This window comes from Biostraticola tofi (assembly GCF_004343195.1).
Lineage (GTDB): Bacteria > Pseudomonadota > Gammaproteobacteria > Enterobacterales > Enterobacteriaceae > Biostraticola > Biostraticola tofi.
In genome coordinates this window covers 115,343-230,685 of record NZ_SMCR01000004.1, presented here as the reverse complement: position 1 = coordinate 230,685, position 115,343 = coordinate 115,343, and the positions used below count along the sequence as shown (strand labels likewise).

General features: G+C 53.3%; 107 protein-coding genes and 1 pseudogene (2 of these 108 running past the window's edge). 48 read left to right on the top strand and 60 right to left on the bottom strand.

All coding sequences use genetic code 11. The features are described 5' to 3' along the window. Positions 1 to 764: the 5' portion of a 6-phospho-alpha-glucosidase gene (locus tag EDC52_RS10860; RefSeq protein WP_131865347.1), read on the bottom strand. Its footprint begins 559 nt before the window's first position; 764 of the gene's 1,323 nt are visible here — the first part of the coding sequence; its start codon is at positions 762 to 764; the stop codon falls past the left edge of the window. Between the two features lie 12 nt (positions 765 to 776). Continuing rightward, positions 777 to 2,321 carry an alpha-glucoside-specific PTS transporter subunit IIBC gene (locus EDC52_RS10855; RefSeq protein WP_131865507.1) on the bottom strand — a complete coding sequence of 515 codons (1,545 nt, stop codon included), beginning with the start codon at positions 2,319 to 2,321 and terminating at the stop codon, positions 777 to 779. 237 nt (positions 2,322 to 2,558) lie between these two features. Here EDC52_RS10855 and EDC52_RS10850 point away from each other — a divergent pair, with 237 nt between their 5' ends. Continuing rightward, on the top strand, positions 2,559 to 3,269 hold the full coding sequence (locus EDC52_RS10850) for a GntR family transcriptional regulator (protein WP_131865346.1): 711 nt from the start codon (positions 2,559 to 2,561) through the stop codon (positions 3,267 to 3,269). A 226-nt stretch (positions 3,270 to 3,495) separates the two neighbouring features. On the opposite strand, the gene EDC52_RS10845 is transcribed toward EDC52_RS10850, so the two are convergent. From EDC52_RS10845 to EDC52_RS10835, 3 genes are all read right to left on the bottom strand, one after another. Next, the gene (locus EDC52_RS10845) at positions 3,496 to 4,437 is read right to left on the bottom strand and encodes an alpha/beta fold hydrolase (RefSeq protein ID WP_131865345.1); all 942 of its coding nucleotides are present in this window, start codon (positions 4,435 to 4,437) and stop codon (positions 3,496 to 3,498) included. Positions 4,438 to 4,525: 88 nt separating this feature from the next. Beyond that, the gene (locus EDC52_RS10840) at positions 4,526 to 5,143 is read right to left on the bottom strand and encodes a TetR/AcrR family transcriptional regulator (RefSeq protein WP_131865344.1); all 618 of its coding nucleotides are present in this window, start codon (positions 5,141 to 5,143) and stop codon (positions 4,526 to 4,528) included. A 245-nt stretch (positions 5,144 to 5,388) separates the two neighbouring features. Continuing rightward, positions 5,389 to 5,679 (bottom strand): hypothetical protein, encoded by a 291-nt coding sequence (locus EDC52_RS10835; RefSeq protein ID WP_131865343.1) that lies wholly within the window; start codon positions 5,677 to 5,679, stop codon positions 5,389 to 5,391. Positions 5,680 to 5,767: 88 nt separating this feature from the next. Between EDC52_RS10835 and EDC52_RS10830 the strand changes: the two genes are divergently transcribed. Then, a complete protein-coding gene (locus tag EDC52_RS10830) occupies positions 5,768 to 6,109 on the top strand; it encodes a hypothetical protein (RefSeq protein ID WP_131865342.1) in 342 nt (113 codons plus the stop codon). A gap of 81 nt (positions 6,110 to 6,190) precedes the next feature. After that, positions 6,191 to 6,748 (top strand): DcrB/PsbP domain-containing protein, encoded by a 558-nt coding sequence (locus EDC52_RS10825; protein ID WP_131865341.1) that lies wholly within the window; start codon positions 6,191 to 6,193, stop codon positions 6,746 to 6,748. Positions 6,749 to 7,213: 465 nt separating this feature from the next. Here EDC52_RS10825 and EDC52_RS10820 read toward each other — a convergent pair whose 3' ends face one another. From EDC52_RS10820 to EDC52_RS10800, 5 genes are all read right to left on the bottom strand, one after another. Continuing rightward, entirely contained in the window at positions 7,214 to 9,205 is a 1,992-nt protein-coding gene (locus EDC52_RS10820; protein ID WP_165911698.1) for a heparinase II/III domain-containing protein, read from the bottom strand. A 96-nt stretch (positions 9,206 to 9,301) separates the two neighbouring features. Continuing rightward, entirely contained in the window at positions 9,302 to 9,952 is a 651-nt protein-coding gene (locus EDC52_RS10815) for a hypothetical protein (protein WP_131865339.1), read from the bottom strand. 8 nt (positions 9,953 to 9,960) lie between these two features. Next, a complete protein-coding gene (locus EDC52_RS10810) occupies positions 9,961 to 12,111 on the bottom strand; it encodes a hydantoinase/oxoprolinase family protein (RefSeq protein ID WP_131865338.1) in 2,151 nt (716 codons plus the stop codon). Between the two features lie 40 nt (positions 12,112 to 12,151). Continuing rightward, positions 12,152 to 13,447, bottom strand: a complete 1,296-nt coding sequence (locus EDC52_RS10805; RefSeq protein ID WP_131865337.1) for a Na+/H+ antiporter NhaC family protein — start codon at positions 13,445 to 13,447, stop codon at positions 12,152 to 12,154. Between the two features lie 9 nt (positions 13,448 to 13,456). After that, complete coding sequence (locus tag EDC52_RS10800) at positions 13,457 to 14,803, bottom strand: FAD-dependent oxidoreductase (protein WP_131865336.1); 1,347 nt, start codon at positions 14,801 to 14,803, stop codon at positions 13,457 to 13,459. A 280-nt stretch (positions 14,804 to 15,083) separates the two neighbouring features. Here EDC52_RS10800 and EDC52_RS10795 point away from each other — a divergent pair, with 280 nt between their 5' ends. The 3 genes from EDC52_RS10795 (at position 15,084) to EDC52_RS10785 (ending at position 18,178) form a co-directional block, all read left to right on the top strand. Next, entirely contained in the window at positions 15,084 to 15,998 is a 915-nt protein-coding gene (locus tag EDC52_RS10795) for an ROK family protein (RefSeq protein WP_131865335.1), read from the top strand. Between the two features lie 29 nt (positions 15,999 to 16,027). Then, entirely contained in the window at positions 16,028 to 16,999 is a 972-nt protein-coding gene (locus EDC52_RS10790) for a LacI family DNA-binding transcriptional regulator (RefSeq protein WP_131865334.1), read from the top strand. 171 nt (positions 17,000 to 17,170) lie between these two features. After that, positions 17,171 to 18,178, top strand: coding sequence for an NAD-dependent epimerase/dehydratase family protein (locus EDC52_RS10785; RefSeq protein ID WP_131865333.1), 1,008 nt, complete (start codon positions 17,171 to 17,173; stop codon positions 18,176 to 18,178). Between the two features lie 129 nt (positions 18,179 to 18,307). Here the strand turns inward: EDC52_RS10785 and EDC52_RS10780 are convergent, their stop codons facing one another. Further along, positions 18,308 to 18,967, bottom strand: a complete 660-nt coding sequence (locus EDC52_RS10780; protein WP_131865332.1) for a hypothetical protein — start codon at positions 18,965 to 18,967, stop codon at positions 18,308 to 18,310. Between the two features lie 41 nt (positions 18,968 to 19,008). Between EDC52_RS10780 and EDC52_RS10775 the strand changes: the two genes are divergently transcribed. After that, on the top strand, positions 19,009 to 19,269 hold the full coding sequence (locus EDC52_RS10775) for a hypothetical protein (protein WP_131865331.1): 261 nt from the start codon (positions 19,009 to 19,011) through the stop codon (positions 19,267 to 19,269). Positions 19,270 to 19,374: 105 nt separating this feature from the next. Here the strand turns inward: EDC52_RS10775 and punR are convergent, their stop codons facing one another. After that, positions 19,375 to 20,286: a DNA-binding transcriptional activator PunR gene (punR, locus tag EDC52_RS10770; protein WP_131865330.1), complete on the bottom strand. Its 912-nt coding sequence runs from the start codon at positions 20,284 to 20,286 to the stop codon at positions 19,375 to 19,377. Positions 20,287 to 20,402: 116 nt separating this feature from the next. On the opposite strand from punR, the gene punC reads away from it, so the two are divergent. Then, positions 20,403 to 21,629: a purine nucleoside transporter PunC gene (punC, locus tag EDC52_RS10765; protein WP_131865329.1), complete on the top strand. Its 1,227-nt coding sequence runs from the start codon at positions 20,403 to 20,405 to the stop codon at positions 21,627 to 21,629. Between the two features lie 111 nt (positions 21,630 to 21,740). Here punC and EDC52_RS10760 read toward each other — a convergent pair whose 3' ends face one another. The 3 genes from EDC52_RS10760 to EDC52_RS10750 all read right to left on the bottom strand — a co-directional run bounded on the left by EDC52_RS10760 (position 21,741) and on the right by EDC52_RS10750 (position 24,794). Next, positions 21,741 to 22,202: a YlaC family protein gene (locus EDC52_RS10760; protein WP_131865328.1), complete on the bottom strand. Its 462-nt coding sequence runs from the start codon at positions 22,200 to 22,202 to the stop codon at positions 21,741 to 21,743. A 33-nt stretch (positions 22,203 to 22,235) separates the two neighbouring features. Next, on the bottom strand, positions 22,236 to 23,639 hold the full coding sequence (locus EDC52_RS10755; RefSeq protein WP_165911697.1) for an aminotransferase-like domain-containing protein: 1,404 nt from the start codon (positions 23,637 to 23,639) through the stop codon (positions 22,236 to 22,238). Between the two features lie 405 nt (positions 23,640 to 24,044). Next, positions 24,045 to 24,794, bottom strand: coding sequence for a DeoR/GlpR family DNA-binding transcription regulator (locus tag EDC52_RS10750; protein ID WP_131865506.1), 750 nt, complete (start codon positions 24,792 to 24,794; stop codon positions 24,045 to 24,047). A gap of 83 nt (positions 24,795 to 24,877) precedes the next feature. On the opposite strand from EDC52_RS10750, the gene EDC52_RS10745 reads away from it, so the two are divergent. Both EDC52_RS10745 and EDC52_RS10740 read left to right on the top strand, forming a co-directional pair. Then, positions 24,878 to 25,465: an NUDIX domain-containing protein gene (locus tag EDC52_RS10745; protein WP_131865326.1), complete on the top strand. Its 588-nt coding sequence runs from the start codon at positions 24,878 to 24,880 to the stop codon at positions 25,463 to 25,465. A gap of 95 nt (positions 25,466 to 25,560) precedes the next feature. Continuing rightward, on the top strand, positions 25,561 to 26,286 hold the full coding sequence (locus tag EDC52_RS10740) for a FadR/GntR family transcriptional regulator (protein WP_131865325.1): 726 nt from the start codon (positions 25,561 to 25,563) through the stop codon (positions 26,284 to 26,286). Between the two features lie 94 nt (positions 26,287 to 26,380). On the opposite strand, the gene EDC52_RS10735 is transcribed toward EDC52_RS10740, so the two are convergent. Further along, positions 26,381 to 27,634 (bottom strand): enolase C-terminal domain-like protein, encoded by a 1,254-nt coding sequence (locus EDC52_RS10735; protein ID WP_131865324.1) that lies wholly within the window; start codon positions 27,632 to 27,634, stop codon positions 26,381 to 26,383. Positions 27,635 to 27,992: 358 nt separating this feature from the next. On the opposite strand from EDC52_RS10735, the gene EDC52_RS10730 reads away from it, so the two are divergent. The 10 genes from EDC52_RS10730 (at position 27,993) to EDC52_RS10690 (ending at position 37,151) form a co-directional block, all read left to right on the top strand. After that, complete coding sequence (locus EDC52_RS10730) at positions 27,993 to 28,760, top strand: SDR family oxidoreductase (protein ID WP_131865323.1); 768 nt, start codon at positions 27,993 to 27,995, stop codon at positions 28,758 to 28,760. A gap of 104 nt (positions 28,761 to 28,864) precedes the next feature. Continuing rightward, complete coding sequence (locus tag EDC52_RS10725) at positions 28,865 to 30,232, top strand: MFS transporter (protein ID WP_131865322.1); 1,368 nt, start codon at positions 28,865 to 28,867, stop codon at positions 30,230 to 30,232. Continuing rightward, positions 30,229 to 31,275 (top strand): L-idonate 5-dehydrogenase, encoded by a 1,047-nt coding sequence (gene idnD / locus EDC52_RS10720; RefSeq protein WP_131865321.1) that lies wholly within the window; start codon positions 30,229 to 30,231, stop codon positions 31,273 to 31,275. Before EDC52_RS10725 ends, idnD begins: the two co-directional genes overlap by 4 nt. Positions 31,276 to 31,327: 52 nt before the next feature. Beyond that, the gene (locus tag EDC52_RS20255; RefSeq protein ID WP_268990350.1) at positions 31,328 to 31,453 is read left to right on the top strand and encodes a hypothetical protein; all 126 of its coding nucleotides are present in this window, start codon (positions 31,328 to 31,330) and stop codon (positions 31,451 to 31,453) included. Positions 31,454 to 31,614: 161 nt separating this feature from the next. Further along, the gene (locus EDC52_RS10715; protein WP_131865320.1) at positions 31,615 to 32,613 is read left to right on the top strand and encodes a LacI family DNA-binding transcriptional regulator; all 999 of its coding nucleotides are present in this window, start codon (positions 31,615 to 31,617) and stop codon (positions 32,611 to 32,613) included. A 26-nt stretch (positions 32,614 to 32,639) separates the two neighbouring features. Next, entirely contained in the window at positions 32,640 to 33,644 is a 1,005-nt protein-coding gene (locus tag EDC52_RS10710; protein WP_131865319.1) for an ABC transporter substrate-binding protein, read from the top strand. Continuing rightward, on the top strand, positions 33,644 to 34,534 hold the full coding sequence (locus EDC52_RS10705; RefSeq protein WP_131865318.1) for an ABC transporter permease: 891 nt from the start codon (positions 33,644 to 33,646) through the stop codon (positions 34,532 to 34,534). Before EDC52_RS10710 ends, EDC52_RS10705 begins: the two co-directional genes overlap by 1 nt. Next, the gene (locus EDC52_RS10700) at positions 34,531 to 35,328 is read left to right on the top strand and encodes an ABC transporter permease (RefSeq protein ID WP_329955554.1); all 798 of its coding nucleotides are present in this window, start codon (positions 34,531 to 34,533) and stop codon (positions 35,326 to 35,328) included. The genes EDC52_RS10705 and EDC52_RS10700 overlap by 4 nt, the downstream gene beginning before the upstream one ends. Next, positions 35,328 to 36,311: an ABC transporter ATP-binding protein gene (locus EDC52_RS10695; protein ID WP_131865317.1), complete on the top strand. Its 984-nt coding sequence runs from the start codon at positions 35,328 to 35,330 to the stop codon at positions 36,309 to 36,311. The genes EDC52_RS10700 and EDC52_RS10695 overlap by 1 nt, the downstream gene beginning before the upstream one ends. Positions 36,312 to 36,320: 9 nt before the next feature. Next, entirely contained in the window at positions 36,321 to 37,151 is an 831-nt protein-coding gene (locus EDC52_RS10690) for a phosphodiesterase (RefSeq protein WP_131865316.1), read from the top strand. 90 nt (positions 37,152 to 37,241) lie between these two features. Here EDC52_RS10690 and fhuE read toward each other — a convergent pair whose 3' ends face one another. The 7 genes from fhuE to EDC52_RS10655 all read right to left on the bottom strand — a co-directional run bounded on the left by fhuE (position 37,242) and on the right by EDC52_RS10655 (position 48,524). Then, a complete protein-coding gene (gene fhuE / locus EDC52_RS10685; RefSeq protein WP_131865315.1) occupies positions 37,242 to 39,461 on the bottom strand; it encodes a ferric-rhodotorulic acid/ferric-coprogen receptor FhuE in 2,220 nt (739 codons plus the stop codon). 245 nt (positions 39,462 to 39,706) lie between these two features. Continuing rightward, on the bottom strand, positions 39,707 to 40,900 hold the full coding sequence (locus EDC52_RS10680) for a zinc-dependent alcohol dehydrogenase (RefSeq protein WP_131865314.1): 1,194 nt from the start codon (positions 40,898 to 40,900) through the stop codon (positions 39,707 to 39,709). A 135-nt stretch (positions 40,901 to 41,035) separates the two neighbouring features. Continuing rightward, the gene (locus EDC52_RS10675) at positions 41,036 to 41,944 is read right to left on the bottom strand and encodes an SDR family oxidoreductase (protein WP_131865313.1); all 909 of its coding nucleotides are present in this window, start codon (positions 41,942 to 41,944) and stop codon (positions 41,036 to 41,038) included. A 99-nt stretch (positions 41,945 to 42,043) separates the two neighbouring features. Beyond that, a complete protein-coding gene (locus EDC52_RS10670) occupies positions 42,044 to 45,178 on the bottom strand; it encodes a CusA/CzcA family heavy metal efflux RND transporter (RefSeq protein ID WP_131865312.1) in 3,135 nt (1,044 codons plus the stop codon). Further along, positions 45,171 to 46,529: an efflux RND transporter periplasmic adaptor subunit gene (locus EDC52_RS10665; RefSeq protein WP_131865311.1), complete on the bottom strand. Its 1,359-nt coding sequence runs from the start codon at positions 46,527 to 46,529 to the stop codon at positions 45,171 to 45,173. The genes EDC52_RS10670 and EDC52_RS10665 overlap by 8 nt, the downstream gene beginning before the upstream one ends. 116 nt (positions 46,530 to 46,645) lie before the next feature. After that, positions 46,646 to 47,098 (bottom strand): copper-binding protein, encoded by a 453-nt coding sequence (locus EDC52_RS20335; protein ID WP_329955553.1) that lies wholly within the window; start codon positions 47,096 to 47,098, stop codon positions 46,646 to 46,648. A 40-nt stretch (positions 47,099 to 47,138) separates the two neighbouring features. Further along, the gene (locus EDC52_RS10655; RefSeq protein WP_131865310.1) at positions 47,139 to 48,524 is read right to left on the bottom strand and encodes a Cu(I)/Ag(I) efflux RND transporter outer membrane protein; all 1,386 of its coding nucleotides are present in this window, start codon (positions 48,522 to 48,524) and stop codon (positions 47,139 to 47,141) included. Between the two features lie 197 nt (positions 48,525 to 48,721). Here EDC52_RS10655 and EDC52_RS10650 point away from each other — a divergent pair, with 197 nt between their 5' ends. Continuing rightward, entirely contained in the window at positions 48,722 to 49,405 is a 684-nt protein-coding gene (locus EDC52_RS10650; protein ID WP_131865309.1) for a copper/silver response regulator transcription factor, read from the top strand. Beyond that, on the top strand, positions 49,395 to 50,888 hold the full coding sequence (locus EDC52_RS10645; RefSeq protein WP_131865308.1) for a Cu(+)/Ag(+) sensor histidine kinase: 1,494 nt from the start codon (positions 49,395 to 49,397) through the stop codon (positions 50,886 to 50,888). Before EDC52_RS10650 ends, EDC52_RS10645 begins: the two co-directional genes overlap by 11 nt. Before the next feature lie 167 nt (positions 50,889 to 51,055). Here the strand turns inward: EDC52_RS10645 and EDC52_RS10640 are convergent, their stop codons facing one another. The 3 genes from EDC52_RS10640 to EDC52_RS20425 form a co-directional block, all read right to left on the bottom strand. Next, the gene (locus EDC52_RS10640; protein WP_131865307.1) at positions 51,056 to 51,988 is read right to left on the bottom strand and encodes a 2-hydroxyacid dehydrogenase; all 933 of its coding nucleotides are present in this window, start codon (positions 51,986 to 51,988) and stop codon (positions 51,056 to 51,058) included. Between the two features lie 13 nt (positions 51,989 to 52,001). Continuing rightward, complete coding sequence (locus EDC52_RS10635) at positions 52,002 to 53,312, bottom strand: MFS transporter (RefSeq protein WP_131865306.1); 1,311 nt, start codon at positions 53,310 to 53,312, stop codon at positions 52,002 to 52,004. Positions 53,313 to 54,467: 1,155 nt separating this feature from the next. Continuing rightward, positions 54,468 to 54,539 carry a hypothetical protein gene (locus EDC52_RS20425; protein ID WP_407924212.1) on the bottom strand — a complete coding sequence of 24 codons (72 nt, stop codon included), beginning with the start codon at positions 54,537 to 54,539 and terminating at the stop codon, positions 54,468 to 54,470. A 41-nt stretch (positions 54,540 to 54,580) separates the two neighbouring features. Between EDC52_RS20425 and EDC52_RS10630 the strand changes: the two are divergent. Together EDC52_RS10630 and EDC52_RS10625 are read left to right on the top strand one after the other, a co-directional pair. Next, positions 54,581 to 54,905: pseudogene (locus tag EDC52_RS10630) on the top strand (winged helix-turn-helix transcriptional regulator). A 56-nt stretch (positions 54,906 to 54,961) separates the two neighbouring features. Beyond that, positions 54,962 to 55,711, top strand: coding sequence for an SDR family oxidoreductase (locus EDC52_RS10625; RefSeq protein WP_131865305.1), 750 nt, complete (start codon positions 54,962 to 54,964; stop codon positions 55,709 to 55,711). Between the two features lie 131 nt (positions 55,712 to 55,842). Here EDC52_RS10625 and EDC52_RS10620 read toward each other — a convergent pair whose 3' ends face one another. After that, positions 55,843 to 58,236: a glucose/quinate/shikimate family membrane-bound PQQ-dependent dehydrogenase gene (locus EDC52_RS10620; RefSeq protein ID WP_131865304.1), complete on the bottom strand. Its 2,394-nt coding sequence runs from the start codon at positions 58,234 to 58,236 to the stop codon at positions 55,843 to 55,845. A 202-nt stretch (positions 58,237 to 58,438) separates the two neighbouring features. Then, the gene (gene pqqU / locus EDC52_RS10615; protein WP_407924211.1) at positions 58,439 to 60,652 is read right to left on the bottom strand and encodes a TonB-dependent receptor PqqU; all 2,214 of its coding nucleotides are present in this window, start codon (positions 60,650 to 60,652) and stop codon (positions 58,439 to 58,441) included. Between the two features lie 779 nt (positions 60,653 to 61,431). Between pqqU and EDC52_RS10610 the strand changes: the two genes are divergently transcribed. The 17 genes from EDC52_RS10610 to ctlX all read left to right on the top strand — a co-directional run bounded on the left by EDC52_RS10610 (position 61,432) and on the right by ctlX (position 77,476). Continuing rightward, positions 61,432 to 62,193, top strand: a complete 762-nt coding sequence (locus EDC52_RS10610) for an IclR family transcriptional regulator (RefSeq protein ID WP_131865302.1) — start codon at positions 61,432 to 61,434, stop codon at positions 62,191 to 62,193. A 45-nt stretch (positions 62,194 to 62,238) separates the two neighbouring features. Then, on the top strand, positions 62,239 to 62,994 hold the full coding sequence (locus EDC52_RS10605; protein WP_131865301.1) for a transporter substrate-binding domain-containing protein: 756 nt from the start codon (positions 62,239 to 62,241) through the stop codon (positions 62,992 to 62,994). Between the two features lie 76 nt (positions 62,995 to 63,070). Beyond that, a complete protein-coding gene (locus EDC52_RS10600; protein WP_230468014.1) occupies positions 63,071 to 63,742 on the top strand; it encodes an amino acid ABC transporter permease in 672 nt (223 codons plus the stop codon). Further along, positions 63,742 to 64,521, top strand: coding sequence for an amino acid ABC transporter ATP-binding protein (locus EDC52_RS10595; RefSeq protein WP_131865300.1), 780 nt, complete (start codon positions 63,742 to 63,744; stop codon positions 64,519 to 64,521). Before EDC52_RS10600 ends, EDC52_RS10595 begins: the two co-directional genes overlap by 1 nt. 69 nt (positions 64,522 to 64,590) lie before the next feature. Beyond that, positions 64,591 to 65,976 (top strand): formimidoylglutamate deiminase, encoded by a 1,386-nt coding sequence (locus tag EDC52_RS10590; protein ID WP_131865299.1) that lies wholly within the window; start codon positions 64,591 to 64,593, stop codon positions 65,974 to 65,976. A gap of 12 nt (positions 65,977 to 65,988) precedes the next feature. Then, on the top strand, positions 65,989 to 66,795 hold the full coding sequence (gene hutG, locus EDC52_RS10585; protein WP_131865298.1) for an N-formylglutamate deformylase: 807 nt from the start codon (positions 65,989 to 65,991) through the stop codon (positions 66,793 to 66,795). Between the two features lie 298 nt (positions 66,796 to 67,093). Next, on the top strand, positions 67,094 to 67,927 hold the full coding sequence (locus EDC52_RS10580; protein WP_131865297.1) for an ABC transporter ATP-binding protein: 834 nt from the start codon (positions 67,094 to 67,096) through the stop codon (positions 67,925 to 67,927). Continuing rightward, complete coding sequence (locus EDC52_RS10575) at positions 67,924 to 68,742, top strand: ABC transporter permease (protein WP_131865296.1); 819 nt, start codon at positions 67,924 to 67,926, stop codon at positions 68,740 to 68,742. The genes EDC52_RS10580 and EDC52_RS10575 overlap by 4 nt, the downstream gene beginning before the upstream one ends. A 60-nt stretch (positions 68,743 to 68,802) precedes the next feature. Then, on the top strand, positions 68,803 to 69,774 hold the full coding sequence (locus EDC52_RS10570; RefSeq protein ID WP_131865295.1) for an ABC transporter substrate-binding protein: 972 nt from the start codon (positions 68,803 to 68,805) through the stop codon (positions 69,772 to 69,774). A gap of 13 nt (positions 69,775 to 69,787) precedes the next feature. Then, positions 69,788 to 71,158 carry an amidase gene (locus tag EDC52_RS10565; protein ID WP_131865294.1) on the top strand — a complete coding sequence of 457 codons (1,371 nt, stop codon included), beginning with the start codon at positions 69,788 to 69,790 and terminating at the stop codon, positions 71,156 to 71,158. A gap of 168 nt (positions 71,159 to 71,326) precedes the next feature. Beyond that, complete coding sequence (locus EDC52_RS10560) at positions 71,327 to 72,133, top strand: isochorismatase family protein (RefSeq protein ID WP_131865293.1); 807 nt, start codon at positions 71,327 to 71,329, stop codon at positions 72,131 to 72,133. 323 nt (positions 72,134 to 72,456) lie between these two features. Continuing rightward, entirely contained in the window at positions 72,457 to 73,071 is a 615-nt protein-coding gene (locus EDC52_RS10555) for a helix-turn-helix domain-containing protein (RefSeq protein ID WP_131865292.1), read from the top strand. A 188-nt stretch (positions 73,072 to 73,259) separates the two neighbouring features. Beyond that, positions 73,260 to 74,024: a transporter substrate-binding domain-containing protein gene (locus EDC52_RS10550; protein WP_131865291.1), complete on the top strand. Its 765-nt coding sequence runs from the start codon at positions 73,260 to 73,262 to the stop codon at positions 74,022 to 74,024. A gap of 5 nt (positions 74,025 to 74,029) precedes the next feature. Beyond that, on the top strand, positions 74,030 to 74,719 hold the full coding sequence (locus EDC52_RS10545; protein ID WP_131865290.1) for an ABC transporter permease: 690 nt from the start codon (positions 74,030 to 74,032) through the stop codon (positions 74,717 to 74,719). After that, positions 74,716 to 75,408 (top strand): ABC transporter permease, encoded by a 693-nt coding sequence (locus EDC52_RS10540; protein ID WP_131865289.1) that lies wholly within the window; start codon positions 74,716 to 74,718, stop codon positions 75,406 to 75,408. The genes EDC52_RS10545 and EDC52_RS10540 overlap by 4 nt, the downstream gene beginning before the upstream one ends. 24 nt (positions 75,409 to 75,432) lie before the next feature. Next, positions 75,433 to 76,317, top strand: coding sequence for an arginase family protein (locus EDC52_RS10535; RefSeq protein WP_131865288.1), 885 nt, complete (start codon positions 75,433 to 75,435; stop codon positions 76,315 to 76,317). Positions 76,318 to 76,474: 157 nt separating this feature from the next. Then, positions 76,475 to 77,476: a citrulline utilization hydrolase CtlX gene (gene ctlX, locus EDC52_RS10530; protein ID WP_131865287.1), complete on the top strand. Its 1,002-nt coding sequence runs from the start codon at positions 76,475 to 76,477 to the stop codon at positions 77,474 to 77,476. 111 nt (positions 77,477 to 77,587) lie between these two features. Here ctlX and EDC52_RS10525 read toward each other — a convergent pair whose 3' ends face one another. After that, complete coding sequence (locus EDC52_RS10525) at positions 77,588 to 78,160, bottom strand: GNAT family N-acetyltransferase (RefSeq protein ID WP_131865286.1); 573 nt, start codon at positions 78,158 to 78,160, stop codon at positions 77,588 to 77,590. A 229-nt stretch (positions 78,161 to 78,389) separates the two neighbouring features. On the opposite strand from EDC52_RS10525, the gene copM reads away from it, so the two are divergent. Then, positions 78,390 to 78,755 carry a CopM family metallochaperone gene (gene copM, locus EDC52_RS10520; RefSeq protein WP_131865285.1) on the top strand — a complete coding sequence of 122 codons (366 nt, stop codon included), beginning with the start codon at positions 78,390 to 78,392 and terminating at the stop codon, positions 78,753 to 78,755. 116 nt (positions 78,756 to 78,871) lie between these two features. Here copM and EDC52_RS10515 read toward each other — a convergent pair whose 3' ends face one another. Together EDC52_RS10515 and EDC52_RS10510 are read right to left on the bottom strand one after the other, a co-directional pair. Then, positions 78,872 to 79,222 carry a hypothetical protein gene (locus tag EDC52_RS10515; RefSeq protein ID WP_131865284.1) on the bottom strand — a complete coding sequence of 117 codons (351 nt, stop codon included), beginning with the start codon at positions 79,220 to 79,222 and terminating at the stop codon, positions 78,872 to 78,874. 201 nt (positions 79,223 to 79,423) lie between these two features. Further along, complete coding sequence (locus EDC52_RS10510) at positions 79,424 to 80,725, bottom strand: dicarboxylate/amino acid:cation symporter (RefSeq protein WP_131865283.1); 1,302 nt, start codon at positions 80,723 to 80,725, stop codon at positions 79,424 to 79,426. A 798-nt stretch (positions 80,726 to 81,523) separates the two neighbouring features. Between EDC52_RS10510 and mntP the strand changes: the two genes are divergently transcribed. After that, positions 81,524 to 82,096: a manganese efflux pump MntP gene (gene mntP, locus EDC52_RS10505; RefSeq protein WP_131865282.1), complete on the top strand. Its 573-nt coding sequence runs from the start codon at positions 81,524 to 81,526 to the stop codon at positions 82,094 to 82,096. A gap of 56 nt (positions 82,097 to 82,152) precedes the next feature. Here the strand turns inward: mntP and proP are convergent, their stop codons facing one another. The 4 genes from proP to EDC52_RS10485 all read right to left on the bottom strand — a co-directional run bounded on the left by proP (position 82,153) and on the right by EDC52_RS10485 (position 90,000). Further along, entirely contained in the window at positions 82,153 to 83,658 is a 1,506-nt protein-coding gene (gene proP / locus EDC52_RS10500; RefSeq protein ID WP_131865281.1) for a glycine betaine/L-proline transporter ProP, read from the bottom strand. A 322-nt stretch (positions 83,659 to 83,980) separates the two neighbouring features. Further along, positions 83,981 to 85,579 (bottom strand): sensor domain-containing diguanylate cyclase, encoded by a 1,599-nt coding sequence (locus EDC52_RS10495; RefSeq protein ID WP_131865280.1) that lies wholly within the window; start codon positions 85,577 to 85,579, stop codon positions 83,981 to 83,983. A 53-nt stretch (positions 85,580 to 85,632) separates the two neighbouring features. After that, positions 85,633 to 87,399, bottom strand: a complete 1,767-nt coding sequence (locus tag EDC52_RS10490; protein ID WP_131865279.1) for a sensor domain-containing diguanylate cyclase — start codon at positions 87,397 to 87,399, stop codon at positions 85,633 to 85,635. A 195-nt stretch (positions 87,400 to 87,594) separates the two neighbouring features. Beyond that, positions 87,595 to 90,000 carry a heavy metal translocating P-type ATPase gene (locus tag EDC52_RS10485; RefSeq protein WP_131865278.1) on the bottom strand — a complete coding sequence of 802 codons (2,406 nt, stop codon included), beginning with the start codon at positions 89,998 to 90,000 and terminating at the stop codon, positions 87,595 to 87,597. Between the two features lie 81 nt (positions 90,001 to 90,081). Between EDC52_RS10485 and EDC52_RS10480 the strand changes: the two genes are divergently transcribed. Next, positions 90,082 to 90,579 carry a Cd(II)/Pb(II)-responsive transcriptional regulator gene (locus EDC52_RS10480; protein ID WP_131865277.1) on the top strand — a complete coding sequence of 166 codons (498 nt, stop codon included), beginning with the start codon at positions 90,082 to 90,084 and terminating at the stop codon, positions 90,577 to 90,579. 173 nt (positions 90,580 to 90,752) lie between these two features. Beyond that, positions 90,753 to 91,091, top strand: a complete 339-nt coding sequence (locus tag EDC52_RS19870; RefSeq protein WP_165911696.1) for a hypothetical protein — start codon at positions 90,753 to 90,755, stop codon at positions 91,089 to 91,091. 28 nt (positions 91,092 to 91,119) lie between these two features. On the opposite strand, the gene EDC52_RS10465 is transcribed toward EDC52_RS19870, so the two are convergent. After that, positions 91,120 to 93,537, bottom strand: a complete 2,418-nt coding sequence (locus tag EDC52_RS10465) for a heavy metal translocating P-type ATPase (RefSeq protein WP_131865275.1) — start codon at positions 93,535 to 93,537, stop codon at positions 91,120 to 91,122. A 165-nt stretch (positions 93,538 to 93,702) separates the two neighbouring features. Between EDC52_RS10465 and EDC52_RS10460 the strand changes: the two genes are divergently transcribed. Continuing rightward, positions 93,703 to 93,897, top strand: coding sequence for a heavy-metal-associated domain-containing protein (locus EDC52_RS10460; RefSeq protein WP_131865274.1), 195 nt, complete (start codon positions 93,703 to 93,705; stop codon positions 93,895 to 93,897). A gap of 190 nt (positions 93,898 to 94,087) precedes the next feature. Here the strand turns inward: EDC52_RS10460 and EDC52_RS10455 are convergent, their stop codons facing one another. After that, positions 94,088 to 94,891: a prepilin peptidase gene (locus tag EDC52_RS10455; RefSeq protein WP_131865273.1), complete on the bottom strand. Its 804-nt coding sequence runs from the start codon at positions 94,889 to 94,891 to the stop codon at positions 94,088 to 94,090. A 6-nt stretch (positions 94,892 to 94,897) separates the two neighbouring features. After that, positions 94,898 to 96,412 (bottom strand): glycosyltransferase family 39 protein, encoded by a 1,515-nt coding sequence (locus EDC52_RS10450; protein WP_131865272.1) that lies wholly within the window; start codon positions 96,410 to 96,412, stop codon positions 94,898 to 94,900. 192 nt (positions 96,413 to 96,604) lie between these two features. Here EDC52_RS10450 and yajD point away from each other — a divergent pair, with 192 nt between their 5' ends. After that, positions 96,605 to 96,952, top strand: coding sequence for an HNH nuclease YajD (gene yajD, locus EDC52_RS10445; RefSeq protein ID WP_131865271.1), 348 nt, complete (start codon positions 96,605 to 96,607; stop codon positions 96,950 to 96,952). Positions 96,953 to 97,134: 182 nt separating this feature from the next. Here yajD and EDC52_RS10440 read toward each other — a convergent pair whose 3' ends face one another. From EDC52_RS10440 to EDC52_RS10385, 12 genes are all read right to left on the bottom strand, one after another. After that, complete coding sequence (locus EDC52_RS10440) at positions 97,135 to 97,761, bottom strand: hypothetical protein (RefSeq protein ID WP_131865270.1); 627 nt, start codon at positions 97,759 to 97,761, stop codon at positions 97,135 to 97,137. Beyond that, entirely contained in the window at positions 97,758 to 98,021 is a 264-nt protein-coding gene (locus EDC52_RS10435) for a hypothetical protein (protein ID WP_131865269.1), read from the bottom strand. Before EDC52_RS10435 ends, EDC52_RS10440 begins: the two co-directional genes overlap by 4 nt. Further along, on the bottom strand, positions 98,008 to 98,694 hold the full coding sequence (locus EDC52_RS10430; protein WP_131865268.1) for a hypothetical protein: 687 nt from the start codon (positions 98,692 to 98,694) through the stop codon (positions 98,008 to 98,010). Before EDC52_RS10430 ends, EDC52_RS10435 begins: the two co-directional genes overlap by 14 nt. Then, on the bottom strand, positions 98,636 to 99,244 hold the full coding sequence (locus EDC52_RS10425) for a type III secretion apparatus protein OrgA/MxiK (protein ID WP_165911695.1): 609 nt from the start codon (positions 99,242 to 99,244) through the stop codon (positions 98,636 to 98,638). Before EDC52_RS10425 ends, EDC52_RS10430 begins: the two co-directional genes overlap by 59 nt. Beyond that, the gene (locus EDC52_RS10420; protein WP_131865266.1) at positions 99,225 to 99,980 is read right to left on the bottom strand and encodes an EscJ/YscJ/HrcJ family type III secretion inner membrane ring protein; all 756 of its coding nucleotides are present in this window, start codon (positions 99,978 to 99,980) and stop codon (positions 99,225 to 99,227) included. The genes EDC52_RS10425 and EDC52_RS10420 overlap by 20 nt, the downstream gene beginning before the upstream one ends. Continuing rightward, positions 99,977 to 100,243 (bottom strand): hypothetical protein, encoded by a 267-nt coding sequence (locus tag EDC52_RS10415; RefSeq protein ID WP_131865265.1) that lies wholly within the window; start codon positions 100,241 to 100,243, stop codon positions 99,977 to 99,979. The genes EDC52_RS10420 and EDC52_RS10415 overlap by 4 nt, the downstream gene beginning before the upstream one ends. A 39-nt stretch (positions 100,244 to 100,282) precedes the next feature. Then, positions 100,283 to 100,561 (bottom strand): EscF/YscF/HrpA family type III secretion system needle major subunit, encoded by a 279-nt coding sequence (locus tag EDC52_RS10410; protein ID WP_131865264.1) that lies wholly within the window; start codon positions 100,559 to 100,561, stop codon positions 100,283 to 100,285. Between the two features lie 20 nt (positions 100,562 to 100,581). After that, positions 100,582 to 101,769: a PrgH/EprH family type III secretion apparatus protein gene (locus tag EDC52_RS10405; RefSeq protein WP_131865263.1), complete on the bottom strand. Its 1,188-nt coding sequence runs from the start codon at positions 101,767 to 101,769 to the stop codon at positions 100,582 to 100,584. Positions 101,770 to 102,045: 276 nt separating this feature from the next. Then, complete coding sequence (locus EDC52_RS10400) at positions 102,046 to 102,321, bottom strand: acyl carrier protein (RefSeq protein WP_131865262.1); 276 nt, start codon at positions 102,319 to 102,321, stop codon at positions 102,046 to 102,048. 133 nt (positions 102,322 to 102,454) lie between these two features. Next, entirely contained in the window at positions 102,455 to 104,275 is a 1,821-nt protein-coding gene (locus tag EDC52_RS10395) for a hypothetical protein (RefSeq protein WP_131865261.1), read from the bottom strand. 6 nt (positions 104,276 to 104,281) lie between these two features. Then, positions 104,282 to 105,370, bottom strand: a complete 1,089-nt coding sequence (locus EDC52_RS10390; protein ID WP_131865260.1) for an IpaD/SipD/SspD family type III secretion system needle tip protein — start codon at positions 105,368 to 105,370, stop codon at positions 104,282 to 104,284. Between the two features lie 26 nt (positions 105,371 to 105,396). Then, the gene (locus EDC52_RS10385) at positions 105,397 to 106,542 is read right to left on the bottom strand and encodes an IpaC/SipC family type III secretion system effector (protein WP_165911694.1); all 1,146 of its coding nucleotides are present in this window, start codon (positions 106,540 to 106,542) and stop codon (positions 105,397 to 105,399) included. A 279-nt stretch (positions 106,543 to 106,821) separates the two neighbouring features. Here EDC52_RS10385 and EDC52_RS20250 point away from each other — a divergent pair, with 279 nt between their 5' ends. Further along, positions 106,822 to 106,950 carry a hypothetical protein gene (locus EDC52_RS20250; protein WP_268990349.1) on the top strand — a complete coding sequence of 43 codons (129 nt, stop codon included), beginning with the start codon at positions 106,822 to 106,824 and terminating at the stop codon, positions 106,948 to 106,950. Positions 106,951 to 107,095: 145 nt separating this feature from the next. Here the strand turns inward: EDC52_RS20250 and sctE are convergent, their stop codons facing one another. From sctE to sctN, 10 genes are all read right to left on the bottom strand, one after another. Then, positions 107,096 to 108,883 carry a type III secretion system translocon subunit SctE gene (gene sctE / locus EDC52_RS10380; RefSeq protein ID WP_131865258.1) on the bottom strand — a complete coding sequence of 596 codons (1,788 nt, stop codon included), beginning with the start codon at positions 108,881 to 108,883 and terminating at the stop codon, positions 107,096 to 107,098. Beyond that, the gene (gene sicA / locus EDC52_RS10375) at positions 108,880 to 109,368 is read right to left on the bottom strand and encodes a type III secretion system translocator chaperone SicA (protein WP_131865257.1); all 489 of its coding nucleotides are present in this window, start codon (positions 109,366 to 109,368) and stop codon (positions 108,880 to 108,882) included. Before sicA ends, sctE begins: the two co-directional genes overlap by 4 nt. A 121-nt stretch (positions 109,369 to 109,489) precedes the next feature. Next, complete coding sequence (locus EDC52_RS10370) at positions 109,490 to 110,524, bottom strand: EscU/YscU/HrcU family type III secretion system export apparatus switch protein (protein WP_131865256.1); 1,035 nt, start codon at positions 110,522 to 110,524, stop codon at positions 109,490 to 109,492. Between the two features lie 8 nt (positions 110,525 to 110,532). Then, positions 110,533 to 111,309 (bottom strand): type III secretion system export apparatus subunit SctT, encoded by a 777-nt coding sequence (gene sctT, locus EDC52_RS10365; protein WP_131865255.1) that lies wholly within the window; start codon positions 111,307 to 111,309, stop codon positions 110,533 to 110,535. Positions 111,310 to 111,313: 4 nt separating this feature from the next. Further along, positions 111,314 to 111,571, bottom strand: coding sequence for an EscS/YscS/HrcS family type III secretion system export apparatus protein (locus EDC52_RS10360; protein WP_131865254.1), 258 nt, complete (start codon positions 111,569 to 111,571; stop codon positions 111,314 to 111,316). A 19-nt stretch (positions 111,572 to 111,590) separates the two neighbouring features. Beyond that, positions 111,591 to 112,244, bottom strand: coding sequence for an EscR/YscR/HrcR family type III secretion system export apparatus protein (locus EDC52_RS10355; RefSeq protein WP_131865253.1), 654 nt, complete (start codon positions 112,242 to 112,244; stop codon positions 111,591 to 111,593). After that, positions 112,234 to 113,160, bottom strand: coding sequence for a FliM/FliN family flagellar motor switch protein (locus tag EDC52_RS10350; RefSeq protein WP_131865252.1), 927 nt, complete (start codon positions 113,158 to 113,160; stop codon positions 112,234 to 112,236). Before EDC52_RS10350 ends, EDC52_RS10355 begins: the two co-directional genes overlap by 11 nt. A gap of 8 nt (positions 113,161 to 113,168) precedes the next feature. Continuing rightward, complete coding sequence (locus EDC52_RS10345; protein ID WP_131865251.1) at positions 113,169 to 114,149, bottom strand: hypothetical protein; 981 nt, start codon at positions 114,147 to 114,149, stop codon at positions 113,169 to 113,171. Further along, positions 114,140 to 114,589: a hypothetical protein gene (locus EDC52_RS10340; protein WP_131865250.1), complete on the bottom strand. Its 450-nt coding sequence runs from the start codon at positions 114,587 to 114,589 to the stop codon at positions 114,140 to 114,142. Before EDC52_RS10340 ends, EDC52_RS10345 begins: the two co-directional genes overlap by 10 nt. Then, a protein-coding gene (sctN, locus tag EDC52_RS10335; RefSeq protein ID WP_131865249.1) for a type III secretion system ATPase SctN crosses the window boundary here: on the bottom strand, positions 114,567 to 115,343 show its 3' portion. The gene runs 522 nt beyond the window's last position; 777 of the gene's 1,299 nt are visible here — the last part of the coding sequence; its start codon lies off the right edge, out of view; its stop codon occupies positions 114,567 to 114,569. Before sctN ends, EDC52_RS10340 begins: the two co-directional genes overlap by 23 nt.

The following is a 115,343-nucleotide window of genomic DNA, read 5'->3' as shown; positions in this document are numbered from 1 at the left end:
AGCGCGAAGCTGTCCCGGGCTTTGACAAAGGTTTCATTCCAGCTGATTTCCTCCTTGCCCTCCCCTTGTTCATCTGCGTAACCGAATTGGCGGACATGGGCGGCCAGCCTGGGCATCAAATCTTCGCCGGTGGCTTTATCACGCACTGAGCTCCACCAGCCGAAATGATTGAGTCCGTAATAGCGTGTTTCCAAATCAGCGGCGGAACGGTAATCCAGGATCCTGGCCATCGCCTCTTCGATGCTTATCGGCATATCGCAGATATGATAAATACGAGCATCCGGACGCAGGCGATGAGTGGCTTCCGCCACAATGGCCGCCGGATTGGAATAGTTAAGCATCCAAGCGTTGGGTGAATATTGCGTCATATAGTCCACGATTTCCAGTACGCCGGTAATCGATCTCATGCCGTAAGCGATTCCGCCGGCGCCACAGGTCTCCTGGCCGACACAACCGTATTTCATCGGGATTTTTTCGTCTTTTTCGCGCATGGGCAATTTACCCTGGCGTATATGTGCCATGACGAAATCTACGCCGGTAAATGCAGTTTCAGCATCGGTGGTATATGAGAAACGGATGCCGCTCGAACGCTCGCGCAGGATAATTTCACATGCCTTAGCCACCACTTCCTGACGGGGGCCGTCATTATCATACAGTTTTATTTCATCAACCGGGAACCGATGCAAATTGTCCAGCAGCATGAGAATAATACCGTGGGTATAAGTCGAACCACCGCCTGCAATTAAAATGGATGATTTTTTCATTTAAATAACTCCTTAGCTCATCAAATCGGCAAATTGTTCATAAATATGGGTGACGTTATTACCGACAATCACCTGGACATCATTACCCTTGCGGTACACTTCAATGGCCGAATATTCTTTAAAGGCCTCGCTCGGTTGTACTTTGCTACTGTCTTTGACCACCAGTCTCAGGCGGGTAAAGCAGTGGGTATAGCTGGCGACATTGTCCTTGCCGCCTGCGGCCTCTAGATAAGCATGCGCCCGTATCAGGAATTCATCTGCCGGCTTACCACCCTTATTTTTGTAGTCCTGTTTGGAATAAAGTTTGATCGGGCTGTCTTCACGGCCCAACGTTTTAAAATTGAACTTCAAAATAAGCGTTCTGAAAATAAGGAAATAGATACCGCTGAATATCAATCCGACAACCAGTTGCGTGACCATCACCATGGCATGGTTATTAAACAGTGGGATCCAGTTTTGAGTTGCCCATTCCAGAATACCGGCGCCAAAATTGCCTACCACTCCCAGACTGTACATCACCACGGTCATGGTCGCAGACAGCACGGCATGAACGGCAAACAAGGCCGGTGCAATAAACAGGAAGGTGAAGTCCAGGGGCTCTGTGATACCGATAAACATGCTGGTGACGGTAGCCGGAATAAGCAGTCCGGCCACTTTGGCTTTGTTTTCCGTTTTAGCAGTGCTGTAAATGGCCAACGCCATGCCCAGCCCACCGAATACCGCGCCATTGCCCTGCATGGCGAAGCCGCCGGCCGGGAATAAATTTTTTAACGGTTCAGAAGATTGACTGAATTCCTGCAGATGGGTGAGCCAATACAGCGTGGTCCCGCCAGGCACCGCTACGTCGGCGTATTGAAACGGACTGTAGACAAAATGATGCAGGCCGGTTGGCAGTAATATTTTTTCCAGGAAGATATAGCACCAGATACCCAGGTTACCGGCCTCAATGATAAAACCCTGCAGAGAAACCATTCCCAGCTGAACTTTAGGCCATAGCATCAGCGTCAGCAGCGCCAGGGGCAACATCACGCTGAAGCCGATGATATTAACAAACGCCGCCCCTTGAAAAATGCTGACGTAATCAGGCAATTTTGTCGAATAGAAACGGTTATGAATCCAGGTCACCAGACTACCGCACAAAATGGCGCCGATCACACTGGTATCCAGGGTTTTGATGCCGCCGATCATGGCCAGGCCGCTGGTTCCGCCGGTATCCTGCGCAAAATCAACGCCCCACTGCGAACCCCACACCTCACACATTGCGCCCAGAAAGGCATTGAAGGTCAGATAGGTTATCAGTGACACCAGGCAGGCGGAAGCCGGCGCTTTAGTGGCCAGCTTGATGGGCAGGCCGACGGCAAATAACAGCCCCATATTATTGAATACTGTCCAGCCACCTGACTCGATTATTTGCAGCAGATGGAAAAACAGACTGTCGGGACCGAACAGGGTCGAGTTTTGCAGTACCAGCGAAATCCCTACCACCATCCCCGCAAAAGGGAACAGCAGCACCGCACCCAACATCGCTCCGCCAAACCTGTTAAACGAACTCAGCATCATCGCTTCCCCAGCATTGTCATGTGCAGACACTGTAGGGTTTGGAACTGCAGTAAATTTCGTCCTTGTTTTTATTTGTGATCCAGGTTGCACAAAAGAGTTGCCAATAGAGGTATAAAATTAACGCCATATGTATACCTATTGACCATAATTTAGCCTTATTCTTTGTAATTAATTGATATATATATACTAATAAGTAAAGAAAGTTATGATGCCGCATGATAAAAAGGTATAAAAGTGATCTATAAAAATGTGGTCTCCAGCATCCGCGGTCTTATCAACCACCAGGATTTTCGGGTCGGCGACTGTCTGCCGTCAGAAGTCCGTTTGGCCGATCGTTTCGGCGTATCGAGGATGACAGTGCGTAAAGCGCTGGATGTCCTTATCAAGGATGGATTGCTCGAAAGACAGCAAGGCAGGGGTACCTTTATTATCGGCAAGGATCTCAAGCATGATAATAACCAGCTGAACAGCTTTACCGAACACATGAAGATGCTAGGCAAGACACCGCATACCGAGGTGACGGCGTTCGAGGTAACTCGCGCACCGCAGGCTATCGCTCGGCAGCTTGATATCGAAACCCAGGAAAAAATCTATTACATCAAGAGGCTGCGTTATGCGAATAAACAAATTATTCAAATAGAAGAGAGTTATCTGCCGGTCGCGCTGCTGCCGGACTTAACCTACCGGCATTTGGAATCATCCAAGTACGATTTTATTGAAAAACAGGCAAACTTTACGATTGAAGGCTGTAGGCAAACCTTTCTGCCTATTGTTGCCGGCCAGGTGTTTGCCGAGCAGTTGCATTGCGATCCACGCACGCTGCTGTTACAGCTGCTGGCGGTATCCAATACCCGGGAAGGCGTCATCGTCGACTTCTCAGTCATCACCTTTAATCCCAACGACTATAAAATCAGCTATTACCTAAAGCGTCATCCGCTGGATTAAACGGCCCGGCTTGCGCGTCAGCGCCGAACTGGCTGCAAAACCCGGCGATGGCACATCAGCGCCGAACTGGCAGCAAAACCCGGCGGTGGCACATCAGCGCCGAACTGGCAGCAAAACCCGGCGGGGGCACATCAGTGCCGAAATGAATGTAAATCCGGCTGTGGCACATCAGTGCCGGATTGAATAACCATCCGGCGGATGCAACTCACCCACCGCCGGACTGCGGCTAGCTGAAGAACTCACTTAATTCCGTTGCTATGGCCTGGGGCTGTTCCTCAGGCATAAAATGACCGCAGTGGGGAACCAGTACCCCCGAAACGTCTTCGGCAAAGGGCCGCAGCGGTGCAGCCATATCGGCAATTGAGCCTTGACCGGCACTGATGGCCAGAATCGGCATTTTGAGCTTACCCTCAGCCATCAAGGCGCGGTTTTGCTCAGCCGAAAGGGCGGCGGAACGATAATACGCCAAGCCCGCACGTAATCCACCGCCGGCGAGCATCACCCGCAGATATTCATCAATAGCTTCCTGGGTAAACACATCCGGGCAAGCGGTTTTTCGTTTCAGGAACCAATCAAGGTAGATGCGCTCCCGGCCAGTTATCAGCGCTTCCGGCAAGTCAGGGATGGCATGGAATGCAAAGTGCCAGGTCTTCCATCCTTTATCAGGGGTGGCGGGCAGCGCATCAGGCAAGGTCATGCCCGGAATGCCGGCATCCAGTAAGGCCAGACGCTTCACTTCCCGACCGTAGAGCGCCGCGTATGGCCAGGCGACCCAGGCACCGACATCATGGGCTGCCAGATAATAGTGCTCGCTACCGAGCTGGGTTATCAGTCCATGAACCTTCTGAGCCAGGGTACGGGTATCATAGCCGGTTTCCGGCCGGTCGGAATCGCCCTGCCCCGGCAGATCCAGGGCGATAAGTCGATAAGCCGGGGCCAGCAACTGCATCACCTTACGCCATGCATACCAGCTCTCGGGAAAACCCGCCAGCAAAACCACGGTCTCACCCTGCGGGTTGCCGCCGGTGACATAATGCATCCGGATACCGTCCACCAGCCGATAGCCGTGTTCGAAACCGGGCAGGTTTTGACAAGCATGGGTGACAGGCCCGGCATCGGCCTGGCGAATGCATGGGGTGTTGCCGGCTTTTTTCTGTTTGTCGTTCATCTTTAGTCCTCAAGGATTTAAAGCTCAAGCCATTGCAGGCGCGCTTATTTAGGAATCAATCATTTCCTAATTGTTTAAATTTTTTTTTTTAATCGAGGATTTTCAAGGCCAGCTGCAGAGTGTCCTCTTCACGGGCCACATCCTGCAGTTTACCCAGGACGCGCATGCCAAAAGTGATGCAGAGTATCAGCCCAGCGGCGGTTTCGGCATCCAGGCTGGCCAGCACCGTGCCATCCTGTTGCCCCTGTTGCAGCAATGAGACAATCAATTTTTTGTTGTTCATGATGGCGCTGCGCACCAGCCCTGAAAGTTCATCGTCCAATACCAGCAGTTCGGTTGCGCTGCCGACCACCAGGCAGCCCCGTCTTCCTTCGACAGCACGGGCGGATTCAAAATAGAACCGCAACAGTTCGGCAAGCCGATCCCGACCGGTAGCCTGCCGTTCGAGCCGCTGGCGCAAGGCGGCATTTCGCAAGGAGGTGTAGCGTTCAAACACCTGCAGAAACAGCGTTTTTTTATCCTGGAACGCCTTGTAAATGCTGCCAACGGTGAGCTGCATGGCTGCGCCTAATTCCGCCAGCGAGGAGGCATGGAATCCCCGTTGGCGGAACACCAGCATCGCTTGATCGAGGGCGTGGTCAATATCAAAATTTCGCGGCCGGCCGCGTTCGCGGTTTTCGCTTTGAGGTAAAGATAGTGGGTTCATAATGGCTCAATTAGGAAATGAATGCTTCCAAAATAGCACCAAAAACATATGTCGTAAAGCTGAACTCACATGATTACTGAGCTTGGTTGAGTTTGGTTGAGCTGAGCTGAATTGAGCTTGGTCGAGTTGAGCTTGGTTGAGCTGTGCTGTGCTGTGCTGTGCTACGCTGTGCCACCACGGTGAATCACTGCCCCTATGATCAACCGGGTTGTCAGGGATAATGCGCAGAGAGGTGGGCTATCAGCTTAATGCTTTATAATGGCAATCACTGTGCAAACAATAACTATTGCCAGCGAAGGCCATTGCATCGGCATGAAAAAGAAGTGGTGAGGCGCGCCATCAGCCTGTTTTTTGCGATTCAATACCAGGCCAAGCACGGTATTAATCGCTGCACCTATTCCGGCCCCCAGCAGAAACTGCATCAAAGAAGTATTGCCCTGCTTTATATTTGCATCTGGCCATAACCACATTAACAGTAGTATTACCATAATCGGCGTCAAGAGCGTCAGGAAACCGGCACCGCGATATATCATCATTCAATAATTTCTCGCCATAATCGAAAAAACACGCTAATTTTTATCAGGCATTATGCCTAATAGGTTTAAAATCTCAAGGGAAAAACGGATGATCATCTGGAGCGGGATAGGTTTTTTTGTCGCGGTAGTTATCTGTATTGCTTATGTCTTTTTCAAATGGCTACTCGATTTTATTTGGTATGACGGTTTTTTCGCTGCCCATTTATGGGCCACCGGAATCACCTTTATATTGGCATCCGTTCTGTGCATTTTTTTCATCTATGCTATCAAGCAGGAAAAAATATTGATATTTCTGGCCAAAATAACTGACAGCCAGCCTATGTTTCAGCCGCATAAAACACACAAGTTCTTTTTTATTCCTGTCCGTTATTGGCCGTTGATATTGTTTTTATTCGGCGCAGGAATATGCATTCACGATTTGACTAAATAATCATCAGCGCCTCGTGGATATCGAGCGCAATATCGCTGCGGGTGCCTGGCAGTGAGAATTCACAGGAAGAAGGAAGTTAAAATGAAGCTTAAAACAACACTGATGATCACCGGGTCGTTTCTGCTGGCTACCCTGGCTTGGGGTCCGGTCACTATGGCCAATGCAGCTGAGGTTAATAAGCCGGCGGCCACTGTGGCCGAGTCGCACAGCCTGTCCTTATTGAACGGGAAATTGCCGTTAACGCTGCAGGGCTACGAAGTGCAGCATGCCGTGGGCGGCAGTCCGAATGATATGTATCTCAATAAGCAGGAAAAGCGTGTTGTGCTTATCGGTGAAGAAGACGTCCCGCTGATTGCCCGTGCCGCCAACGATGATGATTTCCTCGATGGCATGAAAGCCATCAAGGACCAGGAAAAGCAAGTCTCACCGAGTTATACCATCACCAGCGAAAAGAACGAAAACGTTAACGGCCTGAAGGTATATCACATCGAAGCGACCAATAAGATGGATGGCAAGGATGTGCTGCAAACCACCTTACTTTCTACCGCCGACAACAAGTTTGCCATTATCCAGGTCTTCTCCAGCGTCAAAGATAAAGCCGGCCATGTCGCTGCGGTCAACCACATTCTCGACAAATAGCCAATAATCTTCGGCCATCACCAGGCCAGAATCGGGCCCTGGTGATCATAAACGCGATCTGGGCTGGCTGTAACACGGTTGTCATCAAACTGATTTATGTGGCTATTAGTGTGTTCACCCGATTTCAGGCGCCGTTGCGCTGGGGCTGGTTTTTGCCCTGCTGCTGCACAGAAACTTTGCCGGCAGTCAATCCGCCATTGAGCTACAGTACGGCCCGGGTGACGAACAGCATATGCGATTGAATGTCGGCTGCGCGCGCGCGGTGCTGGTGGAAGCCATGCACCGGCTGGCCAGCGCCTGCCGCAACCGGATGACGTAACGGTCAGGTTTGACTTGCGGGGCTACAAGGCGCTGAGCTGTCTTGCGGCTCGACACCGCCAGTGTGTAGCGAAAGCAAAATACGTTTAGCGGGTCGGCTGCTTCAGCGCCACTGTGTAGCGAAAGCAAAATACGCCTAGCGGTCGGCTAGATCAGCGCTACGTGAATCCGTTGATCTTTGCCTTGGCAGCGATAGCGGATTTCACACCCATCGTCTTGCAAGTCGGCCGCCATTTGGTCAATATGCAGGCGCTCGTCAAGCGCATAACACGCCAGAATAGACATCTGCGGTTCCGCGTTGCTCAGCACCAGATAACTCAGATCGGTAATCGCTGGATTGGCTGGGCCGGTCCCTTCATACACGATCCCCTTCCCCACCAGCCACAGGGTAAATTGCCCCGTTATCGTACGATAGCGACGCATCTCGGCTCCGTCTATCTCGCAACGGCTCAGGTTGTTCAGCAAGGCCAGCGGGCCGCCGAGCAGTATTGGCTGCGCCTGCTCAGCCAGCAGCCCCTGCTGCGGCGCTTGCCTTTCACCATCAATATGCAAGGTCCAATACAGCGTTTTGCAGTGGGGGTTATCAATCCGTGCAATATCAAACACCAGCCCCTCATTAACCAGCAGATGGCGACAGAAGCGGATATCGCGCCAGGCTTGCTGATCCCATTCGGGCAGCGAAAAGCTCGGCAACCGAGGTGGGGCCTTACGCCAGTCAACCGCCACCCCCAGGTGGAAACCGTCGCCCGTCTGTTCCAGGACCCGTACCTCAGGTACGGCCGGCGGTGCATTGGTTAATTCAACGCTCAATGTATTATGGGCCGCGCTGTTTTTATAATACTGCCGGTGGAGTGCCGCGCCATAGCCGGTAGTGCCCAAATCCGGCAGCACCGCATGACCATGCCGCCATAGGGTAATCGCCAGATAATCGTAGTGATCATGCTCACCGCCAAAAGGCATATGCTTCACCAACAGGCCATGCTGGTGTTCGGGCTGGCAAATCAGCGTCAGCCCGGCATCCGGCGCATGGACCAGGCGATGGGTCGCCAGGGCGGGTACCGCCGGCAGGCTGGCGCAGCCATAAAGAAAAGCATCCAGGTTATCCCTGGGTTCATGCTGATAGATTCGATTCAGAGCGGCGGCGTAGGCGGGCTTGTGATAATGACGCCAGGCGAACTCGTAGATATCATAGTGATGAAGCTGATTTTGCCCGCTAACCGCATCATTAATCATCGGAAAGGTGCCGTCTGGCGTCAGCAGCGTTAGCGGGAAATCGAGCATTTTTTCATACAGCCGGTCATTCATCAGGCTCCAGGGGGTACAGCGAGCGAATTTTTCCCAGTCGAAATAGCCCTGCAGCACATAGAAATGGTAATGGGTCGAGCCCTCGAACCACAGTCCCTCATCAAATAAACCGTGCTGCAGCTGCCAACGTAAACCGTAGGGTTCAGTGATAGCGAAACGCACCAGCTGATCATCTTGGAGCAGCAGTCCCAATACCCCGATGGCGGTGTTCACTTTGACTTCATGATTGTGCAGCTGGTTTTGCCGCTGGCGACATAAAAAATCGGCAGCGCTACGGAAAAGGCGTTGTTCAATGTATTCCTGCTGGGTTGCCGACAGGGTTTCACGCACGATATCGTAACCCTTTGCCAGCTCCAGTATGCAGTTGGCTTCACATAAGGTCTGGATATTCATCTTCCCCGGTCCATTGCAGGGGATACCGCCATGTTCCTCATAATCGGGATAGTAGCAGGCATAGCTCAGCAAGATGTCCTGTACCCGCCGGGCATGACTCGGCTCGCCGGTCAGCATCCACAATAACGCCAGCTGATAACCGGCGCGGCAATTATGCCCGTTCATAATGCGCCACCAGGCGCCGTCATAGGGCTCGCCGCTCAATATCTCATTATCGACCGGGCAGCGATGCTGATGGGGATGGTGGCGATCCCATATCAGCCGGGTGCCGTGCCGGGGACAGAAATAGTAGTGGCCCCAGGTGGCGATGCCGGTTTCCGGCACCCGCAGCGGATGCGCCAGCACCACCTCATTATCATCTGCCAGCCGTTTAAGCACCTGCGGTTGCCAGCGGGCGCGTTCACGGAGATAAGCCCGTTCCTCAGGGGTGAATTGCAGCATCGGGGCTGATTGCGGAGCCCGGGATGATTGCGGGGTGCAAGATGATTGCGGCATACGGGGCAAGTGCGGCTTTCGGGTTGATTTTGACATGGCGGTTCACGCGATCCGGCCAAGCTCAAGCTGCGACAGCGCGAACAGATCGTTTTGCTCATGTTGAGTTTGTTTACCGCTGTGCACCAGCCAGAGAAAATCATAATAAGTCGGATAATATTCCAGGCCATTAAGCCGTTGGCAGAAGCGATGGGCGGCAATTTCCGAGGTGGCGGCGACGGTAGAATAACGCCGGATCGGACCGAATGAAACATTGCAGACTTGCTCAAGCGTGGTGCCGACCGGCTGGCGGCGGTAGTATTCGAGGAAATGGAAAAACTCATGGGCCAAATGGATATTGATGATCTTATCGAGCGGCATATCCAGCCCCGCCCGGGCGCAGCTGGTCTGCAGGCTTTCCAGCGACGGCTGGTACAGCGTGACCCGTCGGATGGATTTTTGCTCGCTGAATTCAAACTGGGCGCGAAACTGCACGGTAAAAAACAGCCCGTCACCCGGTTTGATAACAATATCAATCTGGTTTTCAGCGTACAGCTGGCGAATATCCTGTCCGAGAAATGGCGTCACCGCAGCTTCACCGGCCGCCAATGCGCCGTCCAGATAATACCGGTATCTGTCCGGCGGAATTTTATTGAACACCGCGTCGTTACGCAGATCCAGCCATGCCAGCATCCGGTTAACCTCATCTCGATCCATAAACCCTCCTATTGCCATGCCACGGCAATGACGGGCTGTTGCTGCTCGACCACATCCAGTTCCATCTCAATCAGAGACAGCAATTGCTCTTTGGTCTGGGTGCCGCTTAAATCGAGCATTTTCTCTTTCCAGAACAGGAAGGTCTTCGGAATGGCGGCATTGGCTTCGGAATAACGGGTATTGTCATCCAGAAACTCGGCAAAGTCGGTCGCGATCTGCTGACGGGTACACACCAGCCAGTTGGCATTCTCTTTTTTCAGCCGTACCACCCCTTCCCGATCCAGCATGCTTAAGCTGCGCTTCTTTTTAGTGAGCAGGCCGAAAAAACGCTTTTCTTCGCGGGTGCCTTCGAACAGATGCCAGCGACCGGTCTGACAGGCGGGTCTGATCGCGTCGGCAGTCAGGTTGACTGATTCGGCGGCAATCTGCTGCAGCTTGTCGGCGGGCAGCGTCTCATTGATGCTCTCTTTTTGCCGAAGCTCAGTGGCGCCGGTGGCAATGGCCCTAAGCACGTTTTTCTGTTTATCGATCTCAATGTTGATATCTACCGTCGCTTCATTGGCGCCGGATTTGACGATGCGCTCCATGATTTCGGCGCGGATGAGCCGGATCTCCGCCTCGCCCGGATTGACCACGCTTTTCTCAATCATCTCGCGCACCATCGCCATGCCGACGCCAATGGTTGAAATAAAGGGCGCATTAAGCGCATTTTTATGCTTCATGCCGGCTTTTTCGGCCATCGCCGGCACCAGGACGCAGCCGCTGCCACCGCCGCCGACCAGGGTGATAAAGTGGCGCTCCAGTTTGTATTCGCTGATCATTTCATCGACCACGCCCATCACTTTATCAATAGCGATATCCAGCGCCTGTCGGGCCGCCTGATCGGCGCTGATCCCCAGATGATCGCCCAGCAACTGCCAGGCCAGCCGCGCACTGCCGACATTGCCTGCCGCATAATCATCTGCCGGTATATAGCCGAGCAGGTTTGCCGCGCCGGCCAGGGTAAGCGCGTAACGCTTGCCTTGGCCGCCGGTGATGACCGCATAGGTCTGCGGATCGCCCGGCCGGGGGCTGATAAATGCCAGCGCCGGCTGCGGGCCAAAAGCCGCTTCGGTAATGAAACATTCGTATTCACAGCCGGCGATATGGGCGCTGCGTGGCCCGACCATGCTGATGTTGCCGTTGTCGACCATTATCATGCTGCCGCCCGCCACCGCCAGTGTGCGGACATCCAGCGAACGCAGGTAGGTACGGTGCCCGCCGACCTGGGCATTCTGGATCATCACCTTGCCGTTCTTGATAACCGAGATATCCACGCTGGTCCCGCCGACTTCAAAGAAGATGCCGTCTGAGACCTTTTCATACATCAGCGCTCCGGCTACACCGGCGGCCAGGCCGGACAGCATGGTGAGGATCGGTCGCTTGCGCACCTCGTCAATGCTCATTACCCCGCCATCACAGCGCATGATCATCAATTGCGACCCAATGCCCGCCTCTTTAATCGCCTGTTCGGTCATATTGGCGGTTTCCAGCATCCGCGGGATTAAACTGGCGTTCACCACCGCCGTTCGGGTACGGGTTTTCAGGCCATAAAGCTGGGTTATTTCATGGCCGCCGGTGGCGGAAATGCCCATCTCGGCCGCCACCGCCATCACCCTTAATTCGTTGGTCGGATCATCAACGCTGTAGGCTTCGGAAGCAACAATCACCTCAGCCCCCTGCTGGCGCAGCTCTACGATAGCCGCCCGAATGCTTTCATCGGTCAACTGACGGGTATCGACAAAGGCATTGAACGTATGCAGGAATTTGCCGTCCGCCAGTGGGATATCCAAAATGTTGGCCTCTTTGCGCGCGGTTTTACCTTCCAGTCCGCTACCCATCGCCAGGATGCCGACTTTAGCCACATCGCCCTCCAACAGAGCGTTAGTGGCCTGGGTAGTGCCGTGGGCAATAAAACTGACGTCCTGCGGTAAAATGCCATTCTCCTCCAGCACCTGATGGATAATGGTAATGATACCGTGCGCAACCCCGCTGGGATGATGATGGGTGGTAGGGATTTTCTTTTTGGCAATCAGTTCGAAACTGTCATTATCAATTACGGCGGCGTCGGTAAAAGTACCGCCGACATCGATACCAATACGGTATTTTTTGCCTGTCATAACCATTCCTCACTAACGCCCCGCACAGCGGGGCGCTGCGTTAAAAGGCGATATAGCCTGCCATCACCATCGAAATAAGCACCGCCACCATCGCCCATGGCAGGGTTTTGCGCAGGATTTCATTGACATCCACCTTGGCGAAATCGGATGACCAGACGTTATGGGTATTGGTCGGGTCCGATAATCCCTGCACCAATGATGCCGACCGCAGCGCCAGCATAGTAGCGAGCGGCGACAGCCCACCGCCCAGCATCAGCACCCCCAGTCCGCTGCCCAGGCCGTAGCTGTTAAGCGGGCCTCGGTACAGCGCCAGCGGACTGAGCAGCGAAAAGAACAGGATATAGGCCAGTGGCGAGGTCGGGATGATCGACTCGATCAACGGCTTCAGCACCAGGGTAACCTGCGGCGCGGTGACAGCATTGAGCAAAATACCAATCCCGACCATCAGGCCAATCGCACCGGCGACATTCTGGATGCCTTCCACCAGGCTGCTCACCAGGATATGAGTCGGCCGTTTAGGCAGCGCCAGCAACAGGCAGATAATCAGGCTCAGAGTGATGGCCGGCACTACGTCGATCCGGAACAGGAAGATAATGACCACCGGCACCAGCGGTGAAATCAGCGCAATGGCGTTAACCTGTTTACGTTTGTGCCGTTTGTCGGCTACCGGCATCGACCAGGCTTTGCGGACAATGACATCACGTTTGACCAGCCAGATTACCATCGCCAGGTAGACTATCGCCGCCGGAATGGCGAATAGCATGGCATAGCGCGCCATATCGGCGATCGGAATACCGTAAAGATCATGCATCAGCGCCCAGCCGCTGACGGCAAACAGACTGCCGAGCGCATGGCAGGCCAGCAGTACGATACAGCTGGTCAGCGGGGAAAGTCCGGCAGTAAGCAAAATCGGAATAACGATGCTGCCCACCAGGATAACCATGCCTAAGCCATCGCTGGAGGAGAAGATCACCGTGCCGATGATAAAAAACACGATCGCCATGGTCAGCGGTTTATCGCCTGAGAGTTCGGCGGCTTTACGCACCAGCGCTTCGGTGACGCCCACTTTTTTCAGCACTTCACCAAACCACGCGCCAAATATCAGCGCCACAATGGTGGCGCCCAGACGCAGTGAACCCTGGGTCAGCACGTTGTCGGCTATGGTGAAAGTGCCTTTGTCTGCGCTGAACACCGGAACGCCCGCCACCAGCGGCATCAGAACGGCCATGACCGGCAATGCCAGGATGGCCGGCATTTTACGGGCCATCATCAGCCCGGAAAACAGCAGAAAGATAAACAGGATCGCGCAGATCCTGCTGATATGTAGCCAGTCCATATGTATTCCTCAGAAGTCGAGATAACCCTGTTGCTGACGAATGGCGTCCTGTATTTCACCCACGGGCAGTTGATGAACGGTAAGTCCCTTTCGTGCCGCAAGCGCCGCTGCTATCCCCCCGGCCTGACCAATCGCCCCGACGGTCGGCGTGGTGCGTATGGCGGCCTGGGCTTCGAAAGTCGCTGAAATGCAGCGTCCGATAACAATGACATTGTCCGATTCCCTGGCGATAAGCGTACGCCAGGGAATACCGTACATGCCGCCGTACTGCAGTTTGCCATGCTCGGTGCCTTCACCGTCCGGGCTATGGATGTCAATCGGGTAACCTGAAACGGCAATGGTGTCGTCAAATCGGGTCTGGCTCAGTAGATCTTCGGCGGTGAGCAGGTAGCATCCTTTGATCTGATGAGAACTGCGTACGCCCACCGAAGGTCCGGTCGACACCACGATGGCGTTTTCAAAGCCGGGAACAACGCGTTTGACAAAAATTTCCAGTTCCCGGCACTGCTGGCGGCCGACGAACTCGGCATGACTCAGACTCCAGGGATCGGTGGCATCATGGTCAAGAATGCGGCTGGTGTTAAAGACAAATTCCCCCGGATTGCTGGTTTCGAAAATAAGCAGATCTTCCCGGGGAATGGTTATTTCACCCGCCGCTTTGGCCGCGGCGAATTCCTCGATAAAACCATGGCAGGCCAATCGGGGGGCGGTTCGCACGTCTTCGGCGTGATAGTCATTATTAAGCTTATCGATATTAGCCAGCATGTAACTGCGCAGCTTCTCACGATCGATGTTGATCATTTTCATGGTCATGGTCATCGGCTGGGATTTGCCATCCGATTCTCGCCCTTTCGCCACCGGGATAGCTGATTTTGCAGCCAGCATTGCATCGCCACTGGCGTCGATAAATACCTTGCCGGCAATGTCTATCAAACCCGACTTGGTGCAGACGGTAATGCTATCTATCTTGGCGGCGTTGAGCTTAACATCTGCCAGCACGGCGTGATAAAGCACCGTTCCGCCCGCCTCCAGCAGCATAAGTTCAAGTTCATGCTTCATCGCTTCGGCGTCGAAAGGAGTATAGGTGGAGGTAAAGTGACCGGGATCGGGTACATGTCCGGGCGACTTACCCATTTTTTTCAGGCGGGTAATCAGTTCGTCGGTTATACCGCGTATCACCTGTTTTTCGCCGGCGTGGAACGTCATCATGGGATTCACGCCATTGGTGGTCAGTGAGCCGCCAAGGCAGGCGGTGGCCTCGATGATTAATGTTTTGGCCTGGTTTCTCGCTGCGGCTATCGCTGCGATGCTGCCGGAAAACCCGCCACCGACGATAACGACATCAAATCGTTCCATTACTTTACCTTTTAGTAAACAAGGGGAATCGGAAGGGAATATTGGCGATCAATCGGCCGGATGTATAGGCCGAATTCCAGTGAATGTGAACAACGTCTATATTTTTATTAAACACTGATAAATATTTGTGATCACCTTTTAAAAAACGCCCCTTCACCGCGATTTATTCGCCAAGAAAGGCATTTATTAGGCAAAATGTGACTCCGCTCTCTTTGTATAGTAAACAAAAAAAAGTAGGCTATTATGTATGGCTTACCGGAACGCTATAGAGATTGACATCATGAGGTTGGGTCTTGATATTGGCGGTACTAAAATCGAAGCGGTGATCCTCAATGATGAGGGTGAGGTCGTGTATCGCGAGCGATATGCCACGCCGACCCACAGTTACCACGATTTCTTTCAGACGGTTGCCCGGATAATCACCGGTGCGCAGCACCGCGCCGGACAACCGCTGTCGGTTGGACTGGGTATTCCAGGCGCGATAGACCATGAAGGCAAGGTCAAGAATTCCAATATCATCGTGCTCAATCAGCAGCCGTTTGCCGGCGAGCTGGCGCAACGGCTGAAGATCCCGGTAACTGTCACCAACGATGCCAACTGTTTTACGCTATCTGAAGCGATGGATGGCAGCGGTAAGGACCATAGCGTGGTATTCGGCGTTATTCTGGGTACCGGCTGCGGTGGCGGGTTGTGTATCGATAATCGGCTGGTGTCCGGCCCCAACGCCTGTGCAGGGGAGTGGGGCCATAACGCGCTGCCCCGCTATCACGCTGAACGCGATGGCGCAGCGGTCGAGTGCTACTGCGGTCAGGTCAACTGCATCGAAAGCTATATCTCGGGCCGCGGCTTGGAGAGGCAGTATTTTCAAAGATTTACTAAACATGCTACTGTGCAGCAGATAATCCGCCAGCTCTCGAGCGCCAATGCAGAGGTCTGCCGGCTTTGGGATCTGTACCGGGATCAGCTGGCGCGCGCCTTGGCGAGCATTATCAATACGTTGGATCCCGACATTATCGTTTTAGGCGGCGGTGTGTCGAATATCGAACTGTTGTATGCAGGGCTCCAGGAGCGGGTGGCGCACTATGTTTTCGGCCAGCAGTGCCGCACGCCGATAGTCCAGGCCCGCCATGGAGACAGCAGCGGCGTGCGTGGTGCAGCCTGGATGGGCGCCCAGCATTCCCTGACCAACGCCTAGCGCAATGCTGCGCCACTAATGAGAGATGAATGACTAAACCGGTAAGAATCAGAGACATTGCCGAAGCCTGCGGCGTGTCGTTGGGTGCGGTTTCCCGCGCGCTTAAAGGCCAGCCTGGACTGCGGGAAGAGACCAGGTTACGTATCATTTCGGTGGCCGAGCAACAGGGATACGACTTTTCCAGACTGCGCAGCGATAAGCTTAAGCGCGTGCTGTTCCTGCTGCACCGCCAGCATAATATCAGCCGGGCGTTGCCGTTCTATTCCCAGCTACTGCTGGGCATAGAAAATCTCTGCCGGGAACAGGGTATCGCCCTGAGTTTCCTGTCGATCGGCCCTGGAGACGCCGTCTCAGAACAGGTGATGCTGCACCAGCCCGACGCCCTTATCTGCGCCGGTTTTTTTGAACCTGAATTACTGGCCCTGCTCGCGCAGATGAAGCTACCCTTGGTATTGGTGGATTTGTGGGCGCCTGGCCTGCCCTGCGTCAATCCGGATAACACTCAGGGCGGCTACCTGGCCACTCGGCATCTGATCGACCAGGGACGCACGCGTATTGCCTTCCTGGCCAGTACGCTTGCTCATTACAGTATCCGCCAGCGAGAAAAAGGCTATCGTCAGGCATTATACGAAGCCCGCCTGCTGATGCCGCCGGAGTATGAAGCGATCGCCCCGCCGTTGCTGGACACCGAACGGTCGCTGTCGGAGGCGATTGATGAACTGCTGAATCTGCCCGAACCGCCGGATGCGATTTTTGCCTATAATGATGCCGCCGCCATGGTGGTATTGCGGGTATGCGCCCAACGGGGTCTGCGGGTGCCGCAGGACATTGCGGTGGTCGGGTTTGATGATATTGAATCCGCCGCCTGGTCACTGCCGCCGTTGACGACAATTGCGGTCGATAAACAGCTATTGGGCCGCGAAGCGCTTAAATTACTGCTGGATGAAAAACAGGAGGGTAATTATCTGCTACCGGTCAAACTGGTGGTACGTGCAAGTTAAGCTGACGCGTCAATCCCGTTCTGGTTAATATCGCCCCGGATAAGCATTGCAAGAGTTACGGCCGCCTCCGCCTAAACCTACTTTTAGTAACTTAAAGTCCTGTCATTGCTAAGCTACCAATGGTAACCTACCGATTGTAAGTTACTCTTAGGTAAATCATGAGGTATCGCAATGTCACTTGCTCCTGTTCTCCTGGTTGGCGGCTCTGGTATTGTGGGCCGCCATACAGCCCATCATCTTCGTGCTGCCCATCCTGATATCCCCTTATTGATCGGCGGCCGCGATTTGACCAAAGCCCAGGCCGTCGCTGCCGAAGTAGGCAATGCCGAAGGCGTAACGCTGAATCTGGCTGCGGCGGATCTGGGCCTTGGCGAACAGCAGGTTAGCGCGGTTGCCGTGTTTGTCAAAGACGACACATTGGCTACCCTGCGCTTTGCCCAATCGCACGGCGTGCCGCAAATAAGCATTTCCTCCGGCGCGGCGGAAATTGCCCCTGAAGTGTCCGCCTATATGCACCGGCCGAACGCCTCCGCGGTAGTGCTCGGCGCCGAATGGCTGGTGGGCGCGGTGACAGTATCAACGCTTGAATTCGCTAAAGCGTTCAGTCGGCTGGACGATATCACCCTCAGCGCGCTGCTTGACGAGCAGGATACCGGCGGCCCGGCGGCGGAAATCGATATGCATCGCCTGGGCGAAATCCTGCCGGCCGCACTCACCCGCAAGGATGGCGCTTTTTTCTGGCGACTTGGCGAGCAGGCCAGAGCGCAGTTTCACGCGATAGACGGGACCAACATCGAGGCTGTTGCTCTTTCTCCGTTTGATATCATGGGCCTGGCTATGGCGACCGGTGCGCCGAATGTGCAGTTCAACCTGGGCGTCGGCGTCACCTCGACCAGACGCTGGGGCGAGCAAATGTCGACCGAAATCATTATCGAACTCGCCGGTGAAGACCACGCCGGCCAGCCACTGCGTACCCGCCACGCTATTCTTCATCCGCAGGGGCAGATGCCGCTCACCGCGCTGGGCGTTGCTTTGGTGATCGAACGACTGGTTGGACTTGACAACCAGCCGGCCCCTGCCCCGGGCCTGTATTACCCTTGCCAGCTGCTTGCATCGGCGACCTATTTTGCCCGGCTGGCAAAGGCTGGCGGCCGGATCATGACGCTGGATGTGATTTGACCGGCAGCCAGTCCGAATCCAATGGCCCCGGCCACGGCGGCAATGCGGTGGGGCCGGCTTGACGGGCTTAAGGGTGCTGAATGCGTCTTTGCTGGCCCCGAGTTACGTCAACCCAGACATCTGACCGCATCAGAGGCCTGCAGTACGTGAAGCGAGCTGGCGCGCCCGTTGGCGTCTGCGGTTTACCCGCGCCAGGATAATCGACAGCAACGATAACAGGGCGATAATACCGCCATAAAGCGCGGCAGTCGCCAGTAACCCGGCATGCTGGACCACATAGCCGGCGGCGATTGCCGGCAAACTGTTGGCCAGGTAGCATTCGATATAACATGCCGCCATCAGACCGGCCCGTTCAGTGGGTGCCGCCAATGTCATAACGCTACGCAATGCGCCAAGGAAACCCGCGCCGAAACCGAAGCCCGCAATGGCCGATCCGGCCAGCATCATTGTCGCCACGCTGAACCAGGCGCCCAGTAAAATGACCAGTACCCCAAGCGCCAGCATACTGGCCCCCGCCACCAGAGCGGTGAATTCTGAGCGTCGCCGAGCCATCATTATTGCCGCCGCTCCGCTTAGCGTGAGCAGGCCTACCGCCATCCCCCCCATCCAAACCGATGAGGAGGGAATGACTTTGGCTATCAGCGACGGCATCAGCGAAAGATAAAAACCGCCCAGCATCCAGATGGCGATGTTTATTGGCGTGACCGCCAGCAGCAGGACATAAACTAGCTGCAAGGGCGCAGGCGCGAAGCGCAGTAGTACGCTGGTACCGAGTGCCCCCAGCGCCATGCCGACCATCGGCGCGATCTGTTGATTAACGCTCCGCGGTCATGATGCAGGTCCAGCAGCGCCGCGCCGACCGCCGCCGCCGCCAGTCCGGTAGCCAGCCCATGCAGGATACGTGCCGCGACCAACCACATCGGCCCCGCGGCAGCGAAAAATACCCCCATCGCCAGCAGTTCCAGCATCAGCGCCAGGGTGATGACCGGGCTATCGTGCGTGATATCCTTGCCTGCACCACACCGGAAAATGGCGAAAAATGTGCCGATTTCACTTGTTCTGCGCCGATCTTGGCGATCCCAAGGCCATAGAAAATCTGATCCCTCGAGGGGCGAAGGTTATCCATCTGGCGGAATTCCGGATGCGGCAGCGGCAGCGGCAGCAGTAGCAGTAGCAGTAGCAGTAGCAGCAGGCGCTTATTTGCTTTCCTTTAACCACTCCTGGTTCATCGTCTGTGCATTGCCCAGATAGTCCAGCAGCCAGCCGAGGGCCGGTGAGGCGCTCTGCTCCGCCCAGCTGACACAGCAGGGACTGGCGGGGAATTCGGCCGGCAGCCTTAGTTCCACCAGTTGCCCGTCCGCTAGCATCGGCGCGGCCAAGTGGCCAGGCACCATGCCGACACATAACCCTGCCAACAGGCAATCCACTGCCGATTGCCAGTCAGGCGCCACCAGCCGGCGCTGGTTATCCAGTGTCCAGGTGATACGCCTGGGCAAGCTGCGGGAGGTATCCTCCAGCGCCAGCGATGGCCATTGGCGGATGATGTCATCGCTTATCGCGCCCTGCTGCTGGGCCAGCGGATGATTGGCCCTGACCACGCAACGCCAGTTCAGCGCGCCCATATCGCGAAAACCAAAGCGGCCGCCGACCGGTATCGCCTGGGTTGCGCCTATCGCCACATCGACCCGGCCGTCCACCAGCGCATCCCAGACTCCATTGAATACTTCATGGGATACCAGCAGTTCCATATCCGGAAAATGGCGATAAAAATCCACCACTAACTGACGGGTGCGTTGGGGTTTGACGATCACATCGACGGCAATACTCAACTGTCCGCGCCAGCCGTTGGCCACCTGCTGGCACTGGCGGCGCGTGGCCAGCATTTTTTTGATTACAGTCCGCCCCTCGCGGATAAAAACCTTCCCGGCTTCGGTTAATACCACATCTCGATGGCGGCGTTCAAATAGCTTGATTTCAAGCCATTCTTCCAGCTGACGCACTGTATAGCTCACTGCAGAAGGCACGCGGTGCAGCTCAGCCGCAGCAGCAGTAAAACTGCCGGTACGGGCAACCGCATCAATCACTTCAAGGGAATGTTCAGACCACATATTCTGCCTGCAAAATTTTTCGCACCAATGAGCAAATATTAACGTTTCACAGCCGGCAGCGCACGCGATTACACTCTGCGCCGATAAAGTCACCTGCATAATAAAAGAGTTGTTCGATGATTAAAGCAAAAGGATTTATGGTTTACCTGGCGGTGCTCAGCATGCTGGGCTTTCTGGCCACCGATATGTACCTGCCGGCGTTTGGCGCCATGCAGCAGGATCTGCACACCCAACCCGGCGCCATCAGTGCCAGTCTCAGTATTTTCCTGGCCGGCTTTGCTATTGCCCAGTTGCTTTGGGGGCCGCTTTCTGACCGTATCGGCCGTCGGCCGGTACTGGTTATCGGTTTAAGTTTGTTCGCCTGCGGTTGTTTGGGCATGCTGTGGGTTGAGAATGCCGCCTGGCTGCTGGTATTGCGCTTTGTGCAGGCGGTCGGCGTCTGTTCGTGCGCCGTAAGCTGGCAGGTGCTGGTAGTCGACCGCTACCGCGGTGCCGAGGCCAAGCGGGTGTTTGCCACCATCATGCCGCTGGTCGCGCTTTCTCCAGCGCTGGCCCCCTTGCTCGGCGCCTGGCTGCTGAACCATTACAGCTGGCGCTCGATTTTTGTTACCCTGCTGATAGTGACCCTGCTGCTGTTGCTACCGACGCTGCGGTTAAAGTCCACCGCCGTTAAACCGACAGCGGCAAATCAGCAAACAGTCAGTTTCCTAAGACTGTTAGCATCCCGCACTTACAGCGGCAATGTGATGATATACGCTGCCTGCTCCGCCAGTTTTTTTGCCTGGCTCACCGGTTCACCTTTTATTCTGGCCGATCTGGGGTTGTCGCCGGGCGACATCGGCTTAAGTTATGTGCCACAGACTTTGGCATTTTTACTGGGCGGTTTTGGCTGCCGTTCATTGCTTGAACGCATAAAAGGGGAAAAATTTCTGCCTTGGCTACTGCTCGGCTTTGCCATCAGTATCATCTCGCTGTTTGTCATTGCGTTGTCGGGCCAAGTGACGTTAGGAGTATTACTGATTCCTTTCTGCGGCATGGCGATGGCCAATGGTGCTATTTATCCGATCGTGGTTTCCAATGCGCTGCTGCCGTTTCCCAATGCCAGCGGCAAGGCTGCGGCGCTGCAAAACACCCTGCAGCTCGGCCTGTGCTTTATCGCCAGCATGGCGGTCTCCTGGTTGATTGCCAGGCCACTACTGACCACAACCACCATCATGCTGATGACGGTGGTGCTGGTAGTCATCGGTTATGGGCTGCAGTACCAACGCCGGACAGCTGAAGATAAGACCGATGAATCGGGGAAGCCATCATCAGAACGTCCCTTCGGCTCGATCAAAAACTGACGAGATCGGGCAGGCCCATACGCTGGCCCTGCCCTAGAAACGAGGTTTCCCTGACATGTTAATCTTTCCGCGAGGGTTTGCAGGCTAAAAACAGGTAATGTTGAAACGACTTTATATCTTTTCCAGGTCGATCAAATCCTCGAAATATATTGCTTCCTTGCGCTTCATAAGGCGCAGTAATTCCTCTTTCTGAGCAGTAGTGACATCGCCGGAAGAGAGTACTCTATCAATACACTCCTGTCTGACCGGCACTTCCCGATACCATTCGCCGGTATAACAAATCATCAGCAACGTACGATTAACGTCGGTCAATTTATAAGGAGGTTTGATATTAAAAATGAAAAAGCCATTCAACAGCACAAAGATAACAATACAAATATACAGGTCAATTCGGCTGAATATCGATGAATAGCTCAGCAGCCCGATGGTCAAAGCGAATAAAATACACATCAGGGCATATAACGCTTTTTTCTCCCTGATAAACGAAGCATCGAGCCTGATTCTGTGGCTCCTGTGCTCAGTGGTATTCAGGTAGTCCAGCTCATCATTGACTATTTTTGTAACAGTGTTCATAACAAGGCTCGCGAATAGGGTTAAACCTTATGGTTATATGGTGACCGATGAATACCAGGTTGGGTTTTCGATGACTTTTAACGCTGACTTCAGCATCATGGCGCATTCTTCTCTTTGATGATCGCCGCCTAGACAAAGACGTATGGCATTGACCGTTGGATTGCCAAAGCTGAATTCATAGGATGAGATGGCGCTAACGCCCAGGCTCTGTAGCTTGGCCGCCACTTCCAGTGAATGAACACCGGCGTCTGCAGGTAACTCAAGCCATAAATGAAAGCCTGCGCTGTCTGACGTAAAGTGCTTGCCGGCCAGCACTTGGCGGGCAAGATCTTGCCTGATGCCGGCTTCACGGCGCATTTCCACCAATGCCCTATCGGCGACGCCGTCCGCTATCCACTGCGCCACCAACGCATTGGTCAGGGGATTGGGCATCAGCGTCAGTGCCCTCATGGACGCGGCGACAGCGTTAAGCTCCAGCACTGAAGGGGCATGGATCCAGGCCATTCTGAGTCCGGGGGCAAAACACTTCGACATGCCGGTGATATACCAGGTCATTTCCGGCAGGATTTCATAGCAAGAGGCAATGGCGTTGGTGGGGAGCATGCCATAGGCATCGTCTTCAATAATCGATACGCCGTGCTTGCGGGCAATGTCGGCCAGCGCGATCCGCCGCTCCAGCGGCATCGTGACGGTAGTAGGATTATTGATGGTCGGATTAAGATAGATTGCGCTGACCTTGCGCTTTTTACAGGCGTTATCAAATGACTCAGGCAGCGGCCCGTCATCATCACTGTCTACGGAAAAGACACTGATATTCAGCTGCTGTGATATGGCTTTAATGCCGGGATAAAAAAATGTCGGCGTGCAGATTTCACCGCTTTTACCGAACAGACTAAATAATGCCACCAGCGCGCTGTGAATACCGGCGCAGGGGATTATCTTGTTGGCCGCTACGCCGTCGATTCTCTTTTTAATCCACTGAGCGCCGGCCTCACGCACAGCTTCGCTGCCCAGCACATTCTGGTAGCGAAGAATGCTCAGGATATTCTGGTCTTCTACTATAACCGCAGCGCTCTGCTTCATTTTTTGGATAAGTTCGACCGACTCAATCGGCACCGGGGCGTTCATCTGCAAATTGTATTGGGCATCATGACTAAAGTTGCCTGCAGCCTTTTTCTCCTTGATAAAACTTCCGCTGCCGGGACGCGAATCAATCAGTCCAGATTCTTTGGCCTGGGCATAGCCTTTAGCCACCGTCGCGTAATTGAGTTCCAGGATCGACGATAGCTGGCGCACCGTGGGCAGGCGATCTTTGGCTTTAAGCCGGCCATTGCCAACGCTTTCAGCAATAAAGTCGGCAATCATCAGATAGGGCGCTTTATCTTTTTTAATACGTAATTTTCTGGCCCACTGATGATAAAGTTTTTCGTTTGTCATACCAGATTGCCTCAGACGGCCATAATCGGCTCGAGCAAAGATAAGAAGGCTTATCAATGCACATAACATAGCACCAAACTGTTTAAAGAACAAAAAATCTCGAAATATAGAATTATATTCAAAACAACTTCACAATTTAAATTCTTGAGTTTTATCGATTTTATTAACCAATCAAATCTACTGATTGATTGATAATCTGATTGAAAGTTGATTTATTCAAATGTCAATTTACTCATTCACTATTCAGTGATTTGGCAGGCTGATTGTTTGATTAGCTGGCTGACTGATTGACTGATTGACTGGGTGACTGACTGGCAGAAAGAATGGGTAGTTAGCTGATTGGCCTGATGACGGTTTGAGGTTTGACGGATGCAGTGTGCCTCGTGGCGGACACTGCAGTCACCGTTAAAGCACCGCAATATGCTTACTCTTTAGATAATCAGCAAGGTCAGTATCAATGACATCTTCAATGACCAAGGTGCTGGCCAACGTCAGGTCACCAATAACAAAAGGTGAGGCTGAATTCAGCTTTTCCTGTGAAGCCATAACGACTGTTTCCGCTGCCCGTTCGCAGATCGCTCTTTTCACGCTGGCCTCTTCATAGTTGCCGGTGGTGAGTCCGGCCTTTCTATGAACACCGGTTACGCCCATAAAGAAGATATCTGCATTGATGCGTGCAATGGATTCGATCATTGAGGCCCCCATGGTGACCATAGAATGCTTGAACAATTTCCCGCCGATAAGGATAACCTCAATCGCTGGATAATCGATAAGGCCGACGGCTATACCGGGACTGTGGGTGACAACGGTACAGGAAAGATCTTCAGGTAACAGCTTTAGCATTTCGGCGGTGGTCGTGCCTCCGTCGATAATGATCACCTGGCCGGGCTGAATCAACTGCACCGCCTTCTTTGCAATTCGCCGCTTGCTGTTTATCTGCACGCTTTTTCTTGCCGCCAGCGGGGCGATGGCGGCTGATACCGGCAAAGCCCCGCCGTGTACTCGTTGCAATAACCCTTCAGCCGCCAATTCTCTTAAATCCCTGCGAATAGAGTCTTCAGATATGGCGAACCGCTGGCTCAATTCAGTGGACTGAACCTGTTTTTCCTTGGCAAGGATGCCCAGAATAAGCTGTTTTCTCTGGCTGGCCAGCATATTTTCATCTCGCATGTTTTTTCTTGATATTGCACGATTCTGCATGATAAGTTGCGTCTTGTCACCACTGCCGGAAGTGAAAAATGAAAAGAGAGCATCAACGCATTCGTCATGTCAGGGAAGAACTGCTGTCTGATAATTGGTATACGCTTAAAAAATATACCTTCGATTTTTTGCGCCAGGACGGCAGTTGGCAGCATCAAAGCCGGGAGGCCTACGATCGCGGCCATGGTGCGGTTATCCTTTTGTACAATAAAAACAAGAATACCGTGGTCCTGACCCGGCAGTTTCGCCTGCCCATCTACTTAAACGATCACTGTGGATTTCTTATTGAGGCCGCAGCCGGTTTATTAGACCAAAGCTCGCCAGAGGAACGCATAATGGCTGAAGCGGAAGAGGAAACCGGCTTTCGTATAACGCAAATTGATAAAGTGTTTGAAGCCTATATGAGCCCGGGTTCGGTCACTGAAAAACTGTATTTTTTTATTGGCGAATATTCGGATAACAATCGTCGCGGCGTCGGCGGAGGTTTGGCCGAAGAAGGTGAGGATATCGAAGTGCTGGAGTGGCCGTTTACAAAAGCGCTGCATGCGGTAAGAACAGGCGAAATCATGGATGCGAAAACCATCATGCTGATCCAGCATCTGGCGTTAAATTCAATTTTGCAGTGATGAATGACCCGCAAAATTAAGCCATTCCGCTTCACACTACCGGCGGACCATGCTATATCACTGGCATGTTGTAGGACAACTTACCGATGGTTGCCATGAGCCTTAAATCAATCCAGAAACATAACGTGGTTAACGCCGTTTACGATCAGATAAAGGAGAAGCTGTTGGATGGCAGTTGGCCCCCGGGCAGCAAGCTGCCGTCTGAGGCTGAGCTAACGACCACCTTCAATGTCAGCCGAGTCAGCATCCGCAGCGCTGTTCAGCGTCTGCGCGATTTAGGCGTGGTGGTTACTCAACAGGGCAAGGGCAGTTTCGTTGCCAGACAGCTCAATCCTCAGAGCCTGTTTAACGAGCAGCAGCCGATCATGCACCTAAGTCGCGAGGAGTTTCACGACATGATGGTGTTTCGCCAAACGGTGGAATTCAAATGCATGGAGCTTGCGGTACTCAATGCGACCCCTGAAGACATCTGCGCTCTCGAACAGGCGCTTAATCGCATGCTGGTCAACAAAGACGATTATAAAAAGTATTCTCAGGCTGACTTTGAGTTTCACCTGGCGATCGCCAAAGCCTCGCAAAACAAGGTGTTCTTTAACGTCATGAATTCCATCAAAAACACCTATTATTACTACCTGGAAGAGCTTAACCGTGCCCTCGGTATTACTCTGGAAAGTGTTGAAGCACACATCAAAGTTTTTATGGCGATCAAAAACCGCGACTCTTCCACCGCCATGGCGGTGTTGAATGAAGCGATGGGAGAGAACGTCACCGCTATTGAGAAATACAAGCAGGCACGGGCGGACGCTGACGAGACAGGTTAATGCAGCACAGGGCGAAGATTAAGGGTGTATTAGTCTCGATCAAACGTGCTGCAGCCTGAATTGAGGGGGCGCTGTCACCAGCGCCTTCAACTTCTCACGGTTTAGACGCTGTGCCATCCGGCGTACGTGCCATCGTCCACGAAGGTATGCCGCCAATACAGGGATACTGCGCCGCTTTGACTTCATCGATATCGATGCCAAGCCCTGGCCTGTCGCTCAAATACGCATATCCCCGGTCTATCTCAGGACAGCCGGAAAAAACATCCCTTAGCGCATCATTCATTGGGGTGTATTCCTGGATACCAAAATTAGTCACGCTCAGATCCAGATGCATGTTAGCAGCTACGCCAACCGGAGAAATATCGCCGGGGCCATGCCAGGCGGTGCGCACACCGTGGATTTCGCTCAGCGTTGCCAGTTTTTTTGCCGGCGTGATACCACCGATTGTGCTGACGTGACAGCGAATATAATCAATAAGGTTGTGAGTAATCAACGGCCGCCAGTCATTGATATTGGTAAACAGTTCGCCCATTGAGATGGGGGTTGAGCTTTGCTGGCGCAGCATTTTCAGCCAGTCGATATTTTCTGGCGCTACCGGGTCTTCCAAATAAAACAGCTGGTATTGCTCAAGGTTTTTGGCCAGCTGTACCGCAGCAATTGGTGTGACGCGTTCATGTACGTCGTGAATGAATTCGATACCGAAGCCCAGTTTATTGCGCAGATGCTCAAACAGGCGCGGAACGCTTTTGGCATACGCTTCCGGGTCAAAATAGATGCCCGGTGTACTCACTCGGGGTGAACGTTTAGGCAAAATATTTTTTGCGCGGGCCAGTTGGGTGGCGATAAGCTTCAAATCATCTGTACCGGCCCCGCCGTACATGCCCATCTGGCATCGCACATGCTGGAAGCCCTCCTCCATCCGCGCCCGAATAGCGTCTTCTACCTCAAATTCATCGCCGCCATCGGTATGGCAATAAAGGGGAATGCCATCACGGCACCGTCCGCCCAGCAGTTCATACACCGGCAGTCCCGCTACTTTGCCTTTGATATCCCACAGCGCCATATCCACGCCGGACAGGGCATTATTCATAATCGGACCGCTGCGCCAATAACCGCTAACGCTGGCCGATTGCCAGATATCCTCAATCCGCGACGGATCTTTGCCCACCAGGAAAGGGGACATATACTCATCAATGACGGTTTTTACGCCATGAATACGCTGAGTAAAGGTGGCACATCCTAGGCCATATAGCCCTGGCTGATTGGTTTCTACTTTCACCACCGCCAGATCAATGCCTCCTGGCGCGGTCAGGATGGTTTTTACCCCGGTGATTTTCAAATGACTCACGTGAACCCCTTTATCTTCCATACGTCTGTTGTCCTACAAGATAGATGAATTTATAGCACTGCTGCCTTGCCGGTAAAAGCGGCAATACTAATTTTTGTGCACCGCATCAAATACCATAAAAATAACGAACCTCTAACAGGTTGTTATGAAACGATAAATACTTTCATCCACCGGCAGCTTTAATTTTCTTTTGTGATCACTGTTTCAAAAACCGCTTAAACACATTGATTTCAATTAAGGCTTAACGCAACTTAAATATGAATGATGTCATACATGTTAAGCTGTGTTGACGCTTGGTATGACATGATGGGTATAACCGCCCACCATCATCCTCTTGAAATCCAAGTATGAGGTAGCTATGTCTGCTCTGTTCGATTTAACGGGAAAAACAGCGTTTATTACCGGATCCTCCCGAGGATTAGGTTTCTCTTACGCTGAAGGGCTCGCGGCAGCCGGTGCCAGCGTTATTGTCAACGGCACCCAAGCGCTTACGGTGCAGGCGGCGGTAGATAAATTGCTTTCACAGGGCTATAAGGCGAGAGGTTTTACTTTCGACGTTACCCATGAACCGTCAATTGAGGCCATGTTCACTCAACTCGACCAGGAGCAGATTGCGGTTGATATTGTTATCAATAACGCCGGTATTCAGTATCGTAAACCGCTGGTCGACCTGGAGCTTGGGCAGTGGCAACGGGTGCTGGATACCAATCTGACCAGCGCCTTTATTGTTGCACGTGCCGCCGCCAGACGCATGATAGCCCGGGGAAAAGGCGGCAAGATTATCAATATCGGTTCCCTGACCAGTCAGGCGGCGCGCGCCACCGTCGCGCCCTACACTGCCGCGAAAGGCGGCATCAAAATGCTGACATGCTCAATGGCCGCAGAATGGGCTGAGTTTAATATTCAAAGCAATGCTATCGGCCCCGGTTACATCTTGACCGATATGAATGCCGCCCTGATTGAAAATCAGTCGTTTGATGCCTGGGTCAAGGCGAGTAATCCCTCCAAGCGCTGGGGCAGGCCAGAAGAATTGATAGGTACAGCGATATATCTCGCATCCAGCGCCTCTGACTATGTCAACGGCCAAATCATCTATGTCGATGGCGGGTGGCTGGCCGTGCTTTAACCGTAACGAATTTTTCAGCCTCGTCTCTTTAACCACGACACATTGCTGCCGTGGCGGCTTCCTGCACCCTGAATGAAAACAAAAACACTGACCAGGACCCTTCAATGAAAGCAACAAAATCGCGATTTTTTATTCTGACGCTGCTGTTTATCGTCACGGCGATAAATTATATGGACAGGGCTAACTTGTCTGTCGCCGGCAGCACTATTCAGTCCGAGTTCAATCTTAGCGCCACGCAACTTGGACTATTATTCTCAATGTTTACCTGGTTCTATGCCGCCAGCCAGATCCCGGTCGGCTATGTACTGGACCGGATTGGCTCACGGATCCTATACGGCAGCGCCATCATTCTGTGGAGTGTATTTACCTTCCTGATGGGTTTTGCTTCCCATCATCTTTTCGCTACCGCATCAGCATCGTTTTTGATGCTGCTGGCCTGTCGGGCGTTGATTGGCATTGCCGAAGCGCCCTCATTTCCGTCCAATACCAAAATCATCGCCAGTTGGTTTCCTGATCATGAACGGGCACGAGCCACCGCCATCTATGCCAGTGCCCAATATATCGGCCTGGCGCTGCTGACGCCGGCATTGTCATATATCGTTGCGGAATATGGCTGGGAAATGTCGTTTTACCTGTCCGGCGGTGTGGGTATTCTCTTTGGCATTTACTGGCTGTTTGCCTATCGCGACCCGCAGCACAGCACCAGAACCAATCAGCAGGAACTCGATTTTATTCGCCAAGGCGGCGGCTATGGCTCAAAAAATCAGGCCTGCGTCAGTACAAAAGTACGCTGGCGCGATATTGCCTTTTTCCTTAAGCACCGCACCGTCTGGGGGCTATTTATCGCCCAATTCGCCTGTTCATCTACCCTCTATTTCTTCCTGACCTGGTTTATTGTCTATCTGGAGAAAGGGCTAAACCTGCCGATCGCTAAAGCCGGGCTGGGCGCGTCATTCCCTTACCTGATGGCAATGGCGGGCGTATTATGTGGCGGAACACTGAGCGATATGTTGCTGAAAAAAGGTAAATCCCGCACCTTTTCCCGCAAGCTGCCGGTCATGTCCGGCTTATGCCTGACGATGATTATCTGCCTGGTTAACTTCTTTGAAGACCGACCGCTGATTGCGATAACAATTATGTCTGTAGCCTTCTTTGCCAACGCCTTTTCCAATTTGGGATGGGTGGTGTGGAGTGACGTGATACCGCGGAACTTCCTGGGCACCATGGGGGGATGTCTGAATATCTGCGGCAATCTGTCCGGTATTATCAGTCCTATCGTTATCGGCGTCATTTTGCAACGCACTGATAATTTCAGCTACGCCATGTGGTACATCGCCGCCGTGGCCTTTCTCGGTCTGCTGGCCTATACCTTCCTGGTCGGCAAGATTGAAGTCATCGTGCCCTCAAACGCGGAACACGCTTCACCGTCGCCCAAAGCGGCGAAACGGCATAACATCGAGGAAAAACCATGAGCAAGAATACAATAAGTTGCCAGGCCTGCTTTGCCTACGGTGAAAAAGATGTCCGCGTTGAGACCCATGACGTGGAATACGGTGATAATGATGTGCTGATTAACGTTGAGCGTGGCGGCATCTGCGGCTCTGACATCCATTACTATCAGCACGGCCGTGCCGGGATGTCGATACTCAAGCAGCCAATGGTGGTCGGTCATGAGTTTGTCGGCATCATTTGTAAAGCACCTGCGGGTTCAGCCCTACGCCCCGGTCAGCGGGTTGCGGTTAACCCTTCCCAACCCTGTAATCATTGCGATTATTGCCTGACAGGCAGACAAAATCTCTGCTCCAGCATGCGATTTATGGGCAGCGCTCAGTTCTTTCCCCACGTTAACGGCGGGTTTTCTGAATACGTGGCCGCAACTGAGCATCAGTGTTTTCCTTATGAAGACCAGGCCGATTCAAAAGCAATTGCGTTCGCCGAGCCACTGGCGGTCGCCATCCATGCGGTCAATGTCGCCGGCACGCTGGTGGGCAAAAAAGTGCTGGTCATCGGCGCCGGTCCCATTGGCTGTCTTATCCTGGCAGCGGCTCGCAGCGCCGGTGCAGCCGAGCTTGCAGCGTCGGACGTCAGTGAACGCTGCCTAGAGCTGGCCCGAACAATGGGCGCTGATGCTGTCTTTAACCCAATGACTGGAGGCAGCGCCACCCCCTATCAGGAAAACCGCGGTTACTTTGATGTGGTATTTGAAGCTTCCGGTAGCCCAGCCGCCATCGCCTCAACCGTAGCGCTGACCTGCCCCGGCGGCACGGTAGTACAGGTTGGTATGGGCGTGGCCAGCGTGGAATATCCGGTGATGCCGATGCTGGTCAAAGAAATCCGCTGGGCGGGATCGTTCCGCTTTATCGACGAATTTGCCACCGCGGTACAGTGGCTACAGGACGGGCGTATAGATCCACTGCCGTTATTAACCGCTGAATATCCGCCTGACAGCATCGAAGATGCGCTGAAGATAGCGGCTGATAAAACCCTTTCATCCAAAATACAAATCAGGTTCTGAGGGGTAAACGACAGGCCCGCAAACCGCGGGCTGTAACAAAGGCCGCTGGGCGATGAACGCCGCGACCAATACGGATCCCGATTATCTGTCGCCCATCACTATCGGTCGCTATGCCGAAATAATGGGCAGTGCAAAATCACTCAATTTCCCACCTGCGCGCAATATCCTCGAAATATAGCTGAGTTGGTACCGAATGTGCCTACACGCTGGCGATCCCTTCCGCGCACATCGATGTTCAGCGTCATCTCACCGTCATCAAGCTGACATTAATCTGTCATCAACCCTGTGCACTATGACTCGCCAATGAGATCGATCTCATTGCTGCTAACGAGACCGCATATGACCGATTTATTAACTGTCGCCCGATTGGCGGGTGTATCGCGCGCTACCGCCGCCCGTGCCTTTTCCGAGCCGGAAAAGGTGCGTGAGGCCACCCGCGACAAAGTCTATGCCGCCTCCGAGGCAGTCGGATTTCGTCCCAACTATGTGGCGCGTCAGTTACGTACCCAGTCAACACGTATTATCGGCGTGATGCTGCCCACCTTGTGCAATCCGTTATTCAGCGAACAGCTGCAGGCCATGGAGCAAGTGGCGCGGGCCGGCGGTTATTCGCTGATGGTCGCCACCACCGACTATGACGCCGAGCGCGAGTCCGCCGTCATGGAAAACATGCTGCGCCAGCGGGTGGATGGCCTGGTGCTGACGGTGGCGGATGCGCAGCAAAGCGCCTGTCTGGCGCTGCTGGAGCGAGAACCGCTGCCGGTGGTGCTGGTGCATAACCCGGCTGCCGCCCCCCACTTCATCACCGTCAGCGTGGATAACCACCAGGCAATGTATCAGGCCACCGGCCGGTTGCTGGATCTTGGTCACCGGCATATCGGCATGATTGCCGGACCGGTGCAGCAGTCCGATCGCGCTCGATTGCGCTATCAGGGCTATTGCCAGGCGATGACCAACGCCGGAATGTCGCCCTTGCCGCTGATTGAAATGGCCCACCATACCAGGGCAGATACCCGCCTGCTGCTTCCCTGGCTTGGTCCGGAACAAAAGCTCACGGCGCTTATCTGCTCTAACGATCTGCTGGCGCTGAGCGCTATCGGTTGCCTGCAGCGCCAGGGATATCGCGTGCCCGAACAGATATCGGTGATGGGTTTTGACGGCATTGCCCTGGGCGAAATGCTGTGCCCGTCCCTAAGCTCGGTGGTCCAGCCACAGCAGGAACTGGGGCAGGTGGCGATGGAAAGCGTGCTGGGTTTGATTGCAGGCGCGGTTATATCCTCGCGCCGCCTTGATTTTACGCTGCGCCAGGGCGAAAGCATCGCCCGGGCACGGTTCTAATGACCTAACAACTTTTGGGGAACGCCATGAAACACGCCACCATCGCTTCACTGTGCCTGGCCAGCGCCCTGCTGGTGTCGGCGCAGGCGCAGTCCGCTACCGCCATTTGCTATAACTGCCCGCCGGAATGGGCCGACTGGGGCAGCCAGCTGAAAGCTATCGCCAAAGATACCGGCATCGTCGTGCCGCAGGACAATAAAAACTCCGGCCAGGCGCTGGCGCAGATTGTCGCCGAAAAAGCCCAACCGGTCGCGGATGTGGTTTATCTGGGGATAACGTTTGGCATCCAGGCGGCAAAGTCTGATGTATTGGACGCTTACCGGCCCGCGGGCTGGGACAGCATTCCGGCGGATATGAAAGATCCTGCCGGTAAATGGGTTGCGCTGCACTCCGGCACCATTGGTTTTATGGTCAATGTCGATGCGCTTAACGGTGCCCCGGTGCCGCAATCCTGGGACGATTTGCTGAAGCCGGAATACCAGGGCATGGTGGGCTACCTCGATCCGGCCAGCGCCTTTGTCGGCTACGCGGCGGCGGTGGCGGCCAATCTGGCCAAGGGCGGCACGCTGCAGGACTTCAAACCGGGTATCCGCTATTTCCAACAATTGATTAAAAACAGTCCGATTGTACCGAAGCAGACCGCTTACGCTCGCTTGCTGTCGGGTGAAATTCCGATCATGCTCGACTACGACTTCAATGCCTACCGCGCCAAATACAAGGATAAAGCCAATGTGGCCTTTGTCATCCCGAAAGAGGGCAGTATCAAAGTGCCCTATGTGATAAGCCTGGTGAAGAATGCTCCCCACGCCAGCGAAGGCAAACAGGTGATCGATTACGTGCTGTCTGACCGTGGTCAGGCCCTATGGGCCAATGCCTGGCTGCGCCCGGTACGCGAGAACGCCATGTCTGCCGCCGCCAAAGCGCAGTTCCTGCCTGACAGTGATTACGCCCGCGCCCGCACGGTTAATTACCAGCAGATGGCGGACGCGCAGAAGGCGTTCTCCGCGCAGTACCTGAGTGAGGTGAAGTAATGACGCAGACCTGGCGTAATACCACGCCAGCCCAGGGCAAGCAAGGACGGCACCGACGCCGTTTTTCCGCTCCCCTGCCCCGTGCCGCGGTATTCGCGCTTGTTCCGGCGCTGACGGTATTCAGCGCTTTCTGGCTGATACCGTTCGGTTATCTGGTGATGCTGGGCACCCAGCCGGATAACAGCTCGCAGCTTAATGCCTACTGGACGATCCTTTCCCAGCGGCAGTATTTGCAGAGCCTGGGCATCACCCTGCTGTTGTCGGCCGGTGTGGCGGTAGCGGCAGTGGCGATTTCCGCCATCGTCGCCTGTTTCCTGGCCCGTCATCACTTCCCCGGCAAAGGGCTGTTGCTGGCGCTTATTACTTTTCCGCTGGCTTTTCCAGGCGTAGTGGTCGGTTTTCTGATCATTATGCTGGGCGGTCGGCAGGGCATGTTCTCCCAGTTGGGACTGCTGCTGTCTGGAGAGCGCTGGACTTTTGCCTATAGCCTGGGCGGCCTGTTTCTCGGCTATCTGTATTTCTCGATCCCCCGCGTGGTGATGACGCTGGTCGCCGCCTGTGAAAAGCTTGATCTAAGCCTGGAAGAGGCGGCGCGCTCACTGGGCGCCGGCAGCTGGCGTATCGTCTGGGATGTGATTATTCCAGCCCTGGCACCCGCACTGCTTTCCAGTGCCGCCATCTGTTTTGCCACCAGCATGGGGGCCTTCGGCACCGCATTTACCCTGGGCACTGACCTTTCCGTGCTGCCGCTGACGATTTACGGCGAATTTACCAATTATGCTAACTTCGCCACCGCGGCGGCGCTGTCGGTAGTGATGGGCCTGGTTACCTGGGGCGTCTTGTTATTGGCCCGCCGTTTTTACGGTAATTCATTGGGGGCTTCGCTGTGAACCGCTCATTATCCGTTTCCCTGCAGTTTGGCCTGACGCTGTTGGTTTGCCTGTTTTTGCTGGTGCCGATCGGCATGTCGGTGATGGCGGGCTTTACCGAAAACTATTTTATCGGCATCAAAAGCGGCCTGACGCTGCGCTGGGTTGAAGAAGTATGGGCGCTGTATGCCGCCACCTTCTGGCTGTCGCTGGCTATCGCCCTCGCCTGCCTTATCTGCACCGTGGCGATAGGTGTGCCGGCAGCCTGGGCACTGCTTAAAAGCCCGTCCCGACTGGCAGGCTGGATTGAAGAATGCCTGATGCTGCCGGTGGCGATCCCCGGCCTGGCCACCGCGCTGGGTCTGTTGTTGGTCTATGGCGGCGTACAGGGCCTGCGCGGCAGTTGGCTGTTTATTCTTATCGGGCATGTGCTGTTTACCCTGCCGTTTATGGTAAGACCGGTATTGGCGGTGATGAAAGCCATTGATCTTCGCTCGATGGAAGAAGCCGCCGCCAGTCTGGGCGCAGGCGCGCTCAAGCGCTTTTTGACGGTCGTGGTGCCCAATTGCCTGCAGGGCGTGCTGGCCGGCGCGTTTATGGTGGTGACGCTATCCATCGGTGAATTCAATATCACCTGGATGCTGCATACCCCGCTGACCAAAACGCTGCCGGTCGGGCTGGCGGACAGCTACGCCTCAATGCGGCTGGAAATAGGCTCGGCCTATACCACTCTGTTTCTACTGATGATTATTCCTCTGCTGCTGGCAATGCATATCATAAGCCGGCCGCGCGCCAAAACAAGTGAGACTTCCTGATGACGCTACCGGTTGGTATCCGCCTGCGAAACTGCGCACGCACCTTTAACCATCATCACACGGCCCTGCATCCGCTGGACCTGGATATCCATGCCGGCGAAACCCTGGTGTTGCTGGGCCCGTCAGGCTGCGGCAAAACCACTACGCTGCGCATCATCAGCGGACTGGAACGCTGTGATACCGGCGGCGAAGTCTGGTTCGACGAGCGGAACGTGACGCCGCTGCCGATTGAAAAGCGCAATGTCGGCATGGTGTTCCAGAACTACGCCCTGTTTCCCAATCTTAACGTCAGCGAAAATGTCGCCTATGGCCTGCGCATCCAGCGCCTGCCCGAGACCGACATCCGCCAGCGGGTCAGCCAAATGCTGCAGATGGTCGATCTGGGCGACTTTGCTGACCGGCCGGTCAATGCGCTGTCTGGCGGGCAAAAACAGCGGGTATCACTGGCTCGGGCGCTGGCGGCCAGGCCAAAAGTCCTGCTGTTCGATGAGCCGCTGGCGGCGCTGGACGCCAAGTTGCGCGACAAGCTGCGCGAGGATATCGGCAGCCTGCTGCTGCAACTCGGCATCACGGCAGTCTATGTCACTCACGATCAGCAGGAAGCCATGGCGCTCGGCGATCGTATTGCGGTGATGCGCCATGGCCGCATTGAACAGATCGGCAGCCCGCGTGAGATTTACCATCAGCCGGCGACCCCATTTGTGGCTGACTTCGTCGGCGCAGTAAATCGCCTGCCGCTGCCCGGCGGGGAGTGTTACTGCCGCCCGGAAGATATCCACCTTGGAAACATCGACCATTCACTGCTCAGCGGCACAGTGCTGCACAGTACCTTTCTCGGTCAGAGCCAGCGGGTGATGGTGGCAATCGACGCTGGCCGCCAGGTGCAAGTCGACTGCCCGGCGCGAGAGAGCTGGTCGGCCGGACAACAGGTCGGCCTGCATGCCGCCCAGCACAGCCTATTCCACATTCAGTCTGATCGTTAAGGAGTGGTCTTGAACACCTCATTCGTTATTGCGCAGATAAGCGATTTACACATTAAAACCGCCGGACGCCTTTCCTATAAAAAAGTGGACACCCTGGGGGCGCTGAGGATTTGTATCGCCCAAATCAATCGGCTGGCGCCGCTACCGGACGCGGTGGTGATTACTGGCGATCTGACCGATTTCGGCCTGGATGCGGAGTATGCCGAAGTCCGTACCGTACTGGATAGCCTGGTGGTACCCTGGTTCGCCATTCCCGGCAACCATGATGCCCGCCCGGCGTTTCGCCGCGCCTTGGCCGATAAGAGCTGGCTACAGCCGCTGGGCGAGTTTATCAACTGGACGGTCGACGATTTCCCGGTGCGGCTGATAGGCCTGGATACCACGGTGCCCCAGCAACCCTGGGGCGAGATCTGCGAGGCGCGTCTGGCCTGGCTGCAAGCGCGCCTTGACGAGCAGCCCGACAAACCGGTGATCCTGCTGCTGCATCATCATCCGTTTATCAGCGGCATCGATCATATGGACCGGCAGAATTTGCGCCATACCGAGGGACTTGAAGCGCTGCTGGCCAATGCTCCCCAGGTGGTACGGGTGCTGTGCGGCCACGTGCATCGCTATATGGTGTCTACGCTTGGCGGTAAGGTGGTGTGCAGCGCACCGGGGACTTCACATCAGGTCGCGCCTGACTTCAGCCCGGACGGGCCGGCCAACTTTGTCGTGGAGCCCGCCGGGATGCTGCTGCATCGCTGGCGCGCGCAGCAAGGCATCACCAGCCATTACCTGCCGCTGGGCGAATACGAAGGTCCCTGGCCGTTTTATGATGAAAATGGGCTGATTGATTAACCAGAAGGCGGAAAAGAAACTCGCTACCGCTGGCCACGCCATGGTCGGCGAGCAGTGAATGGCCCCGGCACGGGGCCATTAAGGACCCTGTTAGAAACTGTAGTTTGCGGTTACCGAAACATTACGCGGCGCGGCGTACGTCAAAGAACGGCTGACCAAGGTATCGTATTTTTTATCGAGGAGGTTATTCAGGTTAGCCTGCAGCGACAGCTGTTTGGTTACCTGGTAGCGGCTAAACAGGTTGACCAGCGCATAACTGCCCTGCTCAGCATGGAGGGTGCCGTTTCCATCCGGGGCATCGACATCCTGCCAGACATGGGTCTGCCAGTTGACGCCGCCACCGACAATCAGATCCTGCAACATCGGCAGGCGATAGCTGGTGAACAATTTAAGCTCGGTACGCGGCTGCGTCGGGCTTACCGCTTTATTCTCATTGTCTTCGGCCACATAGCGTGTCGCGCCGAAGGTCATCTGCAGATTATCGGTCACTGCGCCATTAACTTCGAACTCAACACCTTTGCTGACTGCGCCCTCAGCGCCACGGTAAGCCGTTTCGGCCGTGCCGGGGATAACGGTGCCGGTGCTTTGCGCCACATTATCCAGCTCAATGCGGAACACCGCCAGTGAGGTGGTCAACCGGCTGTTATACCAGTCGGATTTTACTCCCAGCTCGTAGTTTTTACCTTTGACCGGCGACAGGTAGCTGCCGCTGCGGTCACGATAGTTCTGCGGTTTGAAGATCGAGGTATAGCTGGCGTAGGTAGACCAGGTATCGTTGATGTCATAAATCAGACCGGCATAAGGAGTGATATTATTCTCTTCCATATTGGCGGTCAGCGTGTCGGAACTCCAGTTGGTATAGCGGGCGCCGATGATCATATTCAGCGGGTCAGCCAGTGAAATACGGGTGGCGGTATAGGCTGATTTCTGACGAATAACATCCCGTTGCGCCAGGGTCATATCACCCCAGTCGGTTTCAGGGAAATCGCGGTTCCAATTATTGAAGTTGCCGACTTCGGTCGCCGACAGGTTGGCCCAGGCATTGTAATAGGTGTTGCTTTGCCTGCTGTAGCTGACGCCAGCCATCAGCTCATGCCGGCGGCCAAATAACTCATAAGGTCCATTGGTGAACGCATCAACCGCATTCACTTTACGGGTACCGGTGTTGTAGCCGGTACCGCCGACCACCGGATAATTGGCATAAGGGCTGACGCCCAGACCGGTATTTCTATCGAAGTAGCCATCGATGTACAGCATTTTACTGTCGAGTTTATTTTCAGTATGGGTGCCGTTCACCGTAAACTGCCAGCCACTGTCAAAGCTCTGCGTCAGGGTGGCGAACACCTTGCGGGTCTCTTTATCGTTATAGGCCCAGTCGGGTGCGGTGTTGAACCCGCGATCATAGTCGGTTTTGCCGCCATCTTTATACCATCTTGGCGCGCCGCCCCAGGTCGGGCTATCCGTGTTGGTTTCCTGATATTCATAGCCGACCGACAGTTTGGTTGAATCGGTCAGATCAGCATCTACCACCCCATAGAGGAATTTTTTGTTGCCGCTGTAGTTGTCCAGGTAGCTGTCGTTTTGCTGGAAACCGGCAATCACCCGGCCGCGCACATTGCCTGAATCGGTCAGCGGGGCCGAGAGGTCGGCGACATAACGCTGTTTATCCCAACTGCCATAGCTGCCGGACACATTGCCGACAAACTCACGGCTGTCCGCATGTTTGCGCACCATATTGACCGACGCCGAGGGGTTGCCCGCGCCGGTCATCAGTCCGGTGGCGCCGCGGACGATTTCAATACGATCATAAAGGGCAGTGTCGGCATCGGCATCGCCCAGGTTCCAGCGCTCTTCAAACTGCGTGGGGATGCCATCGACCTGATAGTTATCAATCAGGAATCCGCGGGAGTAATAAGTCCGTCGATCGAAATCCGCCACCCTTTCCGTCACACCCGTGGTCTGCTTCAGCACATCTCCCAGCTTTTGCAACTGCTGGTCCTGCATGCGCTGTTTGCTGATAATACTGACCGACTGCGGAATATCACGCGCAGTCAACGCCATTTTGGTGCCGGCGCGCGTTACCGGAACGCTGTAATCGCTTTCCTCGGGGCTTGCTGAGCCTGCACTACCGGTACCGGCTTCGACTACCATGGTTTCGTCTTTAGGCGTTGTCGGTGCAGCGGAGGCGTAAGGCATCTGCAATGCAGCGGCGACCAATACGGCAACGGTGGTCAGAGACGGCGCCAGTGATTCAGTGACCGCAGTGTGCCTTACATCACCATTGGCGTTACGGAATGGAGCAAAAAACATGATTTACCCTCAAGAAATTCAATTATATTCAATGTGTTGAACAAAAAGGCATTCTTTTATAGAACTAACTACCGGACATAATGAGAATGAGAACTATAATTATTTTAATAAGTGTTGTAAAAGAATATTATTGAACTGAGCGTAATAGTTGTTGTCGTGCCATAAAAAAGCAGGCAGTGGAAATCGGCCTTTCGACCCCTTCCACTGCCTGCCTTCGCAGAACAATGACCGCTTCTCTATTCCTGTCAGACGGTCGCCCTATCGGCGGTCATTCCCGGCACCAGGATTATCTTGCGACAGTCTTCCTGTCGTTTTTCAAAAATCTCATATCCGCGGGCGGCCTCCTCCAGCGGCAGATGGTGAGTCACGATCTCCTCGGGTTTCAGATGTCCCTGCTCAATCAAGGCCAGCAGATCCGGCAGATAAGCATGCACATGGGTCTGGCCCATCTTGAAGGTCAGGCCTTTGTCGAAGGCGTCGCCAAACATAAAGCCATGGATAAAACCGGCATAGACACCCGGCACGCTGACAATGCCGCCGCGCCGAACGGCGGCGATACATTGCCTTAGCGCTTTACCGCTGCTGCCTTCGATTTTAAGGTTGCTCATGATGGTTTCGGTCAGGCTGCCTTTGGCCTCAAAACCGACCGCATCAATCACCGCATCCACCCCCCGATTGCCGGCGGTGTGCTCTATTATCCAGGCGGCGGCATCGTCATTTTCATCGAAATTGATGGGAATGACGCCATAACGCTGTTGGGCAAATGCCAGCCGATAGTCATTGTGATCGATCATGAATATCTGCTCAGCGCCCTCCAGACGTGCGCAAGCGGCACTCAGCAGTCCTACCGGACCGGCGCCGAAAATGGCCACGCTCGATCCCGGTTTGACCTCGGCATTTTTAACCGCCTGCCATGCGGTGGGCAGGATGTCGGAAAGAAAAAGCACTTTCTCGTCCGACAACGTATTAGGCACTTTAAATGGACCGGTATTGGCTTTGGGAACCCTGACATATTCGGCCTGGCCGCCGGGAATGCCGCCATACAGGTCGCTGTAGCCAAACAATGCCGCCGGGGGCGTGATTTTTTTACGGTTTACCGCCGCCCCTTTTCCACTGTTGGTGGTCTCACAGGCGGCATACTGATGCATGTGGCAAAAGAAACAGTCGCCACAGGCGATAACGAACGGGATAACCACTCGATCGCCCTGTTTGACCGCCGTCACCTCAGGGCCAGCCTCCACCACCTCTCCCATGAATTCATGGCCAAATATATCCCCATGATGGGTGCCCGGGATCTTGCCTCGGTAGAGATGCAGGTCAGAACCGCAAATGGCGGTCGCCGTCACTTTGAGGATAATATCATCCGGCGCTTCAAGACCCGGATCCGGCATGGTATCGACGCTGACCTTATGGGGGCCATGGTAGGTAAGAGCTTTCATAAGATTGACTCCTGGGTTCAGGTATTGGCCGTGGCCGGGTGCGGTTTTCAAGCGATAGCGTGATTCGGTCAAGTCGCCGGCTGTGGGCATTTCCCAGGCCAGGGCGGCAAGCCTGGCCTGGGGTAAACTGCGCGTTTACAGCGTGCCGGTGCCGCCATCGGAACACCATACCTGGCCCGAGGTGTAGCTGCTTTCCTGGGAGGCGAAGGTCACATAAAGCGATGCTATTTCGGCCGGTTGTCCCGGACGGCCTAGGGGAGCGGAGGCGCCAAATTCCTTGATTTTCTCCTGTGGCTGCCCGCCACTGACCTGCAATGCCGTCCAGTATGGCCCCGGGGCGACCGCATTGACGCGTATGCCATCCGGGCCCAGCTGTTTGGCCAGGGATTTGGTAAATGCCACGATGGCCGCTTTGGTCTGGGCGTAATCCAGCAGGATCTCGCTCGGTATGTACGCCTGGACCGAAGTCGTATTAATAATCGAAGCTCCGCGCGGCAGATAATCAAGGGCAGCCTTGGTTATCCAGAACATGGCATACACATTGGTCTTGAAGGTGGCATCGAAGTCTTCAGTGGTAAGATCTTTGATTGATTCTCTGAACTGCTGCCGTCCGGCATTATTGACCAGTATATCAAGGCCGCCCAGTTCCTGGTGGGCCTGCTTAACCAGTTTCAGGCAGAAATTTTCCTCGGTAATATCCCCTGGGATAGCCACCGCCTTACGCCCCTCAGCCTTGATAAGGTCTATCACCTCGCGGGCGTCCGGTTCTTCCGCCGGCAGGTAATTGATTGCCACATCCGCGCCTTCGCGGGCATAAGCGATAGCGACTGCCCGCCCGATACCGGAATCGCCGCCGGTGATAAGCGCCTTGCGACCGGCAAGCCGGCCACTGCCCTTATAAGACGTTTCCCCATGGTCGGGCCGCGGTAGCATTTTGCTGGCAAGCCCAGGAAAGGGCTGCTTTTGGCCTTCAAAAGGAGGTACTGGATAAGCGTCAGTCTGGGTCTGGTTAACTGCAGCAGGTTTGCCATGGCTATTGCTCATAATATGCTCCATCTGAAAGAAAGGTGATTACCCTAAGCATAGAACAATAATCCGGGATTTCATTTTTAATGGTGCAAAATCCCGGCAATCAAGCTTTGGTTACCTTTTATGGCGACGCAGCCAGAGTAGTTTATACGCCGCCGGAATGATGAACATCGACAGCAGAGGAGCGGTAATCATGCCGCCGATCATCGGGGCGGCAATACGGCTCATCACCTCAGAACCGGCTCCCGTCCCCCATAAAATCGGCAGCAGGCCGGCAATGATCACCGCGACGGTCATTGCTTTGGGCCTCACGCGCAGCACCGCCCCGTGGTAAAGCGCATCATCCAGGCCTTGCGGAGTGAAAGTATCCGGATGGGACAATGCCGGGTCCGCTTCAATGGCGTGACGCAGATACATCAGCATCACAACGCCGAATTCAGCCGCAAGCCCAGCCAGAGCGATAAACCCGGTGCCGGTAGCGACGGAAAGATGGAACCCCTGCCAATAAAGGAACCAGATGCCGCCAATCAGCGCAAAGGGAATACTGATGATAATCAGCAACGCCTCATCCACCCGTTTGAAAGCCAGGTATAGCAGGATAAAAATAATCAGTAACGTCATCGGCACCATCAGCTTCAGTTTCTGATTGGCTCGTTCCAAGAGTTCAAACTGACCGGAAAATGACACGCTGGTGCCGGGCTTGAGCTGAACCAGTCTGATAGCGTCTTTCAGATCATTGACCACCGACGCCATATCCCGTCCGCGGACATCGATATATATCCAGCCGGCCGGACGGGCGTTTTCAGTTTTCAGCATCGATGGGCCGGCAACCACCTTCACGGCCGCCACGTCGCCCAGGATTATCTGATGGCCGGAAGGAGTCAGCATCGGCAACTGGCGCAAGCTGCCTGGACTGGCGCGGAACTGTTGCGGATAGCGCAGGTTGATTGGATAGCGGGCAATGCCCTCTACCGTTTCGCCGACCATTGCGCCACCGATGGCCGATGAGACAAACAGTTGCACATCGCCTACCGTCATGCCATAGCGGGCAGCTTGCTGGCGGTGGATATCCACATCAATATAGCGGCCCCCTTCCAGGCGCTCGGCCAGCGCCGACACCACGCCGGGCACCCCTTTAGCCACCTGTTCAATGCTGCGGGCCGCGTCATCAATATCAGACAGCACGGTGCCGGAGACTTTGATGCCGATTGGGCTTTTGATACCGGTCGACAGCATATCGATTCGGTTGCGGATCGGCGGAACCCACAGATTGGCCAGTCCCGGCAGTCTTACCCTGGCATCCAGTTCATCGATGATACTGTCCAGCGTCATACCGGGTCGCCATTGATCCTGCGGTTTAAGCTGGATAGTGGTTTCCACCATTTCCAATGGCGCAGAGTCGGTTGCGGTATCGGCTTTGCCGGATTTACCGAATACTGACGCGACCTCAGGCACGGTTTTTATCAGCTTGTCGGTGGTTTGCAACAGTGCGGCAGCCTGAGCGGGCGAGACGCCAGGCAGGGTGGAGGGCATATACAGCAGGGCCCCCTCATTGATTCTCGGCAAAAACTCGCCCCCCAGCCGGCTCAATGGCCACCATAGCGTCAAGATCGACAGCAACGCCACCAGCAGGGTCATTTTCGGCCAGCTCAGCACCTTGAGCAGCAGCGGATGATAGACCCTTATCAGTAGGCGATTGAGAGGATTACGTGATTCAGCCGGGATGTTGCCTCTTATCCAGCATCCCATCAGGATGGGAATGACGATAATCGCCAGGCCCGCCGCGCCGGCCATGGCATAGGTTTTGGTGAATGCCAGCGGGCCGAATAGCCGCCCTTCCTGCCCCTCCAGGGTAAAGACCGGAATAAACGATAGCGTAATAATCAGCAGGCTGATAAACAGAGCCGGCCCGACTTCAACCGAAGCATCGGTTATCACCTGCCAGCGCGTCGGGTGGTCGAGCGGCTGCTGCGGATGAAGACGATGCCATTCCTCCAGGCGCTTATGGGCATTTTCAATCATCACGATGGCGGCATCGACCATCGCCCCTACGGCGATCGCTATGCCGCCCAGCGACATGATATTGGCATTCAGCCCCTGGAAGTGCATCACGATGAAGGCAATACACAGCCCCAGCGGCAGGGAAATGATCGCCACCAGCGCCGAACGCAAATGCCAGAGAAACAGTGCACAGACCACTGCGACCACCAGAAACTCTTCCAGCAGTTTTGCGCTCAGGTTACCGATGGCCCGATCAATCAGCTCACTGCGATCGTAGGTAGTAATGATCTCTACCCCAGCGGGCAGGCTGCTTTTCAGCGTATTGAGTTTATCTTTTACCGCCGAAATCACCTCTCGGGCATTTTTGCCAGACCGTAGGATAACCACCCCGCCGGCCACTTCGCCCTCGCCATTCAGTTCGGCAATACCGCGGCGCATTTCCGGCCCAACCTGAAGGTCGGCCACGTCGCTGAGGTACACCGGCACCCCGTCCTCGCTGGTTTTGAGCACGATATGTTCAAAATCATCGATAGACTGCAAATTGCCGCTGGCGCGCACCATATATTCTGCTTCGGCCAGCTCAACTGATGACCCGCCGGCTTCCTGGTTAGAGGTAGCCAGCGCCTGCTTCAGCGCCGACAGGCCGATGCCGTATTGAGCCAGCTTCATCGGGTCGGCGACTATCTGATATTGTTTTACCACCCCGCCGACCGATGCCACCTCCGCCACATCAGGAATAGTTTTGAGTTCGAACTTTAAAAACCAGTCCTGCAGGGAACGCAGTTCCGCCAGGTCATGCCGGCCACTGCGGTCTACCAGGGCATACTCGAATATCCAGCCAACCCCGGTCGCATCCGGTCCTATCTCAGCGCTGACGCCGGCAGGCAATTTCCCCTGCACCTGATTCAGGTATTCCAGCACCCGGGATCGGGCCCAGTAAAGGTCGGTGCCATCCTCAAAAATCACATAGACATAGGAGTCGCCGAACTGGGAAAAACCGCGCACCGTTTTCGCGCCCGGCACCGAAAGCATGGTGGTCGTGAGAGGGTAAGTGACCTGATTTTCAACAATCTGCGGTGCCTGGCCGGGATAGCTGGTTTTGATAATGACCTGCACATCTGATAAGTCAGGCAGTGCGTCCACCGGCGTATTGGCGATAGTGACTGCGCCCCAGACGCCGAGAAACAAGGCGGCGATCATCACCAGAAAACGATTGGCGACCGAACGCCGGATAATCCATTCAATCATTTCCGTCTCCTTGAGGCCCCGCATGTGAGTGCGCTGGTGAAACTGGGCCGGCGGGACTGATGTCATTAAAGCTGATGACGTCATTGGTGTGGTTGACGCTGTCGGCACGATCGGCGCTGTCGCCGGCGGCATCTGACTGGCGCATACGTTGCAGCGCGCCAGAAATATTCGCCTCGGAGTCAATCAGGAACAGGCCGTTTACCACGACCCGCTCGCCCTCGGCCAATCCGGCGCCGATGCCGGTCAGACGCTGGGACTGCTGCAGCACGCGGATAGTTTTGGGCACGAAACGGCCGCTACTGTCGAGGGTAATGACCCGCTGCTCACCGCCGGTATCTATCACTGCTTGAGACGGGATAAGCAGCATTTTCTCACTATGGCTGCTGAAGGTGAGATACGCGTTCATGCCCGGCTTCAAGGCTTCATCTTTATTGTCCACCTGCAGGCGAACCTGCAGGGTACGGGTGCTCTTGTCGGCGCTCGGAAGCACCGACCATTGCTGTACTGTAAAGGTTTTTTGGCGGAACGCCGGCACCGAAAGCGTGAACTGAGTGCTGTCTTTCATCAGAAAAGCGATAGACTCCGGCACCGCCGCACTGATCCAGACCGGGTCCATGCCCTGGATATGCGCCACCACTTTATCTTTGGAGATATTCATGCCGCTGCGCAGATCAAAGGCGGTTATCACCCCATCAATCGGCGCGCGCAGGGTAAATCGGGTTTGTAGTTGATGAGTGCTTTTCAAACGCTGAATATCCTGTTCGGGCATCCCGGCCAGGCGAATACGCTCCAGCACCCCCCTAAGCTCTGTAGCTGAGCCTCCGGTACTGTTCAGCAGCAGATATTCACTCTGCGCGGCTACCCATTCGGGGATAGTCAACTCCAGGAGCGGAGCGCCTTTTTTCACTTTATCGCCGATAGTCAGCGGATAGACTTTTTCAATAAAGCCGTCCGACCGGGATTGGACGATAGCAAACTGGTACTCATTAAAACTGACATTGGCGGGCAGGGTCTGGGAGTAGGTCAGGCGCCCCAATTGGACTTTTTCAGTCTTGACCCCGAGATTTTGTATCTGCGTAGGGTCTATTTTAATGCCCGCCTGGGTACTGTCACCGTTTTCATCCGCATATTTAGCCACCAGGTCCATGTCCATAAACGGCGATTTTCCTGGCTTATCGAAGTGAGTATTGGGACTCATGGGATCATACCAGAACAGGATTTTACGCTGTGGGGCCGGTGTATCCCTGTTGGGTTCGGAATAAAAATATCGATAGGCAGCGATGGACATAATGCCTCCGATGATCAGGCTGCCAGCGATAAGCGCAGTGTATTTTAATGTTGAAGAGGCCATATCTATTCCCGGTGAAAAGAGCATCCCACTAATGAGTCACCACCCTTTATCAGCCGATGACATTGGGCTGCCATAATCCGCGTTATGGCAGCTATTACCCATCAGCCGGATAAACGTCAGGATTGGCTGACGTTGATAGTTTGCAGTAATGAAATATTGCCCTGCTGGATAAAGCTGAATGTCACCTGGTCGCCTAGGTTGATACTGCGAATGGTGTCGTCATCAGTCCGGTAGGTAAAACGCATGTCCATCGCCGGCCAGCCGATGGCCGGGATTGCTTGATGGGCAATGGTAATTTTCCGGTTGGCGGCATCAATGGCTTTTACCACGCCGCTGGCGCTAATGACCTGCGGCTGTGATTCGTTCTGCGGCACAGCGACCTGAGGAAGCTGATTAATCTGGGCAGGGTCTTTTTGCTGATGGTGCTGATTTGTCTGGGTGGTGCTGTGCTGATGAGGGTGTTCGCCGGACCTGACGATCGCGTCCTGAACATGCTGCTCAGCGGCCTGGACTTGCGCCATCCCTAAGGAAAACAGCGCCAGAATAACGACTTTTACAGACACACGCATGATATTGACTCCTCGATAAAATAGTACGATTTCAAAAAAATTATTCAGTCCAGCCGCCGCCTAATGCGGAAAATAAATTGATTTCATTGACCTGCCGCGCATAGTTGAGATCCAGCAATGACTGCCGGGTGGAAAATAATGAACGCTCAGCATCCAGGACGTCGATATAGCTGGCCGATCCGCTGGCATACAGGGCGCTGGCTCGTTGCAGAGTTATCTGCAATGACTGCAGATAACTCTGCTGCGCATCAATCTGGCGTTGAAGGCTACTGCGCAGCGCGAGGGCATCGGCGACCTGTTTAAACGCACTCTGAATTTTCTGCTCATAGTTGACGATCGCTTGCTGCTGCCTGACTTCGGCAAGCGCCAGGTTGGCCTTATTTTTACCGGCACTGAAGATCGGCAGATTTAGTTTGGGGGTAAAGTTCCATATTCCACTGGCGCTATCGAACAGACTGGATAACTGGCTGCTGCGGCCTGCAACATCGCCGGTCAGGGATATCGACGGGAAAAACGCGGCGCGGGCAGCGCCAATATTGGCGTCAGCCGCCTTGAGCAAATACTCGGCCTCGATAATATCAGGCCGCTGCAGCAATATGTCCGAAGACAGTCCTGGCGGCAGCTTCACTGCCAAACGGTCGTCTGGCGAAGCAGACCGATTATCGGGTAACGGCCTATAACTGCCGACCAGCAACTGCAGCGCATTATTGGCCTGGGCTAGCTCGCCCTGCCTTTTGGCGATATCCGCCCGAATGCTCTCAATCAGCCCGCGCGCCTGTTCCAGCGCCAGTAAATTGGTACTGCCGGTTAACAATTGCTGTTCAACCAGCCCATAGGCGCGTTGATAATTGCGCTGGGTTTCGCGGGCGATATCCAGCTGGGCCTCTATCAGACGCTGATTGAAATATTGCTGTGATACGCTGGACACCAGCAGGATTTGTACTGCACGCCTAGCTTCATGACTGGCAAAAAAGTTCTGCCGGTCGGCGTCACTCATATTTTTAAGCCGGCCAAAGAAGTCCAGCTCAAAAGCCAGACTGAAACCGGCCTGATACTCTCGGCGGGAGGCGCTGTCATTGTTCCACTGACCGTCATAGCTTATCTCTGATGAAGCGTTAAGCTGCGGATATCTGTCGGCATCGGTGATGCCATACTGCGCCCTGGCTTCCTGTACCTTTAACGCGGCCATGCGTAAATCACGATTGTTCTGCAGCGCCAGGCCAATTACCCTGTTTAACTGCTCATCGGCAAAGAATCTCCGCCAGCCGGTATCCTGATATCCAGCGGCAGCCGGCACCAGTGGGTTGCGGCTGAGTGTAAATTGCTGCGGTACCGGCAGTGCCGGACGTTGATAAACCGGCGCCAGCGAGGCACAGCCCGACAAAGCAAACCAGGTGATGAGAGTGAGTCGCTTGAGTGTAAACATCGTGCTTTTCGTCCTGCACTGCCGGGTTAAGATATTCCATAGACCCAGTTACCCATGGCCAGGACAACACCTTACCGGAGCCAGTCTGTTGGCCGCGTGACCAGATAATGACAAGGCTGTCATTTACTCTATAAGTCATTGAGATCATCTGTTTGGCCACTAGAATGGCTGTATCGGACTGAAGTACGGGAGAGCCTGTGAAATTATTGATCGTCGAAGATGAAGCTAAAACCGGGGAATATCTGAGCAAAGGATTGACCGAAGCAGGCTTCGTGGTTGATCTGAGCGACAACGGCCTGAACGGCTATCATCTGGCCATGACGGCGGATTACGATTTGATTATTCTGGATATCATGCTGCCGGACGTGAACGGCTGGGATATCGTGCGGATGCTGCGGGCGGCCAACAAAGGCATGCCGATACTGCTGTTAACCGCCCTGGGCACTATCGAACACCGAGTCAAAGGGCTGGAGCTGGGCGCTGATGACTATATGGTCAAACCCTTTGCCTTCGCAGAACTGCTGGCAAGAGTAAGGACACTGCTGCGGCGCGGCGCGGCGGTTATCGCTGAAAGCCAGTTTCAGGTCGCGGATCTCTCCCTCGATCTGGTCTCGAGGCGGGTCACCCGCAACGGTGTGCGCATTACGCTGACCAGTAAGGAATTTACCCTGCTGGAATTTTTTATTCGCCATCAGGGCGAGGTGCTGCCGCGATCGCTTATCGCCTCTCAGGTGTGGGATATGAATTTCGACAGCGACACCAACGCCATAGACGTTGCGGTCAAACGCTTACGGGCAAAAATCGATAATGACTTCGAGCCCAAGCTTATCCAGACGGTGCGCGGAGCAGGCTATGTCCTCGAGGTGCCCGATGCCGGTTAGCCGCAGCCATCGGTCATTCCCGCGCGGCATACGCTCTTTTCTCCTGGCGACGCGCCCGCTCTCTCTTGCCATGCGCCTGACCTGCTTTATCAGCCTTGCCACCATCGCCGCCTTCGTCGCTTTTGCCTGGATTATGCTGCATTCGGTAGAACATCATTTCGCCGAACAGGATGTCAGTGATTTGAAGCAAATCAGCGCTACGCTTGCAAATACGCTTAAAAAGGCCAATGAGCCTCAGGCTGAAAAAGTTGAAAAGCTGCGTACGGCGCTTGCCGGCTACCGCAATATTGCCGTTTTATTGAAAACGGAAGATAACCGGCTGCTGTATCGCTCCGCTGACGGCCCAGACCTGGATGCGATAGGGTCATCACCCGCCTTCGCTGCCAACCTGGCTTCCCGCGAGGTATTCACCTGGTCAGATACCCAGAGCACCCAGTCGGCACACGGTGATTCAGCGAAACACCCTGCTTATCGGGTGATAGCTTCCACTGTCCAAACCCGGGTCGCCGGCAAGGTAACCCGCTATAGCCTGATGATAGCCCTTTCAATCGATTTTCATCTTCACTACATCGAGGAGCTGAAACACAATCTCATCATGATTGCCGCCGGCATCAGCCTGCTGATTGTGTTTATCGTGCTGTTTGCCGTTTATAAAGGACATACGCCGCTCAGGAATGTCAGTAAGAAAATAAAGAATATTACTTCTGAAAACCTGGATGTCCGTTTAGATCCACACAAGGTGCCGATCGAGCTGGAGCAGTTGGTGATCTCCTTCAATAATATGATTGAGCGGATAGAAGATGTATTTACCCGACAGGCCAACTTTTCTGCCGATATCGCCCATGAAATCCGCACCCCGATAACCAACCTGATTACCCAGACTGAAATCGTGCTCCGCCAGCCCAGAACCATTAAAGAGCTTGAAGATGTGCTGTACTCCAATCTGGAAGAGTTCAGCCATATGGCCAAGATGGTGAGTGATATGCTGTTTCTGGCTCAGGCGGACAACCAGCAGCTGATTCCGGAGCGATCGCTTATCGATTTGGAAACTGAAGTCAGGAAGGTATTTGAGTTTTTTGAAGCCTGGGCCGATGAACGGGAAGTCCGTCTGAACATCACCGGCCGCGCGCAGCCGATCGAAGGTGATCCGCTGATGCTGCGCCGGGCCATCAGCAATCTGTTGTCCAACGCGGTGCGCTACACTCCCCCAGGAAATACGATCATTGTGCAGTTGACGGAGCGGGATCAATGGGTAGAGATACAGGTGGAAAACCCGGGCGCCATGATTGCCGAGCAGCACCTGCCCAGGCTATTCGATCGCTTTTACCGGGCAGACCCCTCCCGGCAAAAAAAGGGCGAAGGCAGCGGTATCGGCCTGGCGATCGTCAAATCCATCGTCACCGCCCATCAGGGAAAAATTTCCGTTTCATCAGATGCCGTTTCGACGAAATTCAGCTTATCCTTGCCGAAACGTGCTTCCTGACGGTGTTGGACAGCGCCTTTTTCAATGTTACACAACGCGTAGTTAGCATGGCCGTCATCACGGCTGGAGCTGCAACTCCGATTGCCTTTTCCCAAAGGAACATTTATTGCCGCCGCCGGTTTTGCCCTTGCTTGGGCGACAGTTGAAAACCGGGGCGGCGTAGACTCTCAGGGAACCGGTGTAACCAGCGGCTGGCCGGCAAACCAGGCGTTAACATTTTCAAGCACCAGGCGAGACATTTCCCGTCGCGTTTCCCAGGTGGCGCTGGCCATATGTGGCGTAATCACCACATTATCCCGTTGCTGCAATGAAACCGGCACCTGGGGCTCGTCGGCAAAAACGTCCAGCCCGGCACCGGCAATACGATGAGTGTCCAGCGCAGAGATAAGCGCCGCTTCATCGACTACACTGCCGCGTGAAATATTAATCAGTACCCCTTCCGGCCCGAGGGCTTCCAGCACCGCCTGGTTGACCAACGCTTTGGTCCCTGCCCCGCCGGGCGCGCAAACCATCAGGAAATCGCTGCTCTGGGCCAGGGCCGGCAGGTCGCTTATATAACCCCACGGCAGAGCGGCATTCTCCTGGCGATCGCTGTAGGTTATTTGCATATCGAACGCGCTGGCGCGACGAGCAATGGCCTGGCCAATACGTCCCATACCGATGATGCCCAGCCGCTTGCCGGAAACTTTACGCGTCCACTGAAAACCGCCGGCCTGCCAGTTCCCCTGCTCAATAAACCGCTGCGCGGCGACGATTTTACGCGAAACCGTCAGCATCAGCCCGATGGCCAGATCGGCAACATCATCGGTCAGGACGCCTGGTGTATGAGTGACCGCAACACCATGATCCCGTGCCGCCGCTACGTCTACGCCATCATAGCCAACGCCGAACACCGCTATAAGCTTCAGTGCCGGTAAGCTGCCGATAAACTCACGCGTTACCACCGCCTCGCCGTTGGTGATAACCACCGTTACATTACCGGCAATCGCCGCCAGATCAGAATCTGACAGCTGTGCCAGTTCATACAAATCGTAACGTTCACTGAGTTCGGCCGTCAGTGCATCCGGTAAACCGGCTTGTTTCAGTACTATCTGTTTCATGTCATTACCCTAATCAAGAGAGACGTGTGGCAGTGCGATTGCTGACATCAGGCCGCGCCGGGCGGGAAACCAGGATGCCGATGATGCCGCCAATAACCAGTGCTGCGGCGACAATTAACAGTCCATAGTGATAGCTATTGGTCGCATCTTTGATTTTCCCCAGCAGCGGCGGCAACCCGAGGCCGACAAAATTAGCGACGGTATTGATAAACGCAATTGAGGCCGCTGCCGCTACGCCCGCCAGCTTTTCGGTGGCGACCGCCCAGAAAATCGGCGTGAGCGCGAAGTTGAATCCGACGGTCAGCACCAGCAGTAGGTAGGCCACCAGCAGGTTGCTTGAATAGATGGCGATCGCCAGCGACAAACCGGAAATAATCAACGGCAGCCCAAGATGCAGCGAGCGCTCATTGGTGGTATCCGAATGGCGGCCGTTTAAGTACATGAACAGGCAGGCAAAGATAAAGGGAACCGCAGATAGCAGGCTGACCACAATATTGCTTTGGTCACTGGCCATGCTCTTGATGATAAGCGGCAAGAACAGCGTAATACCGATAGAGCCAAACGCCTGCAGGAACCAGACCAGGCTCAGCAACAGCACGGTTTTATTTTTGAGCGCACTGGCCCAGCTGTGGTTGGCCCCCACTTCCACACCTGCGTTATCGCGCACCAGCTGGGCCTTCAGCCATCCTTTCTGCTCATGAGACAGCCAGGCGGCATCATCCGGCTTCTGCGGCAATTTCCACAGTACCAGTACCCCCAAAATAACCGCCGGAATACCTTCGATAGCGAACAGCCAGCGCCAGCCGGCGATATCGGCAAAGCCGTGCATATTCAGAATAGTGCCGGAAATCGGCAGACCGATGATAGATGCCATCACCGAGCCCATATAAAAGAACGACATCGCCCGGGCACGGTTACTTTTCGGAAACCAGCAGGAGATATAATAGATAATGCCAGGGGTAAAGCCGGCTTCCGCCATCCCCAACAGGAAACGCATCACATACAGCTGGGTGGGCGTCTGCACCAGCGACATGCCGGCGCCGACGATACCCCAGGTGATCATTATTCTCGCGATCCACATACGTGCACCGACCTTGGTCATGATCACGTTGCTGGGAATTTCGAAAATGATGTAAGAGATATAAAACATCGCGACACCAAGCCCATACATGCTATTGCTCAGGCCTAAATCGGCATTCATCTGCAGTGCCGCGATAGATATGTTGGTTTTGTCCAGATTAGCGACAAAATAGCAAATAATAATAAAAGGTATTATTTTCGCGTTCAGTTGCCGCATCGTTGTAGAGTACAAATCGGAATTCATAAACGAACCCTCACCTTATTTTTCTGAAAAATCGTCCGTATCATCAGTGGTCTACCTTTTGGCATTTCTCCATCAGCATTGAAGTGCCCTCAGGAAGTGGTGCTATCCTTCGATGAGCAGATTGTAGTACAACCTTAAATACTAGTACTGCAATCTGCTTCACAAAAATGACATTCCTTTATGTTGACTGTCGATGGGCTCATCGGCGACTGTCAAAAGGTTTCGGGGGGCCGATCACTAAGTTAACTCTTTGTAAATAATACTTTTATAAATTAATAACGGATTTAAACCCAGGAACAGTTATAGCTCCGCCATGGCAATAAGACTCTATAGCGTCGCGAAAAAGATCAATGTTGCCGGTAGCCATGGACGGTGGATGGCATACAGTGGGAGCTAGCGCAACTCCGCCAGAATCTGAGTTAACCCTGAGTTAATAATTCATTGATTTCACCCAATGATTAAAAAGTGTAATATCAAACACACTAACCCCCTAATAAAGCACGGTCGTTTTTAACAGCAAAATATGATTAGTGCTTTCTATATTAATCACACGTTATATTTAGTGGCATTTTTATCCATCTCATGGATCCTTTCCGATGTGAAGGAGAAAATCGATTCACGTGCAGCAGTCTTTTTCAAAGGATATACCGTTTATATCATCGTAAGTTACCTGTTATGCCTATCTAATATCCTGTTGACAGAAAATTTAAGTCGAAAATTCCTGGATGAATTTTATTGTATGGGGTTGGTCTTGCTGATGGCTATCGCGTTCGCCTTCACTCTTGGCATTCGACACTTTATTTATCAAAGAGATGATAGGTGGGCGAGGATATGAGCCGTAGATTTTATATAACAAAGGTGCTATTTTCACTGTGTTTCTTTTCTATCTCATGGATTAGTTGTTATGTAGATAATGCAAACGAGTCAACCACAGTCGTTTTTTTGGTAGGCTATGCCGTATTTATTATCATCAATTCGCTGTTATATCCCTATAGTTTGTTACTCATAAAAAGCATTAATCCAAAACTTATTGAACACCAGTATGGTGCTCATGGTTTATTCCTTTTTTTCCTTGCATTTGCTTTTCCTCTTGGTATAGCTTTTCTCATTAAAAAAAGAATGAGTCAACGGCGATGACTGAGCCTTTAACATTAATCATATGCTCATTATATAACAATTTATTGATTCCAGCTTCTCATCGGAGATCAGCGCACCTGTCACAGCCATAATCGCGGAGAAGCCCAGGATGCCAACCCGAGACCTGCCCGCTGGTCACCTTTGTCAGTCTGGTTTCCGGGAAATGGGCTATTCCTCTGCTTTATCGCCTAATCATTACTCAAGGCGCCATACGCTAGGGAATTGCAACGCATTGCTCGCCCCATTACGCAAAAAGAACTTACCAGGCAGTTACGCCTGCTGGAGCAGCGCGGCCTGGTGACCCGCACCGCCTATCCGGAAGTACCGCCCAGAGTGGAATACCAGGCGACAGATATCGCTCGCCAATTGCTCACGTCGCTAGAAGGCCTTGCCGACTGGATGCGAACAAACCAGAACCAGCTGCTGCAGGCCGTCAGCCATGGCGATGAGCGATGAGTTTTCGAATAAGGCAATACTAATTGCAACCATGATTGCAGTCACAGGAGATAACCATGACCGAACACATCACGTTGGTAACCGGCGGGGATCGCGGCATTGGCCGCGCAACCGCCCTCAGCCTGGCGGGCAAAGGGCACAAGGTGTGCATAGGCTATCATCGCCGGGAAGACAGTGCCCAGCAGGTGGTCAGTCTGATACGTCAAAACGGCGGACAGGCTATTGCCCTGCAGGCGGATATCGCCAGTGAACCACAGGTGATGGCGCTTTTTCAGCAGTTGGATGAAACCTGGGGGCCGATAACTGGGCTGGTCAATAATGCCGCTATCCTTAAAGCCCAGGCGACTATCGAACAGCTGGATGCGGCGCGGCTGGCCGATATTTTCGCCACCAACGTCGCCGGTAGCTTTATCTGCGCCCGCGAGGCGGTCAAGCGGATGGCGTTTCGTCATGGCGGCAAGGGCGGCGCGATAGTGAATGTCTCATCGGCCGCATCACGCCTCGGCTCGCCTCATGAATATGTCGATTATGCCGCGTCCAAAGGCGCTATCGATACCTTTACCCTTGGCCTGTCAAAAGAAGTCGCTGGAGAGGGCATACGGGTTAATGCCGTTCGTCCGGGCTTCATTTATACCGAAATGCATGCCGATGGCGGCGAAGCCGGCAGAGTGGATCGCATCAAGGACAGCCTGCCGATGAAACGCGGCGGCCAGCCTGAAGAAGTGGCCCAGGCGATCGTCTGGCTGTTGTCGGAGGAAGCGTCCTATGTTACAGGCAGTTTTATTGATCTGGCCGGCGGCAGGTAGTGCCGGTGGTGGAACGTGAACCCGGTTTGAAAAGGCAGTTCTGGCCTTGAGAAAATAGCCCTCGCGGCCAGGCATCGGTTAGCGGCAGGTTTAGCGCCGGCACTCAAAGTGAGGCCGGCAACCGGGTTTTATCAGCTCTTTTCCGGCAAAGCATAAGCGATGATGTAATCACCCAGCTTGGTGCCGAACGATCCATGGCCGCCGGCGGCTATGACCACGTACTGCCTGCCATTGACCGAATAGGTCATCGGCGTTGCCTGGCCGCCTGCCGGCAGGCGTGCCTGCCAGAGCTTGTCGCCATTGCTCATATTGAATGCACGCAGGTAATTATCGGCGGTGGCGGCGATAAAGAACACATTACCGGCGGTAGAAATCGGCGCACCCAGCATCGGCATACCCATTTTGAACGGCAGCGGCAGCGGTGAACTGTCGCGCACGGTGCCGATACGTTTTTTCCACACAATATCGTTGCTTTTAAGGTCAACGCCAGAAATATAACCCCATGCCGGCTGTTTACAAGGCAGGCCAAAGGGCGAAAGGAACGGGTTGAGGGTCACGCCGAACGGAATACCGTACTGCGGCTGAATACCCGATTCAGAACCAGAACCGCCTTTATCGCTGGCATCAGGCTCGATAGGATTGCCCGGACCGCGCGGAATCAGCCTCGAAACGAACGGCAGCGCAATCGGGTTGGCGATCGCCACCTGCCTGTCGGTATCGACTGAAATTCCGCCCCACTCAAACATCCCCAAATTCCCCGGGAACACCAGGGTGCCTTGCTCGGAAGGCGGCGTGAAGGTGCCTTCATAACGCAACTGATGGAACATGATCCGGCAAACCATTTGATCGTAAAGGGTGGCGCCCCACATGTCTTTGCCGGTCAGTTTGGCTTCAGGCCGGAAAGTCAGCGCTGAAAATGGCTGGGTCGGTGACACATGATCACCTTTGGCCGCGCCCTGAGGTACCGGTTTTTCCGGGGCAGGCACCACCAGCTTGCCGTCACGGCGATCGAGCACAAAAATGTTGCCGGTTTTGGTCGGCACATAAATGGCAGGCACCTGGTTGCCGCTATTGTCGGTGATATCAGCCAGTGTCGGCTGGGCCGGCACGTCCATGTCCCAGAGATCGTGATGTACCGTCTGATAGAACCAGGCCAGTTTACCGGTGGAAGCATGCAGTGCCAGCAGGCCGCTGGCGTAGCGTTCCATCTCAGGCGTTCGGTTGCCGCCCCAGATATCGGGCGTGGCGACGCCAATCGGCAGATAGACAATATCCAGCTTGTCATCATATGCCGCGGGGGCCCAGGAGTTGGGTGAGTTGGCGGTGAAGTGCTGGCCATCGGCAGGCAATGTATTCGGTTCGGCAGCGCCAGGATCGAACGCCCACAGCAGTTTACCGCTTTCCACATCAAAGCCACGGATAACGCCGGACGGTTCCCGGTTGGAATAATTATCAGTGACCGCGCCGGCAATAATGATTACCGATGAGGTAATCACGGGCGGTGAAGTCGGTTCATAATGCCCGGGAGTGGCATTAGGCATGTTGCTTTGCAGATTCAGTTCGCCATGGTTGCCGAATGCCGGGCAGCGAGCACCGGTTTCAGCATCCAGCGCGAACAGTCGGCCATCATTGACCGGCAGAATAATGCGGCGGGCGCAGAGCGCCGGGCCATTGCCCGCGGATTGTCCACTTTGGGCGCTGGCAGGCGCTTCATGATAGGAAACGCCACGACAGGTTACATGCTGGAAAGTCGGATTGGGTTTCAGCTCGGGATCGAACATCCATTTCTGCTTGCCGGTAGCCGCATCCAGGGCGAATAATTTCTGGTGAGGGGTGCAAAGATAAAGCATCTCACCAATTTTAATCGGCGTGACTTCATCGGTGATTTCACCCGGATCATTGGCCGTTTTCACGTCGCCGGTGCGAAAAGTCCAGGCCACATCCAATTGGCTGACGTTCTTATCGTTAATTTGGCTCAGTGGAGAATAGCGGGTGCCGCCCTGAGTCCGTCCGTAAGCCGGCCAGTCACCTTCAGCAATGCCGCTGTCTGACGTGGCAGGCGCTGCAGAGGATGCTGTGAGTGTGCCGTTGATCTCCTGTGGATCATTAAATATCGAATATCCCAGTACCAGCACGGTAAACAGCAGGGAAACCGCCAGGGCTCCCCGGGCCAGCGCCCCTTTGGCCACCAGTTGGCGGTACACCAGCGGCAACAGCAGCCATAGCCCCAGGAAGAAGGTCACGTCCAGACGCGGCGTCAGCGCCCAGAAGTCAGTACCCACTTCCCATACAGCCCACAGGGTGGTGCAGAACAGGAAAATCGCATATAGCAATAGTGCCGCTGCTCGGCGACGATATAACAGCCAGCCGGTGACCAGCAGTACCAGACCGGCCAGCAGATAATAGGGTGAATCGCCCCGTGCCGTCAGCCAGATACCGCCGGCCAACAGATAAATTCCGCTGATGGCGGAAAATAATGCGGTAATAATCACGACGATGCGAGCAAACGACGCTTTCGTTTCCATAATTTATAACCTTACAGAATTGCAGTAATTGTCTGTTGATAGATGAGCCAGTCCAAAAAAAGAGTCGGTTTCATCAGATGATGTTCATTGCCCGCACCGTTGAGTATTTTCAATTGATGACTCTCAGGTTTTTTCGGCGAGGCAGATATCCCAAAAGCAGCACTCTGGCCATCAGGCGGTTTGCTGATGGCCGGAATAGGTATTATTCAAAGCTATAAGATAGCGTAGCTCCACCACCCCAGTTCCTGCCAGGCGCCGGCTCGAAATAGCGGCTATTCCCTTCATTAACGATTACCGAACCGACATAGCGCCGATCAAACAGATTGTCGACGCGGGCAAAAACATCCAGCGCGACCTTATTCCAATTAAAACGGTAGCCGGTGTTCACGCTGGCGACGGTATAGGATGGCGCCCGCTCGGAATTTTTATCATTAACGCTGATGCCGCTCATATAGCGCACATCAGCACCTGCGTGCCAGCCGTCAACCGGTGCCCATTCAAGCAAAGCATAGCCCATATTGCGGGCGATACCCGGCAGGCGATTGCCGGACGGAATTTTTTCATCGGCGCTGCAGTCGACCGTAGCGCACATATCGTTGCGGTAGGTGGCATCCAGCCATGTCCAGGCCATACGCAAGCGCCAGTTTTCGTCCAGCGGCTGGTCCAGCGACAGCTCCATACCGCGGCGGCGGGTTTTACCGGCATTGGTATAACTGGAGCGGCCACCGACGCTATTGGCGACCACCAGTTCATTATCGGTTTCGGTCTCAAACAGGGCGGCGGTGACCAGGCCAGTGCCGGCCCGCCATTTACTGCCCAGTTCGACAGTATCGCTGGTAGAGGGTTTGAGCCCCAGATTCAGACCGGCGTTACCATCGGTACGATAAGACAGCTCGTTGATGGTCGGCGTTTCAAAGCCGCGACCGGCTGACAGATAGACGTTTACCGCAGGCGTAACCGCATAGTTAAGCGAGGCGACCGGCAGCAGTTTATGATAGCGGCGTGAACCGCTGTCATCCGGATTACGGTCTGTCCGATAATAATCTTCAGAATCGAAGCTGACGGTGCTATAGCGAGCGCCGGCATCCAGCGTCCAGCGCCGGGTCAGATTCCAGGTGGTTTGCAGATAGGGATCCAGATTCCACATGCGGTTTTTTTCATTCCGCCGCATAGCGCCTTTTTCCCCCAGCTTTGCTTCACTGTTGAAATTTTCATAACCGGTGCGGCGTTCGCCCAGGGTTTCATAATCCAGCCCGCCAATCAGGGTGAACGGTAGCTGGCCCCATTGATCCTGGTGTTTAACACGGGTATCAATCCCGTGGTATTTACGTTCCAGCACGATTACTCCGCCGGCATGCAGCGGATTGGACTGGGTGGCCACCGGAATAGCCTGGTATTGAGTAGTGTGACGCTCGCCGCCATAGGTGGTGAAGGTAAACTCATCTTTTTCGGTTAACTGGCGCTGATAACGCAGGCCGATCTGGGTCTGACTGATGGTCTTACGGGTATTAAACTGGTCCGCCCGCGCGGCCTGCCTTGGGTCGTCCCGCCATTGGGATTGGGTCAATCCACCGGGATCATTAGCGTCAATCGATACGCTATTGAACAACAGCGTCAGCGTACTGGCCTCATCTATCCTGACCCCCAGTTTGCCATTGCCCAGGTTTTTCTGCGTGCCGCTGTGATCCCGGTAGCCATCAGTGGTAAAGCGAGAGCCAGAAATCAGATAATTGACATCGCCCGCCTGAGTGCCATCGCCGGTGGCGCCGCTGGCTTTGACACTGTTGCGAAAGCTGCCGTAACTACCGAAGTAAGTGCCTGCTTCCACTAGTGCTGGCTGGCTGCCGGTCTCAGTTTCAACATTGACCACCCCACCTGAAGCATTACCGTATAAAGCAGAAAAAGGCCCGCGCAGCACCTCAACCCGTTTGACCGAATTAAGATCAATATTAGAGGTCTGGCCCTGCCCGTCAGGCATGGTTGCCGGAATGCCGTCTACATAGAGACGCACTCCGCGAACGCCATACATGGATCGACTGCCGAATCCGCGGACCGATAGCTGCAGGTCCTGAGCGTAGTTCTGTCTATTCTGCACCTGCAGGCCCGGCACACTGCCAAGGCTTTCGGAAAGGTTAACCTGAGGCTTGCCATTACGAAAGTCCTGGCCCTCGATAATGCTCAACGCTGCCGGCGTATCCAACTCAGACAGGCCAGTACCCTGACCGATAACCCACAGTGAATGCGCCAACGGCTTATTCATTACTCGGTTAGCCGCCTCTGGGCTGGCCGATGGAGCTGATGTGGATGAAGAGGCTGATGTGGATGTAGTGGATGTAGTGGATAAAGTGGATGATGTGGATGAAGTGGCTGATGTGGATGAAGTGGCTGATGCCGATTGCGCGTAACCGGCGGGTATCGCCGTCAAAAGCGTAATCCCTAATAAAAATACAGCGGCAGTTTTAACTTTCACGATGGCATTCTATTTTTTTAGCAAAACAATGATTTCCGTCTCATTTTTGCGCATTATTGCTAGACAGGAATTCATCATTATGATGGAGAACTGAAGGCCCTCACTGTACGTTTTTTCTTTCCATGAGTACATACATAACTTTACAAGTACACCTTTCCCCCTAAATCGCGCCTCCCCCCTGCAGCCGCGAAGAACGTAGCCAACAGGCCATGCAGTGCGGCGATGTTAGTCGAGCAGCGATGTTAACTGTGCAGCGATATTAGCTGTGCGGCGAGATTAGTCGAGCACCGATATTAGCTGTGCGGCGAGATTAGTCGAGCAGCGATATTAGCTGTGCGGCGATATTAGCTGTGCAGTAATGGAAACGCTGGTCAGCATTCTGGTCAGCCATCTTCGATCAGCAGGGTTCTCATCCCTGGGGCAGCAGTCGGGCGGGCCTTGGGATGTTTAGCCCGAAAGGGGGGCATTTTTTGCACCATAACAGTACATATAACGTCCAAAATGGTGCAATATTCGATTTTTCCCCGCTTGGCTGTCCAGTCGTCTAAACGCAATTATTTCCACTACCGCTCCACAGCATCCTTATTTCCCCACTTTTTCAGTTTCAATTATCTGAAAAACCGATACTTCTCATCACATGGGAAATCAATTCCCGTAAATTGGCACGACATCTGCTTTTACTCTTTCATCATTTGTTCATTTAACGCGACTCGAGAATCGTTTTTATGGTTAATGCGTCACCCCTCGCCATCGGCGCTGAAGATCCCATCTCTGCCCAGGAACGGGTATTGATGATTCTCAAGATAATCGCCCAGGCTGGCCACCCTGCCAGCGCCGCTGAGCTGATGAAACGCACCGGCCTGGCCAAAAGCACGCTCTATCGCCAGCTCACACTGCTTAAACGTTGGGGGTTTGTCATGGAAACCGGCAATCTCTATGCCCCGGGCCCGGTAAGTTTGCAACTGGCCATCAGTTTTAACCAAACAACGCTGCTGACCCAGTATGCCCAGCAAGATATGCAGTGGCTGGCGGAACAATCCCAGGAAACGGTAGCGATTACCGTGGCGATGAACCGCCAGGCTATCTGCATCAGCATGATTGAAGCCAGGCAGTCGCTGCGCTGCTCTTTTGAAAAGGGCCGCAGCATTCCTCTGCGTTCCGGTGCCACCGCCAAATGCCTGCTGGCCTATCTGCCTGAGAAGGAACGTCGCCATATCCTGCAGTTGGAGTTCCCACATCCTGAACAGCGAGCCGCCATTGGCGTGCAATTGCAAGATATCCGCCGCCAGGGCTTTGCCTGCAGCGACAGTGAAGTCGATGCCGGCGTATGGGGAGTCAGCTTTCCCCTGATGACATCTTCTCAAAAACTGCTTGGCGTGCTGAGCCTGATGGCGCCCTCGCAGCGCGTCATCGGCCGGCAAGCCACGCTGATTAATTTAACCGCCCAGGCGGCAGATCGTCTGCACCACCCATTAAAAGATCTTTAATCCATTGGCCCGCTGGGGAGCCATGCTTTCTTTAAGGAATACTGTATGTCAATCAACCGTCGTGCTTTGCTGAATACCTTGTTCGTTCTGGGGCTGTCTTGCTGTTCGGGCCTGGCGTTTTCACAGAGCGCAGAACCCATTAAAGCGGTAACCGATGCCACTTTTCCTCCGATGGAATTTATGGAAAACAATAAATTCACCGGCTTTGACATCGAATTGGTCGAGGCGATAGGTAAACAGCTCAATCGCCCAGTGCAGTGGACCAATGTTGATTTCAAGGGGCTGATTCCCAGCCTGACATCACAGCGCGCTGACATCGCGGTATCCGGAATTTACATCACCCCGGAGCGGGCGCAGGTGGTGAATTTTACCAAGCCTTACCTGACCGGTGGCCTGGTGGCGGTGGTTAAAGACAGTAATACCACCATCAACAATCACGCAGACCTCAACGGTAAAAGCGTCAGTGTGCAGGTTGGCACCAAGTCTGTAGGCTGGCTACACGCCAATATGCCCGGGGTGCGCCTGGTTGAAGTGGAGAAAAACCAGCAGATGTTCAACCTGGTAAGCATTGGCCGCGCCGATGCGGCGGTCACCGGCAAGCCGGCAGCCTTCCAGTACGCGCGGACTAAGGGCGGCGTGCGCATCCTGCCGGATCCGCTGACAGCTGAGGAATACGGTATTGCCGTGCGTAAAAATCAGCCCCAGTTGCGGGACGATATCAACGGCGCCATTGACCAGCTCAAGGCTAACGGCGAGTACCAGAAACTGACCGATAAATGGTTTCCAGCCACTGGCCAATAAAACTCCGGTCAGCAACACCGGCGGATGTCAGCCAGGGTGACGCTTGCCAATTATTGATACACAGCAGGACCATGTTATGAATCTGGACTTGAATTTTGCGCCGGTCTTTGCCAGTGGCGACGCCCTGCTGGCCGGCACGTTGGTCACCATAGAAATCACCCTGTGCGCCCTGCTGGTAGGGTGTTCCCTCGGCTTGCTGATTGGCATTGCCAGGCTGAATCCGCAGCGGCGGATGCTGTTTGCGTTAGCCAGTGCCTATGTCGCATTGATTCGCGGCACGCCCTTGCTGGTGCAGCTGTTTATCTGGTATTACGGCCTGCCGCGCTTCGGCGTGATGCTGCCCTCATTTTTCTGCGGCGTCATTGGCCTGGGACTTTACTCCAGCGCCTATATTTCGGAAATTGTCAGGGGGGCGATTGCGTCTATCGACCGCGGGCAGAACGAAGCCGCTCGTTCTTTGGGCATGTCGGGCCGACAGGCGATGTACAAAATCATCCTGCCCCAAGCGCTGGTGCGCATGATCCCACCGCTAGGAAATGAGTTTATCGCCCTGATCAAAAACTCCGCTCTGGTGTCGCTAATCACTATTCAGGACGTCATGCAGGCCGGAACCTCGATTATCAGCAACTCCTACCGCGACCTGGAAACCTATCTGGTGGTGGCCGGCGTGTACTTTATCCTGACCGGCATTTCTGTCCTGGCGCTGCGCTATTTTGAAAAACGCCATCATATGAAAGGGGTGCAGTAATGACTGAATATCAACCCGGCCAAAACCCACCGGTAATAACTATCCGTAATCTGGGCAAAAGTTTTGGCGCCCATACGGTACTCAAAGGCATTGATTTCGATGTTTTCCCGGGTCAGGTGGTGGTGATCATTGGTCCCAGCGGTTCAGGGAAAAGTACCTTCCTGCGCTGCTGCAACGGCCTGGAACACCCTGAGCAGGGCGACGTTACTCTGTGCGGACGGCCGCTTATCAGTGGCGGCAAGATGCTGGCCGAGCCCGCCCTCAATGCGCTGCGCAAAGAAGTCGGCATGGTGTTTCAATCGTTCAATCTGTTCCCCCACCTGTCAGTGCTGGAAAATATCTGCGTAGCGCCGGTGATGCTGCGTAAGATGAGTAAAACCGCCGTCAGAGAACAGGCCATGCAATTACTTGAAAAAGTGGGGTTGTCCACTAAAGCGCAGGCCATGCCGGGCAGCCTGTCCGGTGGCCAAAAACAACGGGTGGCGATTGCCCGGGCGCTGGCAATGTCACCGACAGTGATGCTATTCGACGAACCAACCTCAGCGCTGGACCCGGAACTGGTCGGCGAAGTGCTGCAGGTGATGAAACTGCTGGCCCAAGAAGGCATGACCATGATCGTCGTCACCCACGAGATGGGGTTCGCCCGGGAAGTTGCCGACCTGGTGGTTGTCATGGATGGCGGCGGCATCATCGAGTCAGGCACGCCGGACCATATCTTCGGCAGTCCGGAAAATGAACGAACCCAGCGCTTTTTGCAGTCGGTGTTATCCCAGCGCTGAAATGCGGCCGATGCCGGCCTGGGTGACACAAGCCGGGCTTTTCACACCACAGGTAGTGTAAGGATCACGATGATAGCGAATCAACTTTATGCCCGGCATGCCCTGCTCAATGATGGCTGGCAGCGCAATGTTCTGGTCCAGTGGGATGGCCAGGGGGTAATAAGCCAGGTAACGGCCGAAACCGATCGCCCTGAAGGAACGGAGCAGACCGACTGGCTGCTGCCGGGCATGACCAATCTGCATTCACACGCCTTTCAGCGGGCGTTCAGTGGACTGACCGAATATCGGCAGCAACAGCAGGACAGTTTCTGGAGCTGGCGCAGCCTGATGTATGCCTTTGCGGCAAAAATTTCTCCCGAGCAGTTAGAAAGCGTGGCCAGTTGGCTTTATCGTGAAATGCTGGCGGCAGGCTATACCTCGGTGTGCGAATTCCACTATGTGCATAACCAGCCGGACGGCAGCGCCTATGCGGATCCGGCGACCCTTTCCCAGAGCCTGCTCAATGCGGCCAGCAACACCGGCATAGGCCTGACCCTGCTGCCGGTGTGCTATCAGGACAGCGGCTTTGGCGGCCAGCCGCCGGAGGCGAAGCAGCGTCGTTTTATTAAAAAAACCGATAGCTTTCTGTCGCTATGGCAACAATTGCAGGCCCAGACCGCGAATAACGCCAGATTACGCATGGGCGTTGCCCCCCACTCGCTGCGGGCGGTGTCGGAGCAGGCGCTGAACGCGGTGCTTGACGGCGTCAGCCAGATGGACCGCCGCGCCCCCATTCATATCCATGTGGCTGAGCAGGTTAAAGAAGTCGAAGATTGTCTGGCATGGAGCGGCCTGCGCCCGGTGGAATGGCTGATGGAGCATCAACCGGTCGATGATCGCTGGTGCCTGATTCATGCCACCCATATGACCGGGCAGGAGTACCGGCGGGCAGCCGCCAGTGGTGCGGTGGCGGGCCTGTGTCCAGCCACCGAAGCCAATCTGGGCGATGGCCTGTTCGATTTCCCTCAATGGCAACAGGCTGGGGGGAAATGGGGCATCGGGTCCGATAGCCATATCGCCGTCAATGCTGCCGAAGAGCTGCTGATGCTGGAGTACTCCCAGCGCCTGCAGTTTCGCAGCCGCAACGTCTGTACTGACGGCCAGCATGAAGATGTGGCCACCAGCTTGTACCTGGGCGCACTGCAGGGCGGCGCCCAGGCCAGCGGGCGAGCTGTGGCCGGTATCCAGCTGGGGCAAAGCGCCGACATGGTTGAACTGGATGCCAATCATCCCGCCTTGGCGCTGCTGCCCGAGGCCAATATCCTCGCCGGCCACCTCTTCGCCAGCTCCCGCGGTTCGGCGATAAAGCGCGTCTGGTCCGGCGGCCAGTTACGTTTTGATCTACAGCAGACCCAGCCGTCAGCGTCACTTGAGGCATTCGCCGCCGTGCGCCAGCAATTGCTGCAACAACTTTGAACAGGATTTAACATGCACACTCCAGCACCCTTTATTTTCCATCAGGGCACCGCACCGCTGTTTATTACCATGCCGCATACCGGCACCTGGGTGCCGGACGATATAAAACAACGATTTACCCCGGAAGCCCAGGGCGTGCCCGACACCGACTGGCATATCGAAAAACTGTATGCTTTCGCCAAAGCACTGGGCGCATCCTGGCTAGAGGCCACCTGTTCACGTTATGTGGTTGATCTTAATCGCCCGCCGAACGGTGCCAGCCTCTATCCCGGCCAGGCGACCACCGGTCTGTGCCCGGATAGCCGATTCGACGGCGGACCGGTCTATCTGCCGGGTGGCGCTCCGGATACGCTGGAAATCGAACAACGCCGCAGCCGCTACTGGCAGCCCTGGCATGACCAACTCCATGCCGAACTGCAGCGCATGCGGGCTGCGTTCCCCCGCGTGGTGCTGTGGGACTGTCACTCCATCCGTTCGGTATTGCCGCAGTTTTTCGACGGCGTGCTGCCCACCTTCAATATCGGCACCAACAAAGGACAGAGTTGCGCTCCGGCGCTGCAGCAGCGAGTGGCGGATATCGCCCATCAGGCCGCCGCATTCACCATGGTGGAAAACGGTCGCTACACCGGCGGCTATATTACCCGGCATTATTCTCGCCCGGCCGAGGAAATCCATACCCTGCAGATGGAGCTGACCCAGTGCAGCTATATGGATGAAGCGCCGCCCTGGGACTGGCGGCCGGAAAAGGCGCAGCCGCTGCAGGCTGAACTAGAGTCTATGCTGCTATCGGTGCTGGAGTTTGCCCGACTGGTGCGCTGATTAACTCAGCAGTGTAGTCACCGAATTTAGTTAACGGCAGGGAACCCGAAGCCAATCGCTATGCGGGTTTCCATCTGTCCCGCTGTCCCGCTCTCCCGCTGTCCACATCATTATTCCGTTGATTCCTCAGTTAACCAGCACGCATCCCTCACGGCTATATTTAACGCCTTTGTGATAAGTTTGCCATATTAGACAAGTTTGATAAGTTTAAGTAGGCTAAAATTTGTCCTGTTCACCAGGCAACCCGGCCCAGCCCGCCTTGGCCAACCTTCACCCCCTTATCAAGCAGGAGAGTGTGATGAACCTTGCCACTGCCACCCACCTAAGATCTGACGCCCCTCAACGGCCATCGGTCGCAATTTCCCTGACAGGGATCAGCAAACAGTTTTACGATCAAGACGATCAGGTAGTCGATGTGATCAAAGATATTACTCTTGATATTTACCACCAGGAATTCATCAGTATCGTCGGCCCGAGCGGCTGCGGCAAAACAACCATGTTCAATATTATCGCTGGACTGATTCCGCCCAGTAGCGGCGAGATGCTGCTGTTTGACGGGGTGTACTCGATGCCGAAAAAAGGCCAAGTCGGCTATATGCTGCAAAAAGATCTGCTATTTCCCTGGAGGACCATCCTGGATAACGTCTGCCTGGGGCTGGAAATTCGGGAAATGCCGAAGAAACAGCGCCATGATCTGGCACGTGAGTACCTTGATCGCTATGGCTTGGGCGATTTTTGCAATGCCTATCCGAGCACGCTTTCAGGTGGCATGCGCCAGCGTGCGGCGCTTATTCGCACACTGGTTATCGACCCAGACATTATTCTGTTGGATGAACCCTTCTCGGCGCTGGATTATCAGACCCGTCTGATCCTGGAAGAGGAGATCCTGTCAATTTTGCGGGATGCCGGAAAAACGGTCGTGCTGATAACTCACGATATCGGTGAAGCTATCGCCATGTCGGATCGGATTGCAGTGATGTCACAGCGCCCGACCTGGAATAAAAAGATCTATGACGTTGGGCTGGCCAAGCAGCACGGATCAGCAATGGGAGCTCGAAAAGATCCGCAGTATCAGCCATTTTTTGATGCTATCTGGGCCGACATGGATATTCAGTTGGGAGGCCGGCCATGACGACTCCTGTCACCGTTGAGGGTCGCAAACCGACCACCGGGCACCGCCGTCGGCTTAACAGACTGTTGTTCGACAACGGTATCCGTCTGCTTATCCTGTTTTTGCTAATAGCATTATGGCAATTCGGCGTCAATGGCGGCTGGATCAATGCCTTTCTAATGGGTTCGCCGGCAGGCATCGGTAAAGAATTCATGCGCCTGGCGAGTAATGGCGAATTGCTGACCCATACCGGCGTAACAGTGTATGCCACGGTCATCGGTTTCATTACCGGCAGCCTGCTTGGCTCATTAGCCGGGTTACTGCTGTGGTACTCGCCGAATCTGGCACGCATTCTTGACCCCTTCTTTATAGCACTTAATGGCCTGCCCAAAATTGCCCTGGCGCCCATCATCATTATCTGGTTTGGCTCCGGGCTGTTCTCCAAGGTCGCTCTGGCGTTTATTGCTACCTTTATTGTGGCGCTGCTGTCTGCCTGGCAGGGAACCCATCAGCTTGATGGCAGTCAGGTTAATCTGATGCGTTCGCTGGGCGCGAATAAAAGCCAGATCTTTCGCAAGGTAGTGATCCCCGCCACCCTGCCGTGGATTATCGCCGCTTTCCGCCTCAACATCGGTTTTGCGCTGATCGCTGACATCGGCGGAGAGTTCATTTCATCCGACTATGGCCTGGGCAAAATGATTTTTGTCGCAGGCAATCTGTTTAATCTTAACGCGGTCTGGGTGGGCGTACTGATGCTGCTGCTGGTGGCCATCGTCCTTTACTGGGTCATCAGCCAGCTTCAGAAATGGCTGCTGCCCTGGGAGCCGCAGCGTTAACTGGCCCTATGGCCTCTCAACTATTTCTACCGTCAGCACTTACTTGAAAGGAACTGATCAATGAATAAAATAATGTCCCTGTTGTGCGCCGCTCTATTGACCCTGACCAGTGCCAGTAGCGGTGCCGCCGATAATAAAAATGATCCCGTACTGGTAACTGAAGCTTTTCATACTCTGCTTTACCTGCCAGTTTACGTCGCCAGGGATCAGGGTATTTTTGCCAAACATCGTATCGATATCACCTCTGTACGCTCGGCCGGATCCGGCCCTACCGCCCTTTCCGCCGTGTTGGCTGGGGAAGCGCAGTTTTCAGTGCATGGACCCGAGCATGTAGGTTTTGCCCAGGAAAAAGGCGGCAAGGTCAAGGCGGTCAGCGCAGTAGCCAACAGCGCCCCGGTGTGGATACTGGCCAGACCGGGCGTTGAGTTTAGTGATCCTGCCGCGCTCAAAGGCAAGCGGATTGCTGTCGGACTCGCTCCCGGTACTTCCCATACTCTGCTGCTCAGGTTGCTGAAGCAAAATCATCTCGATGCCAAAACAGACGTCACAATCCAGCAGGTTCAGAATGGATCTGAACTTGGGCCAGTGCTGGCAGGTCAGGCGGACCTGGCGGTTGCCTATGAGCCCCAGGTGGATCAGGGTGTAGGTCAAGGACTCAAAGTGGTTTACGATTTTACCCGTGACTATCCTGAATATGCATTCTCGACCATAAATACCTCTGAAAAACTGATTCAGGATAATCCGGATCTGGTACGGCGTTTTGTGAATGCCATCGATGAATCTCTGGCGTTGATCCGCCAGGATCCGGCTACCGCCAAACAGGTTGCCCATAAAGAGTTTGCTTCGCTAGATCCCGCCCTGATCGATGCCGCCGTCAGCCGCATGATAGACAGCCAGGTCTATCCCGCCAGCACCCGTATCAGCCCGGCGGCGTTTACCACTGCCATAGACATACAGAAATTTGTCGGCAACATCACCACTGAAATGCCCTATGAGCAAATTGTCAGTCCGCATTTTGCCGCCCAACATTAATGGAGTCTGGCCCATGACACTGATATCTGATACATCACCATTTGCTTCTATCGCCGCCACCCGCCGCCAGCTTCAGCAAGGCTTGGTATCACCCAGCGAATTGCTGGACCATTTTTTCGACCGTATCGCTAAACGGGATCCCCAGGTAAAAGCCTGGGTCTGGCTGAACGGCGATCAAGCCCGTTCGCGCGCTCGAGAGTTGGATCAGGAGATGGGCGCCATTGCCTGCAAGTCGGCGCTATTTGGTATTCCCTACGGCGCAAAAGACATTTTCCATACCCGTGGCATACCTACCGAAGCGGGATCTCGAGTACTTGAGGGGTTCATACCCGAGGATGATGCCAGCGTCATTGAGCGGCTGGAAATGCTGGGAGCACAGTTACTAGGTAAAACCTCAACCACTGAGTTTGCTAATCTGGGCACGCCGCCCGCCACGTCTAATGCTTGGAATTCACAGCATACTCCGGGTGGCTCCAGCAGCGGATCCGCTGCGGCAATGGGCGCGCGCATGGCTCTGATGACGCTGGGTACCCAGACAGCCGGTTCCCTCTCTCGTCCTGGAGCCTTTAACGGCGTGACCGTGCTTAAGGCCAGCTATGGCCGCATCAGCAAGGCAGGCGTTATTCCCGTCAGTTGGACGCTTGACCATGTGGGTGCCTTTACCCAGAGCGTAGAGGACGCGGTCCTGGTGTATAACTGCCTGGCCGGGCCTGATAAGCGTGATCCCGCCACCCAGAAACTGCCCTTTTCTCCATTGGCATTGCAAGAATATAGTCATCTGCGGGTGGGTATTGTCGACCATCCCTACTTCCATAACGCCGATGACAGCATCCTGAGCGCCTGCAGCCAGGCCATGCAGTTGCTGGCCCGGACCGGCGTCAGTCTCCACTCTGTCGGTATGCCTGAAAGCTTTATCGCTGCCAATGATGCCCACCTCAAAGTTATGCAGGCCGAATGCGCCAGCTATCATCATCATAGCTTCAGGCAAAACCCTGAGCGCTTTGGCCAATACCTGCAGGGGTTTTTGCGCGAAGGTTTGACCCTGTCAGCTCATGACTATCTGCAAGCGCAGCAGAACCGAATGCGCTACCAGGACCAGCTTGATCACATGTTTGAACAGGTCGATATTTTAATGACGCCGGCGAGCCAGACATTAGCGCCTCACGGGTTGGCTGCCACCGGCTCGCCGGCATTTAACATGCCGTTCACCAACGCCGGCGTACCCACCCTGCAGGTACCGGTAGGGTTATCACCTAGCGGACTACCCATCGGTATTCAGTGGGTCGCCCGCACCGGTAATGAACAGGCGCTGGTGGATCTAGGCATGCGATTCCAGCAGTTAACCGACTGGCATACGCTGCTGCCTCCAATCTGTCGCGACTGACCGGGGTACCGTTCCGTTACGGCACAGTTCAAACCCAGTAACGGGTAGGTGTCTCGTTCCGTGGCAGCGGAGCGAGACAGCCTGCCCGCATCTTCGTATAATTGAAGAAATCGCTGCGAGTCACCGACAATCGTTGACTATGCTCCAGAAAAACCAGGATGAATTACCATGTACGACAAACTGCTGACGGTATCGGATGCGGCAAAGATGTTAGGCATCTCGGCCAGCACACTGCGCCGCCTGGAAAAAAACGGTGAAGTACAAACTTACGGGCTTAAGGTGGTTTATACACCGGGCGGACAGCGCCGCTATCTGGCCGATGAAATTCAGCGCATCTATGCCCAGACCGGCTTTGCCGGCAAAATTGGCTTTGGCCAGCGGGCGGCGGTGCTAGTGCGTGACGTAACCCATGCATTTATGGATCCCGGTTCGACGCTGGCGATAAATACCCCCCTGGATAAAAACGCTCTGCATCGTTTGCTCAGCCTGGCGGGCGATCGTCAGTTACCACGGGTGTTTACCAAAACCATCCATCAGGAGCAACATGCTTTTTCCCGTCTGTGGGGCAAAAAATTTCCTTCTCTTACCGCGCTGGGCGAAGACGCCTACCTTAATCGGATTGACGACGCGTTGTCCGACATTCCCTTCGATCGCCAGCAGGCTACCTGCTATGTATCAGACTTGCACCATGAAAATCTACCCCAGTATCTGCAGGCTGAGGGGATTGATACGCTGATCCTGGCCGGTGCCACTGCCAGCGGCAGTATTCGGGCGACCGCCATTGAGGCGTTTCAACAAGGTATGCACGTTATACTCCCTCGTGAAATCATCGGTGATCGCAGCCCATCGCTGCTGGATTTCACCCTGCTGGATCTCAATGCCCGTTATGCGGATGTCATGAGCGTTGAAGAAGTTGTGGAATGGGTATCGAACCGGCCGCTGCACTGCACAAATAAAAGGCATAATGCCCCATAAGTTGACATCGGCTCAAAAATGGGGATTACGGTACCGTCCTGCGCAACATCCTGACTTGCTGAATTGCTGCGTCAAGCCCTTGACCGCTATGAATAGGCCGGTTCAGGTATGTCATTTCCAGTCGATTCGAATTCAATAATAACGTCCCCCACCACGCCATAAAATAGCAACCAATTGATAAAATTCAAAAATACTCATTACACGTCATTTGTTGGCTGTGAATAGCCTAAAAATACCTCGATAAAACATTATCTGTTATAAAAAGTGGCATGAGGAGTGCATGGAATAAATAAGTTACCTAATATGCAACAACAGGATGTCCTATGGCTGACTCATTACATGATGTCAAACCTGAGAGCAGTAAAAACGGACCCGGCACTGAAGATTTTAATGTTGGGATTCGCCTTAGGGCGATTCGCAAGTCCAAAGGCATGCGCATCGAAGAAGTGGCGCAGAAAGTCGGGGTCAGTAAATCGTTTATCAGCCGCCTGGAACGTAACGTTACCCAGGCGTCAATTGCCACTCTGTTGCGCGTCTGTGAAGTCGTCGGCATCACACCGTCAAAACTATTTGATCCGCCCGAGACCAACTATGTTCCGGCAGGCCAGGGAACCCCTATCAGCCTGGGCGGGGAAAAAATGCGTGAATATTTAATAAGCGGCGCCGGCAACGAGGAAATGATGGTGCTGTTTTCTGAAATTGATCCTCGGGGCGGTTCTGGACTCGAGCCTTATACCCTTAAGGCGGTGTCAGACATGGTACATGTGCTGAGCGGCAGCCTGGAAATCGTCGTAGAAGAGCAGCGCTACCTGCTGAGTCGGGGGGATACTCTGACCTTTAAGCCCACTTTACCGCATACCTGGCAAAATCCTTCAGATAGCGAGATATGCACAGCGATATGGGTCATTGTTCCGCCGCCGACCGGGAGCCTGGGCTGAGATGAATCGACTGCGATGTCCTGACTGCGCCAATAGCTGGAGAAAGAGCGAGTAGCCGGCCAACGTCGGTCCTTCGACCATGGGCTAACGTTTAACATAAACAGCTTTGCCGGGAAACATCATGCGTCAGTGTTGTGTTTTTTAATTTTTGATATTTTTCCTTCACCCCAAGACCAGAGGATTTACTGATGAATATCATGCCGAAAATTATATTAACCCTTGCCTGCGCGAGTTTGTCGCAAAACATATTCGCTTCTGAACAGGTGACCATTGCAACCGATGCGACCTTCCCTCCTTTTGAATCGGTTGATGATACTGGAAAATTAATCGGTTATGACATTGAGCTGGCTGAAGAAATCTGTAAAGCGGCAAAAATCGATTGCAAAATTATTAACGCGGCCTGGGATGGCATGATACCCGGCCTTATTAATCGTAAATACGATGCCCTAATTTCTCAATTAACAGTCACCGAACCTAGACGGAAAATAATGGCCTTTAGCGATATATATCAACGTCCGGTATTCCGCTTTGTCGCTAAAAAAGATGCTATCACTGACACCTCTCCTGCGGGGATGAAGGGAAAAGTGATTGCGGTTCAAACCGGCACGCCGATGGATGCCTATATCACCAAAAATTACAAACAAAGCAACATCAAACGGTATGACGGGGGTAGTGCGCCTTATCTGGATCTCATTGCCAGCCGGGCAGATGTTCATATGAGCTATGAAGCTCAAATCATTCACAGCTTTCTTAAAAAAGATAATGGTCAGGGTTTCGAACTGGTCGGGCCGCGATTAACAGGGAAAGATGCACCGGAATTCGGTGAGGGGGTAGCTATCGCGATAAATAAAAACAATAGCGCTTTATTGAAAAAAATAAACTTGGGGTTGGAGAAAGTACGAGCCGAGGGAATTTTAGACACCCTCGACAAAAAATATTTCTCGGCTGAATGAGATCAATGTCTTCTAACTACGCGCTGATGGTGCTGAAGGCAGGGTGGGTCACGCTAGAACTTGCGCTGTCTGCCTTATTGCTGTCTGTGGTTATAGGCCTGATTTGTGCGCTGGGAAAACAATCAGGCCGCCGCTGTCTACGCTTTATTATCTGGTTTTATACCCTGCTGGCACGTGGGATACCCGACCTGGTAATGATGCTACTGGTATTTTATAGCTTGCCGGCACTTATTAATTATGGGATAGGCGAATATGGCGGGAGCAACAGCATCGAATTCAGCCCGTTTATGGCGGGCTTTATCACCTTGGGGTTTATTTTCGGCGCCTATATGACCGAAACATTCCGCAATGCGCTTATCAATATCCCGCATGGCGAAATTGAAGCTGCTTCTGCCTTTGGCTTTAGCCCTTATAAACTCTTTATTCGTATCATATTGCCTAAAATGATCAGACTGGCATTACCAGGATTTACCAATAACTGGCTGGTGCTTATCAAAGCAACCGCCCTGGTATCGCTGCTGGGTCTTGAAGATATTATGTTCCGAGCCAAAGGCGCGGCAGAGGCCACTGGCCAACCCTTCTCCTTTTATCTGCTGGCAGCCGGATTTTATCTGGCTATCACCTTGCTGTCGGTATTGATACTGCGCTGGCTGGGCAAGCGCTATGAACTTGGCATTAAGCAGGTGACGCTATGAACTGGATCATTATCGTTGAAAATCGTTGGTTGTACATCGACGGCATTTTACTGACCCTGCTGCTGACGCTTCTGTCACTGTCAATAAGCTTCATGTTGTCGCTGACGCTGGCACTGTTCAAGCAACAGGGTCCACGACTATTGCGGGCAATAATCGATCTTTACAGCCTGGTCTTTCGCGGCACCCCCCTTCTGATTCAGCTTTTCCTTATTTACTACGGGCTAGCGCAATTTGACCTACTGCGCAGCAGTATTTTGTGGCCCTGGCTTTCCAGCCCACTGGTGTGTGTATTGCTTACTTTCATCCTTAATACCACCGCCTATACCACCGAAATTTTCACCGGCGGCCTGCGTCATCTGCCCGGCGGTGAATTGGAAGCCGCAAAAGCTTATGGCATGTCGCTGCCGACAATCATATGGCGCATTTTACTACCAGCGATGCTCACCCGATCCCTGGCGCTTTATGGTAATGAAACCATCATGATGCTGCATGCCACTTCGCTTGCCAGTACCGTGACGCTGATGGAAGTCACTGGCGTGGCTCGTAATATCAGCCTGAATCACTACATCCAGTTTGAACCCTATGTGACCGCCGGATTGATTTATCTGGTGCTTACCCTGGGACTGGTTGCCCTGTTCCATTATGCCGAAAAACGCTGGGCAGGTTATCTCAGATCGCCTCGCAACTGATGATGTCTACTTATTGAGGTTAAAATGAACACAACAAGACAATTTGATTTATGGGGTATTCCTTTCGACGGTGAAGCCACGCTAGGATGGCCGGGCTCCCGCTACGCCCCTGCCAGGGTCCGTGAATGCGCCCGCTGGATAAATATGCGCATCCGGGATGGCCATGTTTACTGCCTGGAAACGGATAGCCAGATGGCGGTGGGAGAACACCTGCTCCATGATCGCGGAGATGTCAAAGTGGTCCCCAGCAACACACTGAAAACGTTTACCGCCACCCGCGAAGCCGTCATGATGTCAATCCGCGAGGGCCGAGTGCCGATTATGATAGGGGGTGATGACAGTCTGTTGTTCCCGGTTGCCCAGGGAGTGCATGATGCCCTGCCGGGCCGAATCGGTATTATTCATTTCGACGCCCATCTAGACCTGATGGACGAGAGTGAGGATCAGGGTCGCCACAGCCAGTCCAGCGGCATGCGTCGATCCCTCGAACTGGAACGTGTTGCGCCGACCGACTGTATCCAGGTATGTGAGCGACATTTCAATTTCCCGGCATCGGGCCAGTTCAAGCATGACCATGATTTAATCCATCTTTCCGCCCGGGACGTTATCAGGCTAGGACCTGAAGCGACGGTTGCCCGTATTCTGCAACGCGTTAAAGATGCCGATCACTTATTCCTGTCTTTTGATATTGATTCAGTTGACCCGGCCTATGCACCAGGCGCCGGAGCCCATGAACCGGGCGGTATCAGCTCAAATGAAGCCTTGCAGATGATTGAGATGCTGGCTCCTCATTGTGCGGCCATGGCCATCACCGAGGTTAACCCGACAAAAGATGTGGGTGATATGACATCGACCCTGGCGGCCTATCTGGCCTTCTCCTTTGCGGTATATGGCAGTCGTAAACTATAAACCAGCAGTTTTAAGCCGCCATAAAATGGCTGTTGCGATTGGCAAGAGCCAAAACTAGCTATTCCTATCGAGGAAAAACTGTCGATTGCTCGCTGTTCCGTATTGTGGCTATTCAGTTGCGTATTTCCACCATGAATTGTAATGAGTCAGGATCCCGATGCAGACAACCCACAGCGTATTTATGGTCAGGCCGGTATGTTTTTCCCGTAACCACCAGACCGCCACCAGCAACAGTTTTCAGCGATACGGGGACTATGGCTCCCAGGATGATATTCAGCGTCAGGCCCTGGCCGGATTTGATGGCTTTGTTAACGCGTTAAAGGATAATGGCATCAGGGTCTACGTGTTTGAAGATAATGGCCAGCAATACACCCCTGATTCGATATTCCCCAACAATTGGATCACTCTGCATCCGGATGGCAAAGCCATACTCTATCCAATGGAAGCACCAAATCGACGCAAGGAGCGTGACCGCCGACTGATTCAAGCCCTGGCGAATGAATTTACGGTGACAGAAATTATCGACTTGTCAGCCTATGAAAGGGAGGGCAGCTATCTTGAAGGGACCGGTTCACTGGTCTGCGATCACCGCCAGCGGGTTGCCTATCTCTGCCGCTCTTCCAGAAGTACCGTCCGAGTCATGGATAACTGGCAGTCGATCACCGGCTATCAGGCCCACTGGTTTGATGCCTATGATGAGGCGGGCAACCGGATTTATCACACTAATGTGATGATGAGCATAGGGATTAAGTATGCGGTTGTCTGTCTGGATGCGCTCATATCTCCCAAGGAAAGGACCAGGCTCGAAGCGAGCCTCACCGATAGCGGAAAAACGCTTATTCCGATCACTCTTTCCCAAATGGCATCATTCTGCGGCAATATTCTCGAATTATCCGGCATTGATGGCCAGCCGGTAATAGCCATGTCCCAACGTGCCTGGAATGCATTCGACGCCCATCAACAGGCCGTTTTTACCGACTATGCCTCTATCGCACTTGCACCGATTGATATAATAGAAGAACTTGGCGGTGGCGGTGCCCGTTGTATGCTGGCTGAAATATTCTCCCCGCCCGTACGTGCTGCTGTAACTCCGTGGCAGATCATTACAGAATCGCCAGAATCAGAGCAAATTGATCGGCCTGATGTGAGGGAACATTAATACTCTATCCCGCAGCACGAGAAAAAGAGCCCAGCGGCATTGCGCAATGTATAGTGATGCAAAGTTGGCGGCGCAGCGACCGCCAGAACAACAGCAAAAGGAGAGGGTATTCTATTTCCCTGAGGCCTTTTTTTTTGTTTTGTCATGGCGTCGGTTCCATTGTTCCCGGGTTATTTCCCAAAGTTCAGATTCATACCAGCCGCCCACATACTCTTTCTGTTCTGATCTGACCAAATGCATCCCCGCGGCAATGGACAGGCGCCTGGAAGCCAGATTCTCCCGAGCCTTAGGCGTTCGCAATACCTGCCGATCGAGGGTATTGAACCAGTAATCGGTGACCGCCTCAGCCGCCTCAGTCATATAACCCCGGCGCTGCCACTCTGGCACCAGCCAGAAACCACGGTTGTTATCCACAGCATCCGTCAGGCAGATAAGACCGATAAGCGAAGATGCATCCTCTTTACGGCGGAGGGTCCAGAACCAGGCGTTGCCGGCCGCCACAGAGGGTAAGGCAACCTGGTCGACGTAGTGACGGGCCCCCTCTTCCGGATAGGGCCAAGGCACGCCGGCGGCCAGATGCTTGACGATTTCCCAGCGCGGGAAGACCTGTTGTATCGCCTCGGCATCGGCGGATACCAGTGGTAAAAGCACTAAGCGACGAGTGGCGAGGACTGGCACCTGCATGTAAAAACCTCATGATGATCTGAAAAAATTAAATCATCTATCACGTGTTTTGCTTTTTCAAGCCTGACCAGCCCGGCCACCGGGCTTAATGCACGACGGTAGGACCGGCATGAGATCGTCAACAGATTGGCCGGCAGATGATTAAAACATTGACCTTCCCGTTAATGGAAGGTCTATCCTCAATGCCATAGGGGACGCAGCCGTTACTACTTATTCTGGAGATTCTTTTATGAAAAACGTCATGATTGCCACGATACTCGCGCTGGTCGGTTCCACTTCGGCCTTTGCTGCCGGCCAGAGCGTTCATGGCACTGCTCATGAAACTGCGCCGCCCGCTGCGCAGGAATACATGTCTGGCATGGAAAAAATGCATGAAGACATGATGACCGGCCTGATGTCATCCAATCCGGACGTGGCATTTGCCAAAGGCATGATCGCCCATCACCAGGGCGCGATAGAAATGGCCCGTACCGAACTGAAATACGGCCAGGATCCGCAAATGAAAAAGCTCGCTCAGGCGATTATCGATGCCCAGCAACCCGAGATTGACCAGATGCAGCAGTGGCTCGGCAGCCAGAGTGGTGGCAAGAAATAAAGTGATCGGTACGGATTACCGATAATGCGGTTTCTTTTTCAGCTGACATTCAGATGTGAATGTCAGCGGTTGTCTTCAACTGAATATCGCCAGGTTTGATCAAATTTACGGTAAGGTTAAAGCCATCTCATTTCTTGTTGCCAACCTTTACCAGTCATGCAGCGATAAAATTCATCATAGCGACTGTCTGAATTGACATCCATGACATAACTTTGCGTTTCAGGTCGCTCGGTGGTTTGATATTTCTTACCACCACAGTCCTCTCCTTTTTTACATCTCTCAGCGGTTTTTACGTAATTGGTGCGTTGAGCGACTTTGTTTTTAACCGGGTATTTATTTTCCGAGATGTCTGTGCAAGCCGCGTTCGCAGACGAAAAATCTTCTGCCGTGGCCCTATTCTTGACCCATTGACTGGCGCAGCCACAGAGCAAAAGTGTAACTATTGCCAGCAGTACAAATTTAGGCATCCAAACCTCGTAGAACGGTGCTATTTAACAGACTGCATATTGGCAGTGACCGGTTAATTTTAGCTGGACGCTTGAAACCCTAGGTCAACGTTCGATAACTATATGGCTCAATCCCAATATTTGGATGTTTTTTGGAACCGCTGTCTCATGTTTAAACGAGCACACGATTTATAGGGAACAACAATCGGGGCATTGATAAGGCTATTTAATGCTGTCGCCCGCTTGCCCGTAAGCCAATTGCTTGTCGTCCTCGACGGTCGTTTCATCGGCATCGGCGCGGTTGCTTTCCATGCGGGCAATGACCGCGGTTGAAATGCTGTTGCCTACCACATTGGTTGCGGTACGACCCATATCAAGGAACTGATCGATACCGAGTATCAGCAATATGCCGGCCTCAGGCAGGTTGAACATCGGCAACGTGGCCGCCACCACCACCACCGATGCCCGGGCCACGCCGGCCATACCCTTGCTGGTAATCATCAATGTCAGCAGCATCAGTACTTGCTCGGTCACAGAAAGATCGATGTTATAGGCCTGAGCGATAAACAAAATGGCAAACGACTGATACATCATCGAGCCATCAAGGTTGAATGAGTATCCCAGCGGCAGCACAAAGCTGGTTATCCGGCGCGGCACGCCGAACTTGTCTAGGGCAGCCATGGTTTTTGGATAGGCGGACTCACTGCTGGCGGTGGCGAACGCCAGGATAATCGGTTCACGAATCAACCCCCCCAGGCGCAATACATCTTTACCCAGGAACAGGAAGCCGGCAAAGAACAGTACGCCCCACAAAATGACCAGCCCAAGGTAAAATTCACCGATCAGTTTGCCAAAATCATACAGCAGTCCCAGACCTTCAACGGTAATGGCCGAGGCAATGGCGGCAAATACCGCTATCGGCGCAAATGCCATTACGTAGTCGGTTATCCTGAACATCACTTTAGTCAGTTCAGTAATAAATTTGACGATAGTGGAATCGCCATCTTTATTGACAAAGGCCAGCGCCGAACCAAAAAAAATCGAAAATATCAGGATCTGCAAAATTTCATTGTTGGCCATTGCCTCGGCAATACTTCTGGGGAAAATATGGCTGACAAAGGCTTTAAGGGTGAACCCGCTGGTATTCAGCCCGGTACTGATATGATCAGTTACCGGCACGGCCAGATTCATACCGGTACCCGGCTGGAAGAAGTTAACCAGCAGCATGCCGATCGCCAGAGAAATTACCGAGGCACTGATGAACCAGATCATGGCCTTCAGGGTAATACGACCCACCGAGGAGGATGCCCCCATCGACACCAGTCCCGACACAATGGTTGCGAACACCAAGGGGGCGATGATCATTTTGATGAGACGCAGAAAAACATCGGTAATGATATTGAAATAAGAGGCTATTTCTTTGGTTTTATCCACATTATCAAGGTAATGGTGACATCCCCAGCCCACCAGTACGCCAAGCACTATTGCGATAACAATCTGCTTGAGTAATCTCTGTCTGTTCATGAAAAAAACCTCGTATTAGAAATTTCATCAGATGACCGGGGTGGAATGTCATTTCCTGATGCGGCCTTATCCCTGTATTCACCTTGTCAGAAATTTTTTACTCACCTGAAGAACGACCATGAGCTATTTTGAGCGAAAACGGCTTTCGCTGACGGTTCACTTACCCTCTAGTTAACTTTTTCACAACGTTACAACGCAGAAAATTAGTCACCGGCAGCCGGGGGAAAGGAATTAAATCTGAGTGATTGAGGACAAAATAGGGCAGTAACATAGCATAGGCCGGATACAGAAAAAAAATTATAAAATCTTATGAGTCGCAATATATTTGAAAAAATAGTTATAACAAGGAAATACGGTGAAATATTGACATTTTTGACTGAGAAAAAATAACATATCAGTCACCGTTTATTAGCCTTAATTAACATTGGCCGATTAATTTCAAACTCCCTCATCGAGGGATGCGATGAGTATTGCTGATTGCTGATTGCTGATTGCTCAATGCCCAATGATCAATGATCAATGATCAATGCCCAATGATCAATGCCCAATGCCCAATGCTCAATGCTCAATGCTCAATGCTCAATGCTCAATGCTCATTCTAATTATGTCAATCACAGCCTGCTTATATCCAGCGTAATATCAGGGTTATTGCGCAATTTTCATGCCTTAACCATACGATGCTATGAAATATAGCCTGAGCTATACTTAACTGAATGTTTTTAAACATTTTTATTTCCTCTCGATTCGCGTTATCATTCTGCCTGCTTCACACCCCATCTTATTTAATCGGTAACGAACATGAATATTTACGCTACCTGCATCCTCGCGTTCGCCATGTCGATGGATGCTTTTGCTGCCTCTATCGGCAAGGGCGCGTCGCTTGAGCGGCCGGGTATGCGTGAAGCCCTGAGAACCGGTATGATCTTTGGCACTGTTGAGGCCATTACCCCCCTCATCGGCTGGGCCGCCGGCTTTGCCGCCAGCAAATATGTCATGGCCTGGGATCACTGGATTGCATTTACCCTGCTTGCGGTACTGGGCGGACGAATGATTCGCCAGGGCTGGTCTAAACCACAACACCAGGCGCTGCCGGTCAAACACAGCTTCTGCGTGCTGGTCATGACGGCTATTGCTACCAGCCTGGATGCCCTGGCGGTTGGCGTAGGATTATCGGTTTTGCAGGTCGATATCGTCACCACCGCGCTGGTTATCGGCCTGATGACCCTGGTGATGGCCTCTTGCGGGGTACTGCTGGGACGCTTTATCGGGCCGGCCATGGGGCGGTGGGCGGAAGTGCTTGGCGGCGTGGTACTGGTAGGCATCGGCTGCACTATCCTGTTTGAACATCTCGGCTTGTTCAGCGCGCCGTGACACGGTAAAGCCGTTTCAGACCCCGACGGACCTTATCCGCCGGGGCTTAACTTTCATTATTCGTTAATGGTCGGGTGCTGGTTTACCAGGTTTTCTTTCTTTTTCTCCAGCTCAGCGATCTGTTCGTTGATATCGTCGATCTTCTGCTCGATATTGTCGTGGTGCTCCTGCAGGATCTCCCTCGCTTCCGTAATATCCGACGCTGAAGGGGTAGCCCCTTTAAGCGGCCGGTTCGCCGTTTCCTTCATAAAGATACCGGTCGCCAGCCCTATCAGCGCAACCACCATCAGGTAATAGGCCGGCATATACAGATTGCCGCTGGACTCAACCAGCCAGGCAGCCAGAGTCGGCGTCAGACCGGCAACCAACACTGAGATGTTAAACGAACTGGCAAGGGCACTGTAGCGGATATGGGTCGGAAACATCGCCGGCAAGGTGGACGCCATCACGCCGGTAAAGCAGTTGAGTATGATCGCCAGTATCAGCAACCCCAGGAAGATAAGGCCGATAACGTCGCTATTAATCAGCGCAAAGCAGGGAATAGCCAGTGCCATCAGAGCGATACTGCCGATAATGACAAACGGCCGACGGCCGAATCTGTCGCTCAGCAGCCCCATCACCGGCTGAACAAACAGCATGCCCAACATGATGGCGATAATAATGAGCACGCCATGGTCTTCGGAATAATGAAGATTATGGGACAGATAACTCGGCATGTAGGTCAGCAGCATGTAGTAGGTGACATTGGTAGAAATCACCAGCCCTACGCAGATAAGCAGATTACGCCAGTGCTTGGTGGCGATTTCTTTAAATGACACTCTCGGGCCGGAGTGCAGCCCCTCGCGATCGCCTTGTTCCAGTTTTTCCACATGCTGCTGGAATGCCGGGGTTTCCTCAAGGGCATGGCGCAGGTAGAGGCCGATAATGCCTAACGGCAACGCCAGGAAAAACGGCAGACGCCATCCCCAGTCGAGGAAATCCTTTTCGCCGACCATGGCCGAAATCAGCACCACCAGGCCGGCACCCAGCACGAAGCCGGCGATGGATCCGAAATCCAGCCAGCTGCCCATGAATCCCCGTTTCCGATCGGGCGAATATTCAGCGACAAATATGGAAGCGCCGGTGTATTCGCCGCCTACCGAGAATCCCTGCGCCATTTTGGCCAGCAGCAGCAATATCGGCGCCCAGATGCCGATCGAGGCATACGATGGAATAAGGCCGATACAAAATGTACTGATGGACATGATAATTATGGTGATAGATAAGATCTTTTGCCGACCATATTTATCCCCCAGCGTGCCGAAAAATAACCCCCCCAGCGGGCGAATAAGAAAAGGCACCGAAAAGGTCGCCAAAGCGGCAATCATTTGTACACCGGGATCGGCACCGGGGAAAAATACTTGCCCCAGCGCATAGGCCACAAACCCATATACGCCGAAATCGAACCATTCCATGGCATTGCCCAGCGAAGCGGCGGTAATCGCTTTGCGCAGCTTGGAATCATCGATAATTGTTACATCCTTTAACGCGATAGGCTTCACCGCTTTTATTCGTGATTTCATAAAATAAATAACCTTTTTAACCTTTTTGTCGTCTTCCAATAGAATACTGATATTTCCGTACGATATTAAATTTAACTACCGAATATGTTTCTCATGCCGTCTGAGTAAAAAAGAGTTCAATTCACCCGGAAAAAAAATTCTCTTTAAAATTAATCGCCTTTAAACGCCATAGTGTATAAGTTCGCGATAAATTTCCAACCCTAATCACTATGCGGTTTCCCAAGCTTCATCCTGAGGCAATGCGAAAAGGGTAGCCCCCGCTCACGGCTTTGCCAGTCAGATACTGAAAAAAACCGTCAGTGCTGCCTGGGTCGGGAGATTATCAGTCCTCCAGCGGGATTACCGTCGCGGCGCTGAGGGAAACCACCCGGTTACGACCTTCGCGTTTAGCCTGATAAAGCGCGTCGTCCGCCAGTTTCAATACTGAGGGAATATCATCATTGCCGGCAGGACTGGATGCCACCCCAACTGATACCGTAATATGCCCGACCACGCTGATTTCACATTCGGCAATATGCCGTCGAATACGCTCGGCGACGTCGATTGAGGCTTCCATAGTCATTTCCGGCAGCAGAAGGAGAAATTCTTCCCCACCGCTGCGACAGACGATATCCGCCTCACGAGAGCAGTGACGCAGCTGGGCGGCGACATTCCTGATGACCGTGTCGCCCACATCGTGGCCGAACAGATCATTGACCCGCTTGAAATGGTCAATATCCAGCGCAATAACGGTGAATCTTTTTGACGATTGCCGTAATGACTCGAGGGCATTATACAGGCCGCGTCGATTGGATAGTCCGGTCAACGGATCACGCAACACTTCTGATACCAGCGATCCGATGCGTTGGTGCAGCAGGTCGATACCGATAAGCATCGCCTTTTTTAACTGCGAGGCTTCGAAATACCAGGATTTGATAGTCTTGATATTATTCGACACCGCAGGTTCATTCATTTCACCGGCTCGCCTGGCCAGTTGCCATAAAGGCTGGGCAATCAATCTGGCAAACTGCCAAGCGAAAAGCAGCGTAATCACTAGCCAGGGCGCGCTATTACCTATCACCTTAAGTATCAGCCCTTCCATTGGCTTCAAGGTCGCATCAGTCCCCCTGACCGCCACGATGGTCCAGCCGGCAGACGGTACCCGGGCATAGCCGACCAGTTCATGCTCATTGCCCTCGGTCCACGCCATGCTCCCCTGAGCATTGTCGCCGCCGAACGCCGCAGCCCCGGTGTCAAACTGCCGCCGGGTCACTTTACCGATACGGGAAACATCGCTGTCATAAAGAATGTGATGAGTATCATCAACTACATACAGATAAGAGCCGTCCCGGTAGTACTGTTCTGCCAGCAATTCGCTGAGAATGCTTTTACGTTTCAGGTAGAGGCTGCCGCTGACATAGCCCAGATAACGCCCTTGCCGATTGATAACCGGATGAGATATAAGCACCAACATGTTATTGGCTGAGGAAAGGAAGGGCTGGCTGATAAGCGGCTTACGCAGCTTCAGCGCCTGGCGCAAACTGGGGGAATCCAGTTGCCTGCCTTTCAATCGCAGCATTGGGGGGGATACAGCGCGCACCACGCCGTCACTATCAACAATCGCCACCGAATTGAAGCTGTCAGTCTGCGCTCGGAGACGTTCGGCTTCGGCATCAAGTAAAGCATTATCTTCAAATCTGTTCGCCACCTCTTGCGCACTGTAAGCCAGTTGCTGCTGGGCATTGCGAAAGAAAATTTCGGTACTGGCGGCAAGCTTGGCGGCATAAACCCGGTTTGATTCGAGGGTATTGCTGACAAGCAGCTCCCTCTGCACCCGATAGGTTGCGTAAATGGTATTAACCAGGGTAACCATGATGCTCATCACCGTCAGTAAAACGATCAGGCGGCGTAAATCCGTTCTGGACCAAAGAGAATTAAACATAAACTACACTTTTGATAGAGAGCCAACACCTAGCTGAGGGGATGACCTCTGACTTAGGGTATGTCGTGGTTTTCACACCACCGGGCAAATTCTGCCGGCATCAAGGGGCGAGACAGGTGATATCCCTGCACCTGATCGCAGCCTAAGGAAACGAGATAATCAATGGTTTTCTGATCCTCGACTCCTTCAGCTAATACCACATAGTGTAGCTTGTGCAGCATGGAAATGAGGGACTTGATAATAACTCTACTATTCGTATCTTTATTGATATTATCTATTAATGATTTATCTATTTTGATGATATCGATGGGGATTTTATTCAGATAGGTAAGGTTGCTGTAACCGGATCCGAAATCATCAAGCGAAATTAAAAAACCTAGACGTTTCAGCATCGCGATGGAGCTAAGAGCGACGTTGCTTTCCAGTATTTTCTGCGTTTCCAGACACTCGATTTCGATATCTGCAGCAGTCAATTGATAATCCTGCAGAGTGGACATCAGCCGCTCGGCAAAATCCCCCTCGGACAAATTATTGGCGGTAATGTTAATCGACACCGACATGAAGAGATTTTTCTTCTTCCAACGATTAATCTGGCGAGCAACATTGTCGATGACCCAATCGGTCAGAGGACGGATCAAGGTGGTATTTTCCGCCAGCGGAATAAACTGCGCCGGCGAAACATTACCCAGTACTGGGTGTTTCCAGCGAATCAGCGCCTCGGCGCCCACCACTTTTCGGGTGCGAAGCTCAATTTTAGGCTGATAAACCAGATACAGTCCCTCATCCTTGCGCAGCGCCTCGCCCAGATCACTGATAAGAGTAAAGGCACGAGTTTTGGCGATATCCGCTTCCAGCTGATAGTCACTTTGAGGAGTATTTTCAGCAATGGCGTCGTGCAGTGCGCTCAGCGCCTTGCGCAATACCTCCTGGGCAGCCCCGGTCGTGGCGTTAAATGATGTATAGCCGACAAACATATCCAGTTTTATCGGCACGTGGCTGATAACGCTTTGCTGGATCCTGGCGGCGCAGTCCCGCAACGTCGCCAGAGTCGATTCTTTACGCGAAATATTAATCAATAGGGCGAAACGCCCGGTAGCCGCACAATACACACGCTCGTGGTTATGAAAAGTCATACGCAGAAAAGCGCCGATATCCTTCAGCACATTTTCTACCGCCGGCATACCCAGTGCTCGGCCCATTTCATACGCATACGAGATATCGATGGTATCGATAAGTATCAGCAGATATTCCTGATCGTCTTTCGTCAGCTTTTCGATATCATCGATCAACCGCTGACGGTTAGGCAGCAGGGTGACCGCATCAATAAAGCCGATGGCATTTCTCGACGCCATCAGTGACATGACTATTTCACTCAGATCCCGCAGCAGTTGTTGTTGCGTTTCGCTGAGCGTGCGCGGTTTATAGTCCACCACGCAAAAGCTGCCCAGGGCATAGCCCTCCAGCGTTTTGATTGGCATACCGGCATAAAAACGGATATGGGGAGCGCCGGTGACATAAGGATTTTCCCTGAACCGTTCATCTTCATGGGTATCTTCACACACCAGCAAGTCGTTTTGCTGGACGGTGTATTTGCAAAACGCATCTACCCAGCGGGTTTCATCAACCGGAAAATCAATTTTGGAAAGGATGTGCTGTCTTTCTGCGGTGAGCAGTGTCACCATCGCATTAGGCATATCCAGCATCTGACAGACGATAGCCGTGATGGTGTCCAGAATATGGTCCTGGGTTTCATCAAGGATTTGCAGGGACTTAAGCGTCTGCAACCGCGTTGTTTCGTCCTGGCTCAGATGCCTTAGCATGGGGTGTCCCTCGGACTTCATTCATTGCCTTTAATACTATCAAAAAAACGCCACCTCACACATTTTATTACCACCTCACTTCTCCCGGGCCGTCTGGTCAGATGCCCTGCCGTTTCGCTGTTCTAAACGGAAAAACGCCAGCGGTTGCCCCCGGCGTGATATCAACGTTTATGACAACGTGCGTAGACCATCAGATCATATCGTCGGTTTTCTATTGCGCAATAACCGCAGGCCATTGGCAACCACCAGCAGACTGGCGCCGACATCGGCAAAAACCGCCATCCACAAGGTTCCCATCCCTGCAAGGGTCGCGGCCAGGAAAACCACCTTGATGCCCAGCGCCAGGACGATGTTCTCTATCAGGATCTGATGGGTTCGGCGGGACAGGTTGACGAATAACGGAATCTTTCGCAAATCGTCATCCATCAGCGCCACGTCGGCAGTTTCGATGGCGGTGTCGGTGCCCATGGCACCCATGGCGAAACCAATATCGGCACGTGCCAGCGCCGGGGCATCATTGATGCCATCGCCGACCATTCCCACCAGGCCCTGGCGGCTAAAGCCGGCAACTTCAGCCATTTTATCTTCCGGTAACAGATTCCCCATGGCCTTATCGATTCCTACCTGCTGAGCAATCGCCTGGGCGGTATGAGAATTGTCACCGGTCAACATAACAGTGCTGATGCCTAGACGGTGCATCTGGTCAATGGCCTGCCTGCTGCTTTCCCGGACGGTGTCGGCTACGGCAAACAGCATCAGTACTCCTGCCTCACCTGCCTCACCTGCCTCACCTGCCAGGATGATCACCGTTTTACCCTGCTGTTCAAGCTGATTTATCCGCAGGGCTAGCGTTGCCGGACCACGAAAAGCCGCTGACAGCATGCGCTGGTTTCCCAGTCGATAAAGCTTACCGTTGATAAGCCCTTGGATCCCCTGGCCGGGAATGGCGCTAAATGCCGTCACTGCCCATGGCTCGATATCGCGATGGTCGGCTGCGGCGACAATGGCCCTTGATACCGGATGATCCGAGCGGGAAGCCAGGCTGAAGGCCAGACGGCGGGCCGTTACTTCCTGAATGCCCTTCATCGACTCGGCATCTGTCAATGCGGGCTTGCCATGGGTCAGCGTGCCGGTTTTATCCAGCGCCAGCCAGGCAAGCTTGCGGCCTTGCTCAAGATAGATGCCTCCCTTGATCAGGATGCCCACACGCGCAGCCGCAGTCAGCCCGCTGACAATGGTTACTGGAGTAGAAATAACCAACGCGCAGGGACAGGCGATGACCAACATCACCAGTGCTTTATAAATCCATGGCTGCCACTCCCCCCCCATCAGCAGCGGCGGCAAAATGGCTACCGCCAGCGCAGCCGCAAACACCAGCGGCGTATATATCCGGGCAAAGCGATCGACAAAACGCTGGGTAGGCGCCTTGACGCTCTGAGCCTGCTCAACGGCGTGAATAATACGCGCCAGTGTAGAACTGCCGGCGGCAGCGGTTACCCGATACTCAAAAGAGCCGGATTGATTGATTGTGCCGGCAAAAACGCTGTCGCCGACGGCTTTATCGACCGGCAGGCTTTCTCCGGTGATCGGGGCTTGATTAATAGCCGAACTGCCCTCGGTAATGTCGCCATCCAGCGCCACGCGCTCACCGGGCCTGACCCTGACCAGACTGCCAATTGCCACGGCGTTGACGTTAACCTCTTGCCATGTACCGTCGTCCTGTTTGACCTGAGCCTGCTCGGGGGCCAGTTTCATCAGGCCAGAGATAGCGTTGCGAGCGCGATCCAGCGACTTGGCCTCAATCAGTTCGGCCAGGGTAAACAGCACCATTACCATGGCGGCCTCCGGCCATTGTCCGAGGGCGATGGCCCCGGTGACGGCAATACTCATCAAGGCATTAATGTTGAGGTTGCCGTTACGGATCGCCAGCCAGCCTTTTTTATAGGTCGAAAGGCCGCAGGCGATGATCGCCAATAGCGCCAGGCCCGCCGAAAGCCATTCTGTTGCGCCCAGCCAATGGGCTGCCTCGGAGGCTACCGCGGCGAAAGCGGCAAGCACTAGTGGCCAGCGCGCTTTGTCCGACTGTGGGGTATCAGGGATGTGGCCACTGGCATCAGGGACTTCGGGTTCGAATCCCAGCGTGCGGATCGCCGCCAGAATGCTGTCCAGGGAGCCCGGCGCATGGGTGATGGTCAGAATGCGCTGCATCAGGTTAAATTCGAGACCGGTCACCACGGCCATCGTGCCCAACTTTTTGCGGATCATCCCCTCTTCAGTCGGGCAATCCATCTGCATGATTCGCACCGGAGTCCGTATGCCGTCATCTACCGCCTGCGCCGCCGCCAGCTTTACCCATGAGACCGGCGCCACGCTACAGCAACCGCCCGCGGACTTGGCCTCGGAGTCATCAGCATGGCAGCCAGCAGCCGCCTGTCCGCCAGCATGGATATGCTCTGCAGCATGGATATGCTTTGCGGCATGGGTGTGCTGGCCAGTATGGGCATGGTCGGCACATGCTTGCCGCAGAGGGTTTGGATTAGCTGAACAGCGTTTAAACTGTGCTTTTCCCTTCAGATCGTGTTTATCGGCCTTGTCAGCCATGGCGCATATCTCCTGTTTGGCGTATGCTGCCAGTAAACAGCCTGTAGTAACTATAGGGTCAAGCGATATCAGAGGTGAGCCATGAAGATCGGCGAATTAGCAAAACAGGCCGGCTGCCCGGTCGAAACCATCCGTTATTACGAACGCGAAGGACTTATTCCCGCGCCCTGCCGAGAGGCCGCGAGCAACTATCGGCGTTATGACTATGTTCACCTGGAACGACTGACGTTTATCCGCCGCTGCCGGGCGCTGGATATGACCCATGAAGAAATCCGGACGCTGCTGGCCGCCAGAAGCGATGCCAACCAAAGTTGTGAAACCATCAATGAGCTTATTGCCAGCCATCTCAGGCATGTCCAGGATCGTCTGTCTGAACTCAAAACACTGGAAGGGGAATTGACTCTGCTGCAGAGCCGCTGCCATGAAGTGCGTGCCACGCGGGACTGCGGCATTCTGCTGGAACTGGAACAACCGGTATCCGCCGCTTCCGTGCCTGCGCCGGCATCAACCGCAAGCCATGTCAGCGGCGGCCGCTGCGGATCCCACGGCCTGAAGACGGCCAGTGGTCGTAAAGCCTGATGCCGCGTTGGGTTTGAGCCGAAAGTGACTCATTCTTGAGTGCGAGAAACCTTTGCCTGGCCCTGTTAGTCATTGGAGTCACCCTGTGCGGCCTGCCCGCTGCGCGCCAGCAAAATACCGCCGGCGACCACCACGATGGCCAGGTAAGTGGTAAGTGGTAAGTGGTCCAGTGAATGGCATCATCAAACATCAGCGCCGCCCAAACCAGCGTCACCGGCGGTTCCGCATACACCAGTGCTGATACCCGGGTGGCAGACATCGCTGCGAGCAGATGCCTGGCGGTAGGAGGAGTTGAAACGATCGAAGAGGGAGAGGACGTGCAGACGGTGGTAAACAATATCAGTTTTCCTTCATTGCCGGTGCACCATATCTATTTGCTTCCCGACAGTTCCAATCCGGTGGCCCTGCACCTGCACCTGCACCTGCACCTGCACCTGCACCTGCACCTGCACGATATGCTCAAATCGACATTCCGTGTCGATACCTATTTGCCGGTAAGGGCCAGTCATTAATGACTGGCCCCTGGGCGCTTGTCATGGGTTAATCCCGACTGGCCGGACGCCACCTTTTAAGCAACAGTGCATTGGTGATAACGCTGACCGAACTGAAAGCCATGGCCGCACCGGCCACCACCGGATTCAGCAGGCCAGCCGCCGCCAGCGGGATACCGACCAGATTATAGATGAATGCCCAAAACAGGTTCTGCCTGATTTTATGGTAGGTTCGCCTTGAGATATCGATAGCGTCGGCAACCAGCGTCGGATCACCGCGCATCAACGTGATGCCCGCCGCCTGCATCGCCACATCGGTGCCGGTTGACATGGCGATACCCACATCAGCGGCAGCCAGGGCCGGCGCATCATTGATGCCATCACCCACCATGGCGATCACCTTGCCCTGCTGTTTCAATACCGTGACCTCGCGGGATTTGTCTTCGGGCAGTACTTCGGCTATGACATTTTCAATACCGATGGCATCGCCCGCCGCCCTGGCGCTGCCCTGGTTATCCCCAGTCAGCATAATGCTTGCTATCCCCATACTTGCCAGCCTGGATACCGCCATTGCCGCGCCGGGTTTAATCTGGTCCCCAAAACCGATAGCCCCCAGAATCGCCGGGACCGGTCCGGTTACCGCCAGCCAGGATACCGTGTTGCCCTGTTGTTCCAGGTCAGCCGCGGCCTGCTCAAGGGCTGTCCGATCCAGTTTGAGATCCTCCATTACCCTGCGGCTGCCCAGCACCAGCATCCGATCGCCGATGACAGCCGACACGCCGCGTCCCGGTAATGTCTTGAAACCACTTACCGGCAGTAGCGGCACACTGAAGGCCTTCGCATCATCAAGCACCGCCCCGGCGAGCGGATGTTCACTGTCGCGCTGTATCGAGGCGGTCAACTGAATCAGTTCTTGCTGTTCAATGCCATTGGGCAGCCAGTGAGTCACCCTGGGTTTACCTTCGGTCAGGGTGCCGGTTTTATCAAACACCACAGTAGTAATCCGATGCGCCAGCTCCAGGGCTTCGGCATCTTTAATCAAAATACCGTACTTTGCTCCGATGCCGGTACCGGCCATAATAGCGGTAGGCGTCGCCAACCCCAGGGAACACGGGCAGGCAATCACCAGCACCGCAACAGCATTAATCAGCGAGTGCTCGATATCACCGCTGTACCACCACCAGCCGGCCAACGTCGCCAGGGCGATCACCAGCACCACCGGCACAAATACCGCACTCACCTTATCCACCAGGTGCTGAATGGGCGCTTTTTCCGCCTGGGCGTTTTCGACCAGGCGAATAATCCGTGCCAGCGTCGTTTCGGCGCCGATAGCGTCGGTTTGCACCAGCAGCACCCCTTCGCCATTAATCGCCCCGCCGGTGACCTTGTCCCCCGGCTGGCGCGCCACCGGCAAACTTTCACCGGTTATCATCGATTCATCTATGTGGCTGTCTCCTGCCAGAATGGTGCCATCCACCGGGATACGTTCGCCGGCACGCACCACCACCGTGTCGCCGATATTGACCGCACTGGCGGCGATATCCTGATCGATGCCGTTTCGCCGAACCCGGGCTGTAGCCGGCCTCAAAGCCTGCAGCGCACGGATAGCGGCCGCAGTTTGTCGTTTGGCTCGCGACTCAAGCCATTTACCCAACAGTACCAAGGTTATCACCACAGACGAGGCTTCAAAGTAGAGATGCGGCATCGCGATGTCTCGGGCAGACAGCCATTGATAGACGCTCAGACCCCAGGCCGCGCTGGTACCCAGCGCCACCAGCAAGTCCATATTGCCGGCCCGGGCTTTGAGGGCCTTCCAGCCGGAGCGGTAAAAACGCGCCCCCAGAATAAACTGTACCGGCGTGGCCAGCATGAACTGGATCCCTCCCGGCAGCATCAGATGAAAGCCGGCAAAATCCGCCAGCATCGGCACCATAAGCGGCAGTGAAAGCAGCGTGCCGGCAATCACCGCCAGCCGCTGGCGATCACTACGCCGGGTTTCATCACTGCGTGCATTCTTCAGGCCGGCGTCATCAGCCAGAGAGGCCTGATAGCCGGCGTCCTCTACTGCTCTGATCAAACGGTCGGCACCGCTTTCATCCCCGAACCAGGTCACCTTTGCCGTTTCGGTCGCCAAGTTGACCTGGGCCCGGTTGACGCCCGGTACCTTTGCCAGCGCTTTCTCCACCCGATTAACGCACGCGGCACAGGTCATGCCGCCGATAGTCAGTTGGATATCCCTTGCCGGCACGCGGTAGCCCGCGGTTTCTACCGCGGCAACGATGTCGGCTATGCCGAGCTGAGGCTGGCCGGTTACCGTCGCCTTTTCAGTACCCAGATTGACACTCACCCGCGTTACGCCAGGTACCTTGCCGATGGCTTTTTCCACGCGGGTCACGCAGGAGGCGCAGGTCATGCCTTCGATATTCAGTTGCAGTGGAACTGCTGGGGAGGAAGAGGCGTTATACATTTTAAGGCTCCCGAATGTTATCTTGGCTATAGTCTCATCCCTCCTGCCGCAGGAAGGTCAAGCTTTTTTTGGCTTAAAAAATGATCATGATAAGGAAAGTAAGCACTTGACCTTCCAGCGATGGGAAGCCTTATGATGAGTCAACAGCCATAACAGGAGATAAAAATGATCGAATTCAACGTGGAAGGGATGTCCTGCAGTCATTGCGCGGCCGCGGTAACCCGCGAGATTAAAGCAATTGATGCTGCAGCGGAAGTCGCGGTAGATTTGGTCTCAGGTAAAGTCACCGTCACTACCGGCAGCAGCCGGGATCACGTGCGCGGCGCTATCGAACAGGCCGGTTATACCGTAAAAAGCTGACGGCGTGTCATGCGAACCGGCAAGCCGACTTAGGGCGATGCCTATCGGCTGCTCTGCGGCAATAACGTCAAGCTTACAGAGTTTCAGCGATCCACCTCTGCCTGCCCGCGGCCTAGCTATTGTCGCGCATTTTCGACTTTGCGCTGCTGGTGCAGGGGGGATTGTCGCGCCCGACCGGTTCAATCATCAGCTACATCTGGCTCTCCAGCGCCAGACAGATCCCCCCAACCCAACCGGATAACGCCAGAAACGGGCCAAAGGGTAGTGCCCGATGCAGCGGCCTGCCGTAAACCGTCTTAAGCCACAGAACGGTTATCACGCCCGCCAGCGAAGCTGTCAGCACCAGTTGCGGCAACAGCGCCCATCCCAGCCAAGCGCCAAGGGCGGCGGTCAGTTTCATATCGCCGTATCCCAGTGCGTGGCGGCCGGTCATCAGACGAAATGCCTGATACACCAGCCACAGTGAGCCATATCCCGCCGCTGCACCGATCACTGCATCCGCCAGCGAGATATCGGCCTGTAGGCCAGTAACATTACACAATAAACCGCCCCACAGCAGCGGATAGGTGAGTGCATCAGGCAGCAACTTATGCCGCAGATCGATTAACGCTAACGCTAGCAGGCACCAGCTGAACGGCAGCATAGCAAACCAGGATGCTGACATCGGCAGGCTATACGCCGTCAGCCAGGTCAATCCCATGCAGGCGAGCTCGGTCAAGGGATAGCGACAGGATATACGGTGGCGACAATCCCGACAGCGTCCTGCCAGCAGCAGCCAACTGCAGACCGGCACATTATCGCGCCAGCGGATAGCCGCGCGGCAATGAGGGCAATGAGATCGCGGCAAACAGAGGTTGATGATAGGGCAGGACCCGGCTGGCCTGTGTATGATTATCGGCAGGCGGTAGACCAGCATGTTCAGCACACTGCCCGCACATAACCCGGTCAGCGCCAGCAGGGCCCAGATGCCTGCCTGCCCGATGACTCCGTCCATGTCAGCTCACTTTGCCGGCAATGGGGTATGGCCATCGTTACTGCGTTCAAGCATCGCTGTGGCCGGCGGAATAAGCAGGATGCATACCGGTTCACCGGGGGCGCCTTCTGTGGAGGTAAACACCCATTGATGGCGTTCAAGATGGCTTAACGGCAAATCGGTGCCGGAATCCGGCAAATAATCCCTTAAGCGGCGTTCTGAACCAAACGCGTCAGCGCAGGTTTTGCCCAGTGTGCCGACCAGCACGCCGCCGTGATCGGATATCAACCGCTGACTGATGTGCCGGTTGTAAATGTTCGGTTTCCGGTCATCGGTCCATGGGGTCATCACCTGGGGACGGTCATCGGCATAGAACGTCAGCCATTGAGAGAGATATTCTCCTCCCACATAGCGCAAAGGGCGCTCAAAGCGCTGGTGCCACAATTGCTGCACTTGCTGGCTGAAAGGCTTGATGCCTGCGAACTTCTCGCCGGCATTGCGCACATTAGCCATCATCACCGCTATATAGCCGGCCCATACCAGCACGGCAATGGCACCCAGAATGATTATCGGTCGTCGCAATGGTCGGTGCGGCAGGCGCGTCAGACAGGCCATCAACAGTGCCGATGCCGGCATCATGAACGGCTGCAGCCATTCCGTGATGCGCCCGCCGTCATGAAGAGTGAACACGATAAGAATGACGACCACCGGCACGATAAAAGCCAACACCGCCACCCGGGCTTCCCTGGCCTGAGGCCATCCGAATTGGCCCCCGGCGCTCTTGAGCAGCGCGGCCAGTATCAGCAGCGGATAGAATACCGTTAATGCCGCCGTTAACCCGTGCAGGGTAATCCCGCTTTCTATTTGTGAGCCTACCCAGCTAAAGGCCACAAAATCATGATGCCAAAGCCACCAGAGGTTAGGCAGCACTATCGCCAGCCAAAGCAGCATAGAGAGATAAAACAGCGGCTGACGCCAGCATTTACGCAGAGTCGGCATAACGATAGTAAGGACTAACATCATGCCGATAAAAGCCATAGATGAATATTTTGCCATAGCCGACAGCCCCGCCGTCAGCGCCAGCGCCAGCCACCAGGTCGGGCTTTGCGAGGTCGCACGCAAAAAAAACAGCCACAGCCATGGCCAGAGCATCACCAGCAGATAATTATCGTTGTAGGGAATGATGTCGATATGAACAATGCCGCTGAGATTGAGGCAGAACAGCGCCAGCCAGGCCATAGAAGCGCTGCCGGTCAGCCTTCTGGCCAGCAGCCAGACGCCGACCATGCCGATGGCGACCGCCAGGAAATGACTGCCGTACCAATAGAGGCTCAGATATTTGCCGGGCAGCAGCAGCGCCGGACGCATGATCCAACCGACCAACCAGGGATTTTTAGGGGATCCCCATTCGGCATTGGTCGCCCAGTTCAGTGCTTCGACGGCATCATAGGGAACAGTGGGATCGAGGATAGTCGTCGCTAACGTCCAAAGAATGGCAAACGCTGCCACCCAGCCAATTAACGATTGAGGTATTATTTTCATTTAAGATATCTATCGCTAAATATCAGTAAATTAGCAATAACTGTATAAACCTAGGTTAACTCAAAACCCGTTATGGGTATTTGTTGCAGCAAAAGCATTCACCGGTTTATGCTGTTTTTCGCGTGTTCCGAGCTGACTTTGGCGTTAATATAGGCCACTAACCGAATCATTTTGACTCTCAGCGGGTAACCGATGGCTTTTATCCCCAAAAACTACGCCCGGCTTGAAAGCGGCTATCGTGAGCAGGCGCTCAAGCTTTTTCCGTGGGTATGCGGACGCTGTTCCCGCGAATTCGTTTATTCGAATCTGCGCGAACTGACCGTGCATCATATTGATCATGACCACGGCAATAATCCCGCCGATGGCAGTAACTGGGAAATGCTGTGCCTTTACTGCCACGATCATGAACATTCCAAGTATACCGAGGCTGACACTTACGGTTCGACAGTGATCGCCGGCGACGATGCCCAGAAAGACATGGGGCTAGCCACCCATAATCCCTTTGCCGATCTCAAAGCGATGATGAACAAGAAGGGGTAATCCGCGGCATCGGCTTAACGACATGGCGATCCCGGGTTTTTACTGCGCCGCCGACCATATTGCAGCCAGCATCGCCCATCCCATATCCCATCTTTTCTGCCAGGGACAGTTTTTCTCGGTTCATCAGCGCTTGCCTAATAATTTACTGAGCGCAGAGTATAGTCTCTTCTCTGAACCAGCCCTCAGGGAATAACCAGAACATCTGTTTTACAATGCAGATAGCCCTGACGCGCCTTATGCCACATAGTCGCCTTATCCATCAGCGGGCCATCGGCCTCGAGCTGGCTTGTCACCGACGCATTGAGGTAATCTGGAGAATAGGACGGCATGCCTTTGGCTTCAATCTGCCGGCAGACAAGATTGCGCCGCTGGCTATTTCTGAGCTGGGCATTGGCCTTTGACCAGAAGGCTTGCTGTCTATGTCGGTCGACTTTCTGCAACGCTTCAAACAACAGCCTGGAATGGGCTTTAGCCGCCTCATCACCCCCGACCCGCAGCGCATCAAACCAGGAGTAGGTTCCCGCCAGCGAATAGAGCAAGGTGGCTTGCTCATACTTTTCCTCATTAATACAGCTGACCATCGACATATAAAGCTGCGGTGCCGGGATACTGTTGTCTATTGATTCCGCCGTCAGGCAGCCAGGAGAGGATATCCCCTGCAGATAATCGGTAGCCGGGGCACCCTGTGCCGGCGATGACTTATTGGTGCATCCGATGGCTAATATGACCAAAGCCATAATCAGCACGGGTCTCACGTCAGCGGAAAAAATACGTCGATGGCTGCCTGCTGCAACCATACCGGCATTCATTCGTCATCCTCAGGCGAAAATATATCTACCGATTCGACCTTTGCACTTTCCGTGATCAGACTCATCATGATGTTTTGGCTGAAAAGATGATTGAATTCATCGGACTGGAGCAGACCATCAGCCAGGTGGGGGGCTTCGCCCGGTTCTGTTATATCAGCACCGGCGGCAAGCTGCGACTGCGTCAGCACCGATCTGACATCTTTATTTTCGGATGCTGTCTGTCGTGCAGACTGGGATGAAACTGAGTCAAGAGAGATCATGTTGCGTTTCCTTATCCCGCGAGCCGGGAGTCACCTGATGGGTAAAAATCTGCGCAAGCCGGCGCAAGGTTGCCTCGGCAAGTTCCTGACCCTGCCCTGTAGGAGATGGCAGTTCGTTTAATCGGATAATGGCGGTATCAATACATTCCTGCAGGGTAAATTCAGCCACCTCCCCGGCGTATTTCATTCTTATCGGCGACTCAGCGTGATAATAAATCTTCGCCGTCATGGTTCTGAGTTTAAGTGTTTCTTTGAGGCGCGAGTGAAACTGCCGGGCAGATTCAGGTAAAATCAGCTGCAGCGGCTCATCTGTTTTGCCCTTGGGTAACGAGTCCAGCCATTCATTGAGCAGCGCCTGGATGATTTCAGGCCGATTGAGAACGGCAGAAAGCATTGTATGGACGTGCTCATCCAGGTGTTCCCTCAACGTCTGCTGCAACTGCTGGCCATTACCGATGTAGCCGGCGACTTCTTGAGCCGCTGCGACCAACCCTTGATAAAAGCCCGCCTGACGGGCCTGATTCAATTTTTCTTCGGCCTCATCGGTGGCCTGTCTCATCATTCGTAAAGCCTGGCGACGAGCCTCTTTGATGAGGCTGAGAGATTCACGTTGCTCAAGCAGATGGGCACGCCGGATAACACTGCCGCCAGAAATGACGGGAGGCCGGTACATAGGGATTTCTCTTGGCATATTGAAAAGCAGCTCTCATCAGATTGATATCAACAGCGTCATAGCAGGCCTTGCCTGCACTCACGCCTAACGCGGGAGGAAACAGCAGCGGAACACGCTGTGACAGTGCCAGTGGCAAGCGCTCAGTCACGCTTTGCAATGCGCCGCTCCCCCATGTAATGAGCCAGGGTACCGTCAAGGCCGTCGACGGTATGTTGGCGACAGAAGTGGACATACTGAGGTCGGCGAATGGCCGAATCCAGCCCGGCAACTGCAGCCGTTGTCCCCGGTAGGCCAATTGAGCCCGACAGCACTGACTCGCCAGTAGTAAGGCGACCTGGGGTAGCTGATGCCATTGTCTGATATACAACGATGCAATGCTGCCCGCAGCCGACGTCGGACAGTGCAGTTGCCATCCCTGACATTCAATCATTATCTGATTGATGATCGACTGCTGCCTGATACCGCTTATTGCCTGCGACAACGTCAGCCACTGCGGATGAATCCACGACAAGGGTTCAAACAGGATCTTTTCAAGTGATGTTGCGGTCATCGGCATCTTCCATCACCCGTTTATTACCCGCTCTGGACTTCTGTATCAGCAACGCTCCGGCGACCAGCAGTGCCCCCATCAAGCCACTAATGACTTCACTCCACCCCAGCATGCTTTGCCGATCCTTGATAGCGACCGGAGAAGCATGAAGTAAGGGCGGCTGCCGGGACATCACCACGGAAATATTGTCATAGCTGACATCATTGAAGCTGTTCTTGAGAAAGCGCTTGATATCATTGACCATCAGCTCGGGTTCAGCATCATCACCGTAGCCCACCAGAGCAGAAAGATGCATCGGCCCGGAGCTGCCGCTGCCTTCAGCAGACTGCGCGTCATAGCTGACATGCACTCTGGCGGTCAGTACGCCGCTCATGATTTGCAACGATTGCTCAAGCCGTTGTTCTATGGCTGAATAAAGTCGGGCCTTTTCAGCTCGTGGGGAGGACACGAGAGATTCCCCCGGGAACATTTGCGATATTTCCATCTTGGGGGCCGGAGGCAGGCCATAAACCTTCAGCAATGTGACCGCCGCCGGGATATCCACCTTTTTCACGGTAATACTGTAGCCGGCTTTACCCTGGTCCTTTTTTTCGACCTCGATATTGTTACGCTGGAGGCTGGCGATAACCTCGTTTGCCTGATACTGATCCAGCCCTTTCAGTAGCGCCTCATCCTTACAGGCGCTCAGCAGCAGGATAAGAATCGGCAACAGCAGCCGCCCGGTTAATCGGCTCATGATGACGTTAGCAGGGTCCTGACCCCATTGACCATTTTAGCGGCCACGGCGCTGATAAAAGAGAAGAAAATCTGCCGTTGTCCCTGAGCATGCTGCATGGTAAGCATCGCATTTGGCGACAGGGCGGCAGCTGCCTTGATATCTCCATTATGGCCAGCGGAATTTTCCTCTGCGAGCGTTAATACAGAATTAATAATATTATTATCTTTGGCAGTCGATAGCGTATCTTTGCCTGACAGACCGATTACCTGACCCATTTTCATAAACACCTCATTAAACTGCCCATAGCATGGGCATAAATATCAGGAGACCATATTTCTAATAATACCCATACTGGTTCCAACAAAACCTTTAATCAGCCCGGAAGCTGTGCTCATGATGTTGTTAAACGCAGCCTGCGCTATCTGAAGATTTAATACTTTGCCGGGATTGACCGGATCATCTTTAACGGCATCCTGCGCAGCTTTCATCGCATCAGAAGCTGTATTCAATGCAGGCGTTATGGTAGTGACTGTTTCGTTCATCGATACATCGGTATAGCTGCCTGTATTTCTTGCAACTGGGTTTGCGTTGTCCGGCATCACTTTCACCTTGTCAGTAATTAATTGTTGGGAAAAAACCAGTGACCTGCATTCAACTTTACGTATTCTTGCCTGCCATATTTAAATGATTTTCCTTTAAGCCAGTCTTCCTTGGCATCAATGGAAAACAATATATAATGACCATTCCATTGTTGGCTGAAGGCCTCAATAAACTGCCTTAACTTCAACCGTTCTCCGTCATCAAGTTCATTATTAATAATAAACGTCACGCTGTCTGGGTAGTTATGCCTGGAGTAAGGGACGCCTAATTTTTTGATGCCTGCATCGGCCTGCAGAGAGACCTGATTATCATCTACCATCATAAGGTTGATTGTTGATGCATAGGGAATAACCTCCATCAGGGCGTTGGTCAGCGCTTTTTTTTGCTCGCTGTTCAGGTGAGTACGCTGAAGGCTTAATGCCACCAGAGGGTGTGACGGCTCATCAAACCTGACACCTTGTAGATGCAACTGAGGAAAGTTTCCGGCCAACCAGCGTATCGTTCGCTGAACTTCATCCTGGGCATTAACCACCCTGACCGGCCCTGAAGACGGCATGCGCACCAAGGCCTGGCGACCCCAGGCAGCTTGACCCGCAGTTTGCGTCATCACGTACATGATTCCGTCCCTGCCGGGCAGGATAGGAAAGTCGTTATTTTCATCGCCCAACCCTGCCGCCAGGCTAAGAATTTGCCGATGCTGGGTTGCGGCATTGAGCGTAACCACCAGAGCGATAATGGAAATAACCGCCGCCAGAGCAGCGAACCACACAGGACGGCGCCTGAATACAGCGACAGGGGCGGCGGGGGGCGTATGGGTTTCGCGGTAGCAGAGCACCGCTTCAGACCACGGCTCATCGGCTCGGCGCAGCGCGAAAATCTGCCCCCCGGCGTTTATAATCTGACTCGCCTCAATGTTGCGCGAGCAGACCCCATCCGGATGAAATTCTTTAAGCTCAGCCAGGACCGGCGCATCATCTTCACCGCAGGTCAACTCAAAATTGATACCTGCCATTGTTGACGGGATGACGATGCAGTCATCGGGAATATCGCAACGGCCTTCCGCTGCGACCAGCGTGTTCTCGGCGGCCATGACAAACATGTTCCTGCCAGGGGGCAAAAAAAATTCACATCCTGTCATTACTCCGCTCAGCAGGCGGATAACTGCAGCGTGAGCCGGGTTGACGGCATTCTCAATATCTTTTTGCATAATATAATTTCTTTAATGCATAATGAAGAGTCAGGATCGTAAAAAGATAATAATCAGAATCCCACAAAACTTCATGATAGGAATATGAGCAACAATCTCTTCATAAAATGGATCTATCCCAAGACACCTGAATCAATTGATTAAGAGAGAGATCACTGATCTCACATAAAAAGAGATTTAATTACATTATTAATAATTAATCTCATAACCTTAAAGTGTAGGACTACTCTCCCCTAATTAATCCTAAACCGGTTTAACCATGCATAAATAGGCACTCTATTTCTGCGGCAGTGTCGTTTTTTTGGCAACCAGCACGACCAAATCCTCCACGGTTTCCATTTGAAAAATATCATCGATAGCGAGATCAAAGCCGAATGCCTCGGAAATACCGATGTCAACTTCAAGCCAGTCCAGCGAGTCCATATAAAGTTCATTGGCCAGATGATGTTTGCTGCTGATATCCATCTGACTTCGCCCCAGACGATAGGCCAATATGTCATACAGCGTTTGGCGGATGCGGTCTATGTTACCTACGTCAAGTTTACTGTTCATCAGTTGTTATCCTTGGGTTTATCATCAGCCTGAATCGAGATATCCATCACCGCCGCAATGGCTGAGAGAAAAGGCCTCTGAAAGCGGCAGCGGTTCGATAGGGGTTGCCCGTCTCCGACGGACGGGCGGTCACCTACATATTGGGCTTGGGTTGGCGGGTGGCGGTGAACTGATTAGCTCTGCGCAGTCCCGGTACCGAGGTCAGAACAGGCTTAGGGATGATCATTTCGGGCCAGTCTTTTACCGGTTTGTGCCCGGCTTCAACCCTCTCCGCCTCCCCGCTTGGCCGGGAATCGCTTTCAGGCGGCGATTTACCGGGTTCCGCATGGGCCAGCCCTGACTTATCTGGCTCTTTTCCTGCAAAAATGCCCTTTATCGCCGGCGGATAGCTGAAGGTCGACGGATGATTCGCTCGTCGAAGACCTGATACCGAGGTGATAACCGATGCAGGCGGAGCGACAGTGGGCCAGGTGCTGGTCGCGGTAGCCGGCACCGGCGGTTCTGTTACTTCGGCGATATAAACAGGCCCCTCATCGCTGTAGGTAACCGGGTACTCCTGCACCAGAGTCAACAGCGATGGTTGGTCGGAAAGAATCACAGGCTTAGCACCCGTCTCATGCACCGCAGGTTCCCGCATCTGAGGAGGGGGTGTCGTATGACCGCTGATAAGCGGTTTTTTTGCCGGTTGTCCGGCCGAAGGCGGCATTTTCCCTTGCTGCTGCGGCCGGGGAGGAAGGGTAAAGGACATAGTAGAATTTTGGTTGGTCAGGTTGTAAATATTGATCGGCTGGAAAAGAGTATGAATCGTCAGATTATGGTTGTTTATCGTTGTATTGCCGCTGTTGATCATGATATTGCCAGACGGGTGTCCATCTGTGGCTGTCCCATTCCCTTTGTCACCGGTTTGCCGATGGCCTTCAGGCCTGAGGCCGCCGCCATCGTCAGATCGGGAGCCGAGGCCGGTCGGTACCCTAGCGGTAACATCGGGCGACTTCGGCCCACCCAGCTGTTGATTACTTGACTCAGCCAAGGGTTCGACAGGCGTGTTGTGAGGTTTAACCAGATAATGAGGTATGCCAAGCAAAAGAAAATTTATCAGCCCCAGCTTGGAGATATAGCTTCCACCGCCGTTGGCAACGGTCTTACAGGACTCGTTGAGCAAATTCAGGGCAGCCTGGTCAATGAGATTACCCATCGAACGATATTCTGTCAGGCTAAGTGGCACCCCCTTTAATTGCTGTCCGGTATAGATGGCCATGAAGGGATCTACGACATCAGTCAGCAATACGGCGGATGCGGCCTCTGGCTGGCTTCCCAATATAGGTTTTAATACAGCCGTCATTTCCAGCTCTATTGCTGTGAATTTTTCGGCACGCTTTTGATCATAGTTCCTTAGCGCCTCTGGGGAATTCCGCTGCGCCTTCTGCATAGTGGAGGCGAGTTTCTTTATGACGCCGTCAAGGTCCCTGGACTGGTTAGACGTCAATGGTTTTTGCATGGCGAGAAAGCAGGCTTCGGCCATAGCGGGTATATGATAAGGACATGCCATGCCGCCGGATGTGACAATAGAATTGTGATCAATAGGCGGCCTGTCTTTGCTGGCATAACCCAAAAGATTCTCAATGCTCTGGTGCTTGAATAAACTGCGGCAATCGTCAGCGACGATAATCGCCCCACTCTGGCGCCCTGAAACGCCGCTTTCTTTTGCGGCTCTGTTCAAATCATTGCGCTGGCTATCGCCCGGTGCTGCAGCTGATAGGCCGATGCCAAAGCCCAAGCAATGCGCATTTTCAACGGCATTCTGCGGCCTTCCTGCAATATCTCTAACGATAGCAGGGCCGTTTTTTACCTGCTGCAGTTCTCGTATTAAAGGAGCATGATACTGCTGCCTGCTGGAGGTCATTGCAGCAAAGGCAGACGATAATACGCTGGAAGAAATAGCTAATTCGCTCATATTATTTTAGCTCCATGCCTGGATGATGAGTTTCATCAAATCCGCCATCTTGGCCATAATCGAACTGTATTGCTTGACGGTATTATCAAACAGACTGACGGCATTGCTGTATTTCTGAATTAACAGTTGCATCGTTTGCTTTAATTTATCTCCCTGGCCGTCAAGCCCCTCTTTAAAAACATTATATTTAACCATAGCTAATTTATTACCGACCACTTCCTCCAATGATTTTATAATCGTTTCGAGCGGTGCAACATTCATTTTAACGATGTAACCATCACCCGACTTGACTACACTATCTGCAGGCAGGCCCAGCTCTGCCGCCCATTTTTCAGCATTTTCTTTGGTTGTGCTGCCCGCCTTGGGATAAAGTTTGCCTGCACCCTCGCCGGAAAATTTGACTAGCATGGCTCTTAACTTATTAAGAGCCTCCAAGCCTATAGTGATAAACTGATTACCTTTACTGTCGGTAGTCACTTTAATATCTGTCGTTAATCTGCTAATAAAGTCACTGAATTCCTGATAAAACTCCTTATAACGCTGGATGATATTTTCATATTCATCCATGTAGTGTTCTTTCATATCATTGATGGCTGCTTCCTGGCCGGCCATACTCCAGGAATCATCTATTCTGCCGGTGCCAAAGCGCAATGCCGGCTGCCCGGCAGCGGCGCTATCTTCACCCGCAGCAAGCGACCCCGCCTTTGACAGGCTATCAGCGCTGACGGCAGCATGCATCTGCGCCCTCAGCAGGTGTAATCCCTGCTCCATTTCGCTGGCCATATCCAAGGTCGACCGTTCGCCAGGCGCGCCCTGTACCAGGCCCCCCCTCGACATGCGCGATTGGAGATAAATCCCGCCCGCTTGGCCCGTTTTTCCTGACAGGTAGCTGTCAATTTTATCTTTGATCTGCTGTGCGATGTGGACTACCCATTGTGCAGGTGTCTGAACAATCGGCTTGTCTGCCGCCGATGCGGCAGGGAGAAAAGATAACAGGCTGGTTTCATTGATGGTGTTGTCATGGAAATGGGTTTGCAAAGCGCTGCTGGCTGCAGGCAACGCCATGCCAATTTGATTTGTCAAATCGCTCATCATTAATCCTCAATCATTCCGGCAGTAGATCAGGCGGATAAGTTGCCCGACATATGGCTGATTACCGACTGGCGATTGGCGGTGGCAGCGCTCAAGGCAGATAAGATTTTTTCCATCATCTGCTTGAATTCGCTTAGCTGATTCTTACTGCTGTCAATAGCGGCACCTGATACCTTACCGCCCTGCCGCATGTTTTCCTGATCTGCCCTATCAATACTGGTTAAGGACTGCCCAGTGCCGGTAGCAATGGCGTTGATCGGTGAAGAGAAATGCATAATGAGATCGCCCTTGGTCTTTTTTTGATCCGCGGCGGCGGTCAGCAGCTTAAAGGTATGCGTTTCACGATTAAGCTGCGCTCGGGATGGCGTATCGCTATCGTGTTTAAGTTGACTGTGATGAGCGCTGGATAGCTGATGCTCTGTCTGGGCACGGTGATTAATTTGGCTGGACAGGCCGGCCGGCTGAGTATGGCGGGTTTGCGATACCGGTGACGGTTCTGGTGCGCTACCCTTGCTCCTGGCAAGGTTGTTTTCCAGGCTGTGCAGCCTTTCCTGGTGTGAGGTAATGTTGGGCGCAACCTGCTTGATTGCCTGTCGTTCATTTCTCAGGCCAGACAATTTCTTGGCGCCGCCTGCTCCGGATAGGGCTATGCTGGCAGTTGCTCCGCCAATGGCGGCGCCCATCGCCGTCACCCCCTCTTTACGGATGTATTCAGCCTGCTTTTTAGACATTTCAGCTTCAATTTCCGACATGCGCATATGATCTATGCGCGCTGAAGCCAACAAACGGTTGATAAGGTCAACGCAGGCGAACGTCAGTTTTGCCTGATCGCCCTGGTCTATCGGTCCATAACGATCAGATGGGCCGGCGCTAGTCAGCTTTTGCGGTTCGGTAAAAGTCTGTTGCTGCTGAAAAGCCAAAACCGACTGCTCACTGACTAATTTCAGACGTTCTGCCAGATCTTTTGCCGGCATTGTTGTGCTTTCATCAGGCTTACGCAGCGGGATTTCCACCTTAAGCCCTGATGTGGTACGAGCATTGCCTTTTACAGCCAGATCAACCAGCTGTAATGATGCCGGCTGCAATTTCTGATTTTTTACATCGTCGATGGCCGCGCAATCGGAAGCATACTGGCGTACCGGGCTTGCTGCGGATGAGGCGATCGGATTTGTCATAATAAATTCCTTTTTAGGGTGGTTAACATTAAATGGTGAGATCATTTTCATATTTATTGTTATGACGCTCAGGCCAGTGGAATGAGCATATTCAGCGACTCGATTGCTTATCAAAGAATGGGAAAATATTTGAGTGAATACAAAATAAAAAAACTGTAACTGGATGATGAAGACAACTCAAAACAAATCCATTTTAAGCCCACTCCCTTTTTTATTATTTAATTCTGACTTTGGATTATCCAAATATTCAAGAAAGCATGCATAATTCAGGTGATTCAGGTGATTCAGGTGATTCAGGTGATTCAGGTGATTCAGGTGATTCAGGTGATTCAGGTGATTCAGGTGATTCAGGTGATTCAGGTGAGTAAACACGGTATGCTTACAGCTACCCACTCATTTTTGAATTAAAGCGAATTTTGCTGAGGGGTTAGATGAAAACTAAACCCCTCACTATATAAATATCGCTTACTTATATATTTCCATGTCATCAATTTATTAGTAAAATATAAAAAATCCTGGCATTTGAAATTTTTCATTGGCCAGTGGTAAATTTTTATGCAAAATTTTTACTTAACATAAATCGGGTGGACTGTGCCATATTAGTCATTGCATCGGAGTTAGTCTTCTGCATGTCCCGCCAACTGTTCTGATCGGAGCTGTAAGTCTTGATAACTGATTCCATGGCTCGTACTACGTTGGCAGAAGACTGAATCATATAGGACATAATATCGCTGGTTTTATTTTTATAGACCGCTTCCGCGATCTGTCCACCGGCCTTGGTTCCCTCTGAGGTTAGCTGCACCCCGGTCTGCACATAGTCCAGCTTATTAGCATAACTCTTAAGCGATATCTGATCGCCTTTAACAGATAGTTTTTCAAGCAGGCGCTTAACGCTGACTGAAAATAATGTTCCGGAGCGATTAGCGACATTTTTCATTACTTGAGGAAGGATGTCTTTCACCGCCTGCATGATGACTTTGCTAACAGCCATGGAGGCAAATTTATTGGCAGCGCCCTTACCAATCACCATTGCTGCAATAAGCGCTACGGCTGCCACAATGGCACCCACAATACCCCCTACCAGTTGAGCAGTCAGATCATCAACCCCCAATGATTTCAGCGCCCCGGTGACCATTTGGCTTATCGCATCAATCAGCGGCTGAATCACCTGTTCCATCAATGGTTTCATGGCTTCTTCCATAAATGAAGTGCCGGTCACCTCTTTGCATATTTCATCGCTCACCATCAGCGTCATGCCAACCGCCGCCAGTGCCAGACTGGCCCCGCCGGTAAATATGGCACCGACCAGACTGATGGCGGTAACAAGCCCGCCCAAGATTTTACCGACACAGCCCATGGTGGCGTTCAGCGTTGCGGCTTTACGCTCACTTTCTTCAGCCTTATCCGCCAGCTTCCTCATTTCGACCTGTTTTCCATCACGAAGACTCTGGAAAAACGCCATATCCGCCTCAAGCTTTTTCTCACTGTTCTTACCCAGTAGCTCGATGAACGTGCTGACGATAAACAACATTTTGGCCGAGGACTCTATCGCCTGTTTTATCGGTTCGCGTTCAGCAGCAGGCAGCGACTTATCGTCGGCACGAATCTGTTTATCCAGTTGGTCAAGTTTGCTGAAGGCATCACGAGCTACCTGATAAGAAGCATCGGCTTTTTGTTGCGCCTGGCGGTATTTACCGACGGCCAGCGCCTCACGTTTCTGAGCCTGTTGGAGTTTTTTTTCTGCCTGAGGATAGGCAGGATCACCTGGCTTAAGCTTTTGAAGAGCCGCTTCACAGTCTTTCACCGACTGTTGTCGCTGCGCCAGGTCGCCTTTGTCCGCATTTGCCGCGTCCATGTCTGCTTGCGCGTTCTTAAGTGCCGTTTCATTGGCCTTGACGGCCTTATCATACTCTGCCGCCCGGGCTTCATTATGCTGCTTTTTGGCATTGGCTGCTGATTGAAATATTTTAAGCCGCCCAGCCAGATCGGCCAGACTGATCGAGCCTAACAGCACCATAAGGTCGGACATTACTTTTACAAAGCTTGCGTTGTAATCCTGTGATGCGCCGCTGTCAGAGGGGGGCCGCAGCATCGGCTGGTGCTGATGAGTCGCAGAAGCGGCCGTATGCAGACTTCGTGGGCTCTGATTGGCCAATAACTCTCTGGCCGCCCGCTGAGCCTCTTCAAACAGGCTTGGTGAAAACGGGCGCAGTAGCATACGCTTGTTCTGCACCTGCTGATCACTACCGGCTGCAGAGCGCTCAGTCGCTGAGTTATCCTGCTGCAGGTTAAGCGTTTTGTCGCCGGCAGAGTAATTATTGCCTAAAGAGAGTTGATTCATACTTCCTCCGAAGATGTTTCACTGGCAGTAGGGGAGTTGAGGGTGTGCAGATAGACGTTGGCTCGGTCAATGAGGGTTTGATCCGTACAGTTGTTTACCACCATTTCAAAACACTGCTTTGCTTTATTGGCTTTTTGAATCAGGAGCTGGCACTGACCACTGAAAAATACCGAGTAATAATTATCTTTGGAGAGCGCAAAAGAAACGGCATAAATGTCAATCGCTTTTTGATATTGCTTCTGCAGCTGATATACCGCGCCTAGCCCCATATAATAGTCGGGATTATAGAAATCATATATGCATAAAAACCGAAAAAAAGTGGCAGCCTGATCGAGTTGACCTTTATTGTAAAAATCATATGCGTGTGAATAAAGGCTTTCCATCATATTATCGGGGATTGCATGCACATCCTTTAAAGTAACCCCTCCGTTTACGGCGTCCCACAACATTTCTGCCAGGGGGTCATTACTGTAATTAGTGTCCACAGTGGTAGGTCTCCTGAAAATGTCACCGTCGGCAACAATCAGTATTATTTATATCACGGGTTTTTTTCAATGACTTTCAACTATCGCTTACCTTTAATGTACCAATTTCCAACAATGACTATTACTGCTTCCAGGCTTCATCGACCTGCTTCAACCAATCCAGCAGCCGCATTATTTCGTCCACCTTATCGAGACTTACATAAGAGTAACGACTGTGGGTACTGGCAAGGCGTCTGGCGAGCTTAAAATCGCGCACAATTGGCACACCGACTTCCTGAGCATATTTCTTTACCGCTAATGCCCGTTGATTAAAATCTATCAACGATATTATAGGGCGTGGAAAAAGATCGGGCTGGTAGTAAATCCCAACGGCTATATGTGTGGGGTTGACAATAATCGCCTTGGAACTCCGAATATCCGACTTTATTTGCTCAGACAGGATTTCAATGTGTAGCTCACGCCTTCGATGCTTGATTTCAGGATTGCCATCTTGCTCTTTCATTTCACGCTTCACTTCCTGCTTTTCCATCTTGAGCGTTTTAAGATGTAGGAAAAAATCCGCCAGCGCATCGAGGATAAAAATAATAACGATGCAGGCCAGGCAAGTCAGCACTAATGAGAACAAAATATGGCGAAATATCATCACTACTGTAATAGGTTCAACGTTAACAGAGGAAAATAATAAATCGGCATTGTTTTTCCAAGTAATAATAAATGCGAAAACAAAGCTCAAAAAATATAACATCGTTTTGATAGTATCTTTGACGGTCCTCAAACTGAATATTTTTTTAAATCCCTTTGCCGGACTCAATGCTTCGAAATTAAGCTTCAATGCTTTGCTGGCGACGACGAATCCAGTCTGCAGCAAAGAAGGCAGCGCTGAGGAAACGATGCAAATCACCAGCACCGGCAGGATTATTTTTAAAGCAACGATCAATATCTCAACAAAGTACGCTGTAATATCCTTATTAAAATCAGCTTCGATAACATGTCGGTAAACCTCCATTAATCCCGTTAGGTCAAAAACCTTGGTTAACCAGGCCACCCCGCACAACATCAGGCAGGCAATGATAAAGTCCCGGCCTTTAAAAGATTGCCCTTTTTTGGAGGCATCCTTCAAGCGTTTAGGGGTAGGTTTTTCAGTTTTGTTTGCCATGGTCACCGCTATCCCGCTACAGGTATTAACAGATAACGCCAGTTGCTGTGAGCAGGCCACATCTGCCTGAAAGCACTCGGCACCGTCATTGAGAAATAAATAACCAGCATCAGGAAGGCAATGAAGCTCTTGATGGTGAGAGAAATCGAAAAAGCATTCATCTGCGGCGCAAAGCGTGACAATAAGCCCAGGATGACTTCAGTGAGCAACAGAGCAATCAGCACCGGACTGGCCAGTACAATCATCTTCACCATGAGCTCCGACAATTGTGCCAGCATTGGCCCAATCACCGGCGTACATTCGCTCAGCGGCCCGCACAATCGGAAGCTGTCAGCGTAGAGTTGGACCATAATGCCAAGGCCTCCTCCCTGTAAAAATACCGCAGCGGCGTATAAATTAAACAAATTTGCCAGTTCTGAAGCATCCACTCCACTCACGGGATCAAGCGTACTGCTGATGGTCGCGCCACGTTGAAAATCTATCAGGCTGCCCAGCCCATGCATCACCCAGAATGGCCATGCCAGTACTACCGCCAGAACCAAACCTATGAAGGCCTCTCGCCCGATGAGCCACAACCACTGGCCGATAGGAAGGGAGTTGAGTTCTCCCCATGAATGGGGCCACAGCGCCGCCCCCATCAGCATCACTACCGGCATACGGATGGTATTGCTGATAAGGCTGTGACTCAAGAATGGCATCAGGAAAAACAACGGGAGTAATCGAACTGAACTCAGCGACAATTCTGCCAAGTAGGTAAAAATTTGTAATATTGTTGAATGATCCATTTTTCTACCGCATCAGAGCCAGTTCAAGAACTTCCCGACCAAAACTGACCAGCATTTCTCCATACCAGCCAGAGAGCAGAAAAATACACAGGGTGACGCTCAATAACTTGATACCAAAAGGCAGCGTTTGTTCCTGAAGCTGCATGACGGTCTGAAACAGTCCTACCAGCAGGCCAACCAGAGTAGCGACCATAATCGGTCCTGCCGATAAAAGCAGCACCAGGTAAAGAGCCTTGTTGCCGGCGAATATAATATTATCCATGTGTGACTGCTACTCCTGGCTATGAAGCAAGATCGATATACTGCATAACCAGTCCTTTGGATAATAAGGTCCATCCATCCAGCACGACAAATATAATTAACTTAATCGGTACAGACAGGGTAATAGGGCTCATCATCATCATACCCAGGGCTAGTAAAATGCTAGATACCAGTAAATCGACAACAATAAAGGGTAAATAAAGGTAGAAACCGATAGTAAAAGCGCTCTTTATTTCACTTAGCGCATAGGCCGGCAGCAAGGCAAGTATCGACGGAGAATAAGTTTCGCCATTATCCTGTGAGGCGTCACCCTGGCTCTGCGCTTTATTAAAAAACCTAACCAGTTCAGGATCGGCGTATTTTTCCAGATAGCGGTGATAGCCTGACAGGCCATTATCAAAAAAATCCACTACTGAATCCGGGTTATTCAAGTTAATCTTATCTTCCTGATAACCATGGTAAATCTCTTTTACTATCGGTGACATGACAAACAGACTGAGGATCAGCGCTATACCATTCAATGTTAAATTTGACGGAATTTGCTGCAATCCCAGCGCATTGCGCACCATGACAAACACAATTGAAAATTTAATGTAGCAGGTACCTGAAGCGACTAAAAAAGGCAGCAGGCTGAAAAAGGCCAGACTGGCAATAAAGGTCATATCATTTGGCATGTTGGGCATCCAGACCGACAGCCATCATTTCAACTGCTAGCCGGTCACTTATCTGTACCAACTCTCCTTTTGCAAAAAGCTTACCGTTAATCAGAATTTCAATATGTTTTTCAGCATCCCGGTCGATATCCAGGACGCTGCCTTCAATTAATTGCGTCACATCAGCAATAGACATAAAACGACGCTGAAGTACAAATTCAACCTGTAGTGGAATGGCGTTGAGCGGTTCCTGCAGAGAATAACCCTCCCTTTCAGGGCAAGTCACATCATAACGTGAATGCATATTGTCATCGTGCGGTTTCATTATCAGTCTTCCTTGATCGTGATGGTATTTGCCAAGCGTCTGGCCCTGGCATTTGATGAGTGTGGCCGGTTGCTGGATAATCAGCAGATCCCCTGCTTCAAGTGTTTCCGGTATCAGCGAGGACAGGATACTGGTGCCAATCATGAACTCGACCATCACAGGTAAATCCAGGGCAGCTGAGTTAACTGTGGGCTCGGATCCCGCCAGTGAAAGGTCAATATCGAAGATCCAAACGCGGCATTCAGCGGCAGTGACCAGCAGCATCTGGCCTAAATGCTCAGGGCGCGGTCCGTCGACAACGGCGCTTAGCTGCAACGTCCGGTAGGGGAGACCGCCCATCTCAAAAGTCAGGGGTCGTTCAACAACATTGAAAAGTGAGATGATTTTTTCATCTGAACAGGCATGGCTGGCCATAACAGCAAGTTCAGGAGCGTGGTACGAGAACCACTCCCGCAAGTCAATCATTCCCAGCCAGGCGCCATCGTCAGCAGTCACCTGATGATGGCGGCGGCAGGAATCAGGATTAGCCAATCGGCACTGGCCAGGATCATTGCCCCATTTATCCTTGAATTGACGCAGTATGATCTCGGCGGGTGTGACTGTTCGAAGCATTAGCTGGCTCACTCGTCGTCCTCCTGCTGCCGGGGCTCATGCCGTTGCTGCCGATGTTCAGGGTCGGGATATAAGGGTTTTCGTTTGTCGTCGCCGCCTTGAATGATCCAATCAGAATCAGGCGTATGCGGATTTGCAGCCATTAACTGATGTCTGAGTTCGCTGCTGGAAGCAATGATCTTGAAGCGATTAGCCGCCGCGCCAGCCCGTTCCACGGTCACATATTCACCCTGGCGGAATTTGAATTGGTATTTCAGTTGATAGCCTTCACGTTTGCCGGTTTCGATAATGGCCTGGTGTGAAGCAGCTGCCGGCGTCTGTATGTTATTCGCTTGAGAGAGGGATTTCGCATCCATACGGCCAGTGTGACCGTCGATCGAAGACCCTTTAAGGGGGTTCTCGGTGGCTCTGTCGCTGTTCAACTGTTGCCCGGCAGCCATTGGAATCTCCGGATTACCCTCATTTTTGAGGGTCGCGGACTCCTGGATATCAACGCTTTTTTGCAGCAGGGCCTTTTCATCCGCCCCTGCCATCACAGGGTCGCCACTCAATTTTACCTGCGCGTTCTCGGCAAAACCGGCCTGCTGTATAGCTGGCAACGGCGGCGTCTGTTCAACCTTGCCGGGTTTTGGCAACCCCTTTTCCGCATTCAGTTGCTGAGGATTTTCGCCCTGCCGACCGCTGTCATGGTCCTTACTTAAGGCCTGCCCCTGAGGGTTTGCATTTGGATGCCTCAGTCCCACTGAGCGAAATGCCCCTTTCTGTCCGCCCACCAGTCCGGTGGCTGTATAATCGCGACTGGATTCTGAACAAACGGACTTTACGCAGGCGTGGTATGCTATCGGTGACAGGCAGTTGGCGCTTTTACCTGGCCAGGATACATTTTCCTCTGACCTGGTAAACCTCATCTGCAGTGGAACAACGGCGTCAGCCAGATACTCGGCATCGGTTTTTTTTTTATAAAATTCTGCAGGTCGGATTATTTCCATACGCTTAACTCCTCCGTGTCGAGCTCTTCAAGTCTTAAACCTGTCATTAAACGGGATCGCCGTTTCTTGCTTAGCCAGGACTGATATTTTGCAGCCTTACGCACCCAGTGATGTCTTGATTCATGGATAAGTCGCTGCTGTTGATCCAATTCGATTAACTTTTCCTTTAATTGAGTTTCCTCCAGTTGCAGCGATTTTATACTGGCGCGCAACACTGCAAGCCGCCGATGGGCCATAAACAGTTGGGATCTTAAGAGTGCCCCCTGCGGGCGCTCATGGTGGATAAGCTCCAGCATCCCCTCACGCTGGCGACCGAGTGCCTGGATCTCATCCTCCAGCAGGGTCCTGGAAGCCGACAGTGCTTTAAGAGTGGACTCACAGCGCTGTTGTCTGAAATCACAGCGCTCAATCAAGCGCTTAACGTGCATCAACAAGGCCATGCATCAATCCTAGGGTTTCCTCAAAACTCGACAGCTCCCCAGCGCCCTGGATAAGCAGTTCTTCCAGTGGCTTACGCTGAGCAATCACCCGATCGTTTTGCGTGTTTTCACCTTCTTTATATTCCCCCAAATCCAGGAAAATCTGCAGCTCTTCCAGTTTGACCAGTAGCGCTCGTATTTCGCCGGCCATGGCACGATGATGTTCCGTCGTGACCTGCCCGGCGACACGGCTGATGCTGCGTAAAATATCAATGGCCGGATAATGATTTCTGGCAGCAAGTTTACGGCTGAGGTAGATATGACCATCAAGTATCGATCGGATTTCATCGGCGATCGGGTCAGGCTCATCATCACTTTCCAGCAGAATGGTATAAAAAGCGGTGATACTGCCATTGTGCATATTGCCTGGCCGCTCGAGAATGCGCGGCATGGCATCAAACACCGAGGCCGGATATCCCCTGCGTGCCGGAGGTTCACCCGAGGAGAGGGCTACATCCCTTAAAGCACGTGCGTATCGTGTTATTGAATCGATAAACAGCACCACGGTTTTGCCCTGATCGCGATAATATTCGGCGATGGTGGTGGCAACCAATGCTGCGTTACAGCGCTCCAGGGAAGAATAGTCTGACGTGGCGTATACCACCACACAGCGATTCTCTCTGCCCGACTGTCGCAATGCACTGATAAATTCCGTGACTTCACGACCACGTTCGCCGATAAGGCCGATGACAAAAATATCCGCCTGGGTCTGCTG

Excerpts from the sequence above, each read along its gene's own strand:
- EDC52_RS10755 (WP_165911697.1), bottom strand. The coding sequence starts at position 23,639 with ATGACAAACGAAAAACTTTATCATCAGTGGGCCAGAAAATTACGTATT.
- EDC52_RS10645 (WP_131865308.1), top strand. The coding sequence starts at position 49,395 with ATGCCGGTTAGCCGCAGCCATCGGTCATTCCCGCGCGGCATACGCTCT.
- EDC52_RS10340 (WP_131865250.1), bottom strand. The coding sequence starts at position 114,589 with ATGGCCTTGTTGATGCACGTTAAGCGCTTGATTGAGCGCTGTGATTTC.
- EDC52_RS10820 (WP_165911698.1), bottom strand. The coding sequence starts at position 9,205 with ATGCTGCAATTCACCCCTGAGGAACGGGCTTATCTCCGTGAACGCGCC.
- EDC52_RS10570 (WP_131865295.1), top strand. The coding sequence starts at position 68,803 with ATGAATAAAATAATGTCCCTGTTGTGCGCCGCTCTATTGACCCTGACC.
- EDC52_RS10605 (WP_131865301.1), top strand. The coding sequence starts at position 62,239 with ATGTCAATCAACCGTCGTGCTTTGCTGAATACCTTGTTCGTTCTGGGG.
- EDC52_RS10665 (WP_131865311.1), bottom strand. The coding sequence starts at position 46,529 with ATGGCCTCTTCAACATTAAAATACACTGCGCTTATCGCTGGCAGCCTG.
- EDC52_RS10790 (WP_131865334.1), top strand. The coding sequence starts at position 16,028 with ATGACTAAACCGGTAAGAATCAGAGACATTGCCGAAGCCTGCGGCGTG.
- EDC52_RS10740 (WP_131865325.1), top strand. The coding sequence starts at position 25,561 with ATGAGCCTTAAATCAATCCAGAAACATAACGTGGTTAACGCCGTTTAC.
- EDC52_RS10485 (WP_131865278.1), bottom strand. The coding sequence starts at position 90,000 with ATGGCTGACAAGGCCGATAAACACGATCTGAAGGGAAAAGCACAGTTT.
- EDC52_RS10465 (WP_131865275.1), bottom strand. The coding sequence starts at position 93,537 with ATGTATAACGCCTCTTCCTCCCCAGCAGTTCCACTGCAACTGAATATC.
- EDC52_RS10710 (WP_131865319.1), top strand. The coding sequence starts at position 32,640 with ATGAAACACGCCACCATCGCTTCACTGTGCCTGGCCAGCGCCCTGCTG.
- EDC52_RS10525 (WP_131865286.1), bottom strand. The coding sequence starts at position 78,160 with ATGCAGGTGCCAGTCCTCGCCACTCGTCGCTTAGTGCTTTTACCACTG.
- copM (WP_131865285.1), top strand. The coding sequence starts at position 78,390 with ATGAAAAACGTCATGATTGCCACGATACTCGCGCTGGTCGGTTCCACT.
- EDC52_RS10580 (WP_131865297.1), top strand. The coding sequence starts at position 67,094 with ATGAACCTTGCCACTGCCACCCACCTAAGATCTGACGCCCCTCAACGG.
- EDC52_RS10345 (WP_131865251.1), bottom strand. The coding sequence starts at position 114,149 with ATGGAAATAATCCGACCTGCAGAATTTTATAAAAAAAAAACCGATGCC.
- EDC52_RS10745 (WP_131865326.1), top strand. The coding sequence starts at position 24,878 with ATGAAAAGAGAGCATCAACGCATTCGTCATGTCAGGGAAGAACTGCTG.
- EDC52_RS10640 (WP_131865307.1), bottom strand. The coding sequence starts at position 51,988 with ATGAAACAGATAGTACTGAAACAAGCCGGTTTACCGGATGCACTGACG.
- EDC52_RS10410 (WP_131865264.1), bottom strand. The coding sequence starts at position 100,561 with ATGCCGGACAACGCAAACCCAGTTGCAAGAAATACAGGCAGCTATACC.
- EDC52_RS10350 (WP_131865252.1), bottom strand. The coding sequence starts at position 113,160 with ATGCTTCGAACAGTCACACCCGCCGAGATCATACTGCGTCAATTCAAG.
- EDC52_RS10355 (WP_131865253.1), bottom strand. The coding sequence starts at position 112,244 with ATGCCAAATGATATGACCTTTATTGCCAGTCTGGCCTTTTTCAGCCTG.
- EDC52_RS10590 (WP_131865299.1), top strand. The coding sequence starts at position 64,591 with ATGATAGCGAATCAACTTTATGCCCGGCATGCCCTGCTCAATGATGGC.
- EDC52_RS10550 (WP_131865291.1), top strand. The coding sequence starts at position 73,260 with ATGAATATCATGCCGAAAATTATATTAACCCTTGCCTGCGCGAGTTTG.
- EDC52_RS10805 (WP_131865337.1), bottom strand. The coding sequence starts at position 13,447 with ATGGACTGGCTACATATCAGCAGGATCTGCGCGATCCTGTTTATCTTT.
- EDC52_RS10635 (WP_131865306.1), bottom strand. The coding sequence starts at position 53,312 with ATGAATTCCGATTTGTACTCTACAACGATGCGGCAACTGAACGCGAAA.
- idnD (WP_131865321.1), top strand. The coding sequence starts at position 30,229 with ATGAGCAAGAATACAATAAGTTGCCAGGCCTGCTTTGCCTACGGTGAA.
- EDC52_RS10460 (WP_131865274.1), top strand. The coding sequence starts at position 93,703 with ATGATCGAATTCAACGTGGAAGGGATGTCCTGCAGTCATTGCGCGGCC.
- ctlX (WP_131865287.1), top strand. The coding sequence starts at position 76,475 with ATGCAGACAACCCACAGCGTATTTATGGTCAGGCCGGTATGTTTTTCC.
- EDC52_RS10565 (WP_131865294.1), top strand. The coding sequence starts at position 69,788 with ATGACACTGATATCTGATACATCACCATTTGCTTCTATCGCCGCCACC.
- EDC52_RS10705 (WP_131865318.1), top strand. The coding sequence starts at position 33,644 with ATGACGCAGACCTGGCGTAATACCACGCCAGCCCAGGGCAAGCAAGGA.
- EDC52_RS10600 (WP_230468014.1), top strand. The coding sequence starts at position 63,071 with ATGAATCTGGACTTGAATTTTGCGCCGGTCTTTGCCAGTGGCGACGCC.
- EDC52_RS10715 (WP_131865320.1), top strand. The coding sequence starts at position 31,615 with ATGACCGATTTATTAACTGTCGCCCGATTGGCGGGTGTATCGCGCGCT.
- EDC52_RS10730 (WP_131865323.1), top strand. The coding sequence starts at position 27,993 with ATGTCTGCTCTGTTCGATTTAACGGGAAAAACAGCGTTTATTACCGGA.
- EDC52_RS10655 (WP_131865310.1), bottom strand. The coding sequence starts at position 48,524 with ATGTTTACACTCAAGCGACTCACTCTCATCACCTGGTTTGCTTTGTCG.
- EDC52_RS10430 (WP_131865268.1), bottom strand. The coding sequence starts at position 98,694 with ATGTACCGGCCTCCCGTCATTTCTGGCGGCAGTGTTATCCGGCGTGCC.
- EDC52_RS10390 (WP_131865260.1), bottom strand. The coding sequence starts at position 105,370 with ATGATGAGCGATTTGACAAATCAAATTGGCATGGCGTTGCCTGCAGCC.
- EDC52_RS10775 (WP_131865331.1), top strand. The coding sequence starts at position 19,009 with ATGATGCAGGTCCAGCAGCGCCGCGCCGACCGCCGCCGCCGCCAGTCC.
- EDC52_RS10760 (WP_131865328.1), bottom strand. The coding sequence starts at position 22,202 with ATGAACACTGTTACAAAAATAGTCAATGATGAGCTGGACTACCTGAAT.
- hutG (WP_131865298.1), top strand. The coding sequence starts at position 65,989 with ATGCACACTCCAGCACCCTTTATTTTCCATCAGGGCACCGCACCGCTG.
- EDC52_RS10810 (WP_131865338.1), bottom strand. The coding sequence starts at position 12,111 with ATGACAGGCAAAAAATACCGTATTGGTATCGATGTCGGCGGTACTTTT.
- punC (WP_131865329.1), top strand. The coding sequence starts at position 20,403 with ATGATTAAAGCAAAAGGATTTATGGTTTACCTGGCGGTGCTCAGCATG.
- mntP (WP_131865282.1), top strand. The coding sequence starts at position 81,524 with ATGAATATTTACGCTACCTGCATCCTCGCGTTCGCCATGTCGATGGAT.
- EDC52_RS10515 (WP_131865284.1), bottom strand. The coding sequence starts at position 79,222 with ATGCCTAAATTTGTACTGCTGGCAATAGTTACACTTTTGCTCTGTGGC.
- EDC52_RS10435 (WP_131865269.1), bottom strand. The coding sequence starts at position 98,021 with ATGATCTCTCTTGACTCAGTTTCATCCCAGTCTGCACGACAGACAGCA.
- EDC52_RS10625 (WP_131865305.1), top strand. The coding sequence starts at position 54,962 with ATGACCGAACACATCACGTTGGTAACCGGCGGGGATCGCGGCATTGGC.
- fhuE (WP_131865315.1), bottom strand. The coding sequence starts at position 39,461 with ATGTTTTTTGCTCCATTCCGTAACGCCAATGGTGATGTAAGGCACACT.
- EDC52_RS10855 (WP_131865507.1), bottom strand. The coding sequence starts at position 2,321 with ATGCTGAGTTCGTTTAACAGGTTTGGCGGAGCGATGTTGGGTGCGGTG.
- EDC52_RS10425 (WP_165911695.1), bottom strand. The coding sequence starts at position 99,244 with ATGACCGCAACATCACTTGAAAAGATCCTGTTTGAACCCTTGTCGTGG.
- EDC52_RS10795 (WP_131865335.1), top strand. The coding sequence starts at position 15,084 with ATGAGGTTGGGTCTTGATATTGGCGGTACTAAAATCGAAGCGGTGATC.
- sctE (WP_131865258.1), bottom strand. The coding sequence starts at position 108,883 with ATGAATCAACTCTCTTTAGGCAATAATTACTCTGCCGGCGACAAAACG.
- EDC52_RS10750 (WP_131865506.1), bottom strand. The coding sequence starts at position 24,794 with ATGCTGGCCAGCCAGAGAAAACAGCTTATTCTGGGCATCCTTGCCAAG.
- EDC52_RS20335 (WP_329955553.1), bottom strand. The coding sequence starts at position 47,098 with ATGCGTGTGTCTGTAAAAGTCGTTATTCTGGCGCTGTTTTCCTTAGGG.
- EDC52_RS10545 (WP_131865290.1), top strand. The coding sequence starts at position 74,030 with ATGTCTTCTAACTACGCGCTGATGGTGCTGAAGGCAGGGTGGGTCACG.
- EDC52_RS19870 (WP_165911696.1), top strand. The coding sequence starts at position 90,753 with ATGGCATCATCAAACATCAGCGCCGCCCAAACCAGCGTCACCGGCGGT.
- EDC52_RS10680 (WP_131865314.1), bottom strand. The coding sequence starts at position 40,900 with ATGAAAGCTCTTACCTACCATGGCCCCCATAAGGTCAGCGTCGATACC.
- sctT (WP_131865255.1), bottom strand. The coding sequence starts at position 111,309 with ATGGATCATTCAACAATATTACAAATTTTTACCTACTTGGCAGAATTG.
- EDC52_RS10800 (WP_131865336.1), bottom strand. The coding sequence starts at position 14,803 with ATGGAACGATTTGATGTCGTTATCGTCGGTGGCGGGTTTTCCGGCAGC.
- EDC52_RS10480 (WP_131865277.1), top strand. The coding sequence starts at position 90,082 with ATGAAGATCGGCGAATTAGCAAAACAGGCCGGCTGCCCGGTCGAAACC.
- EDC52_RS10420 (WP_131865266.1), bottom strand. The coding sequence starts at position 99,980 with ATGAGCCGATTAACCGGGCGGCTGCTGTTGCCGATTCTTATCCTGCTG.
- EDC52_RS10510 (WP_131865283.1), bottom strand. The coding sequence starts at position 80,725 with ATGAACAGACAGAGATTACTCAAGCAGATTGTTATCGCAATAGTGCTT.
- EDC52_RS10815 (WP_131865339.1), bottom strand. The coding sequence starts at position 9,952 with ATGGATCGAGATGAGGTTAACCGGATGCTGGCATGGCTGGATCTGCGT.
- EDC52_RS20255 (WP_268990350.1), top strand. The coding sequence starts at position 31,328 with ATGAACGCCGCGACCAATACGGATCCCGATTATCTGTCGCCCATCACT.
- EDC52_RS10555 (WP_131865292.1), top strand. The coding sequence starts at position 72,457 with ATGGCTGACTCATTACATGATGTCAAACCTGAGAGCAGTAAAAACGGA.
- EDC52_RS10575 (WP_131865296.1), top strand. The coding sequence starts at position 67,924 with ATGACGACTCCTGTCACCGTTGAGGGTCGCAAACCGACCACCGGGCAC.
- EDC52_RS10395 (WP_131865261.1), bottom strand. The coding sequence starts at position 104,275 with ATGAGCGAATTAGCTATTTCTTCCAGCGTATTATCGTCTGCCTTTGCT.
- EDC52_RS10610 (WP_131865302.1), top strand. The coding sequence starts at position 61,432 with ATGGTTAATGCGTCACCCCTCGCCATCGGCGCTGAAGATCCCATCTCT.
- EDC52_RS10845 (WP_131865345.1), bottom strand. The coding sequence starts at position 4,437 with ATGAACGACAAACAGAAAAAAGCCGGCAACACCCCATGCATTCGCCAG.
- EDC52_RS10830 (WP_131865342.1), top strand. The coding sequence starts at position 5,768 with ATGATCATCTGGAGCGGGATAGGTTTTTTTGTCGCGGTAGTTATCTGT.
- EDC52_RS10620 (WP_131865304.1), bottom strand. The coding sequence starts at position 58,236 with ATGGAAACGAAAGCGTCGTTTGCTCGCATCGTCGTGATTATTACCGCA.
- EDC52_RS10405 (WP_131865263.1), bottom strand. The coding sequence starts at position 101,769 with ATGCAAAAAGATATTGAGAATGCCGTCAACCCGGCTCACGCTGCAGTT.
- EDC52_RS10695 (WP_131865317.1), top strand. The coding sequence starts at position 35,328 with ATGACGCTACCGGTTGGTATCCGCCTGCGAAACTGCGCACGCACCTTT.
- EDC52_RS10495 (WP_131865280.1), bottom strand. The coding sequence starts at position 85,579 with ATGTTTAATTCTCTTTGGTCCAGAACGGATTTACGCCGCCTGATCGTT.
- EDC52_RS10595 (WP_131865300.1), top strand. The coding sequence starts at position 63,742 with ATGACTGAATATCAACCCGGCCAAAACCCACCGGTAATAACTATCCGT.
- EDC52_RS10675 (WP_131865313.1), bottom strand. The coding sequence starts at position 41,944 with ATGAGCAATAGCCATGGCAAACCTGCTGCAGTTAACCAGACCCAGACT.
- EDC52_RS10670 (WP_131865312.1), bottom strand. The coding sequence starts at position 45,178 with ATGATTGAATGGATTATCCGGCGTTCGGTCGCCAATCGTTTTCTGGTG.
- yajD (WP_131865271.1), top strand. The coding sequence starts at position 96,605 with ATGGCTTTTATCCCCAAAAACTACGCCCGGCTTGAAAGCGGCTATCGT.
- punR (WP_131865330.1), bottom strand. The coding sequence starts at position 20,286 with ATGTGGTCTGAACATTCCCTTGAAGTGATTGATGCGGTTGCCCGTACC.
- EDC52_RS10840 (WP_131865344.1), bottom strand. The coding sequence starts at position 5,143 with ATGAACCCACTATCTTTACCTCAAAGCGAAAACCGCGAACGCGGCCGG.
- EDC52_RS10560 (WP_131865293.1), top strand. The coding sequence starts at position 71,327 with ATGTACGACAAACTGCTGACGGTATCGGATGCGGCAAAGATGTTAGGC.
- EDC52_RS10825 (WP_131865341.1), top strand. The coding sequence starts at position 6,191 with ATGAAGCTTAAAACAACACTGATGATCACCGGGTCGTTTCTGCTGGCT.
- EDC52_RS10440 (WP_131865270.1), bottom strand. The coding sequence starts at position 97,761 with ATGAATGCCGGTATGGTTGCAGCAGGCAGCCATCGACGTATTTTTTCC.
- EDC52_RS10785 (WP_131865333.1), top strand. The coding sequence starts at position 17,171 with ATGTCACTTGCTCCTGTTCTCCTGGTTGGCGGCTCTGGTATTGTGGGC.
- proP (WP_131865281.1), bottom strand. The coding sequence starts at position 83,658 with ATGAAATCACGAATAAAAGCGGTGAAGCCTATCGCGTTAAAGGATGTA.
- EDC52_RS10535 (WP_131865288.1), top strand. The coding sequence starts at position 75,433 with ATGAACACAACAAGACAATTTGATTTATGGGGTATTCCTTTCGACGGT.
- EDC52_RS10400 (WP_131865262.1), bottom strand. The coding sequence starts at position 102,321 with ATGAACAGTAAACTTGACGTAGGTAACATAGACCGCATCCGCCAAACG.
- EDC52_RS10360 (WP_131865254.1), bottom strand. The coding sequence starts at position 111,571 with ATGGATAATATTATATTCGCCGGCAACAAGGCTCTTTACCTGGTGCTG.
- EDC52_RS10490 (WP_131865279.1), bottom strand. The coding sequence starts at position 87,399 with ATGCTAAGGCATCTGAGCCAGGACGAAACAACGCGGTTGCAGACGCTT.
- EDC52_RS10415 (WP_131865265.1), bottom strand. The coding sequence starts at position 100,243 with ATGAAAATGGGTCAGGTAATCGGTCTGTCAGGCAAAGATACGCTATCG.
- EDC52_RS10540 (WP_131865289.1), top strand. The coding sequence starts at position 74,716 with ATGAACTGGATCATTATCGTTGAAAATCGTTGGTTGTACATCGACGGC.
- EDC52_RS10370 (WP_131865256.1), bottom strand. The coding sequence starts at position 110,524 with ATGGCAAACAAAACTGAAAAACCTACCCCTAAACGCTTGAAGGATGCC.
- EDC52_RS10725 (WP_131865322.1), top strand. The coding sequence starts at position 28,865 with ATGAAAGCAACAAAATCGCGATTTTTTATTCTGACGCTGCTGTTTATC.
- EDC52_RS10455 (WP_131865273.1), bottom strand. The coding sequence starts at position 94,891 with ATGGACGGAGTCATCGGGCAGGCAGGCATCTGGGCCCTGCTGGCGCTG.
- EDC52_RS10835 (WP_131865343.1), bottom strand. The coding sequence starts at position 5,679 with ATGATGATATATCGCGGTGCCGGTTTCCTGACGCTCTTGACGCCGATT.
- EDC52_RS10385 (WP_165911694.1), bottom strand. The coding sequence starts at position 106,542 with ATGACAAATCCGATCGCCTCATCCGCAGCAAGCCCGGTACGCCAGTAT.
- EDC52_RS10450 (WP_131865272.1), bottom strand. The coding sequence starts at position 96,412 with ATGAAAATAATACCTCAATCGTTAATTGGCTGGGTGGCAGCGTTTGCC.
- EDC52_RS10780 (WP_131865332.1), bottom strand. The coding sequence starts at position 18,967 with ATGGCGCTGGGGGCACTCGGTACCAGCGTACTACTGCGCTTCGCGCCT.